Source organism: Paenibacillus profundus, assembly GCF_021369635.1.
GTDB classification, from domain to species: domain Bacteria; phylum Bacillota; class Bacilli; order Paenibacillales; family Paenibacillaceae; genus Paenibacillus_B; species Paenibacillus_B profundus.
The window spans coordinates 57,672-154,925 of sequence record NZ_JAJNBZ010000002.1 but is presented as its reverse complement, the minus strand read 5'-3'; the positions used below and the strand labels follow the sequence as shown (position 1 = coordinate 154,925).

At 44.5% G+C, this 97,254-nt stretch carries 94 protein-coding genes, 1 tRNA gene, 2 other RNA genes and 2 pseudogenes (1 of these 99 cut by a window edge); 25 read left to right on the top strand and 74 right to left on the bottom strand.

The features are described from left to right. Positions 1–1,102 precede the first annotated feature (1,102 nt). The 9 genes from LQV63_RS03540 to LQV63_RS03500 all read right to left on the bottom strand — a co-directional run bounded on the left by LQV63_RS03540 (position 1,103) and on the right by LQV63_RS03500 (position 10,451). Positions 1,103–1,417, bottom strand: a complete 315-nt coding sequence (locus LQV63_RS03540) for a heavy metal-binding domain-containing protein (protein WP_233695671.1) — start codon at positions 1,415–1,417, stop codon at positions 1,103–1,105. Between the two features lie 162 nt (positions 1,418–1,579). Then, positions 1,580–1,798, bottom strand: coding sequence for a hypothetical protein (locus LQV63_RS03535; RefSeq protein WP_233695670.1), 219 nt, complete (start codon positions 1,796–1,798; stop codon positions 1,580–1,582). Beyond that, the gene (locus LQV63_RS03530) at positions 1,785–4,880 is read right to left on the bottom strand and encodes a copper amine oxidase N-terminal domain-containing protein (RefSeq protein ID WP_233695669.1); all 3,096 of its coding nucleotides are present in this window, start codon (positions 4,878–4,880) and stop codon (positions 1,785–1,787) included. The genes LQV63_RS03535 and LQV63_RS03530 overlap by 14 nt, the downstream gene beginning before the upstream one ends. Positions 4,881–5,426: 546 nt before the next feature. Next, complete coding sequence (locus LQV63_RS03525; RefSeq protein ID WP_233695668.1) at positions 5,427–6,245, bottom strand: protein-glutamine gamma-glutamyltransferase; 819 nt, start codon at positions 6,243–6,245, stop codon at positions 5,427–5,429. A gap of 117 nt (positions 6,246–6,362) precedes the next feature. Next, entirely contained in the window at positions 6,363–6,764 is a 402-nt protein-coding gene (locus LQV63_RS03520) for a DUF1761 domain-containing protein (protein WP_233695667.1), read from the bottom strand. 147 nt (positions 6,765–6,911) lie between these two features. Next, positions 6,912–7,940, bottom strand: a complete 1,029-nt coding sequence (locus tag LQV63_RS03515) for an NAD(P)H-dependent amine dehydrogenase family protein (protein WP_233695666.1) — start codon at positions 7,938–7,940, stop codon at positions 6,912–6,914. 101 nt (positions 7,941–8,041) lie between these two features. Next, the gene (locus LQV63_RS03510) at positions 8,042–8,875 is read right to left on the bottom strand and encodes a MerR family transcriptional regulator (protein WP_233695665.1); all 834 of its coding nucleotides are present in this window, start codon (positions 8,873–8,875) and stop codon (positions 8,042–8,044) included. Positions 8,876–8,920: 45 nt separating this feature from the next. Then, complete coding sequence (locus LQV63_RS03505; protein ID WP_019419793.1) at positions 8,921–9,832, bottom strand: alpha/beta fold hydrolase; 912 nt, start codon at positions 9,830–9,832, stop codon at positions 8,921–8,923. 4 nt (positions 9,833–9,836) lie between these two features. After that, positions 9,837–10,451 (bottom strand): TetR/AcrR family transcriptional regulator, encoded by a 615-nt coding sequence (locus tag LQV63_RS03500; RefSeq protein ID WP_233695664.1) that lies wholly within the window; start codon positions 10,449–10,451, stop codon positions 9,837–9,839. A gap of 233 nt (positions 10,452–10,684) precedes the next feature. Between LQV63_RS03500 and LQV63_RS03495 the strand changes: the two genes are divergently transcribed. Both LQV63_RS03495 and LQV63_RS03490 read left to right on the top strand, forming a co-directional pair. Beyond that, complete coding sequence (locus LQV63_RS03495) at positions 10,685–11,122, top strand: DUF7832 domain-containing protein (RefSeq protein ID WP_233695663.1); 438 nt, start codon at positions 10,685–10,687, stop codon at positions 11,120–11,122. Between the two features lie 4 nt (positions 11,123–11,126). Further along, a pseudogene (locus LQV63_RS03490) lies at positions 11,127–11,546 on the top strand (DUF1349 domain-containing protein); the annotation flags it as partial. A gap of 64 nt (positions 11,547–11,610) precedes the next feature. Here LQV63_RS03490 and LQV63_RS03485 read toward each other — a convergent pair. Next, the gene (locus LQV63_RS03485) at positions 11,611–12,381 is read right to left on the bottom strand and encodes an MBL fold metallo-hydrolase (protein WP_233695662.1); all 771 of its coding nucleotides are present in this window, start codon (positions 12,379–12,381) and stop codon (positions 11,611–11,613) included. A 119-nt stretch (positions 12,382–12,500) separates the two neighbouring features. Between LQV63_RS03485 and LQV63_RS03480 the strand changes: the two genes are divergently transcribed. Next, positions 12,501–12,917: an Lrp/AsnC family transcriptional regulator gene (locus LQV63_RS03480; protein WP_233695661.1), complete on the top strand. Its 417-nt coding sequence runs from the start codon at positions 12,501–12,503 to the stop codon at positions 12,915–12,917. 46 nt (positions 12,918–12,963) lie between these two features. Here the strand turns inward: LQV63_RS03480 and rnhA are convergent, their stop codons facing one another. From rnhA to LQV63_RS03460, 4 genes are all read right to left on the bottom strand, one after another. Continuing rightward, positions 12,964–13,599, bottom strand: coding sequence for a ribonuclease H (rnhA, locus tag LQV63_RS03475; RefSeq protein ID WP_019419799.1), 636 nt, complete (start codon positions 13,597–13,599; stop codon positions 12,964–12,966). A gap of 67 nt (positions 13,600–13,666) precedes the next feature. After that, positions 13,667–13,903, bottom strand: coding sequence for a DUF6953 family protein (locus LQV63_RS03470; protein WP_233695660.1), 237 nt, complete (start codon positions 13,901–13,903; stop codon positions 13,667–13,669). Positions 13,904–14,039: 136 nt separating this feature from the next. Then, positions 14,040–14,267, bottom strand: a complete 228-nt coding sequence (locus LQV63_RS03465; RefSeq protein ID WP_019419801.1) for a hypothetical protein — start codon at positions 14,265–14,267, stop codon at positions 14,040–14,042. Positions 14,268–14,410: 143 nt separating this feature from the next. After that, complete coding sequence (locus tag LQV63_RS03460) at positions 14,411–14,836, bottom strand: DUF3995 domain-containing protein (protein WP_233695659.1); 426 nt, start codon at positions 14,834–14,836, stop codon at positions 14,411–14,413. Positions 14,837–14,860: 24 nt separating this feature from the next. Here LQV63_RS03460 and LQV63_RS31950 point away from each other — a divergent pair, with 24 nt between their 5' ends. After that, complete coding sequence (locus tag LQV63_RS31950) at positions 14,861–14,944, top strand: AgrD family cyclic lactone autoinducer peptide (protein ID WP_407672890.1); 84 nt, start codon at positions 14,861–14,863, stop codon at positions 14,942–14,944. Here the strand turns inward: LQV63_RS31950 and LQV63_RS03455 are convergent. From LQV63_RS03455 to LQV63_RS03440, 4 genes are all read right to left on the bottom strand, one after another. After that, a complete protein-coding gene (locus LQV63_RS03455) occupies positions 14,932–15,216 on the bottom strand; it encodes a hypothetical protein (protein WP_233695658.1) in 285 nt (94 codons plus the stop codon). The two genes, LQV63_RS31950 and LQV63_RS03455, sit on opposite strands and share 13 nt — an antisense overlap. Before the next feature lie 153 nt (positions 15,217–15,369). Next, positions 15,370–16,134: an exodeoxyribonuclease III gene (locus tag LQV63_RS03450; protein WP_233695657.1), complete on the bottom strand. Its 765-nt coding sequence runs from the start codon at positions 16,132–16,134 to the stop codon at positions 15,370–15,372. Positions 16,135–16,246: 112 nt separating this feature from the next. Continuing rightward, complete coding sequence (locus tag LQV63_RS03445) at positions 16,247–16,540, bottom strand: hypothetical protein (RefSeq protein ID WP_233695656.1); 294 nt, start codon at positions 16,538–16,540, stop codon at positions 16,247–16,249. A gap of 993 nt (positions 16,541–17,533) precedes the next feature. Next, positions 17,534–18,388, bottom strand: coding sequence for a DegV family protein (locus LQV63_RS03440; protein WP_233695655.1), 855 nt, complete (start codon positions 18,386–18,388; stop codon positions 17,534–17,536). 601 nt (positions 18,389–18,989) lie between these two features. Here LQV63_RS03440 and LQV63_RS03435 point away from each other — a divergent pair. The 3 genes from LQV63_RS03435 to LQV63_RS03425 all read left to right on the top strand — a co-directional run bounded on the left by LQV63_RS03435 (position 18,990) and on the right by LQV63_RS03425 (position 22,545). After that, positions 18,990–19,883: an alpha/beta hydrolase family protein gene (locus LQV63_RS03435; protein WP_233695654.1), complete on the top strand. Its 894-nt coding sequence runs from the start codon at positions 18,990–18,992 to the stop codon at positions 19,881–19,883. A 419-nt stretch (positions 19,884–20,302) separates the two neighbouring features. Then, positions 20,303–22,000: an SWIM zinc finger family protein gene (locus LQV63_RS03430; RefSeq protein WP_233695653.1), complete on the top strand. Its 1,698-nt coding sequence runs from the start codon at positions 20,303–20,305 to the stop codon at positions 21,998–22,000. Between the two features lie 275 nt (positions 22,001–22,275). Further along, positions 22,276–22,545, top strand: a complete 270-nt coding sequence (locus tag LQV63_RS03425; protein ID WP_407672889.1) for a type II toxin-antitoxin system death-on-curing family toxin — start codon at positions 22,276–22,278, stop codon at positions 22,543–22,545. Between the two features lie 102 nt (positions 22,546–22,647). On the opposite strand, the gene LQV63_RS03420 is transcribed toward LQV63_RS03425, so the two are convergent. Next, the gene (locus LQV63_RS03420) at positions 22,648–23,877 is read right to left on the bottom strand and encodes an MFS transporter (RefSeq protein ID WP_233695652.1); all 1,230 of its coding nucleotides are present in this window, start codon (positions 23,875–23,877) and stop codon (positions 22,648–22,650) included. Between the two features lie 375 nt (positions 23,878–24,252). Between LQV63_RS03420 and LQV63_RS03415 the strand changes: the two genes are divergently transcribed. Further along, the gene (locus LQV63_RS03415; protein ID WP_019419812.1) at positions 24,253–24,852 is read left to right on the top strand and encodes a TetR/AcrR family transcriptional regulator; all 600 of its coding nucleotides are present in this window, start codon (positions 24,253–24,255) and stop codon (positions 24,850–24,852) included. Positions 24,853–24,893: 41 nt separating this feature from the next. On the opposite strand, the gene LQV63_RS03410 is transcribed toward LQV63_RS03415, so the two are convergent. The 7 genes from LQV63_RS03410 to LQV63_RS03380 form a co-directional block, all read right to left on the bottom strand. Then, a complete protein-coding gene (locus LQV63_RS03410) occupies positions 24,894–25,649 on the bottom strand; it encodes a class I SAM-dependent methyltransferase (RefSeq protein WP_233695651.1) in 756 nt (251 codons plus the stop codon). A gap of 200 nt (positions 25,650–25,849) precedes the next feature. Continuing rightward, positions 25,850–26,569 (bottom strand): YebC/PmpR family DNA-binding transcriptional regulator, encoded by a 720-nt coding sequence (locus LQV63_RS03405; protein WP_019419814.1) that lies wholly within the window; start codon positions 26,567–26,569, stop codon positions 25,850–25,852. Positions 26,570–26,732: 163 nt separating this feature from the next. Continuing rightward, positions 26,733–27,680: a GNAT family N-acetyltransferase gene (locus LQV63_RS03400; RefSeq protein ID WP_233695650.1), complete on the bottom strand. Its 948-nt coding sequence runs from the start codon at positions 27,678–27,680 to the stop codon at positions 26,733–26,735. Positions 27,681–27,708: 28 nt separating this feature from the next. Further along, positions 27,709–28,101 (bottom strand): type II toxin-antitoxin system death-on-curing family toxin, encoded by a 393-nt coding sequence (locus LQV63_RS03395; protein ID WP_233695649.1) that lies wholly within the window; start codon positions 28,099–28,101, stop codon positions 27,709–27,711. Then, positions 28,101–28,400 (bottom strand): AbrB/MazE/SpoVT family DNA-binding domain-containing protein, encoded by a 300-nt coding sequence (locus LQV63_RS03390; RefSeq protein WP_233695648.1) that lies wholly within the window; start codon positions 28,398–28,400, stop codon positions 28,101–28,103. Before LQV63_RS03390 ends, LQV63_RS03395 begins: the two co-directional genes overlap by 1 nt. 166 nt (positions 28,401–28,566) lie before the next feature. Then, entirely contained in the window at positions 28,567–29,952 is a 1,386-nt protein-coding gene (locus LQV63_RS03385; RefSeq protein WP_233695647.1) for an amino acid permease, read from the bottom strand. 234 nt (positions 29,953–30,186) lie between these two features. Beyond that, positions 30,187–30,720, bottom strand: a complete 534-nt coding sequence (locus LQV63_RS03380; RefSeq protein WP_233695646.1) for a GNAT family N-acetyltransferase — start codon at positions 30,718–30,720, stop codon at positions 30,187–30,189. Between the two features lie 466 nt (positions 30,721–31,186). Between LQV63_RS03380 and LQV63_RS03375 the strand changes: the two genes are divergently transcribed. Next, complete coding sequence (locus LQV63_RS03375) at positions 31,187–31,831, top strand: SGNH/GDSL hydrolase family protein (protein ID WP_233695645.1); 645 nt, start codon at positions 31,187–31,189, stop codon at positions 31,829–31,831. 323 nt (positions 31,832–32,154) lie between these two features. Here LQV63_RS03375 and LQV63_RS03370 read toward each other — a convergent pair whose 3' ends face one another. The 6 genes from LQV63_RS03370 to LQV63_RS03345 all read right to left on the bottom strand — a co-directional run bounded on the left by LQV63_RS03370 (position 32,155) and on the right by LQV63_RS03345 (position 36,617). Then, on the bottom strand, positions 32,155–33,468 hold the full coding sequence (locus LQV63_RS03370) for an alpha/beta hydrolase family protein (protein ID WP_233695644.1): 1,314 nt from the start codon (positions 33,466–33,468) through the stop codon (positions 32,155–32,157). A 133-nt stretch (positions 33,469–33,601) separates the two neighbouring features. Then, entirely contained in the window at positions 33,602–34,039 is a 438-nt protein-coding gene (locus tag LQV63_RS03365) for a DUF3021 family protein (RefSeq protein ID WP_233695643.1), read from the bottom strand. A 14-nt stretch (positions 34,040–34,053) separates the two neighbouring features. Beyond that, entirely contained in the window at positions 34,054–34,491 is a 438-nt protein-coding gene (locus tag LQV63_RS03360) for a LytTR family DNA-binding domain-containing protein (protein ID WP_233695642.1), read from the bottom strand. A 315-nt stretch (positions 34,492–34,806) separates the two neighbouring features. Beyond that, positions 34,807–35,141: a transfer-messenger RNA gene (gene ssrA, locus LQV63_RS03355) on the bottom strand. Continuing rightward, the gene (locus tag LQV63_RS03350; protein ID WP_233695641.1) at positions 35,127–36,179 is read right to left on the bottom strand and encodes a PIN domain-containing protein; all 1,053 of its coding nucleotides are present in this window, start codon (positions 36,177–36,179) and stop codon (positions 35,127–35,129) included. The genes ssrA (LQV63_RS03355) and LQV63_RS03350 overlap by 15 nt, the downstream gene beginning before the upstream one ends. An 18-nt stretch (positions 36,180–36,197) precedes the next feature. Then, positions 36,198–36,617, bottom strand: a complete 420-nt coding sequence (locus LQV63_RS03345; protein ID WP_233695640.1) for a hypothetical protein — start codon at positions 36,615–36,617, stop codon at positions 36,198–36,200. A 475-nt stretch (positions 36,618–37,092) separates the two neighbouring features. Between LQV63_RS03345 and LQV63_RS03340 the strand changes: the two genes are divergently transcribed. Then, a complete protein-coding gene (locus LQV63_RS03340; protein ID WP_233695639.1) occupies positions 37,093–38,391 on the top strand; it encodes a hypothetical protein in 1,299 nt (432 codons plus the stop codon). Here LQV63_RS03340 and LQV63_RS31945 read toward each other — a convergent pair. The 17 genes from LQV63_RS31945 to LQV63_RS03260 form a co-directional block, all read right to left on the bottom strand. Then, entirely contained in the window at positions 38,381–38,452 is a 72-nt protein-coding gene (locus LQV63_RS31945; protein WP_407672888.1) for a hypothetical protein, read from the bottom strand. The two genes, LQV63_RS03340 and LQV63_RS31945, sit on opposite strands and share 11 nt — an antisense overlap. Before the next feature lie 769 nt (positions 38,453–39,221). Next, positions 39,222–40,169 carry a DUF3800 domain-containing protein gene (locus LQV63_RS03335; RefSeq protein WP_233695638.1) on the bottom strand — a complete coding sequence of 316 codons (948 nt, stop codon included), beginning with the start codon at positions 40,167–40,169 and terminating at the stop codon, positions 39,222–39,224. 745 nt (positions 40,170–40,914) lie between these two features. Beyond that, positions 40,915–41,279, bottom strand: a transfer-messenger RNA (tmRNA) gene (gene ssrA / locus LQV63_RS03330). A gap of 266 nt (positions 41,280–41,545) precedes the next feature. Further along, positions 41,546–42,019, bottom strand: a complete 474-nt coding sequence (gene smpB / locus LQV63_RS03325) for an SsrA-binding protein SmpB (RefSeq protein WP_233695637.1) — start codon at positions 42,017–42,019, stop codon at positions 41,546–41,548. Between the two features lie 139 nt (positions 42,020–42,158). Continuing rightward, positions 42,159–42,995, bottom strand: coding sequence for an MgtC/SapB family protein (locus LQV63_RS03320; protein WP_233695636.1), 837 nt, complete (start codon positions 42,993–42,995; stop codon positions 42,159–42,161). 511 nt (positions 42,996–43,506) lie between these two features. After that, positions 43,507–46,665 (bottom strand): ribonuclease R, encoded by a 3,159-nt coding sequence (gene rnr, locus LQV63_RS03315; protein ID WP_233695635.1) that lies wholly within the window; start codon positions 46,663–46,665, stop codon positions 43,507–43,509. Positions 46,666–47,000: 335 nt separating this feature from the next. Then, on the bottom strand, positions 47,001–47,237 hold the full coding sequence (gene secG, locus LQV63_RS03310) for a preprotein translocase subunit SecG (protein ID WP_019422021.1): 237 nt from the start codon (positions 47,235–47,237) through the stop codon (positions 47,001–47,003). 283 nt (positions 47,238–47,520) lie between these two features. Next, entirely contained in the window at positions 47,521–48,342 is an 822-nt protein-coding gene (gene pdxK / locus LQV63_RS03305; protein ID WP_233695634.1) for a pyridoxine/pyridoxal/pyridoxamine kinase, read from the bottom strand. 79 nt (positions 48,343–48,421) lie between these two features. Next, positions 48,422–49,279, bottom strand: a complete 858-nt coding sequence (locus tag LQV63_RS03300) for a DUF4097 family beta strand repeat-containing protein (protein WP_233695633.1) — start codon at positions 49,277–49,279, stop codon at positions 48,422–48,424. Continuing rightward, positions 49,280–49,975, bottom strand: a complete 696-nt coding sequence (locus LQV63_RS03295; protein ID WP_233695632.1) for a DUF1700 domain-containing protein — start codon at positions 49,973–49,975, stop codon at positions 49,280–49,282. Positions 49,976–50,029: 54 nt separating this feature from the next. Next, a complete protein-coding gene (locus LQV63_RS03290) occupies positions 50,030–50,398 on the bottom strand; it encodes a PadR family transcriptional regulator (RefSeq protein WP_019422017.1) in 369 nt (122 codons plus the stop codon). Between the two features lie 251 nt (positions 50,399–50,649). Continuing rightward, entirely contained in the window at positions 50,650–51,936 is a 1,287-nt protein-coding gene (gene eno / locus LQV63_RS03285) for a phosphopyruvate hydratase (protein ID WP_233695631.1), read from the bottom strand. A 72-nt stretch (positions 51,937–52,008) separates the two neighbouring features. Further along, positions 52,009–53,550: a 2,3-bisphosphoglycerate-independent phosphoglycerate mutase gene (gpmI, locus tag LQV63_RS03280; RefSeq protein WP_233695630.1), complete on the bottom strand. Its 1,542-nt coding sequence runs from the start codon at positions 53,548–53,550 to the stop codon at positions 52,009–52,011. A 1-nt stretch (position 53,551) separates the two neighbouring features. Continuing rightward, positions 53,552–54,304, bottom strand: coding sequence for a triose-phosphate isomerase (gene tpiA / locus LQV63_RS03275; RefSeq protein WP_019422014.1), 753 nt, complete (start codon positions 54,302–54,304; stop codon positions 53,552–53,554). A 79-nt stretch (positions 54,305–54,383) separates the two neighbouring features. Then, positions 54,384–55,565 (bottom strand): phosphoglycerate kinase, encoded by a 1,182-nt coding sequence (locus LQV63_RS03270; RefSeq protein ID WP_019422013.1) that lies wholly within the window; start codon positions 55,563–55,565, stop codon positions 54,384–54,386. A gap of 315 nt (positions 55,566–55,880) precedes the next feature. Beyond that, a complete protein-coding gene (gene gap, locus LQV63_RS03265) occupies positions 55,881–56,885 on the bottom strand; it encodes a type I glyceraldehyde-3-phosphate dehydrogenase (RefSeq protein ID WP_019422012.1) in 1,005 nt (334 codons plus the stop codon). Between the two features lie 36 nt (positions 56,886–56,921). Next, a complete protein-coding gene (locus LQV63_RS03260; RefSeq protein ID WP_019422011.1) occupies positions 56,922–57,977 on the bottom strand; it encodes a sugar-binding transcriptional regulator in 1,056 nt (351 codons plus the stop codon). Positions 57,978–58,335: 358 nt separating this feature from the next. Here LQV63_RS03260 and LQV63_RS03255 point away from each other — a divergent pair, with 358 nt between their 5' ends. From LQV63_RS03255 to LQV63_RS03240, 4 genes are all read left to right on the top strand, one after another. Further along, positions 58,336–58,920, top strand: coding sequence for a TetR family transcriptional regulator (locus LQV63_RS03255; protein WP_233695629.1), 585 nt, complete (start codon positions 58,336–58,338; stop codon positions 58,918–58,920). A 246-nt stretch (positions 58,921–59,166) separates the two neighbouring features. Beyond that, a complete protein-coding gene (locus LQV63_RS03250) occupies positions 59,167–59,502 on the top strand; it encodes a DMT family transporter (RefSeq protein WP_019422009.1) in 336 nt (111 codons plus the stop codon). Continuing rightward, positions 59,502–59,816: a DMT family transporter gene (locus tag LQV63_RS03245; RefSeq protein WP_019422008.1), complete on the top strand. Its 315-nt coding sequence runs from the start codon at positions 59,502–59,504 to the stop codon at positions 59,814–59,816. Before LQV63_RS03250 ends, LQV63_RS03245 begins: the two co-directional genes overlap by 1 nt. 188 nt (positions 59,817–60,004) lie before the next feature. Further along, positions 60,005–60,079 (top strand) — tRNA-Arg (locus LQV63_RS03240). A 654-nt stretch (positions 60,080–60,733) separates the two neighbouring features. On the opposite strand, the gene LQV63_RS03235 is transcribed toward LQV63_RS03240, so the two are convergent. Beyond that, the gene (locus tag LQV63_RS03235; protein ID WP_233695628.1) at positions 60,734–62,623 is read right to left on the bottom strand and encodes a heparinase II/III domain-containing protein; all 1,890 of its coding nucleotides are present in this window, start codon (positions 62,621–62,623) and stop codon (positions 60,734–60,736) included. Between the two features lie 124 nt (positions 62,624–62,747). On the opposite strand from LQV63_RS03235, the gene LQV63_RS03230 reads away from it, so the two are divergent. Further along, positions 62,748–65,090, top strand: coding sequence for an AraC family transcriptional regulator (locus LQV63_RS03230; RefSeq protein WP_233695627.1), 2,343 nt, complete (start codon positions 62,748–62,750; stop codon positions 65,088–65,090). A 147-nt stretch (positions 65,091–65,237) separates the two neighbouring features. Here the strand turns inward: LQV63_RS03230 and LQV63_RS03225 are convergent, their stop codons facing one another. From LQV63_RS03225 to LQV63_RS03215, 3 genes are all read right to left on the bottom strand, one after another. Next, positions 65,238–66,113, bottom strand: coding sequence for a carbohydrate ABC transporter permease (locus tag LQV63_RS03225; RefSeq protein ID WP_019422005.1), 876 nt, complete (start codon positions 66,111–66,113; stop codon positions 65,238–65,240). Positions 66,114–66,194: 81 nt separating this feature from the next. Next, positions 66,195–67,730, bottom strand: a complete 1,536-nt coding sequence (locus LQV63_RS03220; RefSeq protein ID WP_233695626.1) for an extracellular solute-binding protein — start codon at positions 67,728–67,730, stop codon at positions 66,195–66,197. Between the two features lie 84 nt (positions 67,731–67,814). Further along, on the bottom strand, positions 67,815–68,774 hold the full coding sequence (locus LQV63_RS03215) for an ABC transporter permease (RefSeq protein ID WP_019422003.1): 960 nt from the start codon (positions 68,772–68,774) through the stop codon (positions 67,815–67,817). Positions 68,775–69,089: 315 nt separating this feature from the next. Here LQV63_RS03215 and clpP point away from each other — a divergent pair, with 315 nt between their 5' ends. Both clpP and LQV63_RS03205 read left to right on the top strand, forming a co-directional pair. Next, positions 69,090–69,671 carry an ATP-dependent Clp endopeptidase proteolytic subunit ClpP gene (gene clpP / locus LQV63_RS03210; protein WP_233695625.1) on the top strand — a complete coding sequence of 194 codons (582 nt, stop codon included), beginning with the start codon at positions 69,090–69,092 and terminating at the stop codon, positions 69,669–69,671. Positions 69,672–69,885: 214 nt separating this feature from the next. Continuing rightward, on the top strand, positions 69,886–70,920 hold the full coding sequence (locus LQV63_RS03205; protein WP_233695908.1) for a LacI family DNA-binding transcriptional regulator: 1,035 nt from the start codon (positions 69,886–69,888) through the stop codon (positions 70,918–70,920). 122 nt (positions 70,921–71,042) lie between these two features. Here LQV63_RS03205 and LQV63_RS03200 read toward each other — a convergent pair whose 3' ends face one another. Next, on the bottom strand, positions 71,043–71,696 hold the full coding sequence (locus tag LQV63_RS03200) for an MgtC/SapB family protein (RefSeq protein ID WP_233695624.1): 654 nt from the start codon (positions 71,694–71,696) through the stop codon (positions 71,043–71,045). Positions 71,697–71,728: 32 nt separating this feature from the next. Between LQV63_RS03200 and LQV63_RS03195 the strand changes: the two genes are divergently transcribed. The 3 genes from LQV63_RS03195 (at position 71,729) to LQV63_RS03185 (ending at position 73,442) form a co-directional block, all read left to right on the top strand. Next, entirely contained in the window at positions 71,729–72,001 is a 273-nt protein-coding gene (locus LQV63_RS03195; RefSeq protein WP_233695623.1) for a hypothetical protein, read from the top strand. A 442-nt stretch (positions 72,002–72,443) separates the two neighbouring features. Continuing rightward, complete coding sequence (locus tag LQV63_RS03190; protein ID WP_233695622.1) at positions 72,444–72,665, top strand: hypothetical protein; 222 nt, start codon at positions 72,444–72,446, stop codon at positions 72,663–72,665. A gap of 294 nt (positions 72,666–72,959) precedes the next feature. Continuing rightward, on the top strand, positions 72,960–73,442 hold the full coding sequence (locus LQV63_RS03185) for a hypothetical protein (protein ID WP_233695621.1): 483 nt from the start codon (positions 72,960–72,962) through the stop codon (positions 73,440–73,442). A 58-nt stretch (positions 73,443–73,500) separates the two neighbouring features. Here the strand turns inward: LQV63_RS03185 and LQV63_RS03180 are convergent, their stop codons facing one another. Further along, complete coding sequence (locus LQV63_RS03180) at positions 73,501–73,962, bottom strand: hypothetical protein (protein ID WP_233695620.1); 462 nt, start codon at positions 73,960–73,962, stop codon at positions 73,501–73,503. 153 nt (positions 73,963–74,115) lie between these two features. Further along, on the bottom strand, positions 74,116–74,274 hold the full coding sequence (locus tag LQV63_RS03175; RefSeq protein ID WP_233695619.1) for a hypothetical protein: 159 nt from the start codon (positions 74,272–74,274) through the stop codon (positions 74,116–74,118). A gap of 184 nt (positions 74,275–74,458) precedes the next feature. Between LQV63_RS03175 and LQV63_RS03170 the strand changes: the two genes are divergently transcribed. The 4 genes from LQV63_RS03170 to LQV63_RS03155 all read left to right on the top strand — a co-directional run bounded on the left by LQV63_RS03170 (position 74,459) and on the right by LQV63_RS03155 (position 78,573). Continuing rightward, positions 74,459–74,812, top strand: a complete 354-nt coding sequence (locus LQV63_RS03170; protein WP_233695618.1) for a sigma factor-like helix-turn-helix DNA-binding protein — start codon at positions 74,459–74,461, stop codon at positions 74,810–74,812. Beyond that, the gene (locus LQV63_RS03165; RefSeq protein ID WP_233695617.1) at positions 74,764–75,030 is read left to right on the top strand and encodes a helix-turn-helix domain-containing protein; all 267 of its coding nucleotides are present in this window, start codon (positions 74,764–74,766) and stop codon (positions 75,028–75,030) included. Before LQV63_RS03170 ends, LQV63_RS03165 begins: the two co-directional genes overlap by 49 nt. Before the next feature lie 98 nt (positions 75,031–75,128). Then, positions 75,129–75,722 carry a hypothetical protein gene (locus tag LQV63_RS03160; protein ID WP_233695616.1) on the top strand — a complete coding sequence of 198 codons (594 nt, stop codon included), beginning with the start codon at positions 75,129–75,131 and terminating at the stop codon, positions 75,720–75,722. Between the two features lie 1,399 nt (positions 75,723–77,121). After that, on the top strand, positions 77,122–78,573 hold the full coding sequence (locus LQV63_RS03155; RefSeq protein ID WP_233695615.1) for a serine hydrolase domain-containing protein: 1,452 nt from the start codon (positions 77,122–77,124) through the stop codon (positions 78,571–78,573). 208 nt (positions 78,574–78,781) lie between these two features. On the opposite strand, the gene LQV63_RS03150 is transcribed toward LQV63_RS03155, so the two are convergent. The 9 genes and pseudogenes from LQV63_RS03150 to LQV63_RS03115 form a co-directional block, all read right to left on the bottom strand. Beyond that, the gene (locus LQV63_RS03150) at positions 78,782–80,218 is read right to left on the bottom strand and encodes an IS110 family transposase (RefSeq protein ID WP_233695614.1); all 1,437 of its coding nucleotides are present in this window, start codon (positions 80,216–80,218) and stop codon (positions 78,782–78,784) included. Between the two features lie 803 nt (positions 80,219–81,021). Beyond that, positions 81,022–81,144, bottom strand: coding sequence for a hypothetical protein (locus LQV63_RS31280; protein ID WP_267933868.1), 123 nt, complete (start codon positions 81,142–81,144; stop codon positions 81,022–81,024). Between the two features lie 203 nt (positions 81,145–81,347). After that, positions 81,348–81,542 (bottom strand): annotated as a pseudogene (locus tag LQV63_RS03145) (MgtC/SapB family protein); the annotation flags it as partial. 48 nt (positions 81,543–81,590) lie between these two features. Beyond that, positions 81,591–82,433 carry a sugar ABC transporter permease gene (locus tag LQV63_RS03140; RefSeq protein WP_019421998.1) on the bottom strand — a complete coding sequence of 281 codons (843 nt, stop codon included), beginning with the start codon at positions 82,431–82,433 and terminating at the stop codon, positions 81,591–81,593. Further along, a complete protein-coding gene (locus tag LQV63_RS03135; protein ID WP_325175843.1) occupies positions 82,433–83,734 on the bottom strand; it encodes a carbohydrate ABC transporter permease in 1,302 nt (433 codons plus the stop codon). Before LQV63_RS03135 ends, LQV63_RS03140 begins: the two co-directional genes overlap by 1 nt. An 87-nt stretch (positions 83,735–83,821) precedes the next feature. Then, on the bottom strand, positions 83,822–85,117 hold the full coding sequence (locus LQV63_RS03130; RefSeq protein ID WP_233695613.1) for an extracellular solute-binding protein: 1,296 nt from the start codon (positions 85,115–85,117) through the stop codon (positions 83,822–83,824). Positions 85,118–85,152: 35 nt separating this feature from the next. Further along, entirely contained in the window at positions 85,153–85,776 is a 624-nt protein-coding gene (locus tag LQV63_RS03125) for a histidine phosphatase family protein (protein WP_233695612.1), read from the bottom strand. A 57-nt stretch (positions 85,777–85,833) separates the two neighbouring features. After that, complete coding sequence (locus tag LQV63_RS03120; RefSeq protein ID WP_233695611.1) at positions 85,834–86,466, bottom strand: histidine phosphatase family protein; 633 nt, start codon at positions 86,464–86,466, stop codon at positions 85,834–85,836. A gap of 88 nt (positions 86,467–86,554) precedes the next feature. Beyond that, on the bottom strand, positions 86,555–87,580 hold the full coding sequence (locus LQV63_RS03115; protein WP_233695906.1) for a LacI family DNA-binding transcriptional regulator: 1,026 nt from the start codon (positions 87,578–87,580) through the stop codon (positions 86,555–86,557). A 921-nt stretch (positions 87,581–88,501) separates the two neighbouring features. Here LQV63_RS03115 and LQV63_RS03110 point away from each other — a divergent pair. Continuing rightward, entirely contained in the window at positions 88,502–88,960 is a 459-nt protein-coding gene (locus LQV63_RS03110) for a hypothetical protein (RefSeq protein ID WP_233695610.1), read from the top strand. A 787-nt stretch (positions 88,961–89,747) separates the two neighbouring features. On the opposite strand, the gene LQV63_RS03105 is transcribed toward LQV63_RS03110, so the two are convergent. The 9 genes from LQV63_RS03105 to LQV63_RS03065 all read right to left on the bottom strand — a co-directional run. Further along, a complete protein-coding gene (locus LQV63_RS03105; protein ID WP_233695609.1) occupies positions 89,748–90,416 on the bottom strand; it encodes an ABC transporter ATP-binding protein in 669 nt (222 codons plus the stop codon). Between the two features lie 19 nt (positions 90,417–90,435). Continuing rightward, positions 90,436–91,725, bottom strand: coding sequence for a hypothetical protein (locus tag LQV63_RS03100; RefSeq protein WP_233695608.1), 1,290 nt, complete (start codon positions 91,723–91,725; stop codon positions 90,436–90,438). Continuing rightward, the gene (locus LQV63_RS03095) at positions 91,722–92,687 is read right to left on the bottom strand and encodes an ABC transporter permease (RefSeq protein ID WP_233695607.1); all 966 of its coding nucleotides are present in this window, start codon (positions 92,685–92,687) and stop codon (positions 91,722–91,724) included. The genes LQV63_RS03100 and LQV63_RS03095 overlap by 4 nt, the downstream gene beginning before the upstream one ends. 105 nt (positions 92,688–92,792) lie before the next feature. Beyond that, positions 92,793–93,041, bottom strand: coding sequence for an aspartyl-phosphate phosphatase Spo0E family protein (locus LQV63_RS03090; protein ID WP_233695606.1), 249 nt, complete (start codon positions 93,039–93,041; stop codon positions 92,793–92,795). A gap of 69 nt (positions 93,042–93,110) precedes the next feature. Beyond that, positions 93,111–93,821, bottom strand: coding sequence for an AAA family ATPase (locus LQV63_RS03085; RefSeq protein WP_267933867.1), 711 nt, complete (start codon positions 93,819–93,821; stop codon positions 93,111–93,113). Between the two features lie 14 nt (positions 93,822–93,835). Continuing rightward, positions 93,836–94,597: a hypothetical protein gene (locus LQV63_RS03080; protein WP_233695604.1), complete on the bottom strand. Its 762-nt coding sequence runs from the start codon at positions 94,595–94,597 to the stop codon at positions 93,836–93,838. An 18-nt stretch (positions 94,598–94,615) separates the two neighbouring features. Further along, a complete protein-coding gene (locus tag LQV63_RS03075; protein ID WP_233695603.1) occupies positions 94,616–95,725 on the bottom strand; it encodes a YcaO-like family protein in 1,110 nt (369 codons plus the stop codon). Positions 95,726–95,743: 18 nt separating this feature from the next. After that, the gene (locus LQV63_RS03070) at positions 95,744–96,787 is read right to left on the bottom strand and encodes a YcaO-like family protein (RefSeq protein ID WP_233695602.1); all 1,044 of its coding nucleotides are present in this window, start codon (positions 96,785–96,787) and stop codon (positions 95,744–95,746) included. A gap of 99 nt (positions 96,788–96,886) precedes the next feature. Beyond that, on the bottom strand, positions 96,887–97,254 hold the final stretch of the coding sequence (locus LQV63_RS03065; RefSeq protein ID WP_233695601.1) for a nitroreductase family protein. It continues 457 nt past the right edge of the window; 368 of the gene's 825 nt are visible here — the last part of the coding sequence; the start codon falls outside the window, past its right edge — the gene reads right to left on this strand; it ends in the stop codon at positions 96,887–96,889.

Here is a 97,254-nt window from a genome sequence, read left to right as displayed (position 1 = left end):
CTTCACGATGAGGACTGAACGTGCGGCGTTAGGAGCTTCACGATGAGGACTGAACGTGCGGCGTTAGGAGCTTCACGATGAGGACTGAACGCGCAGAGGCGGAACCTTACGATAGGGACTGAGCGCACGGCGTTGGGGTTTCCGACGGGTGTCTGAGCCCCGGGGAGAGTGGATAAAAGGATAGAAGATTGGATGTGTGCGGACAAACGGCCTGTTCCTGCAACTCTTCTCACCAACCGTTCCATTCCATTGGATAATGTACAGTCTTTTGACTGTTTTCAAGCGCAAACTCACCTTTCCATTGGAAAACATCCAGTCTAATTGCGACTTTCCTCTTATCGGCAGCCATTTGAGCATGATTCTGCTGGATCAATTCCAGTGGATCACCACGTTACCAGCCCTGTACGTACATTTCGTTGGACAGAATCCAATAGCCATCAACGATCACGACACTTAAAAGATACATCCCTCAGTTACCCCTAACAATTAGCTCGAAGTCGCCTCATCCTAACTTACGAGTTTCCGCGAATTAACCTCGGAGCTACGCTTATCGGGGAGTCCGCACTAGTAACACCTGTAGCGAGTGGTAATTTACGGCGAATGTGAATGTGGCAGCGGCGGGGGCTTCATGACGGGCTGAACGCGCAGCGGCGGGACCTTATGGCGGGGACTGAACGCGCAGCGGCGGGGCCTTATAGCGGGGACTGAACGCACGGCGGTGGAGTTTGCTACTGGTGTCTGAGCCCCGGGGAGAGTGGATGGAAGGATAGAAAATTGAATGTGAGCGGACAAACGACCTGTTCCTGCAACTCTTCCCGCCGACCATTCCATTCCATTGGATAATGTACAGTCATTTGACTGTCCTCAAGCGCAAACTCACCTTTCCATTGGAAAATATCCAGTCTAATTGCGACCTTCCTCTTATCGGCAGCCGGTTGAGCATGATTCTGCTGGATCATTTCCAGTGGATCACCACGTTACCAGCCCTGTACGCACATTTCGTTGGACAGAATCCAATAGCCATCAACGATCACGACACAATAAAAAGGAACACCTATCAGGTATCCCCTCACAATACACAATATCTCAATATCATCTCATATTAGCGTACAACGACTGCCGTTCCGCTGACCGCGACCATTAACATGCCTTCGCGCACGACTTCGTAATCGACGTCGATGCCGACGACCGCATTCGCCCCTTTTTGCTTTGCTAAGCTCTTCATCTCTTCCATGGCAATGTCGCGCGCTTCCTTCAGCTTGCTCTCATACGCTCCGGCGCGACCACCTACGATATCGCGAACGGAAGCCAGAATATCGCGCACCACATTTGCGCCCATAATCGCTTCTCCAGCGACAACGTCAATGTATTCCACAATTTCTTTACCTTGTATCGTAGAAGTTGTCGTTATAATCATTTTGCCATTCCTCCAATAGTATAGACGTGGATTGAATCAAGTTGTTATACATTCCTCATATGAGCACAAGGTTGTATCCCGTATCTATAAGTATATTTTACTTGTTCCTGTCGTTTCATGTACATCGATTATGGTGACAAAACAGAGCCCGAACGTGACAATTCAGCAAGGATAAGCCCTAACTGCAATCATCGCATGGCAGGCGTGCAAGCATGAAGCCGTATCGTCAGTATTTTTCCAGTCCGACACTTTCCCGTCTTCCTCTTCCCCACCTTTTTCGTGTTCTATAAAAATAAAGAAATAAGCCCCGGAAATAGATTCCGGGGCTTCGTCTGGTACGGTCAGGTGCATGGATGATACATGCTTCTTAGTAACCTTCACCCATAATAATCTCATTGGATGAAGCGGACAACACATTAATGGATGTAGTGCGCCCGTCTACGACAGACGAGATGAATACTCTATAAGCAGTGCCCGTTGTAAGCGGGTTGCCGAATGCATCCGTATCATACAAACTAAACCATGCCTTGGTGTCGCCATTAACGCTCACCATCTTGGAAGCATTCGAGTTCGTCCGGTCCGCATCGGCCAGCGTGAAGCTGCTCGCGCTGCCAGAAGGAACGGCCATTACTTTATAGTAAGCGATGCCGCTCTCATTGCTTGGTTTGACAAAAGTGACACTAAAGTCGTTGTTGCCCTCTCTTTGAGCATATAAACCGCTAACCGCCTGCACGGATTGATCAGCGAGAGTGACATCTCCGGACGAGGATGACAGCGCATTGATCGTGCCTGTTCTTCCATCGGCCACCGTCAAAATAAAGATACGGTACGATACGCCCTTCCTAATAGCGTCACCGAATACATCCCGAGTAGAGTCGGTTAACTGCTGTCGGACATACCCGCCCTGCTTCGATACTCTCGTATAGTTAGAAGCGGAGACCCCATTGGCACTCGACAGGTTAAACGCATACGCTTGGTCAGACCGCACAGCCATGATGCGGTATTCAGCAACGTTCGATTCGTTGGAAGGCGCCGTAAAGCTTACCTCGATATCGCGTCCGCTGCCATAGCTGCCCGTCACATTCGCCGCTACATTCGCCGCGGCGTCCACTGCAGTCGTGCCCCCAAGCGTAATCGCCGGGGATTGAGACGACAGAGCGTTGCTCGACTGGTTGCCCGTGCTTACGGACAATACGAATACACGGTAACTAATGCCGTTGCGAATCCGATCGCCATCAACGTCTCTGGCATCGGAAGCCAGCGTCTGGCCAAGGTTGCCGCCTGTTCTGTTCACGACTGTCGAATTCCAGCTGGACACATTATTCGCATCCGAAACGCTGAACCAGCCTGCCTTGTCGGCTTTCACAACCATGACGCGATAATGGTTAATGTTCGCTTCATCAGCGGCACGAGTGAACGTCACACGCAGGTCGCGGCCGTCGTTGTAGTCGTTCACATCGCTTGCCGACACGTTCGTTGCCGGATACACCGTTGAATTGTTCGATAACGTAATTGTGCCAGACGGGCTGGACAGCGCATTGTTATAGCTGCCTCGGCCTACAGACATCACGAATACTTGGTAGCTCACGCCGTTTCTAATCGCCGATCCGTCCACATCTCTTGCATTGGAATTCAGCGCCAAGCTAATATTTCCTCCGGTCTTGCTCACGGCCGTATAATTATAGCTCGATACGTTGTTCGCCGCCGATAGATCGAAGCGGTTCGCATTGGATGCCTTCACGACCATGATGCGGTATTGGCTGATGTCCGATTCATCCGAAGCCCGGTTGAACGACACACGCAGGTCGCGGCCGTCGTTGTAGTCGCTCACGTCGCTGGCCGTTACATTCGTTACGCCGCTGACGATATTGTTGTTCGACAGCGTAATCGTATCCGAAGCGGTTGACAACGCATTGTTATAGGACCCCCCGCTATTGGACACCGCCATGACGAATAGGCGGTACGTTTCTCCGTTGCGGATAGAGGATCCATGTACATCCCGCATGCTGGAAGGAAGCGTAGTCGTGATGCTGTATCCGGTCTTAGACACGTCATGGTATCTGCCGTAAGATGCTTTGTTGGCTTCCGTCAGATCGAAGCTGTTGGCATCTTGGTATCTCACGGCAAAAATCCGGTAATAGCTTACTTTCGATTCGTCGGATGCCCGATTAAAGCTAATCTGTAAATCACGGCCATCTCCATAGTTGCCTACATCGCTGACCTTCGTAATGACAGGCAAGCCGACCGATTGACCCAATGTCATCGAGGCTGATCCTGAAGACAGCTTATTCGAGTACGAATTCGTATTGCTGACCGACAACACAAATACGGTATAAGGCACTCCATTGCGGATATAATCTCCCGAAGTGTCTCTTGCTGTCGAGCTTAGCGTCGATGTCAGCGTCGTGCCGCCCGATTTGTACACGGTCGAGTAGTTCTGGCTGGACACTCCGTTCGCTGAAGACGTATCAAATCGGTTCGCGTCTCTGGTCTTCACGACCATAATGCGGTAGTTCGAAATATTGTTGTCGTTTTGCGGTCTCGCAAAGCTTACATTCATGTCCCGTCCGTCGCCATAGTCCGCGACATCGCGCACTTGAACATTGCTCGCCGCCGACACGCCGTTGTCAGACAGCGAAATCTGTGAGGACGGATAAGAAAGCGCCATCTGGCTGCTTCTCTTGCCAACCGTCACCACGTATACGTTGTACGTTTGGTTGTTGCGGATATAATCCCCGTCCACGTCGCGCGCGCGGGAATCCAGCCGCACGCTCGGATCATCGCCTTGCGGATAAGCCGTCGTATAATTGTTGGAAGACACGGAGCGAGCCTTCGACAAATTGAAGGAAGACGAGCTCGACGATTTGACCACCATGATGCGGTAGTGATCCACGTTGTATTCATACGGCGCTTTAGAGAAGCTGACATTCAAGTCGCTTCCATCTCCCTGTTGTCCGATCACTTTCGCGTATACGTTGGATACTCCGCTTACATTATCCGAATTATCCGGTCTATCCGGTGTGCTTGGTCGGTCCGGAGTCGTAATTGTAACCGTTTTGCCTCTCTCGTTCCAGCTAACCAAGGCGCCCAATGCCTCACTGACAAAGCGGACAGGCACCATCGTTCTGCCTCTCAGCGTGTTGGCCGGCACATCCAAGCTTACGTTCATATTGTCGATGGTCGCCGACTTGGAGCCAAGCTTCAGCACAACGGTCGTGCCGTCCTTGCTGCCCGTCACCGTTCTCGTTCTCGAGTTATAAGATACTCTTGCGCCCAATGATTCAAAAATGGCGCGCATAGGAAGCAATACCCGTCCGCTAGACTGCACGGGCGGTTGATCCATCGCCAGCTTCGATCCGTCAACATAGACGGAAATGGCGGCTGCTGCATTCAATTGTGTGGTCGGCAGTATTAAAGAAAATACCAGTGACATTGCCACAATTCCAGATAATAACTTTCTCACGTGTTCATCCTCCCAGTTTACTTTCATCTTTCCATAAGAAAAATTTCCCTTCATAATTAGACGTACGAGAGCAGGAAAATGTTGCGTATTTTCTGAATAAATTGTGGCAAATTCACGGCGGATTTCTTAACCATATCTTAAGGAGACGGCATGGGCCTCGATGAATGCTGCCGCGATACTCCCTTGAGGCGGCATAACTGCGCATATTTTCGGTTCTTATGCAGCTTGACCATACCGCTGTGAAAAAGGATGATAGCTCAAAAAGCGCTGACCTAAAGGGTTGGCGCTTGTTAGGCGGAGGCGGGCTTCTCCGCCTGCACGCTTCGGCTCATATCGCTGCGCGCAGCGGCGAAACCTCAACGCAAAAAACCCGGCCCATAGGCCGGGGATCGAATTCAATTATATTCTTTCGGAATCTTGCTTATCTTTCAAACTCAGCAATGATTCGAATTGGTATACATATGTCCCGTTCTCGGAAATTCGCAGCGAACAGACGCCTTTCGCTTTTAGCTTGAGGTGCCCATTCTGGCCGTGCTAACCTTTATTTCAGTAAATGTAAGTATTCGCCCCCACTCTGGCAACGATGGCGTTTACTGAATACTTATTTTGTACTGCCAAAGGATTTCCCCTTACAGATAATTTTTGCAATGATTGAAAATCCGGATGAAGCACACGTTCGGACAGGTAAGCCGATGTCATACTGCCTGGTTTTCTTTTGCTATTAAGAGCCGAAATGATTCCCTCCGACGTTTCTATCCCTATTCCGTGTCCATAATACTGGTCATTGGCCAGCATGACGGTATTCTCCCCTTGCCATTCCGGCGTCTCGGGAAGATGGTCAGGATTTTCGAAATATAGTATATCCCCTAAATAAGCTTCATTTTTATTATTGACTGAAATTAGCCGCAGGTTGCTATCAACATTCCAACCCCATAAGAACAGCTCTGTAAAATAAGTATTGAATGCTTCCTTATGGATAGCATCGAGTACTGCCTTGTACAAAATAATGACCACTGCAGTCGCACATTCGAACGCATAGAGATACCCGTTTTGAAAAATATCGTTTATCCCATCAGACGGTAACACGCCACTCTTCAATCCGAAACCTCCATTTTTTGTGCGAGACCAATACCGCTTATTGCATTGGGAGCCTTTAAACGTGGCGAATCTTACACCACTGGCATCTAAATCCGTGGCCGATTTCACAATTTTAGATCTCATTTTCAACTCGAATTCCAAAGCTTCAGGAGAGTCATATCGATATATGACTGGACTTGCCTTCTTCTTTTGCAATATTTCTCTTTCTACATCCGACTGCGTTACCTTATTTACTTGTTCTACATCACTGTCCGAAATAATTATCACTGATTATCCTCCAACTGATGTATGTTCATAGTATAGGTTAGTGTACGTGTGTCATTTTATTTTGGTGCATCATAGGGCTGCATGCATACATATCGGTCCAACCTCTGCTTCTTGCCATTACATCACTCCGATAATAAGTCCTGCTATCAAGTAAGAAATCAAATGATATCCGACGGTGATCAGATACAATCCTAACTTTCTGCCTTCAAATAAGTAGTTCATCCCGATCTTAAGGGAAATGCTGATCCCGACTAGAAGACCGATGGTCATCCCGGATGCAATCGTGGGTTCCCCAGCCAACGAGACGAGCCAAGCTAGAATAAATGCTCCACCTAATGCGGTCAGAGCCGTCAGCACATATGTCGCAGCCCCTCCCGACAGGTCCTCCATGTTCACATTCAGACGTTTGGCCCATGCATTTCCGAATAACAGCGGCGAATACCATAAAAACCCGAGCACCATAGTGGCTGCCGTGGCCAGAAGCACCGCCCAAATATTAATTTGACTCAAATCTAACATTGTTATCCCCCTCTGTAATAGAAAGACTCTGCGTCTTGCTATAATCATATTTTCTCTTTTTCAGGGGAAAAGTAAACCTAAATGTGCGGACGGGAGCAGACGCAAAAAAGACGACAGTGATAAGCTGTCGCCTTTGCAGAATTCGATTTATTTTACGTAGTAATGAAGCGGATACGTACGATATTGGGCCGGTGCCATTTTTTCGGTTGTGTAGAAGCCTGCTGGAGCTTGAAGCAAATCTGGAATCCGGTTGACGACCGTCGCGCATGTAAGCTCCACCGTTGCCGGGCATGAGATGTTGACCTCCGTTTTCGGTTCGCCTTTGATAACCCAGTCGTTGTGATCCACTTCGTCCTCGGCATATACTTTACCGATACATTCCGTTACGATAACTGGACCTTGATGGGTGACGGTCGTGACGACGGCGGACATACCAGTGGCATCGCCTGCAGGAATTGTTTTGCCAAGCGTAGTTGAATGAAGATCTTGATTGTGTGTCATTGGAATCAATTGTTGATCCATTGACTTAATCGTCCATCCAAACTGTGAGCACAGCCACTCGTTGGCGTTTCTCATAAAGGACGGAAGATCATTGTTGCTCGCGATTTTCTCCTCGAATTCCTTAACCGTCAAGCCCGCACCATGAACTTCGGCAAGCGCGATGCCGTACTCTTCGACATTGTAGCTGGACATGCCTTCAATTCTAGTAATCTGATGCGTCGCTCCCGCCAATACCGTAATTAAATTGCCCCAGAACACGTCTTGGTAACCAGATCCGCTTAAGGTGCAATTGTTGTCTTTGGCAAGCCGGTCCAGACGGTTGGTCAGCGCCGGGGAGGTTGTCCATGGATAAAACGCCTCTTCGCACGTGCTAATCGCGTTCACGCCATAACGAGCCGCCAGCTCAAAAGCGCCATACGTATCTGTCAGCAAGCTTGTCGTCGAAATAATGCAAACCTGTGCATCGCATTCTTTGAATACTTGCTCGGCATCGGAACGGACAGGCACATTCAACTTCACGCCCAAGCCTGCAACCTCACCCACATCTTTGCCGACGACGTTCGAATTCACGTCGATCGCTCCTACGATTTCCGCACCTTTTTCATACAGATATCTCAGAAAAAACTGTCCCATTTTACCGCAGCCGTATTGAATGACTCTAATTTTTTCCTTCATGTGGACAACCTCCTATATTGTTATAAATTTCACAAACTATTATGCAATTGATTCTTGGGAGCTCCTATGTCCTTATCATAAACTCTATAGTTACTATAGAGTCAATCCCTTTTGATAGGAACTTGTAATTTCATAAACATATTCCGCTCGTCATGATGAAATATCGGCAGCTCCACCACCACTTCACAAATGTAATCCCCAATCACTTCGTAGCCATGCTCTTGAACATAGTCGAACAACTTGCCCGCGTACTCACGTTCATGAAAGAAACTATCGCAATAGATGCACAAGTAGTCGTATTCCGGGATGATTTCAACACCTGCTTGCATCTCAAAGTCGGGATCTACGAACAAAAAAACTTCTGTCGATACGAATTGTCCCCGTTCAATCGCTTCTTGACGGATAATGGAGCCGACATTGCAAAAATAAGCCATCGGCAAATGGTTGACGATCGCCTGTGCGCGCAACTCCCGCAGTATGTATTCGTACGTCTCCAACGTATTTTCATAAATATTAACCTTGCTGTCGTAGCAATAAATTTTGCGTGCCGGAACACGCTGCAGAACGATATGTCCGTCACCCGGGGCGTTCATATAGGTATCGTAATTTTTGATGCTGACATGGACCGCCTTTTTCATCTGATCCAGTTCCTTCATCTTGCGCTCGATGAGAACCGCTTGTTGCCACAGCATCTCAGGGATAGATTCGACATCCTCGGTGTCGAACCAAGCTTTAATGTTGTCCAACGACATGCCCAAATACTTCATATAGTTAATCATATCTAGTCTGGCGCATTGTTTAATCGCATAGTAGCGATAACCGGTACTCTCTTCTACGTACTCAGGCTTTAGCAGACCCAGCTTGTCGTAATAGCGCAGCGTTTGGACAGAAGTGTGGTTCAATTCTGCCATTCGGCCGATCGATAGTTTATCCATGACGAGGATACCCCCTCTCGATTAATGCGATACATCCGCCTAATCCTATACGTTGTGGGTACTGATAGGGTGTTGCCTGAGAAAATCAATAACAAGCTCGTTAATCCGTTGTTTCTGTTCGATACTTAAGAAATGCCCTGCCCTAGGGATGGTTGCGATTGTGACATCGGGAATGAGGCTCGCCTTCGCTTGAACCGTCTTGATGGAATGGCGGTAAATGACTTCGTCTTCCCCGACCACGAATAAGGTAGGGACTGGAAGCTGCGATAGCTCACCCTCTGTGAATTCGGTAGGAAGCAGCCCGAGTCGAGGGGCGCAGCTCTGGTAGCACGCTGCAAGGAGCGCTCTGTAGGACTCAGGCAGCAGCTCCAGGCTATTATGCTTCGACATGCACCACTTGAATGCGCGATCAATAAACCACTGTGTTGGGAACATCACAGCAGGGAACATCTTTACATAGAACATCCTTGGCAGCGGCGCAAAGGAGCCGGCAGGTGCCAGCAGCCCCAGCGAACGTACCCGCAACGGATGCGCTACCGTATAATTCAAAGACAAAAAACCGCCCATGGAATGCCCCAATAAATGAAACGCGCCCAATTGCAGCTCCCCGACCAGCTCCAACAGCCATTGCGCTGCTGCTGCTCTGCTTGATAGCGGCTTGACGAGCGTGCTTTTGCCAAAGTCTCCAGGGATTTCAATGCAATGAACATAATAGTCCTTGGACCATTCGGCAATGTTTGCGCTCCACATGAGAGAAGTCGCGGTCATTCCGTGAATGAGCAGCAGAGGCGGATTCGACTTATTGCCGCATTTGATCATATGAGTAGTTCCGAAGTCAGTTGTAACAAAGCAGGATTCGTAAGAAACTGGCCACTCGCTCAGCGCTTGGTCATAAGCAGCTGTAAAGTGCGCTCGCATACTATCGCTTCTAAATATGGATGAAACCTTCATATCCATCAACTCACTCCTTTACAGACGAAGTATTAATGAAAGCTCTTAAGATTTGATCTACTTGCGGAAAGCATTCCAACGACGGATAGGTTAACCGGGTAAACACAACACCGTTCAGCATCGAAGTGTACATAAGAGCTTGCTGTGATGGATCCGCCTTGATGAATTCCCCATGCTTCTGACCTTGCTGGAACAGATGCGTGAGCAACTTCAGGCTCTTGGCCGAATATTCTGCTGAGATCGCTGATGCCTGCTCCGGGACCGTCTTGGACGTATTGGTTTGCAGCGCGATCAGAAAGAAATAACCGCTCTCCCGGGTGTGAGCAAGAATCTCTTCCGTCATTGCCTTTAGACGTTCATAAGGACTTCCATTGCTGTTAACAGCCTGATGAATCGTGTCATAGGAAGTAGTAAATGCCGTCTTTGCTAACTCCATATATATATCTTCCTTGGAAGAAAAATAATGATAAATCAAGCCGTGGCTTAGCTGAGCTTCCCCTACAATATCGCTGACTTTCGTGCCTGCATAGCCCCGTTCTCCAAATACCTTCGCCCCGGCTGCCAGCAGCTGCTGTTTGCGTTTATCACGAATTTGCTGATTCTGTTCATCCACTCTGGGAGACATGGTGTTCATCCTCCTTGACAGAAGTATTCTTCATAAGGCAATCGTAATTAACTTTGATTAATTAGTCAATCAAAAATATAATTTAAAAAAGCACATCTTCTAAAAAAATACGTAAGACGGCTATTTTTACAGTTGATATTTGATATTCACGAACGGATGTTCTATAATACTGGAAAACATTGCGTTTTAATCTAAACGAAACGTTTCCAATAGTTGCAGAGGAGCTGAACGAAATGTCGGATACGTGCGTCTACGACAAGGCTAAATATCATTACGACGGTGATTTTCCCGCAGATTTGCCTAACGAGCAAGCATTTGTCCATACTGGTTTGTTTTTAGGATGGATGATAGAGCATAGGTTATACAGCATTGATTTCGAGGAAGATGCTGAAGAAGATATTGCGGCTTTCAAGCAAAGGCAACTAACCGGAACACAGATTTATATGAACTGGGACGGGGTTCTGGCCGATGATATGTTAAGCGATGAGGGAAATCGATTTGCAACGGTTTATTTTGATTTCGAGAATGGCACCTATTTAGAAGACTATCAAGATACATTTTCGGATGCCCCTACTCTCTATCATGTAGAGGATACGTGGGACAATTATTTTCAGTTGAAAAAGGTAATCGATCAACGGTTTATGGATTGGAAAAACACGAACGCGAAGTAAGGCGGACTTCACGGCAGAGACATCGCTGAGCATGAATCCCATGTCAACCTATGATCAAGCAGGCCTATTCGTAATGGTGTCGGACACATGTTGGTTGAAGACATCGCTTGAATATATACCGGACGGCCCATCACACTTGGGAGCGGTCGTCACGAATTATGGATATTCGGACTGGTCCACTCGGAATTACCAGAATGCATATGTCACGGAACCTCTGGCATTCCGAGTCGAGCGCAAGAACGGCGATTATACCGTATCGGCCAAGACGCAGGGTAACCCTGATGAGTGGGAACAGATCCGAATCGCTCATCTGCATGAAGACCAGCATCCACAACCCGTCAAAGTAGGTATCTATTGCTGCAGCCCGACCCCGAATGGCGGTTTCGAGACGCGCTTTCATTCTTTTTCCATTGAGAAAAGATAACTTGTTGTATCACAAGCATATAGGACTCCAACACCCGGCCGCATGCGGTCGGGTGCTTACCTATTCAGCGCGATGAACGGAAAGAAAGCGATTCTCCGTCGGCAGGCACGAGTATATGAGAGGAGAGCCCCTTGTCTGCAATGTAGCTTTTCAATTCCTCTCTTGTTAACAAGCAATGATTGACAGACTCCATATGAGACACAATAATGGTCGATTGTGGAGCTTCCTTATATGTTCGATAGACATCTTCCTTCGTCATCGTAATAGGATCGCCCTCTAGGAACTGGGCTGCGCCTGCATTTACGACAATCACTTCAGGCCGGTACGCGTCAATCGCTGCGTGAACATCGTCGCACCATATGGTATCGCCTGCAATATAGAGGGTCGGTTCATCTGCATGGGAAAAGGCTACTCCCGATACTTCGCCCATTAGGTTGCCGATCTCGCCTAACCCGTGCTTTCCTGACGTCCGATGCAGCCGAATTTCCCCAATCTCGGATATGCTATCCAACCATTCCACGTTATGAAATCCCGCTTCCTCTATGACCTTCGCATCTTTTTCAGACTGCGCAATCATTCTCATATCCTTCGGCAGCGCCTCGATAGCGGCCGCATCGAAATGATCTGGATGCAAGTGGGTTACAATAACCGCATCGGCTTGTATAATATCATCCACAGGGATCGGCAGCTCGACCGTCGGATTCCATTGTTCTTGATTCGGGGTGTTTGGAAACGGTGGATATGCCCCCTGCCGCGCTAGAAATGGATCGATTAAAAAGGTCATGCCACCATAATTTAACACGATAGTGGCATTGCGTATTTGTCTAATCTGCACGGTCAATTCCTCCTTTAAGTATCTTCTCCTATAGGATAATATGTAAGCAATAACACGGAACATAGATCAAATCATGAATAATGTACGGTTTACTTGAAAAATGAAAGAGGTTGGTAGGTATGCTGGATAACACGGACAGACGAATCCTGGAAGAGCTATTACAGAATGGCCGCATGTCGATGAAGGAATTGGGGCAAAAAATTCACATGACCGGTCAGGCGACCGCCAACCGCTTGCTCAAGCTAGAGGAAGAAGGGGTAATCGAAGGATATACCATTCGGCTGAATCACGCCAAAGCAGGGAATCCCGTCCATACCTTTATCAATATTTATACAAAGGAATTCAATCACCGTCCCTTTCTCTCGTTTATCGAGACACAACGTTCTTATTTGGTGAACAACTTCAAAATTAGCGGCGAGGGCTGCTATCTGCTAGAGTGCAGGTTTCCGTCTAATGAGGAATTGGATCTGTTCCTGAGTGAATTAAATAAATATGTGAACTATAAATTGTCTATTGTAATTAATAAGAAAAACTAAACATGAGCGAAATGTAAATAGAGCACCTGGCATGGTGCTCTTATGGTTATTTTCTTCCATAATCGGCTTTAATTTCTCCCCAGTCTTGGGTCTCCCACTTTAATACCTTGTTGTCATAGCTATTGGTCTGCAGCCATTTCAGGGCTCGGTCCACCAGATCCCATACTTCTTTTGTAGATTCATTCCGTTCTAATGTCGTAGCCACTTTCTTCTCTCTCACCCATTTCAAAGCGGTTCTGGAGTCGCTATATACGGTCTGAGTGCTGCCCTGCTTCTTCAAGTAAGCCAAGGAATGGACGATAGCTAAAAATTCACCTAAATTATTCGTACCGTTCGGAATGGGACCACGGGAAAATATGACCTCGCCGGTTTGTGTATTCACGCCTCTATATTCAATCGGCCCCGGGTTCCCCTGCGTTCCTACATCAACTGAAATGCTATCGTAATCAATCGTTTCTTTGGACTTGGGTGAGGCGGGTTGAGTCTGTTTCTTAGCGGACCCCTTCTGTCCCCAATGCTTGGTCCAGCCTTCCCGATAGGCTTGTTCCGCCTCCGCTTTAGAAGGATAGGATTTATACTTCGCATCCTTGCGTCCGTCCACTTGCTCTTTACATTCTGTCCAATTCGTATAAATGCCTGGCCGATTGCCGACCCATACGACATAGTACTTTTGTTTTGCCATTTACCTATCTCCCTCTTCCTCCGCACTTTCACTACTTATCTTCTATATACTTACATATCAAATGATATTACGTCCACCCCCAGGAGAAGCCGTCTCTGTCCCATGCTATTTTACCGCCATGCAGCTTGCGAAATGCTTTCTTCACTTCTTTGGAAAGCGACGCATTTCCATTTTCATTCACAAACACAAACTCTTCTCCGAAATGCGATTTTACATAAGCGATCACATCGCTTTGATAGACAATTCCTTTGAATTTAATTTCTGCTACCATCCATTCGGCAACCTGTTGCGCTGTTACTTCCATGTGGATCCCAGTCCTTATTCTTCTATTCAAAAGTATGTACGCAAAGAGCCGACCTCATGCGGTCGGCTCTTTCATGTGTAATGTAGGCGAACCTTATTGTGTAAAATGAATTCGCCGCAGCGTGATGTCCCAGAGCTTATGCCTTTCGCACGATTTCATCTATTTCACTCTTCAACAAAAGGTACCTATGAACACTCCTCATAATTGGAACCTTGGTCAAATTATTTTTATCCACATATATTTTCATGAGATCTTTAGTGAGACCTAACTTCTTTCCCGCTTCCATAACTGTTAATACAACTTCGTTACTTGTAGCATTAAAAGTTTTCTTCACCTTTTGGTTCCAGTCTTCAAATTCATGCATCTACGGGCAACCTTTCTCATCCTTAGTTGTTCAGAATACCTTAATTGTACCATGAACCTACGTAAATGCATAAAATTCGCTTTTAACAGTGTGATGTAAGCCTATCCATCGATAACTCAGTTGTAAATTCACCAAGAGTATCCTTACGGTTCAAAAATTAAGATCATAAAAATAAAAACCGCCAATACAAGACATAGTGGTGAAAATAACATCGTATCCCATCTAGCGAAAGGGGTCCCCTTCTTCTTTTTGAAAAAACCGACCCAGCGAAATTCGCCGATGGACCGCAATAAAAAAACAAGTCCGATGCTCCACCCGCCCCAGCGATACATCCATTCAGGCAAGACAGCTAACGCTCCTCCCGCGAGTCCGATGATGATAACAGACGCGAACGCCAATAACAAGGCAACTGCAAAAGTCGAGAATGTCCTTGGAGTAAACAACGGCCTGCTTCCGTCATAAGGTATAGCGGCAGCCTTGCCCCATTTCCCCCCGAACATCCAATACACATGCAAGATGCTTAACCCCATGAAGACGCAGCCTACAAAAATAGATAAAGCACTTGTCATCCAGACACCCCCCTCGTTTCAATTATGGTTTGCCACAACTGCTCTACCAAGTTGGCGGTGTCATCCAAATGTTCACGATGTTTATTTCTTTCATATCAGCCTAAGTAGAAGTGGTACATAACAAACGCTTTTTGTTGGGCGGATTTTTCAGATAACCCTCTTGCCTGCAAAAGAGAGATCATGAAATCAATCCTTTTGTTTTTTATCGTGTCTAACAATTGTTGATATCGTTCGTTTTCTTGCCCTAGCCTCCGCAAATAAAAAACAAAGTCACCCGCTGATGTTGTAGAAAACATCGCTGTCAGCAGTTTTTTAATCTGGTTGTCAATGTTCCCTTCTGTAAGGGTATGATCGATCACTTCATGAGTTGCTCGCTTCACCCAGTGGTCTACGACGCATGCAATGAACTCTTCCCGATTGCCGAAGTACCAATTGGGTTCCTTCCGGCGACACGAACGAATCGAACGAACAACTGTCCTAACACAAGCAAAGGCTGGGGCCTCTCTCTCTAGAGGAAGCACCAGCCCTCGAATTTACACTTCAATGTCGGCGATATTGAGAATAACAGGGCAATGATCGCTGCCTAAAATACTTGAATCGATTTGCGCATCGATTAATAAGGGATTCAGTCTTGAAGAGACAAGGAAATAATCAATTCTCCAGCCAATATTCCGCTCCCTTACCTTGGGCATGTAAGACCACCACGAATAGGCATCTGTCTTCTGAGGATAGAAATGCCGGAACGTATCGGTAAATCCAGCGTCCAGCAATCGGGTCATCTTCTCCCGCTCTTCTGGAGTAAACCCGGAATTGTTCCAGTTGGACTTTGGATTCTTCAAGTCGATCTCTTGGTGGGCCACATTCATATCCCCGCACATAATGACAGGCTTACATGCATCCAACTGCTGAACGTAATGTCTGAACCGTTCTTCCCATTCTAGCCGTTCTTCCAACCGGGACAGATCTCGCTTGGAATTGGGCGTATATACATTCACGAGATAGAAGGTCTCGAACTCGAGCGTGATGATCCGCCCCTCAGGCTCTTCATCTTCTTCTATCCCATATCGTACCGATACAGGCTTTATTTTAGTGAAAACCGCTGTCCCCGAGTACCCCTTCTTCAGCGCATAATTCCAATACAGCTCATATTCATCGCCAAGCTCCATGGCAATTTGGCCTTCCTGCAGCTTCGTCTCCTGCACGCAGAATATATCCGCTTCCGTCTCTCGGAAGTAGTCATTAAATCCTTTGTTCACGCACGCCCTTAGGCCGTTCACATTCCAGGATACCAGCTTCATTCGCGTCTATCTCCTTGCTGTATACTATTCTTTTATCTAGTGTATCATAGCTGAACGATAGACTGGGAGGCTCTCTCGTGATGCTATTGTTTCCAATGATTTGACCACCCGGTTAAGTCCGAGTATCGAGAGAATCATATACCACGATGGGGAGAGAAGCGGATTCAACCAGCAGAGAGACAGCCTCGCCGCTTTTTTTGTCTTTATATCTAACAGAATAACCCCCAAACCCATAGGCATACTCGACTTCTTGAAACTCCAAATCCATATCGTAATACTGAAAAGTGACATAGATGGAAGCAGTAAATCGAGCCGTTGCACGTTGCAGAACAGTTGATTGGGATACGGCCAATGCGAATAGGATCAATGTCAGCAGAACTGCGAACATAATTTTATATTTCTTCAACGATTATTTCTCCTTTTGTTAAGCTATCGACAACCCGTATACCTCGAGCACTCCATAAAATCAAATAAATCCCAAATTTAATAAAATGTAAGAAGGAGTTTTAAGTGTGATTAGGTGATATATGGATTATGTTCGTATGAGCATAAATAAATTATTTAGAGAGGCACTGTGGGGGATTATTTAAATTCTATTTTAAACATCTTTTTTAGTAGTGGTCTGATTATCAAAAATACTATAAGTACCGAAGAAAGTAATCCTACCGTCAAACTACTTACAAGACTACAAATAGTATAAAAAACCAAAACTGTAAGTAGTAGATCAGAAATGAAATAAAGTTTCGATTTATCCATTCCTTTGCCCTCTTTCGCTGAATAACGTACATTGATCAACACTAGTCATAACTTGATAAAAGACATGCTCAAATATATGGACATAAAAAATCAAATTATAAAACGTCTCAAATTGAAATGTTCTATTCAGGAATGGGTCTAGAGGTATATCTCTTCATCTGTTACGCCAAACTCATCCATTAATGGTCGCGAAACACTCATTTTCACCTTAACATAATCACTCGGATCGCTACCTGTCATCTCTATGGACATGGATGCTTCCTAAATAATTTGCATCTGATTCCGTAGAAACTTCAATAGTTTCGTATGGCGGAAAGTCCAGGTTTTGAACCAACCGACATCTATTCCACCTCAAAATTACATTCTATACAATGTAATTTTTTTGTCAACTATTGGTATAAATTATCCTTCGGAACGACTAGATTATAGATATCCATAAATGGACTTAAGATCATCGTTTGTTGGTTTTGAATCATCGGACTCACCCACTAAGTTTGATATCTTAAGGATACAGAAAAAAGGTACAACCTCCTCATAAATTGAGGAACTATACCTTTTTCTTTAAGGGGACTTTTTCAGTGGCCTCCTTCATACGGCCGGGGTTTTCATGGTTAAGGCAATGGGGGGAATCAGATCCCATATATCATTTTTCTTCGTTGTGCCAAATAACAGCTAAGGTACCTTCACCGGCATGAACGGCAATGGCAGAGCTAATCTCTCCGATCACAATATCAAGACCTGGGAATTGGCTCAGGAGATCTTGCTTGAATGCCTCTGCTTTATTACGAACATTTCCATGCATAATTTGCAATTGTTTAATGTTGTTTTGATGATAAGCATGTTTGAATAGTTCAATCATTCGCAAGTAGGCTTTTTTCTCTGAACGCACTCTTTCAAATAGCTCAAATGCGCCACCTGAATTAATTCGAATGATAGGCTTGATACGGAGAAGTGAACCTAATAAATACTGGGTGCCTGTCATTCTCCCACCCTTATAGAACTGCTCTAGACTGCCTAACACAATGTAATTTTCCGATTTATCAGCCTCTTGTCGTAATTTGACCGCTATATCCTTGCAATCGATCCCTTGTTCAGCAAGTTCTATCCCTTTGTAGAGTAACGTCGTGATAGCATAAGACATTGATTTAGAATCGATCACTTCGACCCGGAGCGGCACGGAATCTGAAGCTGATGTGCAACAGGCTAGTGTCCCGCTTAATTTGTCAGATACATGAATGGCAATAGCGCAGTCATAATCTATACTTAATTTCTCGAACAACTCTGCAAACTTACCGATAGGAGGCTGTGATGTTTTGGGGATGTCTTTCTCTTCCCGGATGCGTCGATACAATTCCTCAGTAGTCAAATCAATTCCATCGTCAAACACATTATTACCAAATACAATTCCTAACGGAATCACATACACGTCTGGGTTATTCTTTAAATCATCAGGAATATAGGCGGTGCTGTCTGTAATCCAAGCAATTTTCTTTGTCATTGAGTTCCCATTTCTGTTCATGTTATGAAGTAGACTAAAAATGTAAAATAATTTATGTTTATGCAAAAAAATAATCACGTTTCCACCTTATATAAAAGTAAATAAACTCTACCTATATAAGTTAGATCTCTAAGCTTTTACAGAGGGTTTCGTTCATGTAACCATACTGGCCTTCATTATATCATCTACATTCATTTATATAAACGGGCCTCTGATCGATTAAATTAAAAAGACTATCATATTATATAAACTTCCTTCGTATTGCCATATTTAACGTTTAATTATTCGTTCGTGTCTTCTGATTATTTAGTAAATCTGCTTACATTGTTGACCTCTATTGGTTTCTCGTTTGTTGTAACCAGAAAGTTTCTTCTTAAACAAAAAAGGAAACATTCGCTGTGATATCCCGTTAACCTTATTGACGAAGCCTTTTCCTTGACGATGTTCTTTGCGGTTGATTCTTTCTCGCGCCTCCTCCACGCACATAAAACCGACCTTATACGGTCGGTCTTTTCTTTTTTTAAACGATTCTTAAACGGAACCAGTCTTTACCTTTAACCTCCAACCACTACGATAGAAAAGTCGAAGGCCTGTTTTTAATTTGCCTAAGCCTGATGGTTTATATGAAGTAGGCACTCAAACCTTTCATTTTATTGATAATAACCGAGATGAAGTCTTCCCCGAAGATAAAAATGATAAGAGAGAGCTAATGGTTCAAATTTGGTATCCTGCTGAACATGTGAATGATAAAAAGGGTGAATCGCTTTTTCCAGAGGATAAAGAAATACTTGAAATGTATATGCAGGCATACTCCCAAAAATTTAAGCTTCCTGAATTTGCGTTAGATTACTGGAAGTATATCAGAAGAAATTCTTATGAGAGTGCAGAAATATTGCCTTCTGCAAAGCCTTATCCCTTGGTACTGCTAAGTCATGGCATGGGGACCGGCAGGTTCTTGCATACCTCTCAAGCCGAGAATCTTGCCAGTCATGGTTACATCGTGGCAGCAATTGATCATACATATAGCACCATGGTTACCGCTTTTCCTGACGGTAAAGCAACTGGTTTTAAAACAGAGGTGAATGGAGATAATTTTTATGATGTAGGCAATAGTGTTGGGGTTACATGGACGCAAGATGTGGAGTTTGTAATCAATCAATTTGAAAAGCTGCATTCAGGCACTATCCAAAGTAAATTTAAAGGAACTGTGGATTTGAATAACATAGGAATTATGGGGCGTTCTTTTGGTGGCGCAACGGCTTTCAATGCATTTTATTTGAATGATAACGTCAAAGCTGGGATAGATATGGATGGCACGCTTCATGCATTGGAGAATAGAGATCATATAAACAAGCCGTTTATGTTCATCAAATCAGGTGATTTTATGGATAGGGTCAAAAAATATGAAAATGAAAAAGAGCTGACGGACAAAATTTCGAATGAACTATCCATTATGGAAAATGTTAAGAAGCATGGGGGAAATACAGGATTCTAATTGATGGACCGAATATAAAGTTTCCAGAGGTGAAATTTCAATAAAGGCTTGGACAAGAGAAAACCTAACGGGAGGCATTCTTCCCGTTAGGTTATTTATTTTTGAGAGGCCGTGGCGTAGTATCTTCCTGAGGCCATAAAGGTAGAGAACACTGATGGAAAGCGTCATAATTGCAGCAGCTTCTAAATGATCTAAGAGATCGGTAACAGTCCACATGTTTATAAGCATAGAAAAATAACATACAGTCGACTAATAAGGTGGGACTTTTGTTATAATCAGGGTAAGTTTGAGACCTGAAAGGATGAGCTACTATGAACCTTTTGGACGAGCTTATTCATACTTTTACATGGACAACAACTGCTGTGTGCTAGTGAACCTGATTCGGAATCATCCAGCTTAGGAATAGGAGTTGATTCAGCTTGAATCTCCATCATCTCAGTAAAAGCATTGACCCTGTTATCATGAATAGAGGCCAGGATTATGTCCTGGCTGGATATGTACGCTCCATTAAAGAAATCAAGGATGGACTGTATAGGGCGTTGGTGGAGGGTAGTGATCTCTATGAGGTTCTTGTAGAGCTTAGAGACAATGATGACGTTCTATCCGTCGAATGTGACTGCCCATATGATTACGGTCCAACTTGCAAGCACCAGGCTGCAGTTCTGATTAAGCTAAGGGAAATGAGAGGAACAGCCAGAAGCCATTCGGCGAACCTGTCCTCACCCATATCCGTTCAGACCAAAACTCTGAAACAACTACTGGAAGCAGAGAGCAAAGACAGCCTGATTTCACTACTGCTCTACTTAGCCGTTGATTCCGAACAGACGGAAGAGCGAATCAGGCTGCATCTGTCCGATGTCGATTATAACGATTCGATTGACAGCTGCAGGCGACTGATACAGTCCTATATCGAAATGTATGCCGACAATTATGGATTTGTCAGATGGGATAACGTTGATCGGGCTGTTGAGGGCGCCGAACACGTGGCTGAACAAGCCGCTTTAGCTTTCGATGATGGCAAGCTGCTGCAGGCTGCAAAGATAAACATCTGCATCCTGGAGGAAATGATGGACTTGCTCCAGTCATCGGACGATTCTAACGGTACAATCGGCGGAATCATCGAGGAAAGTATAGAGCGCTTGGATGCCATTGCCCAATCAGGCGAGTTGTTGTTGTCCGGAGAAATGGAAATCCTGTTCGATTTGATAATGGGTGTTGCTATACAAAACCGTTTCGACGGATGGCCTGATTGGCGGGTAGATCTGCTTGCAGCAGCCTCATATTTAACCGCCTCCCCTGATCTGCGGGAGAAGTGGGAACAACACATTGAACATTTGAGTCAAAATACAGACGAAGATACTTGGAGCGGCGAGTACTTTACAGCTCGTATAGCCAAACTGCGTTATAACCAACTGCAAGAGCACGCCGGTGAGACGCAGGCCAACGATTATTTATACAGCCAGTTGCATTTTTCCGACTTCCGCAAGCAAGCCATACAGCTTGCACTGGATAACTGCCGCTATGATGAAGCTATACGTCTGGCGGAAGAGGGCGAAGCACAGGACCTTGAGAAGGGCTTGCCCGGCCTCGTTGGTCAGTGGAAGCAGCTCCGCTACGATGCATATCGCTTGTCAGGGGATGTGCAGAGGCAACGCGAGTTAGGCTTGGAACTGCTATGCTGCGGAGACCTTTCTTATTACACGTTCGTCAAAGCTGCCTATTCTTCCGCCGAGTGGCCGCTAGTCTATCACAACCTTTTAGAAACCTTGGAGAAAGGTAACTTCTGGCGGCAGGAATCAGTGTATACGCAAATTCTGGTGCAGGAACAGGAGCACGCACGTCTGCTGCTCTATGTGAAACAACACCCTGAACAAGTTGAGACCTTCTGTCCTCTTCTGATAGAACATTATCCAAAGGATGTTATCCACATCTTCCAAAAGTATATTGAATGGAAGGCAGCCAACTCTTCTTCAAGAAAGCAGTATCAAGGGGTTTGTCAGGTCCTCAAGAGGTTTAAGAAGGCCGCCGGCCCTGCGGAGGCAGAACGTATTGTTCAGCTACTGCTGACACAGTACCCGAACAAGCCGGCCTTCAGGGATGAGTTAACGAAGTTCTAAACTGAAACTCATCATACAACTTCATTGCAAGATTAGAATCGTCAACTTCCCAATGCAAAAAGCTGACAGAACTTATGTATAATTGTTATAACAGTTGAATAGTATGATAAGGAGGGAAATACGGTTCAAATCGATGTTAATCAGACTAGTGGAGAAATCGTGATCAAAAAGGCCAATAAAGTGACACTGCCAGCGGGAATTAGTGCTGATTTTATGGAAAGTCTTTCAGAAGTGATAAGTGAATATGATCAAACCTTAAAAGGATTAAAAGATAGATAACCGAAACCCGTTATTTGACAAGCCAAGAGGTCATTGCGATCAACGTTGCAGCTTTGTTTGAATCTCTCGGTCAAAACCATCCCTTTCATAATGCCAACAAGCGCACCGCTTTTACTGCCCTGCTAATCTTTTTACGATATAATGGTTTTCGTTTTGTAATGAGCACCAAGGCAGCGGAAGATTTCACAGTAGACATGGTCAATCATAAATACACTTTTGATGAGTTGGTTACAACCATTCACAGAAATACGATTATCCACAAATAGTAAAACAAAAAGAGCACCGCTTGAGGTGCTCTTTTTGTTGGTGGAATGAATTATCAATAGTTATTCGCACGAGACCCTCGCTGCGTGATACTTAATTCGATTTTAGTACTTGACCGAGACTGAACCATCCTTCGGGCTCATGACCGCGTGATTGTATGCTGACCGGAGGGATCTGTAACCAAGAAGCACGATAGCCAGAGCAAGCAATCCCGCCGCTATAGCCACGACAAACCCCGCCCGTGCGCCAAAGCCATCCACAACCCATCCCGCTGCAGCCGAGCCTAGAGCAACCCCGATACCCAAGCCTGTAATTGCCCAGGTCATTCCTTCCGTTACCTGGGATTCGGGAACGATTTTCTCCACCAACCCCATAGTGATGATCATCGTGGGAGCCACGGACATCCCAGCGAAGAAGACAGCGACTGCTAGCTTAGCAATGCTGTCCACGAAGAAGAGTGGAAGCATCGTAACGGCCGATACTGCAACGGCCCGCAAAAATTGACGGTGTGGCGGAGTACTCAGCCTAAGAGTGCCGTAAACCAGGCCGGCCAAGCATGAACCTACAGCGTAGACGGAAAGCACGATACTGGCGGCTACTGTATTTCCCTGATTCTCAGCAAAAGCTACACTCACTACGTCCACTGTGCCAAATATAGTGCCTATGGCAGCGAGCGTGAACACCAGCACCCTCAATGAACCAATCTTGATCACAGTTCCATTACTGTTAGGGTTAAGGGGACGCACCGCAGGTTCGGTACTCTTTTGCATCGTGAACAGGAATACCCCTATCGTTAGAAAAACGCACGACAAAAGAGGACCCGCTTCGGGGAAGAGCATAACGCTTAAACCGACAGAAATGACCGGACCAATAATAAAGCAGAGTTCGTCAACAACTGACTCAAAGGAAAATGCGGTATGCAGCTTTGGGGAACCCCGATACAGCTCGGTCCAGCGCGCGCGTACCATGGCCGGCATACTGGGCATGCATCCGGCGAGTAACGCGAACAGGAATAGCGTCCAATCCGGTGCTTGATATCTTGTGCATAGCAGCAAGGAGACAACGGATACTACACTGATCCCTGTGGCTGGGAGTAGTACACGGGATTGCCCCAATCGGTCCACCATACGTGAAATTTGAGGGGCCATCAAAGCTGACGCCAACGCAAAGGTAGCTGCAACAGCACCAGCGAGCCAGTACTCGCCACGCAACTGAGACAACATGGTAACAACGCCAATTCCCAGCATGGATATAGGCATCCGAGCGACAAAGCCTGCCGCTGAGAACCCCTTTGCACCAGGGGCATCGAATATCTCACGATATGGATTAGGCATGATGCACCCCCGAATAAATGCAGATTGGAAATACATTCTTCATTCCTTTAACTCCCCTCATTTTGAATAGTAATTCATTCAGACCAGGATAAACGGCTGCACCGTCCTTGTGCAACAAGGAGCATCGCGTTTGTCAATGTAGACCACAGATAAGATGTGAAAAACTTATACTTCCTATCAGCTGAATTATATTGACATACGTAATGTATGTGAATACTATATATACATACGATGCGTATGTCAATATGCATTTTTATACCTCCAACTACTGAATTCCAAAGGACTTATTCTTTCGGATGTCGAACAATATTAAGCATAGGATTGGTTCCCAGCGAAGACAATTAACATAAAAAACGTATGTAAGCAGGAGGAAAAATGGCTCGAAAAGCACGATCGGAAATGATTGCAGAAACACGCGCCAAGTTGGTAAGTGCGGCAAGGCAAGCTTTTGGCACGATTGGGTATGCACACACATCCATGGATGACCTCACAGCTTCTGTGGGCCTAACGCGCGGCGCGCTTTATCATCACTTTGGCGACAAGAAAGGCTTATTGGAAGCTGTCGTCAAAGAAATCGATGCTGAAATGGATAGCAGATTGGGAAGGATCTCAGATGCGGCAGAAGGAAATTGGGAAGGCTTCGTTGGTCGTTGCCGCGCTTATCTTGCCATGGCTCTTGAGCCTGAAATCCAGCGAATCGTGCATAGAGACGCGCCTTCGGTACTGGGCAATGCTTATTCTCAATCATCTCAGTCGCACTGCCTAGCGACGATGGCTGATATGCTTCAGCAATTGATGCTGGATCGGATCATTGCAACGACGGACTCCGAAGCTTTAGCGCGGCTATTGAATGGGGGACTAATGGACACTGCTTTTTGGATCGCAAACTCCGAGGATGCCGAGGCTGGCTTGTCCAAAGCTTTACACAGCCTTTCACTTGTATTGAACGGCTTGCTTCTGGAGAAGGGTTTGTAGTGTAGAAGCAATGAAATGACTCTTCGCCGAGCTAAGCGGACCTACACATTGCCTATGTAGCTTCGTGTAATATTGGGAATGACAATCATGTTGTCACTGCTATATTTTATAAAAAGCTCGGTCACTGCCTCAATAAATGGATTGTAATTTGCATCTGTCGGCTTAGGAGCATAGGATGCTGACAAATTGCGTCCTACAAATCCCTCTAGATTAAACTCCAGATCGTGCCGAAAAACTTCATATTCATATTCGCCGTCTTTGAAAAAGTCCTTGTATATGTCAGGCGTTTCATCTATGCCTCCACTAAAGCCTTTAAACCCAGAGCACAGCTGTTTGCATACCTCCGCATTTTCATTTACTAAAAGGCTTGAAGAATCCCTGCTGTTCCATACAAGGGCTACATTTGAATTTGGTTTCAATATTCTCTGGCATTCCAATTTAAATTTATCTTTGTCGAACCAGTGAAATGCCTGCGCAACCGTTGCCAAATCAATACTGGAACTTTGAATACCGGTATTCTCGGCAGTCCCTTGTATCGAGATAAAACTTGAATAGCTGTTTAATGCTTTTTCTGCAATCGTTCTCATATCACGATTAGGTTCAACTGCAAACACTTTAAAGTTTCTGTCGAGTAGCTGTTGAGTAAAAACCCCCGTACCCGAACCTATATCTGCAATAATATGGTTGGAAGTTAATTGGTTGGATGAAATCAAATAATTAATATACTCTGTTGGATAATTCGGGCGATATTTCGAATACGTATCTGCTTTACCGGTAAACTTGTTTGTTGTTTCCAAAGCATGTACCTCCTTCGCCTAATATAAATACCACGTGCTGATATCTCCATTATAGTGCTACCGAATCCTATCCATAAAAACCCGACCTCATATGGTCGGGTTTTTATGGTAGAAGGCCAGGGAATCGAACCTCAATCCGAAAATATCGCCACATAGGCTGCAAAGATTGTAGCGACACCCTAGAAACCTCCGAATTCAAATTAATCTTCAAGCTCAACGTTATGGTAAACTTGTTGAACATCTTCCAGATCTTCTAGCACATCAATCAGTTTCTCGAATTGAGCCTGAACGTCTTCTGCAAGCGTAACATAGCTCTGTGGAAGCATGGTCAGCTCCGCTACGGTAAATTCCGTGATGCCCTCATTCTTGAATGCCTCTTGAACAGCATGAAACTGATCAGGCTCAGCGTAAATAATGACCGCTTCATCCTCTTCCAAAATATCACGAACGTCTAAGTCCGCATTCATTAAGATCTCCAGCACTTCATCGGCTGTCTTGCCTTCCAGACCAATGACCGCCGTTTGATCAAACATATAATTTACAGATCCGCTCACTCCAAGGCTGCCGCCGTTCTTGTTAAATGCAGCACGCACCTCAGAAGCCGTACGGTTCACGTTATTCGTTAATGCGTCCACGATAACCATGGAGCCGTTAGGTCCGAAGCCTTCATAACGGAGTTCATCGTAGTTCTCATCTGAACCGCCCTTTGCCTTCTCAATCGCACGGTCAATGATCGCTTTTGGTACATTGTATGTTTTGGCACGCTCAACGACAAATTTCAAGGCTTGATTCGATTCCGGATTCGGCTCGCCTTGCTTCGCAACCACGTAAATTTCTCTCCCGAACCTGGCATATATACGACTTGTATTAGTATCTTTGGATGCTTTCTTTTCCTTAATATTGTTCCATTTACGCCCCATACTGATCCCGCTCTCTTTCCACATTGAATGTGCATAATCATCATAATTATATCTCTTAAAAGGGGCTTGGGCAAATATCAAAACTTTAGGTATTCATTTATTACGGTTTATATCGCGTGGGATTGAAGGTGGGAAAAGATGCCTCAGTTTTGAAGAAGCACTATCATTTTCTATGCAAAATAAATTTTTGATGTGGATAGTTGTTCTCGTCAAAGAAGAGTTCGTTTAGAACAAATCCAAACTTCTTATACAATGCTCTTGGTGCAATTCCTTTTTCATCATTTTCTCTAAAAGTTGAAACCCAAATATCTTTATCATCAGGAAGCAAAGATAGCATTTTATTAATCATGGCAGATGCAATTCCTCTTTTGCGATAAGCTGGATGTACAGCCATACATGACAGACAATTTTGATTATATGAAAATAATAAAATACCAACGACTATATCATTTTGTTTTGCACAAATTGCTGTTCTTCTACCAATATTTTTTTCAACCGTTTTCTGATAACCTTGAAGCTGTTCTTCTGTTTCTAATCCCGGGAAGTTAGTTCGTATAAATTTTACAAGTTTCATCCACAATTCCAAATCATCATTAGTTGCCATCTGAATCGTAAAGTCTTGCTCTATGGATATAAAATGCTCAACAGTATCCGAATATTTTGTTAGTAATTGTTTAGATTCTATGGGGTACAATTCTGTCTTGAGAATATCAGACAATGGCATCCATGAAAATTCCAACTTAAAAGTTTGGTTTTCTAATTGCTCTGTGCCCCAGAAACTGCCGCTTAATGGAATTTCCGTTTCGTCTGCAAGCGATATAAGATAAAATAGACATATTTGTTGGCAATCCTTATTTCCCCACGGAAAGAAAAGTTCACCTACCCATTTTAACGAACCGACTTTTATATTTACGCCCATTTCTTCTTTAAATTCTCTTATAAGGGTTTCCTCATGAGTCTCTCCAAAGCTAACATGACCGCCTGGAAAAGCATAGCCTGTGTCATTGTTCGGTCTTTGTAATAGAATCTTGTCGTTCTGCATTAATAGTCCAGCCACTCGATAACTAAATACATGTTTCTCCGTTTTGAACAAAATATCCTGTTTGCTCATGTCCTTACACACCCTTGACGCCCCGTTCTCACTTCTTGATACAATGTTCTACAAAAATTTGAGCCATATCTTCAACAGAATATTTCCCATTCACAATATCCACCATGAAATTTACTGCTAATTCCCGTTCCATTTTCAGATGATAGCCGTTTATTTGAAGGAATGATTTCACAGCCAAATACGCCGTTCGTTTGTTACCATTGTGAAAACAATGGTTTTTAGCCACAGAATCCACCAACGCAGCTGCTTTCTCGAATAATGTCGGATACGCATCCTCACCAAATACACTTTGCTGCGGTCTATAAACGGCAGACTCAAGAAGAGAATGGTCTTTAACGCCCGCTTGTTCCATATCCTGCATCTGCTTCATCATGAAGTAGTGCCCGGCAATCACTTCTTCTTTAGTCAAATACTTTACCATTATCGGTCCCTTAAATCATTGAAGATGTCCTGATCTTCATTAAAAACATCATAAAACGCCTCAAGCACTTCAGGCCGCACATTCTCAGGCAGATTCGATTTTCGAACCTTTTTGATTACGATTTCTCCCTCATCGTTTTCGATAAATTCAATCTCGTCACCCTGTACAACATTCAGCTTCTCTGCAAGCATCTTTGGCAAACTAATCCCTAAACTATTTCCCATTCGTCCTATTTTGCGAGAGTACCGAGTCGACTTCGTTCTATCACGGCCTTTTTCCATATTGACCACACCATTCATAATAATGTTCTCCTCTCATAGTATGATCCATACGCACAATGTTATACCATACTAATGTAATAACTTAACAACATTCTAACATAGTATATCATGGAGTAAAGCAAAAATCCGACCTCGCGAGGTCGGCTTCAAATGAATAAACAATTGGATATTCAGATACAACAATTTATTGATTCAGGTTACTATGCTTACGTGAATACATAAAGTATATAATCGTACCAATACCAATCCATATAACAAATGAAACCCAAGTGATTAAGGGCAAACTAGATGCAAGGTAAAGACAAAGTAACGCACTAATGGCTGGCAGCACTGGCACGAACGGGACTCGGAACGAGGCCTTTAATTCAGGGAATTTCTTGCGCAGGACGATGATTGCGACGGATATTAAAGTAAACGCAGCTAATGTGCCCATGTTCACTAAATGTGCAAGTGTTGTTAGATCAATAAAACCTGCAATGCCTGCGGCAACGAACCCGGTTAACCACGTGTTAGCGAATGGAGTTTGGGTCTTTGCATTTACTTTTGAGAACTTTCTCGGTAATAATCCATCACGACTCATTGCGTAGGATAAACGAACTTGCGCATAGATCAATGCAAGGATAACGGTTGTAATGCCAAATACCGCCCCAACTGAAATGATTCCCGCTATAGAGTTCTGCCCTACAGATTCTAATGCTAATGCAACAGGTGCACCAACATTTAACTTGGTATACGAAATCATCCCTGTTAATACCCCAGAAACGGTCATATATAAAATGGTACAAATGAGCAAGGACGCTATAATCCCAATCGGCATCGTTTTTTTAGGATTCTTCACTTCTTCCGATGCCGTAGCGATAACATCGAACCCGATATAGGCAAAAAACACCGTAGCTGCACCTGTTATAATCCCATTAAATCCAAAGGGTACAAAAGGCACCCAGTTATCAGGTTTTACATACCAAATCCCCACAATAATAAATAGTAAGATAACAGCTAATTTTACAAAAACCATCATATTGTTAAACTTAATACTTTCCTTTACACCTTTACTAACGAGTGCTGTGATGGACAATATGATCAGAACTGCTGGCAAATCAATGACTCCCCCTTTTCCTACACCGGGAGCGGAGGAGATACTGGCGGGAAATTGTATATGAAAGCCCGTGAGCAACGATTGAAAGTATGCAGACCAACCCGTAGCAACGGCAGAAATAGCCAGTACATATTCAAGCATGAGATCCCATCCAATAAGGAAAGCAAACAATTCACCTAATGTTGCATACGTGAATGTGTACACACTTCCTGAGACAGGTACGGCTGAAGAAAACTCTGCATAACAGAATGCAGCGAGCGCACAGGCAATACCTGCTATAACAAATGATAACATGATCGCTGGTCCTGAAGATTCTGCCGCAACGACACCTGTAACAACAAAAATCCCAGTCCCGATCACGCAACCTACGCCAAGGAAGATTAAATCCATCAAAGACATCGCTCGTGCTAATTCTTTTTTCTCACTTTGAGCAAGCATGAGGTTCAGTGATTTTTTTCGGAAAAGCTGATTCAATTTTATTCCTCCTATGCAATGGGCACACAAAAGACATATTTAGTATTCCAACAATTGAAACATTCATTATTTTGCGCACCACTTCCATGCTGACATTCTTTTTAAGAATTTATCATAGGAAGAAAGATATTATTTGTGAGTTGTATCACACTGAACATAATCCATTTATTGTATAATAACCCACCATTAACCTCTAACCATAAATTATGAAGGTTCACATTCGAAATCAGTATTTTACGATATAAACTGAGGCTGAAAATGGACATCAGATGCATACAGCCTGACCTCTTGTGCACCATTAGAAAGGCTAACCATTCTTTCAAATTGCAACCCCAGTTTATCAAGAAGTTTCTTAGAACTGTGATTGTTTAGAGATGTTATAGCCGCAATACGATTTAGGCCCAACACATTTTTTCCATACGCTATCGTTGCAGAAGCTGACTCATAGGCATATCCTTTCGCCCAGAACCTCGGAAGAAAAGAAAATCCAATATCCACATCTTCTAAAGAATCTCTCTTTATTAGCCCGCAGATCCCTATTGGGACACCATCCGCCTTCAGCTCAGTCAAGTACAGACCGAAACCCAATCGGGCATACATTTCAACCGGTCCCTTCAAAATATAGTTACGTGCATCTTCGACGGTTCTCACACCTTTATCGCCGATGAACTGCAACCACGAAGGATTATTCAAAAGCTCAAGCATAAACTCCGCATCGTCAGTTGATATCCGACGAAGGATTAGCCGATCTGTTTCAAGGACTTTCAAAGTAGATGCCCCCTTTTTGAGGTTTAACGAACAACACCCTATGTAAATAAATTATATACATAAGTTGGAAATATGCCTACCCCCGTGGATAATATTAGAGGTTGGATACTAACAGTATGCTCGTTCGCTGACGTTTCCTTTGGAAGCATCTCCTTCGCCGCCTGCGCGCGGGCGAACCCCTGTCCGAAAATATCGCTACACAGGCATCTACGTATGTAGTCACAGTCTAGATGCCACCCCAGTATCACCCTGTCTTCAACTCTGATCCGATAAGTACTAATAATCCGCTCATATTGATGCAATAGTTGTTGTCAATGCCCACATTACCTGTACATGATTGCAATATAATATGTCTAAGATGCACTTTGAGGAAATACACGAGCAAAACAGTCGATCGTTAACATCGTTTTTTCATCTGACTATTTACGTTGTATATATGATTAAGAGTGGAGTTGGTGATATTCTTATGATCTATACAGCTCTTGGAGATTCCATTACATTTGGGGAAAATGCCTCTTCTTTGGCAAAGGCTTATCCCCGATTGGCCGTATCTGCTTTAAATTCGGACTCACGCAAGGTTCGTGGGTTTGTTCTGGCTCGGCCCGGTTGGAGCAGCTATGATCTATTGGATGCCGTCATATGGCAGGGGTCCTCCGTAATCAGTCATTCCTCTGTTGTTTCTGTATGGATTGGAGGAGTGGATTTAGCCCACGCGGCACTAGCTTCAATTAGAACCAAGAAACAACTAGCTGTAAAACACATTGTAACCAGCTATAGGCGTAATCTAAGTGCCATTTTTACTCAAGTAAAAAAAGGAAGCTGTGCTCAGATCATTTGCTGCACGCAATACAATCCGTTTCCGAACAGCCCTCTTTCAGTTGAGTCGATAGGCCAATTAAATCGTATGATAAACGAGCTGGCCCATAGTTATGATGTAACTGTAGCTCCCGCTCATAAGTGGTTTGAAGGAAAGCAGGCATATCTTATGTATGGATATCAAAATGGAAAGATTGAAGATGCGTTGAGCGGACATCTGCCCATCCATCCAAATGATCGGGGGCATCGAGTTATTGCAACGGGATTGGCCCCATATCTTATCCCACGCAAGTAGACCTAGAGGTCGTATCTCTATCTATCAGAAAACCACTAAACATTAGGTTCAGTGGTTTTTTGATATCTCCATTTTACTTGCTGCCGAAGACTATCCTCTGTCGACGATATTAGAGGTTGGATATCAACGCCGTGCTCGTTCGCTGAGGATTTCCTTCGTAGCTTCTCTTTCGCTGCCTGCGCGCGGGCGAACCCTTGACAGGGGTTCAACTCCCTTTATCTCGCCTCCAATGCAAAAAGCCGACCTCGTGCGGTCGGCTTAATGATGGTGGAGGCGAACCGTGGAGCAACAAATCTACAATTCGCCGCAGCAAAGTAAGTTGTTTACCTTGATCCGTAGGTTCCTTCGGATGTGAAGCGCCCAGTACCTTTCAATGTATAATCAAAGAATTTAAGAATAAGTTCATTCTCCGTTTCTATACAGTAATATTGGTCAATAGCTGCTTTTCCACCCTGCAGCATCTTTGCGAGCAGAGGAGAAAAAAGCGGAAAATCAGTGAGGCTTAAATGTTTTGCTCCTTGAAAATGAACGGTATATGCTTCCATGAAGTTTTTGTCAGCGATGTAGTTTGCCGCATAAGTAGAGTTACTTCCAAGCTGTTTCCAAACATCGTCAGAATAAATGTTAAGGATTGGGGTCATGTAAGCTTTGCCACTTGCCGCAAAATCACCAGTCTCATTGTTATAAGCAAGCTCGCTAAAAAACGGGGCATCAATATTGACAACCGCACTTACATCTTTACGATCTCGGCCGATCCAAACGCTTGCCGCGCCGCCCATGGAGTGCCCGAAAACACCTATTTTATCTTTACTGATATGTTGATAAACAGGGGCTGTATCGTTTCGGGATTTTTCAATGATTGTATCAATGATAAAATTCATGTCGTCCGTTCGCAGTTTCATCCATTTTTGAATGAGCCCATATAACTGCTCCCTTGTGTAAATGCCCTCTTTGTTGGCATTATCGACTTCCATCTTATAATCCGAATGGATTAAGGTAAACGACCCATCGTCTGAAACTGTATAAAAAGAATGATAAGGATGATCAATGGAACATACGACATACCCGTGACTTGCAAGCTCCCTAAAAGTAGAAGCATTGCTTGTCTTAATACCAGAAGCTCCATGTGAGAATACCAAGAGCGGATATGTTCCATCGGAATTTTCGGGATACCAATATTGTACATTAACAAACCTATTCTTACCGGTATCGGCAAATTCCTCGATGCGGTTTTTGTCTATGTAAGTGTATGTTGCAGTTGCGACTTCATATTGGCCCGTAACTTTTGGCAGTTTATGCTGCGGAAAAACAAGTGCAGGTACAAATACAAGTACCAACAATAATGTCATCATGACTGCTTTTACGACAATACGGGAGATTTTGTAATCACGGTTACTCGCTTTATTGCGAATAAGGGAAGCCGTTCCGATTACCGCTAGTATGACAAGCAGTGCTGCAAGCAATACCCAGCGGAAACTCCAGACGATTACCGATGAAAATACGAGAATTACAAATGCTGCGAAAGCAACAATTCTCACCCAATTCCTAAACTTTAGATGGTTCTGCTTCGTTACAATACAGTACACAGTGAAAGCAATTTCGAAAATCAATGCGATAAAAAATAATAGGGTTCCCACGTCAGTTTCTCCTTTTTGTTTCTTACTAGTTATTTTGTGAATTCAGCATACAAAACCGCAGAAATGATGTATATAGAAAATCAATAAGCTGTATCTACAGCCCGTTAAGTTGCACAAAAAAGGGCGGTAAGCTCTAAAGCTCACCACCCTTGTCTTTCAATGATTTTAGTCCCTCGTTAATTTGTTCAGCCACTTTTTTATCGTTGTTCCATGAGAGCAGACGAACGACAGCATAGATCACCGCTATTTGCAATGCTAAAATGAGTATGCTTGATGTGCTATTGGCAATACCAAGAATAGCTCCAAGGGAGAGCAATATCGTTTCTAAAGCAATAAAGTGAATTGCCATTCTGATACGCATATTCTTCTCGCTTATGTTGATAGAAGAATTCAAAATAAATCCCGCCAGTGCACCTATAAATGAAAAGGCCATGATTATATAAATCGACTTCAAATCGAAAGCCATATCGGGATATAAAATTTGTCGCAATATCGTTATAACAATGATGATGGATGCGAAGATGACTAAGAAATTTTGAATCACCTTTTTAACCGGTTCATTCAGCCTCATTGTCGCCCCTCCTCTCACAATCCAAGCATATTTTTAAGTACCGGCACATACTGCCTCGATATGACAACACGTTCCCCATTATCAAGCACTGCTTCAAATCTGCCGCTTAACGATGGACGAACGAATGAAATTTTGGCTATGTTCAAAATCGTTGATTTGGATGTGCGAAAACATTTCCTTCCTTTGCATAACTCCTCCAACTCATAGAGCTTGTGCTTCACCTCATAAATCTCATCCTTGCAATAAATAAAAACTTTCCCGTCAACGGCCTCGAAATAATAAATATCGCTAATTTTTAGACGGTGAATCCTATCATTGTGATATCCTAGAAAAATGAGGTTTTCCAACTTTAGCTTGTTTACGATTTCGTATATTTTGTTATTTACCTCATAGCACCTGATAAGAATTTCCTCTTCCTGCTCTTTACCGATCTCTTCTATTGAAACTTTCATAAACTCACTCGCTCGCATCGTCGTATATGATTTTTGCCGCGGGCTTATACACCGCAAAGAAAGCATCTAAAACTTCGGGACGGAGATTCTCTATAGCATACGTACATTCTAACAAATCTTTCTATAGACATACAGCAAAAATCCACAACCTCATGCGGTTGTGGATTTACATGGTGGAGGCGAGGGGGTGTTGATATCTCCATTTCATTTGCTGCCGAAGTCTATCCTCTGTAGACGATATTAGAGGTTGGATATCAACGCCGTGCTCGTTCGCTGGGTGCCTTTCTTCGAAGCATCTCTTTCGCTGCCTGCGCGCGGGCGAACCCCTGCCCGAAGATAACGCAACAAAGGCTTCTACGGGTGTAGTCACAGTTTTGATGTCACCCTAGCATCGCCCCGTAACCGGCTATGCTTTGGGTCAGCCTGATTGTCTTCTTCAGCACACCCCAGGCGGAGATGTGACAGCGTATCCCACTAAAGTTGAGCCCTCATCCCGGTACATGGGCGATACAGAGCGAGAGCACGCTCACAGGTTATTAAGTTGCGAAAGCGTAGTTGTTTTGTTGTTTGCCAGTTATTATTGGCGTTAGCGTTGATGAAGCGGTCGCGTCCCTGCTACCCGCTACTCAAAATATTTAATAATAATCCTCTTCATATAACATGAAAGAAATGTCTCGATCTTCATTAAGGTCACAACTTATTACTTCAAAATTGCGATCATTTGAACTGTCAAAACTTACTCGTATAGATACAGGTATTAACACATCTGTCTCAACTTCTAATTCGACTTCTTTTTCCAGAAGATACTTCCCTTCCTCTTTATCATACACTGAGTTTGCGTAGTCAGTATATGTTACTTCAGCTTCAAAGGTAACTCTAACTTCAAACTGAAGAGTTGCACTGGCTTCTTCAAGTTCAATGATGTTAATTTCATCTTCTAGCTCAACACTTAGAACGTTAATACTCTCAACAGAACCATCCTCATTTTCTAATGAAAAACCATGCCCCTCAAAATTCTCACTAATACTCTCTTCAATGTTATCAAAATACTTCTCTGCTAAATTCACAACAAAATTGTGCCTGTACTCATCGCTGCTAGTCACCAAATTAAGGAATGAATCAATACTGTCTAAACAATGTAGGTTCACATTACCTTTACAGTAGTTTACAAGATCATTGTCTACAGAGATAACATACATTTGTTCAGAATTACTATTGCACCAGTTATCAAGTGCTAGCAGATTAATAGCATCAGGGAATTCCGTTTTTTTGACGTTACTAAATGGAGGTGTCATTTGAAAGTAACCCTCTAAAAGTTTATCAACCGAGACAGTTTGTACTGGGACTATTACAACCTTTGAATTGTCAATAAAGTCATCAAACTGTTTCTTAACCAATGAACTAATCAAATTGCTTGTCTCATGGTTAAAGACCACATCATACTGCTTGATATTACGTAAAATCATTCCCTTTTTACGAAGAGATTCAAGTGCTGACTTGGTTTCTTTAGTTCTGTCATCTATTTTATTTTTCACTTCATTTATTACTATGCTAGATATATAAAGTTTTATATGATTATTTGCAGACAATCTTGCTATTTGGCCGAGCAAGTGATCATTAAAACTGAAATTACGTTTAATGTAGATGGATGAATCTATAAACACATTACTGGTTAATAAGCCGCTCACTTCAAACACCTCTAATTTTTATGGTTTAATTCTTGGGATCGTTGCATTAAGCACCGACGCCAACCACAACAACTCACCAACCCCAAACATAATGTGAGCTAACGGATGCTTTCCTCCGTAGGTTCGTTGGTGTAAAGCTACCACATCCAAAAACGCCTTTGTAACGCTTTCGGGTACATCCTTGGACCGCATCAATGTGCCTGCAACAATCTGATCTACAATTCTATTATTCTCAGCTACAGCTTGTTCGGCATTTAGACTAAGTTCCTCCCAATCAATATCAAGTCCTGAGATGCGAAGTGTCTTTCCGTCCAACTTCGCCACCCACTGCTCCCCATGTTCATTTTCATAATACGAAAAGTATGTGCCGCTTTGATCGCCTATCGCCCACGATGGCGGATTTTTACCTTGAATACTGATACGAAGTTCAGCCGACAACTTCAACAACTCCTTCAAGATATTGGAATGTGATAAATCTATATTCCCATAACGTGAACCCACTGTCAAAAGAATTGCCGGCTGTTTCATGTTTGGTTTGAACTACAGTTCAGTTACGATTTGTATAGGTGCATCTGAAAGACCTTACGATGTCGACAAAAGAACTCCCAATACATTAAATTAAGAAGCATTCAAAAAGCAAATACCTAAATGTTACATCTGCTACTCATGATGTTTACACTTTTCCCCAAACAAGGTACCATGGACTATATTATGGGGATTTCAGATATTGAGGTTCCTGACAACAGTCAACTACTACTACAATCACAGTTCTGCACCATTTTCATTATTCAAACACGATGGATAGCTTATTGCTTTTTGAACAAAAGCTTTAAAGAATTCATCCACAATATTTAGCAGAGGGGCAGATTCTCCTCTTTTTTTTATGTTACTTTATTGAAGGGAGCCGCACAAATTGGTTATGGATGAAAAGTCAACGTATGGGGTAGTGAAAAATAAGGATGAGTTCATTAATGAGGGCACTATCACTACTTTAAGTTCTCGTTGTTCAACATCAAAAACGGAATTTATCTCTAACGCAGAAGAGTTTATAATAAAGTTAAAATCAGGAAGGGATAAATATGAAATTGTATTAGAAGATGAAGCAACAGCTAACGCCTTCTTAGAAATTGAATTTGAAAAATATATTATCCTCAAAAATTACATAGCAATCTGTTCATACGAGAACAAGATGATAGAGGCCTGTATTGAACATGTATACATCAACCATAACAATGGGTTTGTTAATCGAAAATTGTTTGGTGAATTTCAATATACAGTGTCTAGCGAACCAATTATTTTAAGTCAGGAAAGTGATATCGGACACGTAACTATTGAATTGAGTGGCGTTTCTGAAGAGCTATCTCTACTTATGAAGAAGGAAATACGAAAAAATTCTCCGATTTCTATAAAAATCAGTGGTGTAAATATAAATCAACATGATAAGGCAATAGAAATATTAAAAAGAGTTAGTGATTCACTTTTCTTTCAAATTGATTTAAGATTCAATCTCCCCTTGATGCTATCAAAACGAAGCTTGATGGGGATCGGTGGTGTAATGCCACAAAGGGCTAACGTAGATGAGTTGAAATTTCCAAAGATGAAGTACAATAATGATGCAATTTCATTATATTGGTATGCTCGAAGTGCTACAAAGATGCCTTTGCTCCAATATCTCGCTTTCTACCAAGCGATTGAATTTTACTTTCCCCTGTATACAGAACTGGATGCAAAAAACATGCTTAAAAAGATTCTGAAAAATCCAACTTTTGATGAAAACAAAGATGAAGACTTAACAAAATTAATCACAATGATCCGACCAAGACTAAATGGTAGAGGGTTTGCTAACGAGAGAACACAATTGTTATCGACCTTAAGAGAGTGTGTGAACCCAGATGAAGTGAGAAGTTTTCTGAAGGGTACTAGAAAAAGTGATTTCTTCTCTTTGAAGAATGAGCAAGGAAAACTCAGTAAGCAGATTTCATCCGTCCCACTCACTCAAAATCAAGACGATGACGAACTCATCAATAATTTAAAAGAGCGAATATATGATATACGTTGTAAAATTGTCCATACAAAAGCCAACGACGTAGATCAAAACTTTGAGATGATTTTACCGTTCTCAAAAGAAGCCGAACATTTAACTTATGACATTGATCTAATTAAATTAGTCGCTCAACAGGTTATAATGGCAAGTGGAAGTCCTATGTTTTGATTTTTTTGTGGTATGGATGATTGTTTATTATCCGGTATAACCGATAAATCTGCTCAAACAAGACAGTAGTCTGCAGCCCCGAAGTCCATCCCCATCTGACTTAGCGTCGAAGTTTCATAATTAGCATTAGTAATTGGGACTTGAGTGGTTTAATTCTAAAGGAAACATGCCGATCTATTAATTTTAATTTGATTTTTAGACAAGGAGAGAACATATGACCATTGATGAATTTGAAAAAATATTAGCAGATAATGATATTGAAATGACATACACATTTGATATTTAAACTAAGTTTTGGGGAGAGCCACAGTCAGAGTATTTCTCATAATCTTAGTGTTAACAATTACAATTTAAATATCTTTGAGGTTGCCGCACAAAACATTGCTTCGCTGGGTATGGGAGTTAATGGGGCTACATGTAAAGTAGTAATGACTAGCGTTAATCCCTATACTTTTGAGATTACCGGGCTTATGCCAGTTGCATTAGCGTTTGCTAAAAAAATTGTAACTGTTTAGCCTCAAAACGGACAAGTAAGACGGCTTACTTTGCATTATTGCTTAGTTGATGTGAACGAAAAACATGAACAGCGGAGATGATGTGACTGTCCTTTCCGCTGTTTATTGTTTATAAGACCCGTGCCGCAAAGGATGGCCGAATACAACATTTTTTAAAAGTCACGTTACAAAATCGTGTTTTGAAGAATAAATAGAATAGAGGTAGAAATTTAATGACTGTTTTATCTCAATTACCAAACTTAAAATGGCTGAAATTATGACCCATTAGGAAAATCAAGCCAATCTATCAAGTGAACACCCAATACCTTTAAATCTTTATTGAAGCAATGAAAAATTCCTTCCCCTGCCCTCAACTTCATCCTTATATCCCAGCAACATACGTGCCAACGTGTTAGGATACTCCATTAGCGTACGGTATTCCTTTGCAGGTAGATCAGGATTCTTCAACATGATCGCCTGAAGCTTGGCTATTTCTGAAACATCGTAACGAGCCTTGTATACCATGAATTGAGACACGTAATTGCCTACAGACAGTTCTGACAAATTCTCATTGCCGTTCCATGAATACAGCTTGATCTGTTTTATAAACCGATCTACATTGTTACCTTCGGATAAAAAGCGATACACCAAATCACTTTTAATCAGAGTCGTGTTTGAATCTCCCGTATAGCTTTGCTCCATCAGAAACACTACAATCCCCTTAAATGTATCAATGATTTGCAGGGGGATGGACTCATGCGATTCTTCCGACTCAACAGATGCAATTTTGTACCTTTTGCTCCGGTATACAGAGTGAGCATTCATCTGCTCTTTGATTTTTGAATGCAGTCCTAGTGCATCGTATTCATCGTTGCGATCAATTTTGATGTTAACATCCACCTGACCCTGCAAGTGACGTGTCACTCCATAAAACAATCTTTCAGGAATTTTGATATAGAATAAATTTCTCAGCTCCATCATCGTCAGATTTAGCTGTTTAGCAATGCTGTCAGCTTCTGTATTATTGACAATCAGAATATTGATATTAACATCCTGATTGATGATGTAGTGAAGGACCTTGAAGTATTTCTTCAAGTGCTGGTCATGATTGTATTCCCTGAAATGCAATTCGCTCTTGGTGCCCAGCTCTTCATACATGCTTTGAATCGTCTGCGTTATGTCCGTCATTGTCTGTTCACTGCCGCCATACGCACCGTAATATGAATTCGCTTTTCCCGGCTGGTCAATTTTATTCGCTTCATCGAAATAGATATTATAGATCATTATACACATCCCAAATAACCAAAATGATAACGTATGACTTGACTTTCATCCATATACATAATATCATGATTATACAGAAATAATACGGATGAGTGTAGTCTTCTCCGCTTCGTTAGCTAGAGCTGACTATACTTAATAAAAACCCTTCTCCGCTTCGTTAGCAGAGTTGGGTTTTTTGTATTTTATACGCTACATGCGTTTGTGCTAATGACAATGCTGTACGTCATTCGTCTATACCCTTCGGCCTCTTTAATGTGATACGCTGTCTCATCTTCGCCAGTGGCGAAGAGAAGAAGACAAACAGTCTGGCCTAAGGAAAGCCGGTTACGGGGCATTGCTAAGGTGACAATCAAAACTGCTACATACAGAGGTACCGCCATGTACATCATCAGAAATATGTCGTATTCGACATCAGGGAAGCCCGAAGCCCTAGAGCCGAAGCGGTTTACCCCACCCCTTCGAGTACGAATAAGCAAAAACGGCCACCAAATGGTGGCCGTCACTGATACTACTAATGGAGGCGAGGGGGTGTTGATATCTCCATTTCATTTGCTGCCGAAGCCTATCCTCTGTCGACGATATTAGAGGTTGGATATCAACGCCGTGCTCGTTCGCTGGGTGCCTTCCTTCGAAGCATCTCTTTCGCTTCCTGCGCGCGGGCGAACCCGCTCAGGGGTTCTACTCCCTTTATTGCCTCCAACAAACACAAAAAACCGACCTCATGCGGTCGGTTTTTTCAGGTTTTTGGTGGAGGCGAGGGGAGTCGAACCCCTGTCCGAAGATAACGCAACAAAGGCTTCTACGGGTGTAGTCACAGTTTTGATGTCACCCGAGCATCGCCCCGTAACCGGCTATGCTTTGGGTCAGCCTGATTGTCTTCTTCAGCACACCCCAGGCGGAGATGTGACAGCGTATCCCACTAAAGTTGAGCCCCTATCCCGCCACATGGGCGATGGAGAGTAGAAGCACGCTAACAGGTTATTAAGCTGCTAAAGCGTAGTTTGTTTGTTGTTTGCCGTTTAAATTGGCGTTCGCGTTGTTGAAGTGGACGCAGCCCCACTACCCGCTACCCGAGCCCGAACTATCCCCGTCGAATCCAAGAACGCCCCCATAATGATAAGCGACACATCTCGCCCATCTGGGGAGTTGGGTCTTGAATTAAGAGAAAAAGTTAAGACATAGATAGTGCAACATTCCACACTATTCAGTTGTCAAAGTGTAGCACTCGTTGTCAGCAACAATCGGATGACTAACTTCTTATCGTTACCGATACGTTTATTATAACACATGAGAGGCGAAGATGTTAGTCAACTTGTTGCCAACGTTACATGCCTTTTCCTTGGTTACTTCTGAGAACTGAGCCAGCACCATAACCCTTAATACTTCTGCCTCTCACGCAGCGCCCGCTGAATCTGACGGTCTGCATCACGCTTGGCTTCTGTTGCGCGTTTATCATAATTCTTCTTACCGCGGCCGAGGCCAATCAGCAGCTTCGCAAAGCCGTTGCGCACATATATCTTAAGCGGAACAAGCGTATACCCTTCCTGCTTCGTCTGCCCGATGAGTTTGCTAATCTGCGCCTTGTGAAGCAGCAGCTTGCGCGCACGCGTCGGATCCGTAGGATTGTACCGATTCCCTTGCTCAAACGGACTGATGTGCATATTATGGATGAATATCTCACCTTTACGAATGGTCGCGAACGAATCGCTAATATTAGCTTTCCCCAACCGCAGCGACTTAATTTCCGTACCTGTCAGCACCATGCCTGCTTCATAAGTGTCCTCGATAAAATAATCATGGGACGCCTTCTTGTTTTGGGCCAGCACTTTATTCTCACTTTTTTTACCCATGATTGTCCTCCAACGTTACGGCGAATTACATGCTTCCAGCGAGAACATAATCTCGCTTAATGTTACTGCTCTATATACTATTGTATCAAAAAAGATCCATCGGACTCAAGAGATTAACCTTCTTTATCAAAAACCTGCTTTACGAAATCATGCGCACATCCTTGACACCTTTCATACTGAGCAACGCCTCACAACAAGCCGCTATCGATTTCATATCCTCAGCCAACACCTTCAATTCGATACTAATCTGGTGCGGTTCATTCGAAGCATCCGATCGTTGAACGCTAGCAGTACTCGTGTCCCCTTCACCTTCCATATCGACCTCATCGTCATTTTCTTGCTCATGTTCATCTAAGTGTTCTTCTTCCTTCTCAGGACTCAGCCGTTTCGCCCAAGACTTCAGACCGGCCCCCTCTTTGCGCATCCGGATGCTGCGAACCGACATTCCCTGCTGCTCCACCTGAGTTGTCATCTCCGTCAGCCATCCTTCTCGCTCTTCCGCGATTACTTCCAGCTGATGAATGCGATGCGCCACCCGGTTCTTAAAGTCATATTTGTTCAATACCCATAACGCTACAAGGGATAATCCACACCCAACAAGTGCAGCCGAAAAAAAACCTGAGCCGCAAGCCAAGCCGATAGCAGCAGATACCCACAGTGACGCTGCCGTCGTTAGCCCTTTGACGCTTGTTCCATTACGAATGATAGTGCCCGCTCCCAAGAACCCGACACCGCTGACCACCTGGGCAGCAATCCGCGCAATATCAACATCTGCCTTGTCATCAGCGCCAAGCTTTGGGAAGCCGTATACCGAAATAAGCATAACTAAAGCCGATCCTAAGCTAACCAACATATGAGTGCGAAGCCCCGCAGCCTGACTTCGTTTCTCCCGCTCCAACCCGATAAAGCCACCCAATATTAAAGCTAACACCATGCGCAGCACGACGTGGTAGACGGAAATATCTGAAGGACTCATCTGGCTTCACCCCATTTCTGTGGCTTTAATGTAAAGTATGTACATTATATCATAGGTATGCAGAAAGGGCTTACATGATGCGGAGATTCGCATCATCCACACCTTTGCTTCATTCTCCCCTTCCATCAGAAATATACAAAGTCCGAAGATGACAATAAACTTTGCCTAGTAAATGCGCCATCATGACTCAGACTTTTCTGTCATTACGTCTATACAAAATTATGACTTGTCCTCAACGCAAACCTTTCTGATGGTACGGGAGAATGATCATAAGGACTAGCTACGGACCGGAAGAGACATCTATGAAAAATACGCAAATGCATGAACGTATGCTCGGCTCGCTGTTCTGAATGAAGGGGAGAGTGAGACTAAGAAGGAATCGACAACCCTTCTCCGAAGCATGACATCACGTCAGAAGGAAAAAGATCTTCCATCATAAAAACGGCCCTCCGCAGAGGACCGCTCCTTGTTCATTTACGAGCCATGAGTTACGAGTTACGAACTGCTTGCTTTACCGCTTCTTACGCACAAACTTAGCGGTTTTGCTGTTAGCTTTGCCTTTCTTGCGCGCAGCTTGCCCCGCTTCTTTCGTTTGCTCGCGAGCTTGGGCGGCAGATTCACCGATGAAAATGCCGCTCTCGGATGTTTTGCGGCCTTTCTTGCCTACGCCTAATTTGCTGCCCCGGCCTGAACGATAGTCCCCGCCGCGGCCGCCATTCCGGTCGCTCCGATCGTTATCTTCTTGACTCGAACGGCCATAACCACCGCGCCCCGATCCGAAGTCAAAATTGCGCGGACCGCGATCCACTTCATTTTCCGCATTCGAGATTAGGCGATCAACCCAATTCGCATTATCTTGGTTTTGATTACCACGGGAACGCTGAGACTGATCGGCACCATTACCTTGGCCAAGGTGAATACCACCCTTGCCGCGCTGGTGCGATCCTAAAGGTCTGTGTCCATTTCCCTTGTCAGCGGGTTGATGGGAAGCTCCAGCTCCTCCACTGCGGCGCCCATTACGACCATTCTGGTTCTGGCGCGCCCGGAATTCGCCTTGGTTATACCAATCACCATCGAACTCTTCGGCCTCTGGCGCATGAGGCACCTGCCCTTCAAGGCGTTCCGGAGCATGCTCATCTCTCACGTGTCCCTTCGCATGAGAGCGTCCTTGTCCGCCGCGGACATGCTGCTCACCGCCTGCACCGTACTCGTTATACACGGTATCGTCCGTACGCGACGGTCCGCGTCCTTCTTGATGAGTCGCTTGTGGCAGGTTCGCTTCATGCCGATTCGTGCGTCCACGATCCGTGGATCCACTGCGTCCTGTTCGAACTGTCTGTCCATTTCGCTGGGAACTACCGCGTCCTCCACGCTGCTGCTGGCCACCGCGCCCGTCACGCGATGTTCCGCCCCCACGGGTTTCGCGTCCATTGCCGCGGCCTCTTCGTTCTCCGCCGCGCTGATCCGTACCAGCACGACCGCGCTTGCGCTGCTCAAAGCCGAATTCCCGCGCATCGCGCCCACCATAACGCGATGTGCTTGCAACAAGCTCGAAGTCAATCGTATGTTCCTCCATATTGACGCGGCCCACTCGGATGCGGACTTCATCGCCAATCCGGAACATTCTTGACGTACGCTCGCCAATGAGCACCATATGCTGCTCATGGAAGTGATAATAATCGTCGGACAGTTCGCTGAGGCGAATTAATCCTTCTACTGTATTATCCAGTTCCACGAACATGCCGAAGCTTGTCACGCTGCTAATAATACCGTCGAATTCTTCGCCAACCTTGTCCAGCATGAATTCAGCCTTCTTAAGAGCTTCCGTATCCCGTTCGGCATCAACCGCAACGCGCTCCCGTTCCGACGACTGCTGTGCAATATCCGGCATACGCGCATGCAGCTGCTCCAACCGCTTCTCCGGCAGCGCTCCGCCATGGTCGATAACTTCGCGAATAACACGGTGAATGACTAAGTCAGGGTAGCGCCGAATCGGCGATGTAAAGTGCGAGTAGAACTCTGCAGCCAAGCCGAAGTGGCCTGTGCTCTCCGCATCATACTTCGCTTGCTTCATCGAACGGAGCATCATCGTGCTAATGACGGTCTGCTCGCGTGTCCCTTCAATTTCCTCCAGCAGCATCTGCAGCGCGCGTGGATGGACCGAGTTGCCCTTGCCGCGCACGACATAGCCGAAGTTGGCAGCAAAGGACATGAAGTTGAACAGCTTCTCGCTATTCGGCTCCTCATGGATCCGATATAAGAACGGTACGCGCAGCCAATGAAAATGCTCTGCAACCGTCTCGTTCGCTGCCAGCATGAATTCTTCAATCATTTGCTCCGCGATCGAGCGCTCGCGCTTAATAATGTCGACCGGCTTGCCCTGTTCATCCACAATAACTTTTGACTCCTGGAAGTCAAAGTCAATGGCGCCGCGGTTCATACGTTTGCCGCGCAGCTTCAGCGCAAGCTCCTTCATCAGCATGAAGTTGTCGACCAAATACGCGTACCGTGCCGACACTTCCGGATCCTCATCCTCGACAATCAGACGAACGTTATTGTACGTCATCCGTTCCACCGTACGGATAACGCTTGAAAAGACATCGTGCTTGACGAGCTTCGCCTTCTCGTCGAACTCCATCTCACAGGACAGCGTCAAGCGGTCCACACGCGGATGAAGCGAACAGATTCCGTTCGACAGCCGATGCGGCAGCATCGGAATGACGCGATCGACCAAGTACACGCTGCATCCGCGCGCGTAAGCTTCACGGTCGAGCGCCGAACCTTCACGGACGTAATAACCAACATCGGCGATATGGACCCCGAGCTTGTAATGGCCGTTCGGGAGCTTCTCCACATAGACGGCATCGTCCAAGTCCTTTGCATCCTCACCGTCAATCGTCACAATATTCAAGCCGCGCAAATCTCTGCGGCGCTGGCTTACAATTTCCTCTTCCGTAATGGCATCCGGAACCGACTCTGCTTCCGCCATTACTTCATCCGGGAATGCCTCTGGCAGCTGGTGCTTGCGGATGATCGACAAAATGTCGACGCCCGGGTCGTCTTTATGCCCGAGAATCTCAATGACCTCTCCTTGCGCAGCCGCTCTGCCTTCCGGATAATTTACAATACGGGCTACGACCTTCTGTCCGGTCACGGCTCCGTGCGTATCTTCCAGCGGAATAAATACGTCGCGGTTAATCCGCTTGTCGTCCGGCACTACAAAGCCGTACGTTTCATAATGCTGAAACACACCGACGATCTGTTCTACGGCGCGTTTCACGATGCGTATTACTTCACCTTCCATACGCGTACTTTCAAATGTTTTATTTGTCACGCGAACAAGCACCGTATCCCCATGCATCGCTGTCTTCAAATCATTCGCATGAATATATACGTCGGGATGACCCGTTTCTTCCGGAATAAAAAAGGCGAATCCTTTCGCATGCGCTTGCAGACGTCCCCGCAGCAAGTTCATGCGCTCTGGCACGCCGTAGCGATCCGAACGGGTACGAATGATCTTTCCCTCTTCCTCCAAGCGATTAAGCATAATTAAGAAGGCTTTAAATTCAGCCGCGCCTTCAATCGTAAAATGCTGCTCCAATTCCTGATAGGTCATCGGCTTATAAGCGGTTTCACGCATAAAGTCCAACAACTGTTGTTCCGATATCATTACCTCACCTCACACCTTGCCATGACCTGCATGATACAGTATACCAATATATAACCTAGTATACACGAAATTAAATGGTTACATCCCGGCTCTTTGCCACCATGTTAAGCCCATTAGGACAAAAACCTGAAATTGTTCTTATTTGCACCAATAAGGCCCCTTACTTTTCCATAATCTATGCCATAGGACGGTAATGTAATGGACCAGCCAGCAAGGACTTGTCTCATTTTTTCCACGATCATCGCCAACTATCCTCATGCATTCCTCTCATGATTCCGTGTTGATAAACAAAAAAAGCGAGGATCTCGTCCCCGCCTTACGTTCGAATTTATACGTTATGCTTTTACAAAGTAAGCCACAATCATAGAAAGGATAAAGAATCCAGCCGCAAGACCGACTGTCGCACGTTGCAGGAACAACTCCAGACCGCGTGCCTTTTGCTTTCCGAAGAGATGTTCCGCACCGCCGGAGATGGCGCCTGACAGACCGGCACTTTTCCCTTTCTGCAGAAGCACAATGCTAATCAAGCCAATCGAAAAGATGACAAGCAGAATCTTCAAAAAAATTGTCACATTTACACCTCCTAATGCGTGTTACACGTTCGAAAAGCATAAAAACAGTATTATTATTGTAACACAAGGCTAAGCAACAGGCAAGGCTTGCCCGCTCTGTTCTATTTATAGTTCTGTAATAGTGCCACTATCGTACCACGCAAAGGGAAAAACAGGGGGCTTGGGCGCTCTAGCCTCATCTTTACTCCAACTTGGCCAGCCAGCGACCTTGAAAAAGAAAAAGCGAGTTCTGCGCTGCCACGCAAACCCGCTGCAATCTGCCACACTAGAGGATATCGCCTCTCTATTCTTCTCCGTGTTCCACCAAGCGCAATGCATTATGGCGCACAGGGCCCACATATTGGTTCAGTCGGAAAGAATGCCGAATCGCCTCTGTAATGAAGCGCTTGGCCGTATGGATGCTGTCGATAACGCTATGCCCCTTCGCAAGCTCTGCCGCCACTGCCGCCGAGTACGTACAGCCTGCCCCATGCGTATACGTTGTATCGATTAAATCGGCCTCCAACACTTCAAAGCCCTTGCCATCATATAACAAGTCGATCGACGTCGGGAGGCCAATTTTGGAGCCGCCCTTCACCAGCACATAACGCGCGCCTTGCTCCTGAATAATCGCAGCAGCCTGCTTCATATCGTTCAAGGAGCGAATTGGCGCTGTGCCGGCGAGCTGTGCCGCCTCGAACAGGTTCGGCGTAACTACCGTTGCCTTCGGTACGAGAATGTCACGCAGCGCATCATTCGTCTCTGGATGCAGCGCTTCGTCCGCGCCTTTGCATACCATAACCGGGTCAACGACAATATTTGGAATGTCGTGCTTCTCAATCGTACGTGCCGCAAGCTCAATAATATCGATAGAACCAAGCATCCCAGTCTTCATCCCTTGGATGCCAATGCTTAGAATCGTCTTCAACTGCTCCTCTATCGTGGATAGCGCCACCGGAAAAACGCGATGCGCCCAATTGTCATTCGGGTCCATCGTCACAATTGTTGTCAACGCGGTCACACCGTATACTCCGCGTTCTTGGAAGGTTTTCAAGTCCGCTTGAATGCCGGCGCCGCCGCTGGAATCCGAGCCTGCTAACGTAAGAACTTTCATGATTGGTTTCATCGTTTCGTAACCCCTTTATATGCCGCATTGTATACATCCATTATAACCGAATTATAGCGGCATATCTCGAGTTGACAAGCTATTTTTCGACAATGGAAATATTGCCGGCGTCCGTCCGCACTTGAATGACCATGTTGCTCTTCATCTTCGATTCCGGCGAGGATACATTGCCCAAATTCGCTCTTGCATCATACACGCCGTCGAACAAAGGGGAAACCAATATTTTGATGTTGCCTAAATTGCTTGACGCCTGTATCGGATGAGGGTTCTGCTGTTCAATAAATACGTTGCCCGCACTCGCATCTACATCGACCGGTCTGGTCGTATTCAACAGCTTCACTTCACCCAGCGAAGCATTAACTGTAATCGCGGCATCCACGTTCTCGGTTACGATTTTCCCGGCATCCGATTTCAAATTCACCTGCTCACCCTTCACCTGCTTCACAATCACCTGACCCAAGTTGCTCTCGGCATCGAGCTGCTTGACCTGTCCGTCCGTCATCACGAACGAACCCATCGCTAGCCTTGCTTGAAAACGATCCAGAACCAATTCCTTCGGCGCATGAATATGAATCTCATGGTGCTGTTGACGGGAATTGAACTGGAATAAATTCAACCATTCCGCACTTTCGGTATCATCATAGTCCAGTCGAAGCACACCGTTCTCAACTTTCGTATTGCCGAGCTTCTGTATCGTCTGTTCAGGCGCTTGCCCGGATAGTTCAATTTTACGTTGCTCATCAAAGTGCCAATTCACTTTGATCTCGCCCCGGTTCGCCTCCATTTCAATCTGCTTCAAATCAGGGTCTATAGCAATGCTGTAGTTATAGCCGGGAAGCTGGGAATATAATAGTTTATCCATTCCGAAGTAAAACAGGCCTGCGATGCCTGCCACAATGCAGCCGATGCCCAGCAGGTTTAACCATACTCTTCTCATCTATCTTCTCTCCCTTCCCACATGAGCAACCCAGCGGATATAGCTCATATTGAGCCGCGCATAATTGCGGAACAAAGCGACCATTACTTGAGTCAGGAAAATGCCAATTCCGAACGCGAGAACGATCAATGACATTTCCGCCCCATAAAAAACTCCGCCCAACGCCAGCTTGACAACATACAGAAGCGGAGAAACTAAAAAGCTGATTGCTGCGCCGCCTATGCCAATGCATACTCCCCAGCCCGCGATTAAGAACGGCACGATCAGTATGCTGGCAAAGATAACGCCGATGATGCCGAATACGGTGCGAGAACGAATTGCGCCCGCTTCAGGCCCCGGGGGATACGGCATGGAGTGGTTCCCTTGACCATTATCCCATCGGCTGTCATAACCATGCTGCATTCCTGGCTGATGATTCATCTCTTGCCAAGGCGGCGGCATTTCATTGCTCCCGTTCATATGAGCGGCGTTCATAGGTCCATTGGAGAAGGATGGCTTCTCATCACGGTCCCCTAATAGCTCAACAGCAAGCTCTTCTGGATCGCCTAATTCCTTCGCGATTTCTTCCTCTGTCCGCCCCTGCTGCTTGCCAAATTCAAAGTGTGCATCATATTCCGCTAGTATTTCATTCCTGTCTTCCTCAGGAAGCGGCAACAGTCCAAGCTTCAGCTTTAATAGAAAATATTCTTTATGCACCTTATCTCACCCCTAGATCATATCGTTTGTATTCTTGTTCATTTCCACATTTGCTTATGGATTAGCTTCCAAATTTACTTCTGAAGATACATCTGCATCTCCGTCCACGGCTTCCGCCAGTAATGTGGCTACACCCGATACGAAGCTCTCCCATTCCGACACCAGCTCATTCATGTACGCTTTGCCTGCCGGAGTAAGCTTGTAATACTTGCGCGGCGGCCCTTCCGTCGATTCCTGCAAATAGGTCGTGCAGTGTCCGTCCCCTACCATGCGGCGGAGTACCGGATATAAGGCGCCTTCCGCGATTTCCACATGCTTCGAAATTTGCTGCGCCAATTCAAAGCCGTAGCGGTCGCGTTGATTAATGAGCACCATGACGCATAGACCAAGCACGCCTTTTTTAAATTGTATGATTTCTTTCAACCCCGTCACCCCCCTAAACGATTCGTTATATACATCATTCAGTATTGTTCATTAAATAGTAGCTAGCAATAATTATATCGTCCTCACTTCCATTCAACAAGAGATTTTCATCAAAACTAGCCTCAGGTCCAGCTCGATCCCGTCTTGCGACGAGTGTGTCCGTATAGCGCCCATGCTGGGCGCACACAAAGAAGCCGAACTCCAATGGAGTCCGGCTTCCAAATCTAACGTTCCGCTCATGCAGATACGTCTTATTTCTTCAAGTTGTAGAAGGATTTCAGGCCTTCATAGCGAGATACGCTGCCCAAGTTGTCCTCGATGCGGAGCAATTGGTTGTATTTCGCCACACGGTCCGTACGGGAAGGAGCACCTGTCTTGATTTGACCCGCATTTGTCGCAACTGCGATGTCTGCGATTGTGCTGTCTTCGGATTCACCGGAACGGTGGGACACAACTGCAGTGTAACCTGCGCGTTTTGCCATTTCGATCGCTTCGAACGTTTCTGTCAGCGTACCAATTTGGTTCACTTTGATCAAGATGGAGTTACCGATGCCTTCGGAAATACCTCTTGACAGACGCTCTGTGTTCGTAACGAACAAGTCGTCACCCACGAGCTGAACTTTGCTGCCCAATTTGTCAGTGAGCAATTTCCAACCTTCCCAATCGTCCTCGGAGCAGCCGTCTTCGATAGTAATAATAGGGTATTTGTCCACCCAAGAAGCGAGCAAGTCAACGAACTCAGCGGAAGTGAAGGATTTGCCTTCGCCTGCCAGCGTGTATTTGCCGTCTTTGTAGAACTCAGTAGAAGCTACGTCCATGCCCAAGAATACTTCTTCGCCTGGTTTGTAGCCGGCTTTTTCGATCGCTTCGATGATGATTTGGATTGCTTCTTCGTTCGAACCCAGGTTCGGTGCGAAGCCGCCCTCGTCACCTACAGCCGTATTCAAGCCTTTGCCTTGCAGTACGGATTTCAGGTTGTGGAAGATCTCAGCGCCCATGCGAAGCGCTTCTTTGAAGTTCGGAGCGCCAACTGGCAGAATCATGAACTCTTGCACGTCCACGTTGTTGTCCGCATGCTCACCACCGTTGATGATGTTCATCATTGGCACTGGCAATTGCTTCGCATTGAATCCGCCAAGGTACGTGTACAGTGGCATATCAAGCGCGTGAGCTGCTGCGCGTGCTACAGCCATGGATACAGCCAGAATTGCGTTTGCACCCAATTTGCCTTTGTTCGGCGTGCCGTCAAGCTCGATCATCGTACGGTCGATCAATACTTGATCCAAAGCGTCCATGCCGATAATTTCAGGCGCGATAATTTCATTTACGTTTTTAACAGCAGTTTCTACACCTTTGCCCATGAAACGGCCTTTGTCACCGTCGCGAAGCTCAACAGCTTCGTGAGCGCCTGTGGATGCGCCGGATGGCACGATAGCATGGCCAAATCCGCCGGATTCCAATTTCACTTCTACTTCTACTGTAGGGTTACCACGAGAGTCAAGCACTTCGCGTGCGTAAACGTCCATAATCATTGTCATGGTTGTACAACTCCTTTATTCTTTGTTGAATTTATTATAATGCAAGATAGGCAACGTACAAAATCCATACAGTTATTTCTTGGAAATCATCGATGTTCCGGTCATTTCCTTCGGCTTCGGCAGCTGCATCAAATCGAGAATCGTCGGTGCGATATCGGCCAAAATGCCGTCTTCACGCAAGGTGACGTTCTTGTCCGTTACGATGAACGGAACCGGATTTGTCGTATGCGCCGTGAACGGACGGCCCTCTTCGTCGAAGACCATATCCGCGTTGCCGTGGTCTGCCGTAATCAGGCAGACACCGCCTTGAGCAAGCACCGCTTCTACGACTTTGCTCATGCATTCGTCCGTTACTTCCACCGCTTTGATCGTCGGCTCCAGCTTCCCGGAGTGACCGACCATATCCGGATTCGCGAAGTTCAAAATGATCGTGTCGTGCACGCCGGATTCGATCTCGCGCACAGCCGCTTCCGCTACTTCATATGCGCTCATTTCCGGTTGCAGATCATATGTGGCAACTTTAGGCGACGAGATAAGCACTCGTTTTTCGCCAGGGAGCTCCACGTCGCGGCCGCCACTGAAGAAGAACGTAACGTGCGGGTATTTCTCCGTCTCCGCAATACGCAGCTGCTTCTTGCCTTGTTGGACAAGCACTTCGCCAAGCGTATTGTCGAGCTCTTTCGGTTTGTAGGCTACGAAGCCCCCGACCGTTTCTGCGAACAGCGTCAAGCAGACGAAGTACAGATCTTTCGGACATTTGTCTCCACGATCAAAGCCGCGGAAGTCTTCGTTCGTGAATACTTGCGACAATTGGATCGCGCGGTCCGGACGGAAGTTCGAGAAGATGACTGCATCGCCATCTTGTACAAGACCAACCGGTTGATCGTTCTCGTCCACAATAACCGTCGGCATGACGAACTCGTCAAATACAGAGTTCTCGTACGATTCCTTTACGGCTTGGATCGGATCGCGATATGTCGGGCCGTCGCCGTATACCATGGCGCGATAGGATTTCTCCGTACGCTCCCACCGTTTGTCGCGATCCATTGCATAATAACGGCCTTGAACCGTTGCAATTTGTCCGACGCCGATATCGTTAATCTTCGCTTGCAGACGCTCGATGTATTTAATCGCACTATCCGGAGCTACGTCGCGGCCGTCCAGGAAGGCGTGAATGTAAACATTCTTCAGCCCTTCTTTTGCTGCCAGCTCCAGCATGGCCAACGTATGGTCAATGTGGCTGTGCACACCGCCGTCAGACAGCAGTCCGTACAGATGCAAGTTTTTGTTGTTGTCTTTCGCATGGCGTACTGCGCCGAGCAGCGTGGCGTTATCGAAAAACTCCCCTTCACGAATCGACTTCGTAATCCGGGTCAAGTCTTGATAGACGATACGGCCGGCGCCGATATTCAAATGTCCTACCTCGGAGTTGCCCATTTGCCCTTCAGGCAAGCCCACCGCTTCGCCGCAAGCTGTCAGTGTCGTGTGCGGGTACATGTCCATATAGCGGTCGTAGTTCGGTTTGTTCGCTTGAGCAACAGCGTTGCCCTCAGTTACATTTCTAAGTCCGAAGCCGTCCATGATGATAAGTGCAACAGGTCTAGGTGCAGACATTCTACTTCGCCCCTTCCACCAAGGAGACGTAGGAAGCCGGCTGCAAGCTAGCGCCACCTACCAATGCGCCGTCAATGTCGCTTTGCGCCATATATTCACGCACATTCTCCGGCTTCACGCTGCCGCCGTATTGAATGCGGACCGCTTGAGCCACTTCATCGTTGTACAAGCCTGCAACAACGCTGCGGATGTAGCTGATGACTTCATTCGCATCTTGCGCTGTAGAAGATTTGCCTGTGCCGATCGCCCAGATTGGTTCATATGCGATGACGACTTCTTTCGCTTGTTCCGCAGACACGCCTTGGAACGCCGCTTCCGTTTGCACTTTGCACACGTCGTTCGTCTTGCCGGATTCACGCTCTTCAAGCGATTCGCCTACGCACACGATTGGCAGCAATCCGTTACGGAATGCCGCGTGCACTTTCTTGTTTACGATTTCGTCCGTCTCCGCGAAATAAGCGCGGCGCTCGGAGTGGCCGATAATAACATAATGCACGCCAAGATCCTTCAGCATCACACCGCTGATCTCACCTGTGAATGCGCCGGAATCTTCAAAGTGAAGATTTTGTGCGCCAATTTTGATGTTCGTGCCTTTCACTGCTTCAACAAGCGCAGGCAAGTTCGTAAATGGCGCGCAGATGACGCTTTCCACGCCGTCTACTTCCGCTTTGCCCTTCACTTCTGCTACAAAGGCAGTCGCTTCCGGTACCGTTTTGAACATTTTCCAGTTCCCTGCGATAATCGGTTGTCTCACGTGAATCACTCCTCTACACGTAAGGGAAGCGGCTCATTAGCCGCTGTCGCTTACTTGTTTAGTTGCTAACTGCTTACGATTACTTATCGTTCAATGCCACAACACCTGGCAATACTTTGCCTTCCATGAACTCAAGGGAAGCGCCGCCGCCTGTGGAGATGTGGTCCATCTTGTCTTTCAGCTTGAATTTCTCTACTGCCGCTGCAGAGTCGCCGCCGCCGATAATGGTGTAGCCTTGCGTTTCCGCACATGCTTCAGCTACCGCACGCGTGCCGTGAGAGAATGGCTCAATTTCGAACACGCCCATTGGTCCGTTCCATACGATGAGCTTAGAGTCCTTGATTACGTCAGCGAAAATTTCACGCGTCTTCGGTCCGATGTCAATGCCTTCCCATTCTGCAGGAATGCTGTCGACTGGTACGATTTGCGTGTTTGCATCTGCACTGAAGTCATCAGATACGACGATGTCAACGGGCAGGTACAAGTTTTTGCCGAGCTCTTTTGCTTTCTCGATAAAGCCAAGCGCAACCTCCAGCTTATCGTTGTCGACCAACGATTTGCCGATTTCGTGACCTTGCGCTTTGAAGAACGTATACGTCAAGCCGCCGCCGATGATTACGTTATCAGCAATCTCCAGCATTTTGTTGATAACATCGATTTTGTCTTTTACTTTCGATCCGCCAACGATAGCGGTGAACGGACGTTCCGGGTTGGACAAAGCTTTGCTCAATACCGACAATTCTTTCTCCATCAACAGGCCGGACACGGCTGGCAAGTGATGCGCGATACCTTCTGTGGACGCATGGGCACGGTGCGCTGCACCGAACGCGTCATTCACATACAGATCCGCGAGCTCCGCGAATGCTTTCGCCAATTCTGGATCGTTTTTCTCTTCGCCTTTGTGGAAACGCACGTTCTCCAATACGATCACGTCGCCGTTTTCCATTTTTGCAATCTCGGCCTTCACGTTCTCGCCAATCGACTCATCGAGCTTCTTGACTGATTTGCCGAGCAATTCGCCAAGGCGAGCCGCAGCAGGCGTCAGGCGCATGGAATCAACCACTTCGCCTTTGGGACGACCCATATGGCTGGCCAGAATGACTTTCGCACCTTGCTCCACCAAGTATTTAATGGTTGGCAGCGTTTCTTGAATGCGTGTATCATCCGTAATCTTTCCGTCTTCCAATGGAACGTTGAAATCTACCCGCATAAATACGCGCTTACCTTTTACGTCTACATCACGTACGCTTTTCTTGTTCATCCCCGTGTTCCTCCTATCGTGTGCTTGAACCGCTTCACGCCTCTCTTAGAAAGAATCGTTATCAGGTTCTGTTATTCTGTATGGTTCCATCATTCTTTCTCTATATCATCTGTATTTACATTACGGTGTTCGATATGTGTATGATTCTGTATCAATCGGTTCTATCTATAATAAAAATTCGTTATCATCGCATAATGACAGGCTTCGCTATGACTATGGCGATGTAATATTCCGTATCGGTTCTCGACATGCCTTGCTTATGGATCAAAGAGGAGACCGCAACGGTTACTCCTCTTTGATTGTCAAGCTATATAATTACAGACCTTTTTTAGCGATGAAAGCTGCCAAGTCTACAACGCGGTTGGAGTAGCCCCACTCGTTGTCGTACCAGGAAACAACTTTAACCATGTTTCCGCCGATTACCATCGTCGTCAAAGCGTCGATTGTAGAGGAAGCTGGGTCGCCATTGAAGTCGCTGGATACCAATGGCTCTTCGGAGTAGTTCAAGATGCCTTTCAAAGGACCTTCAGCTGCTTCTTTCAAAGCTGCGTTAACTTCTTCAACCGTTACGTTTTTCTCGAGTTCTACAACCAAGTCTGTAACAGACACGTTAGGTGTAGGAACGCGCATGGACATACCATTCAATTTGCCTTTCAATTCAGGCAATACGAGGGATACCGCTTTAGCAGCGCCTGTCGTAGTAGGAATGATGTTTTGAGCTGCTGCGCGTGCACGACGAAGGTCTTTGTGCGGCAGGTCAAGAACGTTTTGGTCGTTAGTGTAGGAGTGAATGGTGTTCATCATACCTTTAACGATACCGAATTTGTCGTTCAATACTTTAGCGAATGGCGCCAAGCAGTTCGTTGTGCAAGAAGCGTTGGAGATGATAGTATGGCTAGCTGCATCATACTTGTCTTCGTTAACGCCCATAACGATTGTGATATCTTCGTTCGTAGCAGGTGCGGAGATGATAACTTTCTTCGCGCCGCCTTTCAAGTGCATTTCAGCTTTGTCTTTCGCTGTGAAGATACCAGTGGACTCAACAACGATTTCTACGCCGTTAGCGCCCCAAGGCAAGTTTTCAGGGTTGCGCTCTGCAAATACTTTAACTTCTTTGCCGTTAACGATAAGCGCGCCTTCTTTAGCTTCAACCGTAGCGTCAAGAACGCCATGAGTTGTGTCATATTTCAACAGGTGAGCCAGTGTCTTTACATCTGTTAAATCGTTGATTGCAACGATTTCTACTTCCGAGTTGTTCAGAGCCGCGCGGAATACGTTACGTCCAATACGACCAAAGCCGTTAATACCAACTTTCACCATGATGATTCCTCCCATTTCCGTAAAAGGTTTAATTATTTATTGCTCAAGACGGCCCGAAGGCACATCGAGACCACATTGGTTCACAACTTCTTCTGCTGCCGCTTCGTCGATGACAAGAATATCTTCATGGCCTGAGCGCAAGACTGCGGTAATCGCCTCACCCTTGCTCTTGCCCCCGGCGACAGCAATGACGACCTCGGTGCGGGAAATATCTTCTAGACGCAAGCCTAATGTAAGCATCGTATGAACGACACGCCCGTCTCGGTCAAAATAGTATCCGAACGCTTCGGCGAGCGCTCCCGCTTGCACTAGCTGCTGCACAGTGGCATCGTCCACACTGCGCCGCTTCGCCATCACCAAGGCATCGCCGATTCCGTGCACGACGATGCGCGCTTGACGGATGACCTGCAATATATCTTGGATATTCGGCTCTTGCTTCAATGACTGGTACGCTTCTTCACTCAGCAAATCTGGCACGTGCAGTAATCGATACTGTGCGCCTAGACGCTTTGCCATCGTGGAAGCGATGGTGTTCGCTTGATGCTCTAAGCTCTCGCCAAGCCCTCCACGCGCAGGAACGAACCAGATCCCTTTCAGCGGCGATGAACTCGTCAGTTGGTCTGCCATAGCAGCCAACGTGGAGCCGCCGGTTACTGCGACAACATCTTCCTTGCCCATAGCGCTGTTGAGCGCTTTGCACGCCGCTTGGCCCAACTCTTGCTTCACGGCAGCTGATACATCCGAATTGCCTGGTACGACAATAACCTGCTTCAAACCGAATGCTTGGCGGATACTTTCCTCTAGCTGACGCATACCGAGCAGCTCGCCCATGAAGGGCTCCAGTTGTTGAACAAGTTGCCGTCCCTCTTCACTGATTCGCATACCCGTGCTATCCGTTTCAATCAGGCCCTGCGCCTTCAAGAGGTCGGTTTCGGCACGAAGCACACGCTCGGTCATCTGCAATGATGTCGCCAGCGTTCTTCTTCCGATGCTTTCGGACAACATGATTTGATGCAGGATGGTGTAACGCTTCTTCAACAGTTCAATGAGTTCGGGCAGAAGTCGTTTCTGTATCTCTAACCAATCACGCATTCTCTCCACTCCTGATCTCCCAACCATTGGACTCAAAACGTCCCATCGCAACATTTTTTGTCCCACCACTATTCTACCGAATAATTGTGCATCTTGCAAGTATCCCGCATCTAGAATGTACAAGCATCGTGAAACTTATTCATAGCTTTACATCTTAGCTTTCAGGGACGAAGGCGCCTAAGACTTACTTAACCGTTTTTCTGTGTCAAAACGACAAATTTATTTCATTTTTTTATAATTTAGTTTTTATAATTTAGTTTTGGATAGCACACAATGACTTATTCCTGCTTTACTTTTTATTTCGCATATTTTAAAATGAATGACAGTCAGTCATTTTTGAAAGATGGGCGGTGTATACGTGAATTATAAGAAAGAAGCAAAATACGAAGCGCTGCTGCAATCCGCAATCGCACTTATTTCCGAAAAGGGCTTTCAGAAGACTTCCGTCGGTGACATCGTGAAACAGGCAGGCGTCGCACAAGGAACCTTCTATATCTATTTCCCGTCGAAGAATGATATCGTTCCGGCCGTAGCTGAGCATATACTTGAGCATTTGTTGTCGCTGGTACAGACAGAAGCCGAACCACTGGATAGTTTCTGGGATAAATTAAAGGCGGTCATCGACGCGTCCTTTGACATGACGTCCAAGTACAAGGAGGTCATTCTCTTGTGCTACTCCGGTCTCGCGCTCCATCATTCCTTTCCGAAGTGGGAAGCCATCTACCAGCCTTATTATGACTGGTTTGCGGAGCAGCTTGCGGCAGCGCGGCATCATGGGGAGGTGTCTCTGCAGTCCGATAGCAAGTCCGTCGTGCGCATGATCATTAATATGATCGAGCAGACGGCGGAAACCTACTTTTTCGTAGATATTCAACAAGGCCGTGTGGACCCGCAGCCGTTGAAGGATGAACTGTTCTCCTTTATACAGCGCTCCTTGAAATAACTAACGGCTGTCATGTTTAATGCGTGTTCAAAAGGGCCACTTTTCAGCACCGAGAAGATTACAAGAACTCGAAGAAGGAGGAGCGCAATGTAGGCGAGACTACATGAGCACCGGACTTCGAGAGTGAATGCAAGATTCGATGTCGAATCACATCTTGGGATGCATCGTGATCAAAAGGGGGCTTTTTGAACACAACTTCGTTCACACTAATCATCCGGATTGACACAAATACAGGAGGTAATATACGTGGCTTGGCTACTCGTGCTTGGTTCTGCGATACTAGAAATCATTTGGGCGTCCGGTCTGAAGTATGCAACCCACACTTGGGAATGGATCATCGTCATCACCTTGATTACCGTGAGCTATTTAATGCTCATCCAATCGTACAAGAAACTTAACGTCGCAATCGCCTATACAGTGTTTGTCGGCATCGGAACGATAGGCACCTATGTAACAGGGATTTACTTAGGTGAAGATTTCAACGCCCTGCAAATTATGTTCTTACTCATTCTGCTCGGGGGCATCGTCGGCATGAAGATGGCTACTCCCAATGAAGAGAAGAATGGAAAGGAAGGCGCATAATGGCTTGGTTATATTTGATACTGTCGGGATTTGAAGAAATTATTGCGGTCATTGCCATGAAATATGTAGATGGATTCAAGAAAAAAACTCCATTAGTCATCATCACTCTCGGACTGGCCGCTTCCATCTGGCTGCTCACGCACGCCATGTCCGTTATCCCGTCCGGAGTGGCTTACGCAGTATGGGCCGGCGTCGGCGCGGTCGGCATTACGCTGGTCAGCTTGTTCTGGTTCAAGGAGAAATACAGCCGGACGCAATTCGTTTATTTAGGACTCATAGTCGTCGGAATTATCGGTCTTCGCCTCACGACTTAATTACTAGTCACACCGGGCCGAACGGGTATAGAGGTTGGTTATATCGCCATAAGGAATGTTTGCTTTCACTTTATCGCTTCATGGAGCATAAACATTCCTTAATGGTCAAAAGGGAGCTTTTTGAACAACCTCTACTTGCAATTCACACATAGTTGTTTTATAATAACTCTTGCACCTTTTATACAAATGCGCCCGTGGTCCAATGGATATGACGTAGGCCTCCGGAGCCTGAGATCAAGGTTCGATTCCTTGCGGGCGCGCCAATAGTATCTTGTTGGTGCCTTAATATGAAGCACTCGTACGTATATAGGCTACATAAAGTCGAAAGCATCTTGATCCTCTCCTTACGCATAGGGGGACGGAGAAGGGTGTTTTTTTCATTTTATACCGCTCTTCCGGGACACTCACTGCAACAGCATATCTCCTTCACGCCTTACGCGCCCATCATCGCTGCTATGCAACACAAGCCCACCGAGTATTTCAGCTCCTTTATTGTACTGGCCGCATGTAGACATCTATTTTTCATTATTATCACGAAAAAGTAGCTGTAGATGTAATTTTACAGTTCATAGGCTTAAGCATGACTTATTGCAAAGCGTAAGCTCCGCTCCTTTCCGTATTTTCACTACAACTATATAGGTAGCTGCAAGGTAGGCCGGTGTCGAAGTTAGCCCATTGGAAAATGTACAATAGAATATAAGGTTTCGGTCGCTCAACGGCCTGTAGACTGGATTATGTCCAGTGAATTGGGCTATTTTCCTCAACTGATGTAGAAAAAGTGCCAAAGCACTGTATAAAATCCAATAGAACCTGCCGTAAAAGGCATACACGCCGGTTCTATTGCACAAAATCCAATGAAGTGAGGCAAGCAGGCAGGACTATGCCGACTTCTTCACCAACTCTTCTTCCTTTCTCCTCTATCCCCTTTCCAGCACAAACTGCCAGCGCTCTGATTGCACCGGACATCGCGCGGTCATGCTCAGACGATAGAGCGAGTCGCCCCAAGCGGCACGCAGCTTCTCGTCTTCCAATGCAATCGTCTCCACCTGGATATCCCACATCGTCTCGTCATACGACATGTGCGCCTTCACTCCGCCCGCTTCATCTTGCAGCGCAATGACGCTGCGATGAACGTGCGGTTCATAAGCACACATCCAGTTCAGCACCACGTTCTGACTTGGCTCCGCGAGCTGCACCACCTCTTCCAGAATGATGCGGGACGGGGCGTCCGCCTCCCGCTGCAACGTGTACGTTCGTGTCCATTGACGTATGCCGGAATCGGCCGGATAGGCCGGAGCAATGTCCACAGTAAGCCGGGATACCACGCCGTCTGCCTCATGACAAACTTTACGCGTGCGATATTGACCACCATCCGCTTGCTCTATTCCGTTCACTGCCGGAACATTATGATAGCCGGACTGCATCGTCCAGATCGAATAGCGCTCCGGGCTGAACGTCTTCGCTGTATACGTGCCGACCCCTGCATCAATCCATAGCGGGCTGCCGTCCGCATATACGATGAAGCTGCCGATATCGTTATGGTTATGGCTTTCTCCGTTATGACCGCCCTTGGCGGCAAGGAACCAGCCCTGAGCGCCGCCCCGCTCCCGCGCGACCATCACTTCTACGCCAGCCAGCCATATATCAAGCGGCAGCTCCAGCTCCGATTCAAGCTCATCCGCTTCCGGCATCGAGAAGAGCTCAGACAGCATACGCTGCAAACTAGGAATCTCTTCTCCTTCCCAGTGACGGTATTCATGCTGCTGCCGATATGCGTGCAGCCCGAATGCCTGCAGCTGCGCATCCCCGATCACATGTCCGAATTGGGCGATTAATCCGGCGGGTACAGAAAGCTTGGCAGCCGAATCTGCAAAATTCACATACGCCTCGCCTCCGATGTGCATATGAAGGATGTATTTTGCCATGTTCCGAATTTTAGTGTCATCGAACACCGATACTGCTCCGTCCGTGGCGCTATGCAACAATTGCAAAGCATCATACAGCGATGCAGCAGCACGCCCCCAATAAGCTGGCCCTTCATCGCATCCCCCGTCCTCTTTATAGGAAGCGATAAAGCGGTCCAAGCTGCGAAGCGACTTGTGAACCAAGGAGACGCGGCGCCGCTCGTCCTCCTCGATAAGCAGCAGAACAGCCAAACAGTTGGAATTGCACCAAGGATTCCAATTGTTTACGAGCATATCAGGCTGGAAAGACATCCACCAGTAATTATCCTCCCGCTCGTACGAGTCCAGAATGCGCACATGAAGCTCCCGGCGCACACGCTTCCCTAGCTGCGGACAATGCGCATCCAACGCTTCTCCCAGCAAGTAGTACGACCAAGCTACCAACGCAGCCGTCTCTCCCGCACCCAAATCGATGACCGGCTCATCGATATCAGGAAGCGAGTAGACCTCTTTGCGGCTAATATCGCTTAAATGGGCCGGCCAGCACCAGGTGCTCTCCTCGCATACCGCCCAGATGCCGTTCACGATATCGTCGAGAAAGCGTCCATTGTATTCCATGCTCTCGGCCAAGACGAGGCGGACCAGCGCCTTACGGCGCGCAAAGTAGGCCTCCTGGTATCGTGTGCAGTTGCCTGTCCGCACATAATCCATATACAATGAGGCCGGCAGCACGGGCCACTCCGCATGAAGATAAGTCTCCCCTTGCGCTATCCAGAACGCCCGTATATCATCCGCTAGCCGCAGCCAGCTCTCCCGGCGTGCAGCCTTGGGAAACGGCTCATATGCATAGGATGGAATCAGCTTCTCTTGCAACAGGTCCAGACTATACCGTTCTATCAGCATATACAATCCTCCCATTTTTCTCTTTCTGAATTGCTTTGGAATTTAACGCAAGCGCTTACATTTATGCTATACTAGAGCATGTTTCACCCCAATATCTTAAGATCATGTTAGGAGGGGCCGTACGTTGCTTGCTGCCATGACCAAAAAAGTCTCCCATCTGCTGCGTCCTGTCTATCACAAGCAAAAGATGCTTATTTCCATGCTGCTGCTGGCGACCATCCCCGTGCTTGTGTTGGGGCTGACCATTTCTAACGTCCTGACTTCTACAATACGGGAACAAGCCACTCTATATAATACGACTTTGCTCCAGCATGCCCAGAGCAAGATGAACGATCAGATCAAAAAAATTGATGAACTCCTGCTTCAATATACGTATTCCGATAAACGTGCCTATCCCGGCATTCTAGCTCAATTCGCGATGAAAGAACTGTCCGCGCGCCATCCTGAAGTGGTGCGCCAGCTTCAGAACGTGCTCGTTAACATCCGCAGCGGCATGGAGCATGTCATCGAGCTCGATTTTTATTCCTTCCAGTCTGCACGCATTCTGACCTCGGATAATCACTTGCTGAGCGAGGAAGAGTTCCGCGACCCGCTCGCGCTGGATATGGCCAGGCACATCTCACTGCAAGGCGTGTGGATCGATACGCGCACCAGCATTCCAGCCAACAAGCGCATTGACCGGAACGTACTGACATTAATCCGGCCCGTAGCCGAGGATTCTACCGAGAAGAAATCGATTACAGGTGCCATTATTGCCTACCTCGATGCCGACACGCTCGGCAATCAGATGTCAGCGAAGAATAGCTATTCCACACTCTCCCTCTTCGTGGTGAACGGGCACGGTCAGATCATTCTGGATACCGATCGCAGGCAGATCGGCAGAGCGATCAATCTCGACAACTTAGAGCAGATCAAGAACGCCGAGCCGCTGGCACAGATTCGCACCCGGCTGAATGGAGTCTCCTCCGTCCTAAGCGTTCTGCCTTCCCGGAATCAGGATTGGTACTACATATCGGCGATCTCGGAAGACGAGCTGAACCGAAGCGCGAATCAGGTGCAATGGCTAACCATCGGCATTTCGTTAAGCTTCGTCGCCATCGCCGCATTCCTGTCTCTGCGCGCAGCATCTAACTTGTACCGTCCGGTCCGCAAGCTGACCCAGGCCATTCAGCCGCTCCGCTCGTCAGATCAGCCAGCAGGACAGGAAAGATGCAATGAAATGGATCAGGTGCACCGGGCCATCGAAGCGATGATACGCGAGAACCAGCAGCTCGAGAGCAGCCTGAGCCGCTATCGGGACAAGATGGAGCAGCATACGCTGCATCAATATTTGCTCGGCAGCATCCAAGAGCACGATGCGCGCGCTGACATTCAATACGGTCAGGATGCTTCCTATATCGCTATCATGCTGCTCACCTTCGATACGTGGAAGCTGCATGCCAAATATCCGCACGATGATCAATACTTGCTCTACTTCGCCGTAGAAAATATGGCGCTCGAGCTTGCTGAGCGTTATGGTCAGGCGCACTCGCTCATGATGAAGCCTGGACAATTCGCCGTCTTTATTTCCAGTCAGGAACCGCTCGAGCCGGAGGTGCTGAAGCAAGCCAGCGCCGACCTGCTGCATGCCATTGAGACGTATCTGCAGTTAACCGTCACCTTGTCCGTCTCCTATTCTCTGCAAGGACTCGGCGGACTCCCTGACGCCTACAAGCAAGCGGAACAAGCTTCACGTTACCGGTTCGTGCTGCACGAAGATCAGGCCATCTTCATTCATGAATTGGACCCTGCCATGAGCATCCAGCTGGAGGATATTGCAGAGTCCACCTACAAGATTGTGGACAGCTTGAAAGCTTCGAAGCTCGAGCCCGCGCAGACCGAATTCATACATCTCATGGAAGGATTGAAGGAAGGTGCCGTCTTCTCCGTAGATTCGGTGCACGGCTTCTTCTCCCAGCTGCTGGGCTCGATTCTCCGCTGTATGCAGCAGCATCACAGTATGGAATTCAAGCCGGAGCTGCAGCGTCTGCTGCTCAGCATCTTGTCCGCGCAGCAGACGCTGGGCGATGTGGAAGCGTTCTTCCTTAAGGAAGTGTTCCAACGGCTGAAGGTGGCGCTCGATGAACAGGCTCATCCGAAGCATACAGAGCTTATCCAACGCATCGTCACCTACATCCATGAGCATTACGACCAAGACATCTCGCTGCAGCAATGCGCAGATGCCATCGGCTTGAATACGTTCCAGGTCAGCCGATTATTCAAGAAGCATACAGGCCGCAACTTCGTAGACTACGTCATTACGTATCGCATCGATCGGGCGAAGGACATGCTCCTCCATACCGACTTGCGTATTCAGGACATTGCCGAGAAGCTTCGCTATACGTCGGTGCAAAATTTTATCCGCACGTTCAAGAAGACGACGGGAACGACACCGGGGCAATATCGCAAGCACATGTCAGAGCAATAGCCGGACGCCCTGCAGCTCGCGCGTCGCGCCGTTAAGCTTCCGTCGCGGTCCGCTTCCGGATCGCTTCCCGAGCTCACGGTGCCCTTACACCTCCAAGCCAATGAGCAGCAGGCGTAATGTCGGAACGCCTGCTGCTCAGCACTTTAACTATCCTTTTACCGCGCCAAGTGTCAACCCTTGCACAAAATAACGCTGCAAGAATGGATAGAGCACGACAATCGGGAACGAAGCCAGCACGACCGTCGCCATCTGAATCGATACCGAAGGCGGGAGCGGAACGTTCGGATCCAGGTTGGAAAAGATATCGGCCTGTCCGATGAGCACCACTTGACGCAACAGAATTTGCAGCGGCCATTTGTCCGGGTCGTTCAAATACAAAATCGCAGAGAAATACTGGTTCCAGTTCCCCACCGCATAAAATAGGGTGAACGTCGCCAAAATGGGCAGCGACAACGGGAATACGATATGGCCCAAAATTCGCAAATCTCCGCAGCCGTCGATGCGGGCCGACTCGATGACGCTCTCCGGCAGCGATTCGAAGAAGTCGCGCATGACCAGCATGTTGAAGGCAGAAATCGCTCCCGGAAGGATGAGCGCCCACAGGGAGTTAATCAAGCCCGTCCCCTTGACCACCAGGTACGTCGGAATCATGCCGCCGCCGAACAGCATCGTGAACAGCACCATGAACATAATGACACGCCGGGCGCTGAATTGCGGCCTAGAGCACACATAGGCCAACAGGGCGGTCAGAACGACATTGATGAGCGTCCCCATGACGGTCAGCCACACCGTATTTTTCAAGGAAATGAAGAATACGCCTGTATCAAAGATGTAACGGTATGCCTCAGTCGTCCAAGTCGACGGCCAGAGGATGAACCGGCCTGATAGCGATTCCTCCGTCGTTGCGAACGACATCGCAAATACGTGAATAATGGGAAGTATCGTGACCAGAGCCAAAACAATAAGCAAAGTCAGATTGATGGCATTAAACCACCGATCCCCGCTCCTCATGCGCTGTAACAATGATGCTCACTCCTTTCATGCCGCCGCACGCGTTCAAGCCAATCCGCACGACGGCAACGTGCTATTGCCTAGCCTTATCCATCAGCCTTGCTTGCGCTTCTGGTAAGCCTCGTTGAATTCCTTAATGACCTGTTCCCCGCCTCTGCCTTTCCACTCTTGGATGATCTTGTCGTAATCTTCCACCGGGCGCTCGCCAAGAATGATTTTGTTCACTTGATCCGTCAGGAATTGATCCAGTTCTTTTCCTTTTTCGCTGTATGTCGGCGAAAAGAGGCCAATCGACTGATCGCTGTACGGTTCACCCTCTAAGGCGACTTTGAAGTTCTCATCCTTCATTTTCTTCAATTCGTCCCAATCATCCGGGTTGTAGATCCATTCTCCCTCTGCCGCGTGGTTGGTCAGCACATATTTACCTGTGCCTTCGGTCAAGCCTTTATCGGTCAGGACGTTCTGGCCGTTCTCCTGCTTATGATGCTCGTTCTCCACGCCCCACTTCATGAACTCGGCCCCTTCGTCACCGATCTGATCGTCCAGAATGGAGAGCAGCTTCTTCACCTTATCCTCATCTTTGCCAAGGCTTGCCGGCATAACGAAGAACCCATAGAAACCGTGATACTTGCCATAGCCCTTATAGCCGTCCGGACCCGTCAACGGCGGAACCGAAGTGACGCGGAAGTCTTTGTTGACGCTATAGGCTTTATCGAAGCGGGCTTTGCTGAAGGCGGTATACGCCCAGTTGCCAATAATGCCCGCTTTGCCGGTCAAGAAGTCCTCATCGGCCTGTGTGCCTTTCTTAATCGTATAGTCCGGGCTGAATAGGCCATCCTTATAAGCTCTTGCCAGGTATGACACCGCATCCTTCGCGTTCGGCATCAGGTACCCGTGCGTGATGCCTCCCTGGCCATCCTCGAACCAGCCGAACCGGAGCGCCCGGTAAGAGCCGAACAGGCCGTTGAAGCCGCTGAACGTGCCGTCCAATGCGAAGCCGTACGTATCTTTCTTGCCATTGCCGTCTGGATCGTTAAGCGTGAAGGCCTTCATCACTTCATACAGCTCATCGTAATTGGTCGGCATCTTCAAGCCCAGCTTATCGAGCCAATCTTGACGAATGACCATCGCGTGGAACGGAATGCCGCGCAAGCGCGGAACGCCGTAAATATGTCCTTCATACGTCAGCATGTCCCAGATTTCTTGCGGAATCTTGCTCAAATTCGGATAATCCTTGATGTAATCTTCGATGGGCAAAAACATGCCGCTCCCCGCCCAGTTGAAGTAATTGGCGTTCGGATCTTCCATCAGCATCATATCCGGCATGTCTCCCGAGGCCACTGTAACGCCGACCTTATTCGTGTAATCGCCCGCTGCCACAGGAATATATTTATACTCAATGCCGTATCTTTCCTCAATCGCCTTAATGCCCGTGCTGTTCGTCGTCGGAGGCGCCGCCCCATACAAAATGTTCATCGCCGAGACACTATATTTCTTGCCGGCATCTCCCGTGCTCTGACCTCCGCTTGCATTCGATTCCTTGCCGCCGTTGCCGCAAGCCGCCAGCATGCTGGCCGCCATTGAGCACGCCAAAATTAAAGACAGCACTTTTTTACCCGGTAATTTCATGATTACATCCTCCCTAGGTTCATTGTTGAATCATGATGGGCATTCTATGATGTAAGCACTTACAAATTGCGGAAGCAACCGATTTTAGAATACGCCGCGCTCCCCCATGCGTTTCGCCAGCTTGTTGGCGCCGAAAATCATAATCAGCCCAATCAAGCCTTTCAGCAGCCCGACCGCCGTCGAGAAGCTGAAATTGCCGTTGACGACCCCCGCTTGATACACATACGTCTCGATGACTTCCCCGACGTCCCTGACGGACGGGTTCAGCATCAGGAAGATTTGCTCGAAGCCGACATCCAACACACTGCCCAGCCGCAAAATGAACAGGACAACAATCGTGCTGCGTATGCCCGGCAACGTGATGTTCCATATCTGGCGCAGCCGTCCGGCACCATCCATCTTCGCCGCTTCATACAGCTCCATATCGATGCTGGAGAGCGCCGCTAAGTAAATGATCGTGCCCCAGCCCGACTCCTTCCAGATGACCTGCAGCACCAGCATGAACCGGAAGTTGTCCGAATTGGACAAAATATCGATTTTCGACAACCCCATATCCAGCAACATGTTGTTCACGGCACCGTCGCTTTGGAACATCAGGTAGAAGATACCGGCCACGACAACCCAAGACAGGAAGTGAGGCATATAGAAGACGGTCTGCAGCACGCGCTTGAACGACCTTTTGGATACTTCATGAATCATAATCGCCAAGAAGATCGGAATCGTGAAAGCGAATACAATTTGATAGAAGCTAATAATGAGAGTATTCAAAAAAATGCGGCCGATATCCGGATTTTCGAATATGCGGTAAAAATGCTTCAGGCCCACCCACTTGCTGTCCCAAATGCCAAGCATCAAATTGTAATCCTTAAAGGCGATTACTACACCAAGCATCGGAAGATACTTATACACAACAAAAAACAATAGGCCTGGCAGCGCCATCAGCCACAAAAACCTCTCGTTCCAAAACACCTTCCATATGCGGCTCCATATTCCGTTCCCTCTTGCCTGAATGTCCGGAGTGTAAGAGGATGCTCTTGCTGACATTGACGTCACCTCCTTTGTGTCCCCATTCTAGGTCACAAGCTCATGGCATGGAAACGTTCACTTTTTGATGCTCATTTTTTGTACCCATACAATTACAGCTGCAAAAAATGATAACATAAGCGGCATGTCTTTTTTTTTAATAGGAACACATTTGTCCCTGTTTCGTAAACAAAAAAAATAGTTTGACCATCTTTGACTTTTTAAAAAAAATTCGTTATGATATGGCTATAGTTCATGATTCATTGGACCCGACTTACGTTTAACGGTCCAGGATTTGGTTAATATTCTAGTTAAGGAAGCTGAGGAGGGATTATCGTGAGTTACGTTCCTGTAGTTGTCGAACAGACGAATCGAGGAGAACGATCCTATGACATTTATTCCAGACTGCTGAAAGACCGCATTATCTTTCTCGGAACTCAAGTCAATGACGTAGTAGCGAATTCGATTATCGCACAGCTGCTCTTCTTGGCTGCTGACGACCCGGAGAAAGACATTCATCTGTATATCAACAGTCCAGGCGGATCCATCACGGCCGGCATGGCCATCTTCGATACGATGCAGCATATTAAGCCGGACGTGTCTACGATTTGCGTAGGTATGGCCGCTTCGATGGGCGCATTCTTGCTGAATGCCGGAGCGAAAGGCAAGCGGTTCGCGCTGCCGAATAGTGAAATTATGATTCACCAACCGCTCGGCGGTGCCGAAGGGCAAGCGACGGATATCGAAATCCGGGCGCGCCGCATCCTGAAGATGCGCGACAAGCTGAATCATATTTTGGCCGATCGCACGGGACAGCCTCTCGAACGGATTGAAAAAGATACGGATCGCGATTACTTCATGTCGGCGGAGGAAGCGTTAGAGTACGGTCTAGTAGATAAAGTGCTCGAGAAGATCTAATCTTTCACATTAGCTTCATCTTTCATCACAGCAAAATAACATAAATAAGCTGCTCGTGTTGCGTATTATCGCAGACGGCAGCTTTTTGTTTGACTGTATGCTGAAATATCAATGGACCTTCCATACGCTTTCACCGTATTACAATATATGATTAAATAATAGTGATGCTTCAACGATAATTCCGTGAAGAATAGGAGGTGGGAACTTGCCAACTGTGAGAGATATAGCACGTGTAGCAGGTGTGTCACCAGCGACCGTATCGCGGGTGCTTACGGGCAAGGGGAACACATCCTCCGAAGTGAACGAAAAAGTGGCAAAAGCGATACAGGAGCTCGGATACGTACCCAATCAAAATACACAGCAGAGGTTCCCGGCAGCCGGACCTCGAACCGTGTGCTATACGATCGCACGTGATCCCAGTGAAATTTTCGGAAATCCATACTATGCCAATGTGCTCCTAGGCTTATCCAACGCTACCCAAAAATACGGATACGACTTGCAAATTTCCACATTTCGTTCTGTTGAGCAACAGGTCGAAAAATGTTTGAAATTGTATAAAGATAAAAGAGTGGACGGTTTTATTTTGTCGGGAGTGCTATCAGCAGATAAAAGCACACTCATTCAAAACCTGCAGAAGCATTCCGTTCCGTTTGTCATGATCGGCCGCAGTCTGCAACACAACATCTTTTGTATCCATAGCGATAATTTCCGTGACGGATATGTAACCGCGCAGCATTTAATTGATGAAGGATACCGACACATTTTGTTTTTGACTGAAAGCTTAGATCTGGATGTTGTGCGCGATCGGATTGCGGGATATAAGCAGGCACTGCATAACAATGGCTTGGAGGCTGGCGACGACAACGTTATCTTGTTCGGTTCGGAAGAATCGCACATGATGGAGGCGCTGGACCAGTACAATTCTGACGGCAGAGCATTTGATGCAATCATCGCAGCCGATAGTGTCATGGCGCTCGGTGTGCTGAAATATTGCCGCGATCGCAACTTGCGCGTGCCGGAAGATGTCGGTATTATTGGCTTCAATGACGCCGCATTCCTCAATAAAATATCGCCATCGATTAGCTGTACCACCATTCGAGGAGAACACCTCGGGTTAGAGGCGCTTGAAATGCTAATCGAGCTGCTGGACGACCCCGAGCGCATTAACAAAAATAAAACGGTCACTCTGCCTTCAGAGCTCATCGTGCGCCAATCCACACAGCGAAGAAGCCGTCTATCAAAGGCCTAATATAGGAATAGACGCCGAGATCCGATACTCCCGGCGTCTTGTCGCATTACCATTGCAATTCAATCAATCGATCACGAACACCTGCATCGAATCCTCCCACTCCCACTCTCCTCATCATTTGTTCAATCGACCTTGACCGCCTTCACACTCGGTATCGCTTTCAGCCGTTCGACGAACTTGCAAATCGGAGTTTGCTTAGGAAGCACGACCGTCATCGTAATGTGCAACGGCGGCAGCGACTCTATCTCTTCCCGCGCTGCAGCGGCGTCCACTGTGCCATCTTCTACGTTCAACTTCTTAATCTCTATCCGTTCGCCGAGCAATTGCTCCGATATCGTGCCTAGCGTCTCGGTGCCGCCAGCAGAAATAATGTGGACCGAATGGGCTTTATTCGCCACGAGATACCGAAGTTCTACCTTGTTCAGCACTTGTAAGGAGACAAAGACGAGCCCACACGTCAAAATTGCCGGAAAATAAAATCCCGCTCCCACCGCCAAGCCAATCGCGGCCATCACCCAGAGCGTTGCCGCTGTCGTCAACCCTTTTACCGAGGTTCCTGTACGAATGATCGTTCCAGCGCCGAGAAACCCGATGCCGCTAATGACCTGCGCAGCAAGACGAGCCGGATCGAGACGGACATTTGGTTCATCGACGAAGGTGTTAAAGAACGGATCCATGCCTCTTATTATTTTGAACGTGGAACTCGTGACGTGCTGGATCAATGGTTCGGACATCGGGAACGGAACTTTGCCATTGAAGAGTTCATTTTGAACCATTTTACGTTGCCTGTAGGCAACGTGGCCGTCAAGTGCGGCCGGAGGAATCGGAATCTATTCGTATTAACCTTAGCGTGCCGGCTGTTGAAAAGTTAGATCTCTGTGTCATGCAATTTGGGATCAAGGGCGTTACACGAACGGCGATTATGCGTGAAGTGGTTCGGCAGTTGCTGGAACGTGTGTCCGAAACCAGCTATGCCGAATTGCTCCTCAAGCAACGCCTGAAGGCGACGCTGCAGCAATATCAGCAGATTGCTTCTCCCAAAGAAGTAAGGGAAGTTCTATCGGATTACCTAAAGGATTGACAGTTCCCGAGGTGTTCGGTTGGTTTCAGCAGGAGTGAATTAGACTGCATGACATGACTGTTAGACTGTAATACAATTTTGTATTCCGAGGAGGATATATGAAAAAACTGATAGTGAAAGACAATATTAACAGACTTGCCGCTATACGCAGATAATTATCAGATTGGTTCTCAACTATCATTACCAGGCCATCTAACTCAAGAAGAAATATTGTCTGTTTTGTCTACAGAATACGAAAAACGAGGTTCTGGAAATTATAGATATCGCAAGGGACAAATGTGGTAAAATATTGGATGGGGAAAGGTGCCGCTAACACCTTTACTCTTTCTTTGACCTTTGCGATGGCGGCCGGAGCGCTTTTTGCGCTTCGATTTCTTTTTCATTTTTCTGGAAAAACGAATCGGCCGGGAATAATACTCCTGGACAAAAAGGGGGTACAAAGATGCTACTGAACGACGTGCAAAAGGAGACAATCCGTCTCATGGATGTAGTGGACCGCGTGACGTTCGGCGGGGTGGCTGCTGGCATGGATGATCGTTACGAAGTGAATCGAGTGACCGAAAAGGAATATAAAGTAGGGAAGTATGCACTGATGATCTGTCTCGTTTCCGATTATGTGGAGTCAGCGGAAGAAGTTATATCGTTTATTGAGGGAAGATTCTAGGTATGAAAATCGAAGCAATATGGAGTAAACGGGAGATCGGAAATGAGGCGAATCTCCCGTTTTTTGCAATGTTCCACGGAAGGAAAATCGCCGCTTACGGCTGAATTTGCGCGAATAAGGCGGTAGAGGGGCCGGACTATTTCACCAAATCCAGAATTTTGTGTATATATGCACCTGATAAAGGTTAACCAATTGGGGATCAATATGACCAATAGGACTTTAAGTGGTTCTGCAATATATATTTTTGGTAAAATGTATGTAGTCGTATATTTTGTATTAAAAAGGAGGGGCATAATGTCAAAATTGAAGAAACCTATTTTTATCATTGCCGGTATATTGATTATTAGTGTAATAGGAATTTTTCTTTATAATTCAAACAATACACGGACGCCTTTTTCATTTAACGATTTACTTCGGGAGCATTTTAAGGAAAACGAAATTGAGTCTATTTTTATACAAAAGACCATGTCAGCAGAGAGAAAAGACTATAGTGATATTCGCTTTACCGATAAAAAAGACATAGAGTTCGTCATGAAATCACTTCCTGAAATCCAAGTAAGGAGTGATTCTTCTTCCCGTGGTTTTCCTGAATATCCAACATATCAATTTACCATTGGAGGAAAAGACCAAAAGCTATCTTTGTCCTTTATTATTTCCAGTGAGGAAATATTACTGCATGATTACGAAAAAAAGGATAATTATTCATACAAAATTACAAATGAATTCAGGCTTGATAAGTTAGAATTTCTCGATCCATTTTTAGTTAAGCTGAAGTGATAAAGAAAAGAACAGTAAGAGACAACAGGAGGTCATCTCTTACTGTTCTATCTGAAAATTATTGATCAGTAACCCAATCCCCACCGCGATAATGAACCCCAGTGGTTTGGCCCTCTCCAATAACAAATCGAACATAACCATCAACAGTGTTATACTCAATCATTGGTACTTCCACTCGAATACGATCATATTGTGTATTTTTACGCATGAAATCAGTAACTCCAGTTAGGTAGAAAGATCCATTTTTAACGTAGTTCTCAAGTGTAGGAGCACCAGAACCAATTCCCGCGACAAGACCAATAATAGTTGCTGCCCAGCCTCCAGCGGTAGCACCGGCACCACTGGCAGCTGAAAATAGTATTCCCATGGCAGTGGAGAACTCACCTAATTTATTGGTCAAAGCGCCAGTACTTGTATTTTTTCCAAATCCATCGAGGTAAATAGTTCGTTGCGCGCCCATGAGGTCTAAGACCTGATTCAAATTTAATTCAAGTGTTTTTGGATACTCTCTAACTTCCATACAAAATTCCTCCTAATTGTTTTATTGTGAATCAAGAAATTTGCTTCATCGATGAATTTTTCCCTTCACACTATATAAGGAGATGGCACTAGGAAAAATACAACCTTAGTGATAAAAAAAGTCTGTTCGTAAAATCGAACAGACTTTTTCGGGTTAATTTGTGTTTATTTTTTCTATTGCAGTAATCAGCTTTTTTATTGTCTCTTCGAGATTGTCAAATTTTTCACCGATAGTTTGTAAGATATACCGCAATAAAATAAAGCTTAGTACGACTGGAAAGCCAAGATTAGTTATCATGTCCACTGCTTCCATAGAAATATCCACCTCCTTATAAATACAAGGAAGAATTAAGAGCTATATTACAATTCAATTTGTTTAACTAGCAAAATAAACCATAAGAGACTATAATATAAGAACATGTGTTCTACGGTTGTGTTTTACTTACCACAATTTCCTTATATTTAAAGACTATATATTTTTAGGGGGGGGGAATTGGTTGAGAGAGAAGAATAAAAACGTATCTGTAATTGACTATTATCAAAAAAAATTAAAAAGAATTGCTTGGCGATTGGAATATCATGCCAAGGTAAGAGGTAAGCGAGAAACAGTATTAAATGACTATTTGTATTCAACGGTTCCTTGCCGTGATTATTATACTGAAAGCCATATACATGTTATGGATCTCGTAAATACGATTCCATTTGATACTGGTAGACAAGTAATTTATAAAATTTTTGTTGAAGATAAGTCAGAAACTCAAGTAGCAAAAGAAATGAATATAAGCCAACAGGCGGTGAGCAAATGGAAGAAAAAATGTCTCAAGTATCTCTATCAGAAGATGAGTTTGTAGAACTATTATTATTAGCCAGACAAAACAATAAAGAGGCGATTACGCAACTACTTTACTATTTTGAAAAGGATATTATATATTTGAGCAAGTTCATAAAAATGCCTAATGAAGATGCGATACAAAGTATAAAGTTAGAATTATTAGAGCTTATAAAATATGATTCGTATTGGTGTGAAACGATCACTGTACGGGATACACCAGGAGCAGTAGAGACATGAAAACTGAAGCAGTGATATAAAAGTGGCTGAAACATGATAATCGTGTCAGCCACTTTTTAATATCTGTGTAGGGGTACCGCCAGCAAAACGTAGACCCGTTGGCCGAAAGCCTGGATAAAGACCGGACGAATAATGTGGCCACCACCGGCTGCACCGTTTCCGTAAGTGGCGGTGGTAATACCGGGGAAGGCAAGTGCGTCAATCAGACGAACAAGACCGGGAACTGGTCGGTCATGTATCATCTCATTACCGGCTATCCCACGAAGACTCGAACGGTGACCTGGACGGATAGTAAGGGTAAGGAGCATAAGAGTACAGAATCCTATACAGACTATTCCGACCCAATCTGGGGAACACGTAACGTGCGATACTCGGAAAAATTAACGATCGATGCCAAAGTGAACACGAAACAAGGGATTGCTACGGATCCTAAACGTCCAAAAGATAGCGACGTTGAGAGCCGCGGCAGCTGGGAGATCATCCCGTATGCCAAAGAGAAGTATTTAGATCCTAATGAGATAACCAGGGCAGGCTATGGTTTCAAGCTGAAGGTAACGACGAACTACAGCAGCGACTGGGAGACGAAAGTACCGAAGGGATACGGAGAAACACGGCTAAACCATTTGGAACGCAATACAAGGGCGCACGGACGGCCACAGCGCGAATTTATGACAGCAATAACAAGTATGTAACGACTGTTGCGCTGGAGAAGACTAGCGACAATGGGAAACAGGCCACATTCGAGCTCCCATTCGTCTCCCATAAGGATTCAGTGACAGGCAAGACATTTAAGTACCGTAAATTCTTTACGGACTATAAAGCCCCAGACGGCAAGTATCGAGTTGAGATTGAATCCGGATCTGCAGGAGCAACAGGCATAACGGTTTGTAAGACTGTATTCGTATGGATTTACGGCAGTATGTACGATGACGTGCAGAATCTCCTGACGGACAACTAAAACTAGAAAAGCCCCGAAAGGGGCCTTTTCTGTATGAAAACATTTACGAGATTCATAGGGAGTGCCTGAATTATTTTCAGGAACGAAAAAAGACGCCATGACTTTGGCGGGTCAGCTCTTTTCGTACACATGATATGGGGTTAGTCTACCCACTGAGGGCAGTTACCACCGGAGGGTGGCTAACCATTTTCAGTTGACTAACTGGCATCAAAGTTGATGAAGAATATACTGTTCATTTACTGGACATTCAAAACATAATTGAGTTTGAACGCTTAGACCCGTTTCAACAGCAGTATTTACTACGCAGCAAAAGAATTGAGAATCCTCTTCTGCAAGCTAAACGAACTATGGCAACAGGCCGTCCTATTAAAGAAATAGCACTAATTATAGCATCGAACCGATCTATTTTCGATGAAGTTAATGATGAGATGTTTAAATTCCTAATGAAATCAGAATGTGTCTTCATTGGGAAAGAATCTTTAGTCTAAACCCCAGTCTACAATGTAGTGTAGTTCTTAAGATCAAAAATAACAAATGCTAACATGCCGTTTAAAGCTATATGATTTCCAATTTTTCAAATAAACGTTCTAATTAAAGCATACATAAGAACATGTAGAGTTTCTTAAAATTTCCGAAATCAACAATGCATGCTGCCACTAATTGTGTGGCAGCATACATTGTTGTTCAACTAACGTGTCCCGTTAGCTAAATTAATTACCGGTCAATTCTAATGGACAACCTGCGTTTTTTTTCTGCAAAATCGCACCAAAGTTTAGCAATACTAATGAATGTATCGATTAGATGATGGATAATAAATTAATGAACAAGGTATATATGTTGAGGATTAAAGAATGTTTGTATAATATTATAAATAAATAGGATTTTGTAACGAAACAGATTGAAGAGATCCAGTTAACCTTTGATGAGAACGTTGAGGAATACTTTCAGACAATTGACCCTTCTACTGATGAAGCAGAGTTCCTAAAAATAATATCCATAAGAGTGTGAAGTTTACAATAGTAATCTGATCATTGAACATCTAGTATTAAATATATTGAAATGACACAGGCGGATAAGGCGTACTACGGGTTGTTTATATTATCCTCGCATAATTTTTTCGAAATGGAGAGTTTATGAAAAAGACTATTGTTTTTGTATTAACGATACTTATATTATTCTCAGGATTCGCAACACAAAGTTATGCGTCGTTGTCAGATACGCAATCTGCGGCAATACAAGCGTTGCTGGATGATGCCTCTCGTATATCAGGTGTGCCGGGAATGTCAATCTCAATACTTGCTGATGATGAAGTGTTCTACTTTTCTTCCGGGTATGCAGACCGTGAAAGTGGGTTGTCTGCAAGTGAAAATACACTATATGAGTTGGCCTCGGTCAGTAAAGCTTTTACCGGCATGGGTATTCTGCTGTTGGAAGAGCAAGGGCTGCTGTCAATGACTGACACTGTCCAAAAATATTTACCTTGGTTTACGTTAAAGTATCAAGGGAAACCTGTTGATATGCAAAGCCTTACACTCAATAACTTTCTTCACCATACTAGCGGCCTAACAAATGCTAGGCATACTCAAAATATACCACAAGGCAATACGCCAGATTTGCTGCAAAAGACTGTGGAAATGCTGGTAGATGCTGAGTTGGCGTTCCCTCCCGGTGAACAGTATAACTATGGAACCGTTAATTATGACGTATTGGGTTTGGTTATTGAGATTGTGTCGGGACAAAGCTATGAAGACTTTATGAGGGAACAGGTATTTCAGCCGTTAGGTCTTCACCAGACGTATGTTTACAAAGAAGATGCTCAAGCCACCGGACAGTTGGCACAGGGCTACCGTTCTTCCTTTTTTATGACAACTCCATATAACGCGCCGGATTATTCCGGGAATAAACCCGCAGGCTACATCATTTCTTGTACAAAAGATATGGCGCGTTGGATGGGCATACAGATGGGTATTGTGCAGGACATACCCGAAATATTCCATACGGTTATCGAAAAATCACATCAGGGTGATATGTCTGTTCCGGCTGTCAACGAAATGTATTATGCGGCCGGCTGGTCGGTAAACGCCAACCAAACGATTATAGAGCACCCAGGGGGCAATCCCAATTTCGGAACTGAAGTCGCCATACTGCCAAATGAACGAACAGCCGTCTGCTTGCTGACCAACGGCGCAAATATCAATAGAAGCATGGTACTAAAAGTTAAAGATATATTAGACGGCAATCTAACGCAGTCATATGAAATAAGCGGCACACAGCTTTTGGACATCATTTTATCGTCTACCACAATTATTCTTTGCCTATTGGCCGTTCTGTTCTTTCTCTTAGGATTACGCAGAAGGAAAACGAATGAGCGGCAGCCAATGACAAAAAAGCGAATAATCGTAACAGCTATTTTGCTGATTGCTACGATTGCCCTGTGTATAATGTGCTGTGCATTAGATTGGTCAACGATACTTATTTGGCAAACATATAGTGTTCTTACAGCTTTGATTTCGTCGGCATTATTAACAGCAAGCATTACATGGTTTGTATACACTCACCGATATAATGCCTCGCTCCGAAAATAAGCATTTTGTTCGTTCGCCTTATTGGTATATTGTGAAGTAGACATTTGAAATCAAACAATGTTAGCACAAAGGGAGTGTCTGCACACTCCCTATTTTTCGCCGTTACTTATGGTAGGGTTCACCGCAAATGATCTCAAACTATCCTGCCCGTTAGTTGAGAAAACGGCATCCGAGTAGTATCCGGTATGCCTCCTTCTTGTTGTTAAATTTATTCAATTTCTTCAGAAAACTCAGATGCCTTATATTCTAATTCATCAACGTTTTCGGGCATTCTTATGTCCAAACATTTTACTTCCCACGGGACACCTAGATGTTTGGCATGTAAGACTGGATCGTACATATGATTATTTTTCAAACAGGAATACATCACCTGTGCGATTTTACCACATACATGACCAATAGCTTTTCGTTTACTCATTCCGCGGCCATTAACCAAACGATCATAATAATGTTTAAATAGGTTTGACTTTGTATTAGGCGAGATGAGCACCAATACCATTAAAAATAGAATTCGACGAGTATCCCTTACACCCTCATATGTTTGTCTAGACTTTGAGACGGAAATTCCTGATGTTTTGTTTTCAGCAGCAACGCCTAAGTATTTTTTAAATTCAAGATAATTTGAAAAACGTTCAACATCACCAATAGCACCAATTAATGTACAAGCCATTACATCACTCATGATTGGAAACGACTTTAGTAAAGCAGTGTAGGGATGAGGAGAGATCTGTTTATCCTTATCTCCATGTAATAAAACCGAAATTTGTTTATCGATGCTTTTGATTGCTTCTTCAATACGAAGGGCTTCCTCGATAAGCCATGTTTGTCTCTCAATTAAATGTGGTACTTGGACGGCTAGGGTGTGCGGTAAATATTCACTTAAAGTTACTGAAGCCTTTGTCGCTATCGTTTTGGCGCCAACAGAAATAAGAGCTTTCCGTAGCTCTTCTTGTGTTGCTTGAGACATTTCTTTTGCAGTTGGATATTGCAAAACTAATTTCATAACAGTTGTTGAGCCAGGCTTTTTAAATGCTCGCTTAAGCTCTGGATTCGTAACTGAAAAAAGCTGTTGTATCTGGTTCTTCCTTCTAGTTAATTGAGTAGAAAGAAGCCATCTGTCCCTAGTTAAAGTTCGGAAAAGAATCTGTGTAGGGGTCGCAGGTTTTACTAATCGTATACCTTTCATATCTGGGTGTAGTGTTTTATGCCAGCCCATATAAGCCATGATCCTTGCATCGATCTCATCCGATTTTTCATTAAGGCCTAGTTGACGTTCTCGAAAATCCTTTACCGATTTATTTTCAACTTGGAACAAATGATACCCTTCATCTAAAAGAACTTTCATCACTAAATACGAGTAATGACCACCAGTAGGCTCTAACAAAATAAAAAAGTCTGATGGATCTAATCCAAAACCTTTTCGTATATTCCCTAACTGTTCTAGGAAATCAATAATTCCTTTACCATCGGAGTAAAACTTCATAGTCTTTTGCCGTTTCCATTCCTTTTCACTACGAAATTTTTCAAAGGGAATACAAGCAGCAACATGAAAATCTGCACCGATATCTAAACCTACATAAAATTGATACCATTTATTAATTTCTGATTTGTGCTTTTCAACTTCAATGGAAATTTGATTGTTCATAACTCCTCCAAAGATTGTTGCAGTTAAGCACTATCTATCCAAGTTTTCTTTAGAGCTCCTAAGGGCCCAATGTAGCATGTCAGGATTTAACGATAGTGCAGTAAAACCCACATTATACAAAGAGGTCATGCCCCAATTATTTTAAGGGTTACTGCATTTTCTTCTATAAGGTTCTTTGTTTCGACAAACTGGTCTATTTTTCCTTCTATAAGGTTCTTAAATAAAAAATAAAACTTGCCTGATCATGGCAAGTTTGGTTTGAATATTGAGGTGAGGGTGCAGTGCCATTAAATGGAGTGCCCCAAATCTATAATAGAAGTCCAGGTATATTAAATTGCCGGCTCCATGCCTATGATGGCGGCTTCCCTAGAGGTCACTGCACAAGTTATATTTCAACATCTGTACTATTATTTCCTGCACTTCATAGAAAATTGAACCAGTTTTCCACAAACTTTATTCAGAAGTCCTTTGAGGCTACACGTTGTAGACAGGGGTAAAACTGGTTCATTTATATTAAACCATAAACATCTAGAAAATTAAATTTCCATTTTCAATCTAAGCTCCTACGATAGTAGCATGTAGTTTTTAGTTTGAACTATAAAGCACTAAGAAAACTTTATTTTCTTCTGACTTTATGAGTTAGATTATGTGCATTGTCCTTGGGCTTGTTTGTTGTAATGGAATTGAAAGAAGGGGTATGGAAAAAGGGCTGTTATCTAAGCAGCCCTTTTTTCACGGATTAATATTCATATTTGAAACAAGAAATTGAAATTCAAATTTCAATTTCTGTTTTTGTTATTCAGCTATTTGCTTACATACTGCTTCTTAGATACCTTCTGTTTTTTTTCAACACGATAGGTTCTGCCGACTTTTTTCATAAGAGCCGCAAATCTCTTCATTTCTTCCCGTTCTTCTTTACTCCGCATGATACCTCTCCTCTCTTTTTCCCTTTAGCATTATTATCTCCAAATCTATCAAAATTATACGGAGGGCGTTCTATATGTACGCTTGTCCGCATATGGTTGAAATAGGAATTTCGGAAAAATGGAAAAGTGACCCTAGAGATAAGGGAGGATGATGAGGAATGGAAACTAGGGGAGGTACCAACCTAAACAGGCTCTTCAGTGAACCTGCTGAACCAATTCGACTCATAGATGGACAGCAGCATAATGAGTGTAAAACCGATGCATACCAATATATTGGTGCGGAATCCGGCGGCGTGCTGATTCAACTCTCTCTCAAAACCGATAATTCCTCCGAGCACAAGCGAGAGAATAAGCCGTAAGCATATGCTTGCCGGATCCGCGATCCAAGGGCTTGCCACCCCATCTCCCCCTTTCTCCCGCCAATCCTAATGCCAGGCCAATATCTGTTAGGTCTTCGTCGCGCCCGCCGTCAAGCCGGAAATGAGGAACCGCTGCAGGAACAAGAATACGGCAGCAATCGGAATCGCAATCAGCATGGAGCCCGCGGCAAAACGGGTGAAGTTGTTGCTGAATTCCTGATTGACCAGGTTGAACAAGCCAACGGCAAGCGTATAGTTCTCCGAGCTGCGAATGACGATGCGCGGCAGCAAAAAGTCCATAAACGGCGTCATAAAATTAAACAAGGCAACGACAGCCAAAATCGGTTTTGCCAGCGGCAAAATAATTTGGAAGAAGATTCGGAAATGCCCTGCGCCGTCAATTTTCGCAGATTCATCCAAGTCGCGCGGTATCGTGTCGAAATAACCTTTAATCAAAAACGCATGCATCGGAATCGACGACCCGACGTAAATCAAGATTAAGCCTGCCAACGTATCCAGCAGCCCCAAAATGTTCAGCAAAATGTATAGCGCGACCATCCCCATAAGCACTGGGAACATTTTGATCAACAAGATCGCATACAAGCCATGCTTGCGCCCTTTGAAATTATAACGGGAGAACGCATACGCTAAAAATGTCGTCACGATGAGCGACAGCACGGTTTTCCAGCTAGCCACAATGAGCGTATTTTTGTACCACAGCGCATACTGGCTGCTAGGGTCCATGAAGAGCCACGAATAATGTTCAAGCGACCAATTTTCCGGTATAATCTTGGCGCTGTATAAGCTTGTACCTGGATTAAGCGAGACACCTAAGGCCCATATAAGCGGATACATAATGACGATAAACATGAACAGAATGAATGTATATATCCCGGTAAGCTCCAGTCTTGATTTCCATTTCGCACTCATTAGACGTTACCCTCCTCCTTGAACGAACGAGTCTTCCTAAATTGGAAAAAGGCGACTGTCGCCACAATCAGACCAAGGATAATGGAAATGACCGCAGCCATATTATAATTCAACGTTTCAAAAGTAAGCTTGTATACCCACGAGATAACGATATCCGTCGAACCTGCCGTCTGGCCGCGAACCGGAGGTCCACCTTGGTTGAACAAGTAAATAAGGTTGAAGTTATTGAAATTGCCTGTATATTGCATAATGAGAAGCGGCGCAGTCGCGAACAAGACGTGTGGCAGCGTAATAAAGCGGAATCTCTGCCATTTGGTTGCTCCGTCGACCTCTGCAGCCTCATACCAGTCACTCGAAATACTTTGCAGCACACCTGTAAACAAGGCGAACACAAAGCTGAAGCCTAGCCATACTTGCACGATAATAATCGCAACTTTCGTCCATAGCGGATCAGACATCCACGGAATCGATAAGCCGAACGGCGCCAGTATTTGCCGGTTAATCGCTCCGAATTGATCGTTGAACATGGCGGCAAACACGAGAATGGAGACGAATGCGGGCACCGCCCACGGCAAAATGAGCATCGTCCGAATAAACTTTTTAAATCTCACGCGCTTGTCGTTAACGATGACCGCTAAGAACAGCGCCAGCGAAATCTGCAGCGTCGTCGCTACAAACGTCCATACGATCGTCCAAGATAGGACCGAGAAAAACGTATTTCGCCAAATTGGAACCGCAAAAATATTTTTGAAATTGTCGAGTCCTACCCAATCCAACAGAAAGCGAGGGGGCGAGTTATATATGTTATAGTTCGTGAACGCCAAAGAAACCATGAACAATAGCGGCAAAATAAGCACGAAAATAATCATGAAAATCCCCGGCCCCACGAGCACGTACGGAACCCCTTTATCCCATGCTTGCTTAAATCCTTCACGAATCGAGGTAATCCTCCAGCCCTCGCAAATCTTGCGGGCTTCGTTCCGCGCATCGGTTAAGTTGATCCAATAAAACATGATGAGAAACACCGTCAATATAACGGAGATGATGCCTTGAATAATCAATGACCGGGAATCATCAACACCTTGAATCGTTCCCAGCGTATATAAACCCCAGTAACCAATATTCAAAAAATCGGCGAATGCGACCAGAAACGACAAAAATAAAACTAAAAATAGAGAACCTTTCATATATCTTCGGTTATAGAATTGCCCCAATCCCGGAATGATGGATAGCAGCATCGCCAATTTCGGATTATGTTTGCTTATTTGCGGCTTGTCGGTTCGCGCATGTTGTTCTCCCAATCTAATCAAGCCTCCTCATTTACATCCGTTGCAGCGTCATGATGCAGGTTGGGATACGCAAGAAGTATCCCAACCCGACATTACGTCCTATTTATTTGCATTATTAATGGCGATTTGTTCTTTAATCTGAACGACTGCTTCATCCAACACCTCTTTGGTGTTCTGTCCCTTCGTCAAGAAGACGAGCGCATTTTTCATAGGCTCCCATGTTTGGGAGATTTCCGGATTGTTCGGTGTCGGCGTAGCGTACTTCGCTTGCTCTGCAACCGCCGAGAAATACGGATGCTTCGTTACTAAATCGCTTTCAAGAATGCCAGGACGCGCTGGGATTTCACCAGCAGCTTGGAAGTGGCTCGCCCCGTTCTCATCGTTCGTAATGAACAAGGCCAGTTCGGTAGCCCATTCTTTATGGTTGGAGAACGGAGACAGTACCAGACCTTTCACACCGAGGAAAGAAGGAGGACGTTGACCGTTATCCAGCTTCGGCAGCGGAACCGCGCCAAGCTTGTCTCCAAGCGCATCTTCATAGTTCTTGATCGACGATGGAACCGAGATGACGGCTGCAACTTTCCCTTCCTTGAACAATCCATCGAGGACGTCCCCATTAATCGAAGCCGGGATGAGCCCTTTTTCGAACCATGACTTCACCAGCTCTGCTCCTGTGACGGAGCCTTCGTTATTCAATCCGATATCATCGACGTCGTAACCTTTATCCTTGTCATATCCGAAAATGTAACCGCCATTGCCTTGCAAAAACATGTTAGAGTAGTAAAAATTCGTTGCATCGAATAAGAAGCCGTATTTATCTTGCGACGCATCCGTAAATTCAACCGCGAATCTCTCCAGCTCTTCCCACGTTTCAGGAGCTTTCGGCATCAGCTCCTTGTTATAGAACAATGCTGTCGTTTCGACAACCATCGGCATGTTGTAAATTTGGCCATCCACCGTAACGGCTTGAATAGCTTCCGGTGAATATTGGCTGATTTGCTCCTCGCTGATTTTGAATGGCTCAGCCAAGCCTTGCAGAACATTGCGGCCCATCGAATTATGCGTTGCGCTCCATAAGTCAGGGCCACGGCCTGAAGGACCATCGAGTGAAAAGGCTTTCGCTTGTTGGCGCGGGTTGAACGGAATGACCTCGACCTCAATGCCGGTCTTCTCCGTGAACTTCGCCGTAATGGCCCGCAGCGATTTTAATTCGGGCTCATTTTCCGCCCCCCATACTTTAAGCTTGTCCGGTTTTGCAGGCATTTCGCCTTCCTGTTGCTGCTGATTCGTGTCCGCATTCGGCTTCGCTTGTTCAGCGTCGCGCTTCGGACCGCAAGCAGTAAGTGACAAGATGACAGACAATGAGAGCAGCAGCAATACCATTTTCTTAGCCATGATTTAGTTGTCCCCCTTGAAATGAATGTCGTTTTTTATTCGTACACGTGCTGACCGAGGTGGTCTTTATGCAACGTTACCGATTCGCATTTGCCTTCCGAATCAAGAATAAATTGTACAACACCCGCATTGTACACGGGATAGGTGTCGCCTGGATTGGCGATCTGTTTCATATCTGCAGTCGTCTGGCCATGTCCGAATACGGCAATGTGCGCTTCCGTTCCGCAATAAGCCTTGAGCTTCGCATCGAAAAACTTTTGTACGCGCTTTCGTACAATTGCATGATTTTCCGGCCAAGTCGGCCACCACTTTTGCTTTACATCTTGGTAGTCTGCAAATTGCACATGCGGGAATTCCGTTAGCACTTGCTCACAGCTTTCCCAATCATAATCGCGATAGTCTTTCCATTCCTCATTGAAAATTTCAGACATTTCGGGAATAAGCACGATGTCCAAGCCTTTGGCCTTGGCGAGCGGTGTCGCCGTCTGAATCACTCTGCGCAACGGGCTGCAGAAGATAGCCTGTAATGGAATATCTGCGAAAAAGGGCGGGATTTGATCCGCCTGCCATCGCCCTAATTCCGACAAGCTGCAGTTCGGTCCGCCTCCCTGTCCAATATTCATCGTCGATTGCGCATGTCGAATTACATATAAGTGCATAGTAAGATGTTCTCCTCTTCATTGAAATCATCATCCGCTTGGCGGGCAGCTCTCTCTTTATACGCCGCTCTGTTGATAGAATAGTTGACCGGCTTCAAGGTGAGTCGTATCATTCAGCTTGATTAGCTCTGTTGCATGCTCACGGAAAATGATATGGTTCATACCCGTATTCGCTTGGGGGAATCGAATATGCGCCGATGAAGCGATACCTAACGCCTCACGAATCAAATACTCATTAAAGTTCCCATGGCAGAATACCGCGATCCGTTCCTCGCCGCACATTCGCAGCTGCCGCAGCACTTCGTGTGCACGCTGTACGACGAGCTCGTGATAGTCTCCTCCCGGATACACCCATCCGTCTTTCTCTATCGTGTCCTGGAATGTCGCTTCCGGAACGTAGTCCAGCAACGATTCCAGTGAAGGCCCCATGTACAGGTCGCCTTCTCTCACTTCGTATAATTCCTTCCGTACCTGAACCGGCAAATGAAGCATTTGGGCCAGAGGCTGCGCCGACTGCATCGCTCGAATTAACGGACTGGCGAATATGGCGGTAATGCCTCTGTCTCGTAAATACATCGCCGCGTGTCCGGCTTGTACGAGGCCACGCTCTGTTAGAGGCGAATCAGGCATATCCCGGTCCGGCATCGTATTGCCGACCGACTGCCCGTGCCGCACAAGATAAAGTTCCATAATCGCTCCCTTGCTAACCATCAATTACTTAATATTTCTGCTTACATCTGCTGCCGAACACAGCCTTTGTTGTTATGTCGGCTGAGCCTTATTCGCCCTTGAATTCGTACCTGTCGGTCGATTGGCGAACAACTAATTCTGACGGCAGCGTTACATTTTTTTTAAGGCTCATCGCTTGAGGCTGATCAATAATCTCATTCAATAAATGGAATGCTTCCGCTCCCAAGCTAGCCCCATTCATCTCCACACAGCTTAGCGTCGGAGACACTTTGACTAGATATGGCGCATCATTAAATCCGAGAATCCCCACATCTTCCGGCACACGCAACCCTTTAAGCTGGCAGAACTTCAATACACTGAGCGACATCACGCTATCTGTCGCCATAACGCTATCGAAGGCAATTCCTTCGTCCAGCAAGTGCTGCAGCGCTTCCATAATGTCGTCTTCTTCCGCACCGACTTGAACGATACGATTAGGGCCGACGTCCAGCCCGAATTGCTGCACGGCTTGTCTGTAACCAGAAATTCGCGCTCCAAATACGTCCAGCTGCGTATCTTGTGTAAATACGACGATATTTCGGTACCCTGCTTCAATAAGATGTCTGGCAGCCATATATCCGTCCCGCATATTATCGTTATGCACGGAGAACACCTCGTGATGGAACGTGCGTCCGATCAGCACGAAGGGAATATGCTCCTCATGAAGCGCTTTCAACAGCCTTTCCTTGTCGATAGATAGCACCCCGGTCAATATGAATCCGTCTACCTTCTGTTGCTTGTACAATCGCAAGCATTTCTGTATCTGCTGCTCCACACAATGATACACAGCAAACTGCAAATCCATGTTATGCTGTTCGACTGCGCTCGATAGCCCGTACAGTACACTGTCAAAGAACGGGTTCCCGAAAATGTCCATCGAGTTCCTTGCGATAGTTAAGCAGATGGTCCTGCTGTTGGTAGACGCAGGCTTCACGCCAGCAGGAGGCACATAATTCGTCTCCCGTATCGCCTTTTGGACTTTAGCCCGTGTTTCTTGCGATGTGTTGCCTTTATTCGACAATACTCTTGATACAGTTGCTGGAGATACACCAGCCAATTTTGCAACATCCTTCATATTGGCCACGAAATACCCCCTACATTGCTATGAAACAAAAACCCGAAATGACTGAAACATGTTTCATACATATTAAACCACACATCCATATAAATGAAAAGGGTTAATTTGTTTCAGGCTCTATTTTTATGTTTTCTGTGAAAAACAAATGAGAAACGCTCCTCTTTCTCTGAAACAAGTCATGTTTATGTTGCACGTATGATGAAACAATTTCTTGGATTATTGGCGTTTAGCGACAACGGAGAGAAGCTTCCGATATTAATCCATAGATATGAAGTATAAGTATCCTCTAAAGAAATACTGTATCGGCTTTAAAGTAATAATCTTCGCAAGTAAGTACTTCTCTCCTTTTCTGTACCTTTACCCTGTACTGCAACCTCCAAGCGATTCTCCTAAGCTGCTGTCTAAATGAACAATGATTAGTGATTCTGAAAAAAGTATCCCCTCTCTTTCTTGACCTTTTACTCTCCATAATATAAGTTAATAATAACATTTTTTTACAACCAAATGAGAGCACTTGTTCTTGCTACATCATAGGAATTCACACATTTATTTGTGAGTTATAAATAAAAATCTCCTTAAATATATATAGAAAGGAGGCCTGTATGTGGATTAGTCAGATATATTCAGCTCATGGCTTACTGTTGTGGGTAATTTTGGATTCCATGTAGCCATTACAATTTACTTCTGAAAAGAAAATTGATTCCCTACAGCAAGACAATTCAAAGTTTGACTGAACGAATTAAAACCATAAACAATAACAAGTAAGACTAAGAAACGGAATTATTACCTGTTTACTTGGTCTTTTCTACAGGATTTTTATACTACCGTATCGAACTCTTCAAGGTACCTTCCCGCAAAAATACTAGCCGGACTTGAAGAGGGGGAATATCATTTCGTTACAAGTTATGGAGGTTTTTTATGATACGTCGTTTACTTATATGTGTTTGTACACTAATTGGTACGGTCATTATCTTAAATTTTCAGGATATTCAAAACTTAATGGATCCTGGTACTACTTTTAAGAAAGAAATTATGGATAATATAGAAGACAAAGAAGTTTCATCTTTAGAATTTTATTTTTCCTCTAACGAGAATGAAATAATCACAAAAGACAAAAAGGATATCAACCGAATTTTAGAGATATTGTCTGAAATGAATTTGAAGAGAGGTAAAAATACTACTGATAAAGAAATTTGGATAGATGTAAGAGTACAAGGTGAAAAAAGGTATCTGTTGGCTCTGAGCGACGATAAAAGTCAAATAACAATAATTAATTACAGGGATAAAAAAAATATAGTAAATTATTATACAATAATAGAAAATAATTTTGATTTAGATAAAATAAAGGACATACTGAATAAAGTAAGTCAAGAGTAAAGGGCTGAACTTTTTTCAAACCTCTCATCCTCAAACCGTACACGAGACTTCCCTTATACAGCTTTCCGATATTCGTCATACATATGCATGCAGATTGAGCAGTGTTTTTAATCCCATTGTTTAACTAAGTGCCTTACTTCTTGCATTGAACTCATCGCCTTCTTCGCTGTCTCTTCTTCGTTGGCCTATCATCGGGCGAATCGTTATATGATACATCCAATCCAGCTTAGCTAAGCTAGTCTAGCTGATAGAGTAGTTGCGCCAGCCCTGTACAATATGCTCGTCTATTGAACATGATCTCATGCTTGGAGGCCATAATTTAATTATCTTCTCGTATTCGCCCACTGTCTTCTTCCATTACCCCGGAATTTTACGAATAAGCTTGAGCAATCGCTTGTTGGTAATTCTTGTTTCAAAAACATAAATAAAAAGGGTTAATTTATTTTACGCTATATTTTTACGTATTACGTGAAAAACAAATGAATAAGAGTCTAAGTACCATGAGACAAATCGCTTTTTTGTTACACCAAAACTGAAACAAGCAAAAAACCGATTATTAACATGTAGTAGATCCGTTCCACAATCCTGGCGATAAGTGAATAGAGCGTTACTGAATAATTGACTGATTCATATATGTAAAATATTGATGTTACTTCGTGGACAAAGTAAAAAAATCTCCTATTGTTGAGTTACTTACGCGTTATCAATAAACGCCTCAACAAAGGAGATTTCTATAAATAAATGTTCTCGCCAATTTTCTTGTTGCCTCCTATGATATGTAGCACGACTAACTCACAAGATGCAGTCTCTTATGGTGAAGCTCATATATATGTTGACAATGACTTGAAACAGTATCATCGTGAGTAACGATCACCATAGTCATTCCGTTCTGATGAAGGGCATTGAATATCCTCAATATAGATTCTTCAGTTACCTCATCCAATGAACCAGTAGGTTCATCAGCCAGTAATATTGAAGGTTTTTTAACTATGGCACGGGCTATTGCTACTCGCTGACGTTCTCCACCTGATAAAGATGATATGCCTTTTTTGATGTGACTTTCCATATCCAAATCATGCAAAACTTCTTCAATCCTACTTTTTATTTCTCCTCTAGGTATCCTGAGATATTGCAGTGGTAGTGCAATATTATCGAAAACATTTCGATCATCTAGCAAGTGGAACTTTTGCGTTATATAAGCAACGTGATTCCTTCTGTATTCTGCCAGTTGCTTTGCTGTAAACCGTGAAATATTGGTTCCGTTAAAAAGCATGTCACCTTCTTCGAATGGAAGCAGGCCTGCTAAAATATTGAGTAAAGTGGATTTTCCACAACCGCTCTTCCCCTTAATAGCGATAGATTCTCCTTGATGGATTTGAATATTTACATTCTCTAAGATGTTCGTATACTGTTTCCCATCAATAAATCTTTTTTTTATTCCTGCGAGTTCAATCATCGTATTGGTTTTTACCTCCTTAATCCCCGATATTTATATCTTTCATAATTGGGCGGAACAAAAGCTTACTCGCCAGCAAGAGGCAAATGATAATACTCATAGAGATACAAATTAAAAACATAATAAACTGTGTCTTAAAATCACCTATTTTAAGAATCTGATCTAAAACAATGAAGCTTGTTAAATAAGCAGCCAGCATAACACTGAATATTTCGATCCACTGCATTTTTATGAGTCCAACTTTAGTAGCCCCATTGATATAATGAATGGCGAAAAATGATAATCTCTTTTTTTGTTGTAGAAATAAAATGATAACGATAATAATTAAATTTAATAGAGCTGTAGAGAGAAATACAGTTTGGACTAAGGTTTTATCTTCTTGTAAAACGGTCATTAAACCCCTGTATTTTAGGAAATGTGGATTCAGACCGATAAAAGAATAACTTCCAATAGATGATTTTTGAGCAATCGCGTTAATCCGCTGCATCATTGATTGGATACTTGATGGGTCATTGTCTGTAATAATGTAACCGTTGATCATAGCAAAATAGCTAGCTTGTTGGAATAATTCATCTACTTCTGAAGTAGGCTTATTATCATACTCTCTATAAGGAAGCAGGATATATTTGTCCAAGTAAAACTCCGTATCATTATTAAAGTAAAGCTTACTGTTTTCCTTTAAAAACCCAATAATTTTGATATTAAATGACTTATTATAGAAATTGATAGTCGTTTCATCGCCAATATGAAATACATTTCGATAAGAAGCTCCCAACAATACTGGTACAGTATCCTCGAAACCCTTAAAATCATGTTCACTCCAAGTCGTTCCTTCTACTGCAACTAAGCCAAAAAAGTCAAGAACCTGCTTATTCATTTGAAACGATTTAACAGCGGTAAATGTAGCATTTTCTATCTTTGTCTGGTACTTCCTGTTGCCTTGCTCATAGCCCTCAATAAACTCATCAGGTAACCCATTATCCGTTAATAGGATATGGTGATTGAACATAGCTAGATAGTCAAAATCATTTGTATGATTTAGTTCATTGTAATAGTTTTTTAATCGTTCGAGATAACCCGGTTGACTAACAAAATCTTGGTACACTTCGCCATCATAATAACCATCAAGCAACTGATAGATGGACTTTCCTTCATAGATCTGTTGAAGACCATTACTTTCATAATTAAGCTGTTCGATAAAAGAAATGAAGGTTCCTATAATGATAAAAAATAAAGTAAGCTGAAGATAAAGAACCATCGTTAATAATTTATGCTTTTTTAAATAAATTTTCAGTTCGTTTAGGATCATTTTCTGATTGCACCACCTTTTGATGAAGAAGCAGCTCTGAGAAACAGGCTTAACAAAGACCAGGCGCTAATCAGAAAAAGAATGACGATCCATATCATTTGTTTAAAAAATGATCCGGAATCAAAAATAGAAATGAATAAAAACATCATAACTCCCGGGACAGTAATATACATGAAGACTTTAAAGAATAGCTGTTGAATAATTTTATTTTTCGCAATACCCATGATGAATAAAATATACAACTTCTTCTTTTCTGATTCGTACCAATACCGTATAAATGCTAATACACTAAGGAACAAAAGGAGATAAAACTCAAAAATTAGCAAACGATATAGAAAGGGGATATTTGCCGTTCTCGATAGCCCTTTTTGTGTACTTTCAATCAGAGTGAGCATGGGGAATTTTTTGATTAAATTATCGGTAATTTCAGTCACCGTTGATTTATGATCACTATCAATAATAATTCGCATATCAGGTGTTAAAGGTGTCTGGCCAGGTTGATATATCAAGATTAGATAGTCAACTGGACTCGCGAATGATGCACCCATAATTCCGATTACTTCATAATTTTCTCCATTAAAAGATACACGCTTCGCACCGTTACTGCCCTTAGCGTACTCTAACATTTCCCTTCCAATAACCGCTACCGGCTTCTTTTCTTCATGAGTAAAAAAACGACCAGATTCGATCGGAGGGGACCAATCACTACTATGATCTTTAAAAAAGCGGTAGGTATCATTATATTCTATGAACAGTCGGTAACTGGATTGTGAAAGCTCAGTTTCGACCCAATCGTTATCACCGTTATTCATTAATACAGCATGATGATTAGAATAGAATCCATTGGACAATTCGTTGAACCTTTCTTGCTTATCGATATAAGTTAGAAAAAGGTAATACATTATATACAGGCATAAAAAAAGTAAGGTGAAAATAATATCTTTTCTTCTCAGTGTAAACATCTGCTTTCCTCATTTCACTACAGATTAAGCAAATACTAGAGGCTGCTTTATCTCCCTTTTCTTCGAGATAAAGTAGCCTCCTAGCAAATTATCTTTGTAAACGAGTCACATGCAGCCGCCCTCTATCCCCCTAAATTCTTTCATGTCATATTCCAATTTCGAATTCCTATGGAACTGGGGACACAAAGGTCCTGCTTTTCTCTTATCTTTTAGTCTAAGAGAGTAATTCTTTTTTTGAAGCTGTAAGATGTATGTATCAAGCTCTTGACTAAGTTCAATAACATACTCATCATTGAAACTTTTGATATCTACTACTGCTTTTATTAAGCGTTGACGCACTTCCCTGAAAAGCATGCTCTTGTTGCAACCGGGCAAATATGTGTACGGCAGTATGCCGCTGCTTGCGAGGAAGCAGTTGGAGTATTATAGAATGAGGTTTTGGTAAAATGCGACATCCGGATTATGATTAAACGTATTTTCGACGAATTGTGTGTAAGTCCCTTGAAATTTTATATTTCCTTTATGCAATAAGTGAATTTTACAATTTATATGTTGAAACTCATGTAAGGTGTGAGTGGAGAGAATGACGATAGAGTTTGTGGCACGAGTAAGTTTCTCTATTCTTTGTAAAATTTGCATTCTTGCTTCAGGATCAACTCCAGAAGTTGGTTCATCAAAAACATACAACTTTCTTTGCATAAGGGTTATCGCCAATATACTTAAGTATCTTCTTTCACCTACAGATAACTGACCGAATTGTGTGTTCCACACTTTTTCCATTAACTCAATTTCCGAAGGTGCCATATACTGATCTGTGTAGGGAGTATTTGAAATTCTTATATCATTTTTATAATCTGTGTACAAAAAAAATCTAAATAAATCCTTTCCCTTCAATGTTGCCGGAAATAATAAACCCTGCAATTGGTATATGATTTCAGATTCTTTAGGTACACCTTTAATCTCAGCCGGTCGATTAATTACATTTGTTATCAAATCAAAAAGTGTAGTTTTACCAGAACCGTTTTTTCCTATAATGACGTTTACTGTTCCTGGCTTAAATTCCACAGATAAGTTCTCCAAATGATACTTACTACAACCTTTGTGCCTATAGCTTAGATTCTGGATTTTTATCATATGAATGCCCCAATTCATGTTCTATTTGTTGATGATACAATTCTCATGTATCTCATTCCAAAAAATCCGATGATTATATATAAGATTAATCCAAATAATATGTAAGCCATACTAAAATTATCATATTGCTCACCTGTAATAAATTCTGTTATCAATAAATTTAAAGCTCTAACTAACTCCAATGGGTTAATGTATAGCAAAATGATCCCCCACGACATTGAATGTGCAAGATTATTAGCAGTTACTAATAAAAACACAAGTAAAAGCATATTTAATATGGTGACAAGCGATTCTTGTTTCATGGGAAAAATCATTAACACCAAAAAAAAGAACATTGCTGGAATTGCCCCACATAAACTAGTAACTAAAGAACAAACAATGAATAATATAATATCTGCAGTATTACTTAGACTAAACAAGCTAATCACAAGAGAAAATAGGAGAATAGAAAGGGTTAGGAAGGATAGCTGGGTGATGATTTTTCCAAAAATCATAGGATACTTGTTACCAGAAACGAATTTAAACATCTTTAAAAATCCATTTTCTCTCATACTAATTAAGCTTGTTGTTACCTCTATTGACATAACGAATGTAATATAGGCTAAGAACATGCTTGCCTGAAAATAGAATGAGTATGCATCTGGTCCACTCATAAGCCAATTGTAATTGTATACGAAGAAAAGTATTAAGGGGAAAACCAAATACCACAAAAAACTTATCTTGTTGTTCAACATTATTTTAGTATACAATCTAACGTACTCTTTGATAATTAACAATTTAGCACCCCCTCTTTATTAACCGAATGGAATCATTTTTCCAATGTTCTGTAACTCACCATCATATGCTTCTAAAATAGGAACTTTGTGTGGGTCTATTTCTGCTGCAAACATATGATAAAAACCCTTAGTAGTCAATATTTTCACTATTTTAGTATTAATACCTTGATACAATTGTGGTATATAGCACAATATTAGGTCCATGTTAACCTCGGAGGAAATCTTTTTTGCAATGGTATTAAACTCTTCTTTGCTAACAGAGAGACTTTGTGATGCATTTATATTAGTATATTCTGAATTACTTATTAAGTAATCAAAGTCTTTTTTTAAAGTACATGAATTAACATGATTCATAAAGTGCTTACTATAATACAGAGGATCAGTCAAGTTATTATCAATCTGTTTTCCGTTTAAAGTATTGTCGAATTGTTCTATTGTTATATACTGAAATAATTCTTTAATTGAACCTAAGATGGCATCTTTATAGCCCCAGTGAGCACATAAGCCGACTCCTTTAGTTTTTTCACCTAATGCTATACTTATTATTACTTTAACATCACAGTGAATTGAAATATCAAAAAAATACAATTCCTCTACATGATGATATGCCATCTTAATTAATTTTCTGAGATCACCATCTTTTAACAGATGCTTCAAATATAATTGTTTCCCTGGTGAGCTTGTAAACCAATTATATAAAAGACATTGACGCTCAAAAAACTCAAAAAAGGCTGACTGTACACAATTAAATGAAGTTGTATGACAAGCTAAGCCGCAAGTATCGTTAAAAGTATTAATTAGATCGACCTGTTTAAATATTGGAACGCTCCAATTCAATAAAATTCTATGCAAAGGTAATAAAACTGGCTCCCATGTAATCATATTATATGCTGTGAGCGTTAGATTTTTAAATCTTTTATTATTAACATAAACAGAAGTACGTTCTAAATGTTCACCTATAGCTGCTTTCAAAGCAGAATTCATCTTGAAACTTACGGAGCTTGCTGGAGGTCCGTTTTCAGGAAATGGGATAATGTCACACTGGAAGTAATCATTCATAAATGTATTTTGTTTAATTTGAATTCTTTTCAAGATAAAGGGCGTTCCATTGTTTCTTGTATTAATCATAATGATACTCCCCCATTTCTATGTAACAATACAATTAGGAATACTACTAAGAGTCTGTTCATTAATCCTTAAAGTGTTTGTATTCATAGGATTATTTAAGTTTAGGTGCTGTTTATTCGGCACATGATTATACATATATGGAGAAAAAACCTTGACGCATTTCATCCCATTTCTAATGTTCTGGTTTAGTGGAATTAAATAAATATCTTTGATCCAACTAGGTAGTAATTCAAGAAGACAATTTAAATCATACTCATGGTTTATTTTACCACATCCATTGGGATTTACTGTGAGTATGCTTTTGATTTTATAAAGATGGTTTAAACAGTCGCTATGATCATCATATTTTTTTATAAAATAACTTTTTCTTGATTCGACAAGTTCAAGTGTTTCATCTTTCCATAACAATAAATAAGCTTCTTGTAATGATTTATTCATAGCTTCAGAAATAGAAAATGCGGATCCTACCCCAGATGAACATATATTTCTGTCTTTAATTACAAAGGAAAATACCACCTTTAAGGGGTGAAAAAAATCGTTATAATAGAATATAACATCCTTCCCAGTTCTACTGAGGATATCAATTATCTTTTTCTCATTAGTGCACATCTCTTTAATTATTACTCGCATACCACATAATCCATACCAAAAATGAAATAGAGCATTTTTTTCTATTAGTTCTTTAATGGCGTTGTAGATGGCATACTTCGAATTAGTATGAGCTGCTGATCCTGTAGTATCTATGGAGTAGTCTTTTTCAATCAAATAGGATGAATACTTTACATTTATTAAATCCATCTCTCTTTTTAATAAATTGAAGGCATAAACCCTATTCTCACTATGTATAAATCCACCTGCAAACAATGCCCTCCTTTCCAGTATTTCAGAAAATGATTTCATCATTGAAGCACGCTTATTGAAATCAATTGAAGTTGAACCATCCGGTCCAATAAATCCCGACTTCAAGTAATTACCTACTTTAGAAAAAGAAGTGTAAATATTATCGACAATGAATTTTTTTTGTGGAATGTTGTAATGCATCATGTTATCCATGAATAACATAAAATCACCACCTATAAGCGTACTTATTGTTTGAAAGACAATTTAAGTAATACTGTGATATTTATTTATTGAACTTAAGTGTGTAGAAAAAGTTTGAAACTAATATAAATGTCCAAACCACTGCAAAAGGATTATCGGGCATAATCTGGCGTTAAGCCCACATTCAAAAGATAATTGATTATCATTAAATCCAGACCAACTAATTTCACCTACATTTTCTTTTAAGCTATGTAAGCTATGCTTGAATACTTGACTCATTGCACCGACTTCAATTACAGCATGTCTATATCCTCGAATGTGGTATTTTAAAATAGCTTTTCTAATGTCAACCGCATAAGCCATACAGGTATTTGGTAAATCTGTGCTATGGTGACATACTTCTTCCTTTACGAATCTACTCTCTTCGTTCGTCCAATTTTTTATTCTCATCATATTCTGTTGCAGACTATTGTAGACATACACACCAT

Excerpts from the sequence above, each read along its gene's own strand:
- LQV63_RS03540 (WP_233695671.1), bottom strand. The coding sequence starts at position 1,417 with ATGATTATAACGACAACTTCTACGATACAAGGTAAAGAAATTGTGGAA.
- LQV63_RS03520 (WP_233695667.1), bottom strand. The coding sequence starts at position 6,764 with ATGTTAGATTTGAGTCAAATTAATATTTGGGCGGTGCTTCTGGCCACG.
- LQV63_RS03515 (WP_233695666.1), bottom strand. The coding sequence starts at position 7,940 with ATGAAGGAAAAAATTAGAGTCATTCAATACGGCTGCGGTAAAATGGGA.
- LQV63_RS03510 (WP_233695665.1), bottom strand. The coding sequence starts at position 8,875 with ATGGATAAACTATCGATCGGCCGAATGGCAGAATTGAACCACACTTCT.
- LQV63_RS03505 (WP_019419793.1), bottom strand. The coding sequence starts at position 9,832 with ATGGATATGAAGGTTTCATCCATATTTAGAAGCGATAGTATGCGAGCG.
- LQV63_RS03500 (WP_233695664.1), bottom strand. The coding sequence starts at position 10,451 with ATGTCTCCCAGAGTGGATGAACAGAATCAGCAAATTCGTGATAAACGC.
- LQV63_RS03495 (WP_233695663.1), top strand. The coding sequence starts at position 10,685 with ATGTCGGATACGTGCGTCTACGACAAGGCTAAATATCATTACGACGGT.
- LQV63_RS03480 (WP_233695661.1), top strand. The coding sequence starts at position 12,501 with ATGCTGGATAACACGGACAGACGAATCCTGGAAGAGCTATTACAGAAT.
- rnhA (WP_019419799.1), bottom strand. The coding sequence starts at position 13,599 with ATGGCAAAACAAAAGTACTATGTCGTATGGGTCGGCAATCGGCCAGGC.
- LQV63_RS03470 (WP_233695660.1), bottom strand. The coding sequence starts at position 13,903 with ATGGAAGTAACAGCGCAACAGGTTGCCGAATGGATGGTAGCAGAAATT.
- LQV63_RS03465 (WP_019419801.1), bottom strand. The coding sequence starts at position 14,267 with ATGCATGAATTTGAAGACTGGAACCAAAAGGTGAAGAAAACTTTTAAT.
- LQV63_RS03460 (WP_233695659.1), bottom strand. The coding sequence starts at position 14,836 with ATGACAAGTGCTTTATCTATTTTTGTAGGCTGCGTCTTCATGGGGTTA.
- LQV63_RS31950 (WP_407672890.1), top strand. The coding sequence starts at position 14,861 with ATGGTTTGCCACAACTGCTCTACCAAGTTGGCGGTGTCATCCAAATGT.
- LQV63_RS03450 (WP_233695657.1), bottom strand. The coding sequence starts at position 16,134 with ATGAAGCTGGTATCCTGGAATGTGAACGGCCTAAGGGCGTGCGTGAAC.
- LQV63_RS03440 (WP_233695655.1), bottom strand. The coding sequence starts at position 18,388 with ATGACAAAGAAAATTGCTTGGATTACAGACAGCACCGCCTATATTCCT.
- LQV63_RS03420 (WP_233695652.1), bottom strand. The coding sequence starts at position 23,877 with ATGCCTAATCCATATCGTGAGATATTCGATGCCCCTGGTGCAAAGGGG.
- LQV63_RS03415 (WP_019419812.1), top strand. The coding sequence starts at position 24,253 with ATGGCTCGAAAAGCACGATCGGAAATGATTGCAGAAACACGCGCCAAG.
- LQV63_RS03405 (WP_019419814.1), bottom strand. The coding sequence starts at position 26,569 with ATGGGGCGTAAATGGAACAATATTAAGGAAAAGAAAGCATCCAAAGAT.
- LQV63_RS03400 (WP_233695650.1), bottom strand. The coding sequence starts at position 27,680 with ATGAGCAAACAGGATATTTTGTTCAAAACGGAGAAACATGTATTTAGT.
- LQV63_RS03395 (WP_233695649.1), bottom strand. The coding sequence starts at position 28,101 with ATGGTAAAGTATTTGACTAAAGAAGAAGTGATTGCCGGGCACTACTTC.
- LQV63_RS03390 (WP_233695648.1), bottom strand. The coding sequence starts at position 28,400 with ATGAATGGTGTGGTCAATATGGAAAAAGGCCGTGATAGAACGAAGTCG.
- LQV63_RS03375 (WP_233695645.1), top strand. The coding sequence starts at position 31,187 with ATGATCTATACAGCTCTTGGAGATTCCATTACATTTGGGGAAAATGCC.
- LQV63_RS03365 (WP_233695643.1), bottom strand. The coding sequence starts at position 34,039 with ATGAGGCTGAATGAACCGGTTAAAAAGGTGATTCAAAATTTCTTAGTC.
- LQV63_RS03360 (WP_233695642.1), bottom strand. The coding sequence starts at position 34,491 with ATGAAAGTTTCAATAGAAGAGATCGGTAAAGAGCAGGAAGAGGAAATT.
- LQV63_RS03335 (WP_233695638.1), bottom strand. The coding sequence starts at position 40,169 with ATGATCTATAATATCTATTTCGATGAAGCGAATAAAATTGACCAGCCG.
- smpB (WP_233695637.1), bottom strand. The coding sequence starts at position 42,019 with ATGGGTAAAAAAAGTGAGAATAAAGTGCTGGCCCAAAACAAGAAGGCG.
- LQV63_RS03320 (WP_233695636.1), bottom strand. The coding sequence starts at position 42,995 with ATGAGTCCTTCAGATATTTCCGTCTACCACGTCGTGCTGCGCATGGTG.
- rnr (WP_233695635.1), bottom strand. The coding sequence starts at position 46,665 with ATGATATCGGAACAACAGTTGTTGGACTTTATGCGTGAAACCGCTTAT.
- pdxK (WP_233695634.1), bottom strand. The coding sequence starts at position 48,342 with ATGAAACCAATCATGAAAGTTCTTACGTTAGCAGGCTCGGATTCCAGC.
- LQV63_RS03300 (WP_233695633.1), bottom strand. The coding sequence starts at position 49,279 with ATGAGAAGAGTATGGTTAAACCTGCTGGGCATCGGCTGCATTGTGGCA.
- eno (WP_233695631.1), bottom strand. The coding sequence starts at position 51,936 with ATGACAATGATTATGGACGTTTACGCACGCGAAGTGCTTGACTCTCGT.
- gpmI (WP_233695630.1), bottom strand. The coding sequence starts at position 53,550 with ATGTCTGCACCTAGACCTGTTGCACTTATCATCATGGACGGCTTCGGA.
- LQV63_RS03270 (WP_019422013.1), bottom strand. The coding sequence starts at position 55,565 with ATGAACAAGAAAAGCGTACGTGATGTAGACGTAAAAGGTAAGCGCGTA.
- gap (WP_019422012.1), bottom strand. The coding sequence starts at position 56,885 with ATGGTGAAAGTTGGTATTAACGGCTTTGGTCGTATTGGACGTAACGTA.
- LQV63_RS03260 (WP_019422011.1), bottom strand. The coding sequence starts at position 57,977 with ATGCGTGATTGGTTAGAGATACAGAAACGACTTCTGCCCGAACTCATT.
- LQV63_RS03245 (WP_019422008.1), top strand. The coding sequence starts at position 59,502 with ATGGCTTGGTTATATTTGATACTGTCGGGATTTGAAGAAATTATTGCG.
- LQV63_RS03235 (WP_233695628.1), bottom strand. The coding sequence starts at position 62,623 with ATGCTGATAGAACGGTATAGTCTGGACCTGTTGCAAGAGAAGCTGATT.
- LQV63_RS03220 (WP_233695626.1), bottom strand. The coding sequence starts at position 67,730 with ATGAAATTACCGGGTAAAAAAGTGCTGTCTTTAATTTTGGCGTGCTCA.
- LQV63_RS03215 (WP_019422003.1), bottom strand. The coding sequence starts at position 68,774 with ATGTCAGCAAGAGCATCCTCTTACACTCCGGACATTCAGGCAAGAGGG.
- LQV63_RS03200 (WP_233695624.1), bottom strand. The coding sequence starts at position 71,696 with ATGGTTCAAAATGAACTCTTCAATGGCAAAGTTCCGTTCCCGATGTCC.
- LQV63_RS03190 (WP_233695622.1), top strand. The coding sequence starts at position 72,444 with ATGCTACTGAACGACGTGCAAAAGGAGACAATCCGTCTCATGGATGTA.
- LQV63_RS03185 (WP_233695621.1), top strand. The coding sequence starts at position 72,960 with ATGTCAAAATTGAAGAAACCTATTTTTATCATTGCCGGTATATTGATT.
- LQV63_RS03180 (WP_233695620.1), bottom strand. The coding sequence starts at position 73,962 with ATGGAAGTTAGAGAGTATCCAAAAACACTTGAATTAAATTTGAATCAG.
- LQV63_RS03175 (WP_233695619.1), bottom strand. The coding sequence starts at position 74,274 with ATGGAAGCAGTGGACATGATAACTAATCTTGGCTTTCCAGTCGTACTA.
- LQV63_RS03165 (WP_233695617.1), top strand. The coding sequence starts at position 74,764 with ATGGAAGAAAAAATGTCTCAAGTATCTCTATCAGAAGATGAGTTTGTA.
- LQV63_RS03155 (WP_233695615.1), top strand. The coding sequence starts at position 77,122 with ATGAAAAAGACTATTGTTTTTGTATTAACGATACTTATATTATTCTCA.
- LQV63_RS03150 (WP_233695614.1), bottom strand. The coding sequence starts at position 80,218 with ATGAACAATCAAATTTCCATTGAAGTTGAAAAGCACAAATCAGAAATT.
- LQV63_RS31280 (WP_267933868.1), bottom strand. The coding sequence starts at position 81,144 with ATGCGGAGTAAAGAAGAACGGGAAGAAATGAAGAGATTTGCGGCTCTT.
- LQV63_RS03140 (WP_019421998.1), bottom strand. The coding sequence starts at position 82,433 with ATGAGTGCGAAATGGAAATCAAGACTGGAGCTTACCGGGATATATACA.
- LQV63_RS03130 (WP_233695613.1), bottom strand. The coding sequence starts at position 85,117 with ATGGCTAAGAAAATGGTATTGCTGCTGCTCTCATTGTCTGTCATCTTG.
- LQV63_RS03125 (WP_233695612.1), bottom strand. The coding sequence starts at position 85,776 with ATGCACTTATATGTAATTCGACATGCGCAATCGACGATGAATATTGGA.
- LQV63_RS03120 (WP_233695611.1), bottom strand. The coding sequence starts at position 86,466 with ATGGAACTTTATCTTGTGCGGCACGGGCAGTCGGTCGGCAATACGATG.
- LQV63_RS03115 (WP_233695906.1), bottom strand. The coding sequence starts at position 87,580 with ATGAAGGATGTTGCAAAATTGGCTGGTGTATCTCCAGCAACTGTATCA.
- LQV63_RS03110 (WP_233695610.1), top strand. The coding sequence starts at position 88,502 with ATGATACGTCGTTTACTTATATGTGTTTGTACACTAATTGGTACGGTC.
- LQV63_RS03105 (WP_233695609.1), bottom strand. The coding sequence starts at position 90,416 with ATGATTGAACTCGCAGGAATAAAAAAAAGATTTATTGATGGGAAACAG.
- LQV63_RS03100 (WP_233695608.1), bottom strand. The coding sequence starts at position 91,725 with ATGATCCTAAACGAACTGAAAATTTATTTAAAAAAGCATAAATTATTA.
- LQV63_RS03095 (WP_233695607.1), bottom strand. The coding sequence starts at position 92,687 with ATGTTTACACTGAGAAGAAAAGATATTATTTTCACCTTACTTTTTTTA.
- LQV63_RS03090 (WP_233695606.1), bottom strand. The coding sequence starts at position 93,041 with ATGCTTTTCAGGGAAGTGCGTCAACGCTTAATAAAAGCAGTAGTAGAT.
- LQV63_RS03085 (WP_267933867.1), bottom strand. The coding sequence starts at position 93,821 with ATGATAAAAATCCAGAATCTAAGCTATAGGCACAAAGGTTGTAGTAAG.
- LQV63_RS03075 (WP_233695603.1), bottom strand. The coding sequence starts at position 95,725 with ATGATTAATACAAGAAACAATGGAACGCCCTTTATCTTGAAAAGAATT.
- LQV63_RS03070 (WP_233695602.1), bottom strand. The coding sequence starts at position 96,787 with ATGTTATTCATGGATAACATGATGCATTACAACATTCCACAAAAAAAA.